Annotated in this window: 87 protein-coding genes and 2 pseudogenes; 40 read left to right on the top strand and 49 right to left on the bottom strand. The window is 69.8% G+C overall.

What is annotated here, in order from left to right; genetic code table 11:
* Positions 1-130: 130 nt before the first annotated feature.
* Positions 131-1,252 carry an amidohydrolase family protein gene (locus ABZ855_RS37425; protein WP_360814643.1) on the bottom strand — a complete coding sequence of 374 codons (1,122 nt, stop codon included), beginning with the start codon at positions 1,250-1,252 and terminating at the stop codon, positions 131-133.
* 1,251 nt (positions 1,253-2,503) lie between these two features.
* On the opposite strand from ABZ855_RS37425, the gene ABZ855_RS37420 reads away from it, so the two are divergent.
* Positions 2,504-4,669 (top strand): MMPL family transporter, encoded by a 2,166-nt coding sequence (locus ABZ855_RS37420; RefSeq protein ID WP_360814640.1) that lies wholly within the window; start codon positions 2,504-2,506, stop codon positions 4,667-4,669.
* 273 nt (positions 4,670-4,942) lie between these two features.
* On the opposite strand, the gene ABZ855_RS37415 is transcribed toward ABZ855_RS37420, so the two are convergent.
* Entirely contained in the window at positions 4,943-6,391 is a 1,449-nt protein-coding gene (locus tag ABZ855_RS37415; RefSeq protein ID WP_360814638.1) for a HAMP domain-containing sensor histidine kinase, read from the bottom strand.
* On the bottom strand, positions 6,388-7,080 hold the full coding sequence (locus tag ABZ855_RS37410) for a response regulator transcription factor (protein WP_360814636.1): 693 nt from the start codon (positions 7,078-7,080) through the stop codon (positions 6,388-6,390). The genes ABZ855_RS37415 and ABZ855_RS37410 overlap by 4 nt, the downstream gene beginning before the upstream one ends.
* 345 nt (positions 7,081-7,425) lie before the next feature.
* Here ABZ855_RS37410 and ABZ855_RS37405 point away from each other — a divergent pair, with 345 nt between their 5' ends.
* Positions 7,426-8,031 carry a dihydrofolate reductase family protein gene (locus ABZ855_RS37405; RefSeq protein ID WP_360814634.1) on the top strand — a complete coding sequence of 202 codons (606 nt, stop codon included), beginning with the start codon at positions 7,426-7,428 and terminating at the stop codon, positions 8,029-8,031.
* A 1,265-nt stretch (positions 8,032-9,296) separates the two neighbouring features.
* Here ABZ855_RS37405 and dctA read toward each other — a convergent pair.
* Together dctA and ABZ855_RS37395 are read right to left on the bottom strand one after the other, a co-directional pair.
* Positions 9,297-10,676 carry a C4-dicarboxylate transporter DctA gene (gene dctA, locus ABZ855_RS37400; RefSeq protein ID WP_360814632.1) on the bottom strand — a complete coding sequence of 460 codons (1,380 nt, stop codon included), beginning with the start codon at positions 10,674-10,676 and terminating at the stop codon, positions 9,297-9,299.
* Entirely contained in the window at positions 10,673-11,791 is a 1,119-nt protein-coding gene (locus ABZ855_RS37395) for a PrpF domain-containing protein (protein ID WP_360814630.1), read from the bottom strand. The genes dctA and ABZ855_RS37395 overlap by 4 nt, the downstream gene beginning before the upstream one ends.
* Before the next feature lie 132 nt (positions 11,792-11,923).
* Between ABZ855_RS37395 and ABZ855_RS37390 the strand changes: the two genes are divergently transcribed.
* The 3 genes from ABZ855_RS37390 (at position 11,924) to ABZ855_RS37380 (ending at position 17,859) form a co-directional block, all read left to right on the top strand.
* Positions 11,924-12,829, top strand: a complete 906-nt coding sequence (locus tag ABZ855_RS37390) for a LysR family transcriptional regulator (protein WP_360814628.1) — start codon at positions 11,924-11,926, stop codon at positions 12,827-12,829.
* A gap of 421 nt (positions 12,830-13,250) precedes the next feature.
* Positions 13,251-14,666: a non-reducing end alpha-L-arabinofuranosidase family hydrolase gene (locus ABZ855_RS37385; protein ID WP_360814626.1), complete on the top strand. Its 1,416-nt coding sequence runs from the start codon at positions 13,251-13,253 to the stop codon at positions 14,664-14,666.
* A gap of 688 nt (positions 14,667-15,354) precedes the next feature.
* Complete coding sequence (locus ABZ855_RS37380) at positions 15,355-17,859, top strand: SpoIIE family protein phosphatase (protein WP_360814624.1); 2,505 nt, start codon at positions 15,355-15,357, stop codon at positions 17,857-17,859.
* A 25-nt stretch (positions 17,860-17,884) separates the two neighbouring features.
* Here ABZ855_RS37380 and ABZ855_RS37375 read toward each other — a convergent pair.
* The 3 genes and pseudogenes from ABZ855_RS37375 to ABZ855_RS37365 form a co-directional block, all read right to left on the bottom strand.
* Positions 17,885-17,995, bottom strand: a pseudogene (locus ABZ855_RS37375) (DoxX family protein); the annotation flags it as partial.
* Between the two features lie 449 nt (positions 17,996-18,444).
* Entirely contained in the window at positions 18,445-19,596 is a 1,152-nt protein-coding gene (locus ABZ855_RS37370; RefSeq protein WP_360814622.1) for an ABC transporter substrate-binding protein, read from the bottom strand.
* 119 nt (positions 19,597-19,715) lie between these two features.
* Complete coding sequence (locus ABZ855_RS37365; protein WP_360814620.1) at positions 19,716-20,096, bottom strand: nuclear transport factor 2 family protein; 381 nt, start codon at positions 20,094-20,096, stop codon at positions 19,716-19,718.
* Positions 20,097-20,303: 207 nt separating this feature from the next.
* Here ABZ855_RS37365 and ABZ855_RS37360 point away from each other — a divergent pair, with 207 nt between their 5' ends.
* On the top strand, positions 20,304-20,741 hold the full coding sequence (locus ABZ855_RS37360; protein ID WP_360814618.1) for a MarR family transcriptional regulator: 438 nt from the start codon (positions 20,304-20,306) through the stop codon (positions 20,739-20,741).
* Positions 20,742-20,808: 67 nt separating this feature from the next.
* Here ABZ855_RS37360 and ABZ855_RS37355 read toward each other — a convergent pair whose 3' ends face one another.
* The 5 genes from ABZ855_RS37355 to ABZ855_RS37335 form a co-directional block, all read right to left on the bottom strand.
* Positions 20,809-21,360 carry a transposase gene (locus ABZ855_RS37355; protein WP_360814616.1) on the bottom strand — a complete coding sequence of 184 codons (552 nt, stop codon included), beginning with the start codon at positions 21,358-21,360 and terminating at the stop codon, positions 20,809-20,811.
* A 103-nt stretch (positions 21,361-21,463) separates the two neighbouring features.
* Entirely contained in the window at positions 21,464-22,132 is a 669-nt protein-coding gene (locus ABZ855_RS37350) for an NAD(P)H-binding protein (RefSeq protein WP_360814614.1), read from the bottom strand.
* On the bottom strand, positions 22,129-22,962 hold the full coding sequence (locus ABZ855_RS37345; RefSeq protein WP_360814612.1) for an NAD(P)H-binding protein: 834 nt from the start codon (positions 22,960-22,962) through the stop codon (positions 22,129-22,131). Before ABZ855_RS37345 ends, ABZ855_RS37350 begins: the two co-directional genes overlap by 4 nt.
* A 173-nt stretch (positions 22,963-23,135) precedes the next feature.
* Complete coding sequence (locus ABZ855_RS37340; protein ID WP_360814610.1) at positions 23,136-24,332, bottom strand: FAD-dependent oxidoreductase; 1,197 nt, start codon at positions 24,330-24,332, stop codon at positions 23,136-23,138.
* A gap of 76 nt (positions 24,333-24,408) precedes the next feature.
* On the bottom strand, positions 24,409-24,855 hold the full coding sequence (locus tag ABZ855_RS37335) for a nuclear transport factor 2 family protein (protein ID WP_360814608.1): 447 nt from the start codon (positions 24,853-24,855) through the stop codon (positions 24,409-24,411).
* Between the two features lie 162 nt (positions 24,856-25,017).
* Here ABZ855_RS37335 and ABZ855_RS37330 point away from each other — a divergent pair, with 162 nt between their 5' ends.
* The gene (locus ABZ855_RS37330; protein ID WP_360814606.1) at positions 25,018-25,908 is read left to right on the top strand and encodes a LysR family transcriptional regulator; all 891 of its coding nucleotides are present in this window, start codon (positions 25,018-25,020) and stop codon (positions 25,906-25,908) included.
* Between the two features lie 534 nt (positions 25,909-26,442).
* Here the strand turns inward: ABZ855_RS37330 and ABZ855_RS37325 are convergent.
* Together ABZ855_RS37325 and ABZ855_RS37320 are read right to left on the bottom strand one after the other, a co-directional pair.
* A complete protein-coding gene (locus ABZ855_RS37325; RefSeq protein WP_360814604.1) occupies positions 26,443-27,087 on the bottom strand; it encodes a hypothetical protein in 645 nt (214 codons plus the stop codon).
* 123 nt (positions 27,088-27,210) lie between these two features.
* On the bottom strand, positions 27,211-27,507 hold the full coding sequence (locus tag ABZ855_RS37320; protein ID WP_360814655.1) for an AMP-binding protein: 297 nt from the start codon (positions 27,505-27,507) through the stop codon (positions 27,211-27,213).
* A gap of 482 nt (positions 27,508-27,989) precedes the next feature.
* On the opposite strand from ABZ855_RS37320, the gene ABZ855_RS37315 reads away from it, so the two are divergent.
* The gene (locus ABZ855_RS37315; RefSeq protein ID WP_360814602.1) at positions 27,990-28,856 is read left to right on the top strand and encodes an alpha/beta hydrolase; all 867 of its coding nucleotides are present in this window, start codon (positions 27,990-27,992) and stop codon (positions 28,854-28,856) included.
* Positions 28,857-28,889: 33 nt separating this feature from the next.
* Positions 28,890-29,699 (top strand): strictosidine synthase, encoded by an 810-nt coding sequence (locus tag ABZ855_RS37310; protein WP_360814600.1) that lies wholly within the window; start codon positions 28,890-28,892, stop codon positions 29,697-29,699.
* A gap of 753 nt (positions 29,700-30,452) precedes the next feature.
* Here the strand turns inward: ABZ855_RS37310 and ABZ855_RS37305 are convergent.
* The 4 genes from ABZ855_RS37305 to ABZ855_RS37290 are packed head-to-tail and all read right to left on the bottom strand — an operon-like array spanning position 30,453 to position 35,377.
* The gene (locus tag ABZ855_RS37305; RefSeq protein WP_360814595.1) at positions 30,453-31,607 is read right to left on the bottom strand and encodes an XdhC/CoxI family protein; all 1,155 of its coding nucleotides are present in this window, start codon (positions 31,605-31,607) and stop codon (positions 30,453-30,455) included.
* Between the two features lie 52 nt (positions 31,608-31,659).
* The gene (locus ABZ855_RS37300) at positions 31,660-33,903 is read right to left on the bottom strand and encodes a xanthine dehydrogenase family protein molybdopterin-binding subunit (protein WP_360814593.1); all 2,244 of its coding nucleotides are present in this window, start codon (positions 33,901-33,903) and stop codon (positions 31,660-31,662) included.
* A complete protein-coding gene (locus ABZ855_RS37295; protein ID WP_360814591.1) occupies positions 33,900-34,895 on the bottom strand; it encodes a xanthine dehydrogenase family protein subunit M in 996 nt (331 codons plus the stop codon). Before ABZ855_RS37295 ends, ABZ855_RS37300 begins: the two co-directional genes overlap by 4 nt.
* A complete protein-coding gene (locus ABZ855_RS37290; protein WP_360814589.1) occupies positions 34,892-35,377 on the bottom strand; it encodes a 2Fe-2S iron-sulfur cluster-binding protein in 486 nt (161 codons plus the stop codon). Before ABZ855_RS37290 ends, ABZ855_RS37295 begins: the two co-directional genes overlap by 4 nt.
* Before the next feature lie 292 nt (positions 35,378-35,669).
* Here ABZ855_RS37290 and ABZ855_RS37285 point away from each other — a divergent pair, with 292 nt between their 5' ends.
* Positions 35,670-36,254 carry a helix-turn-helix domain-containing protein gene (locus ABZ855_RS37285; RefSeq protein WP_360814587.1) on the top strand — a complete coding sequence of 195 codons (585 nt, stop codon included), beginning with the start codon at positions 35,670-35,672 and terminating at the stop codon, positions 36,252-36,254.
* Between the two features lie 158 nt (positions 36,255-36,412).
* On the opposite strand, the gene ABZ855_RS37280 is transcribed toward ABZ855_RS37285, so the two are convergent.
* Positions 36,413-37,240, bottom strand: a complete 828-nt coding sequence (locus ABZ855_RS37280) for an NAD(P)-dependent oxidoreductase (protein ID WP_360814585.1) — start codon at positions 37,238-37,240, stop codon at positions 36,413-36,415.
* A 63-nt stretch (positions 37,241-37,303) separates the two neighbouring features.
* On the opposite strand from ABZ855_RS37280, the gene ABZ855_RS37275 reads away from it, so the two are divergent.
* Complete coding sequence (locus ABZ855_RS37275; protein WP_360814583.1) at positions 37,304-38,530, top strand: acyl-CoA dehydrogenase family protein; 1,227 nt, start codon at positions 37,304-37,306, stop codon at positions 38,528-38,530.
* Positions 38,531-38,735: 205 nt separating this feature from the next.
* Positions 38,736-39,230 carry a MarR family transcriptional regulator gene (locus ABZ855_RS37270; RefSeq protein WP_360814581.1) on the top strand — a complete coding sequence of 165 codons (495 nt, stop codon included), beginning with the start codon at positions 38,736-38,738 and terminating at the stop codon, positions 39,228-39,230.
* Positions 39,231-39,299: 69 nt separating this feature from the next.
* Here the strand turns inward: ABZ855_RS37270 and ABZ855_RS37265 are convergent, their stop codons facing one another.
* Positions 39,300-39,800 carry a peptidylprolyl isomerase gene (locus tag ABZ855_RS37265; protein WP_360814579.1) on the bottom strand — a complete coding sequence of 167 codons (501 nt, stop codon included), beginning with the start codon at positions 39,798-39,800 and terminating at the stop codon, positions 39,300-39,302.
* A 507-nt stretch (positions 39,801-40,307) separates the two neighbouring features.
* On the opposite strand from ABZ855_RS37265, the gene ABZ855_RS37260 reads away from it, so the two are divergent.
* From ABZ855_RS37260 to ABZ855_RS37235, 6 genes are all read left to right on the top strand, one after another.
* The gene (locus ABZ855_RS37260) at positions 40,308-41,840 is read left to right on the top strand and encodes an FG-GAP-like repeat-containing protein (protein WP_360814577.1); all 1,533 of its coding nucleotides are present in this window, start codon (positions 40,308-40,310) and stop codon (positions 41,838-41,840) included.
* A gap of 250 nt (positions 41,841-42,090) precedes the next feature.
* A complete protein-coding gene (locus ABZ855_RS37255) occupies positions 42,091-42,915 on the top strand; it encodes an alpha/beta fold hydrolase (RefSeq protein ID WP_360814575.1) in 825 nt (274 codons plus the stop codon).
* Positions 42,916-43,056: 141 nt separating this feature from the next.
* Positions 43,057-43,983, top strand: coding sequence for an alpha/beta hydrolase (locus ABZ855_RS37250; RefSeq protein WP_360814573.1), 927 nt, complete (start codon positions 43,057-43,059; stop codon positions 43,981-43,983).
* A 43-nt stretch (positions 43,984-44,026) separates the two neighbouring features.
* Entirely contained in the window at positions 44,027-45,118 is a 1,092-nt protein-coding gene (locus ABZ855_RS37245) for an MBL fold metallo-hydrolase (protein ID WP_360814571.1), read from the top strand.
* 108 nt (positions 45,119-45,226) lie between these two features.
* Positions 45,227-46,228, top strand: coding sequence for an alpha/beta hydrolase (locus ABZ855_RS37240; RefSeq protein ID WP_360814569.1), 1,002 nt, complete (start codon positions 45,227-45,229; stop codon positions 46,226-46,228).
* Positions 46,229-46,423: 195 nt separating this feature from the next.
* Complete coding sequence (locus tag ABZ855_RS37235) at positions 46,424-49,282, top strand: BTAD domain-containing putative transcriptional regulator (protein ID WP_360814567.1); 2,859 nt, start codon at positions 46,424-46,426, stop codon at positions 49,280-49,282.
* 17 nt (positions 49,283-49,299) lie between these two features.
* On the opposite strand, the gene ABZ855_RS37230 is transcribed toward ABZ855_RS37235, so the two are convergent.
* Complete coding sequence (locus ABZ855_RS37230; RefSeq protein WP_360814653.1) at positions 49,300-52,119, bottom strand: BTAD domain-containing putative transcriptional regulator; 2,820 nt, start codon at positions 52,117-52,119, stop codon at positions 49,300-49,302.
* Between the two features lie 267 nt (positions 52,120-52,386).
* Between ABZ855_RS37230 and ABZ855_RS37225 the strand changes: the two genes are divergently transcribed.
* On the top strand, positions 52,387-52,965 hold the full coding sequence (locus ABZ855_RS37225) for a LuxR C-terminal-related transcriptional regulator (protein WP_360814565.1): 579 nt from the start codon (positions 52,387-52,389) through the stop codon (positions 52,963-52,965).
* A 78-nt stretch (positions 52,966-53,043) separates the two neighbouring features.
* Here ABZ855_RS37225 and ABZ855_RS37220 read toward each other — a convergent pair whose 3' ends face one another.
* Positions 53,044-54,360 (bottom strand): ferric reductase-like transmembrane domain-containing protein, encoded by a 1,317-nt coding sequence (locus tag ABZ855_RS37220; RefSeq protein ID WP_360814563.1) that lies wholly within the window; start codon positions 54,358-54,360, stop codon positions 53,044-53,046.
* Positions 54,361-54,702: 342 nt separating this feature from the next.
* On the opposite strand from ABZ855_RS37220, the gene ABZ855_RS37215 reads away from it, so the two are divergent.
* The 3 genes from ABZ855_RS37215 (at position 54,703) to ABZ855_RS37205 (ending at position 57,811) form a co-directional block, all read left to right on the top strand.
* On the top strand, positions 54,703-55,365 hold the full coding sequence (locus tag ABZ855_RS37215; RefSeq protein WP_360814561.1) for a ThuA domain-containing protein: 663 nt from the start codon (positions 54,703-54,705) through the stop codon (positions 55,363-55,365).
* Entirely contained in the window at positions 55,350-56,468 is a 1,119-nt protein-coding gene (locus ABZ855_RS37210; protein WP_360814559.1) for a Gfo/Idh/MocA family oxidoreductase, read from the top strand. The genes ABZ855_RS37215 and ABZ855_RS37210 overlap by 16 nt, the downstream gene beginning before the upstream one ends.
* A gap of 197 nt (positions 56,469-56,665) precedes the next feature.
* Complete coding sequence (locus ABZ855_RS37205) at positions 56,666-57,811, top strand: SGNH/GDSL hydrolase family protein (protein WP_360814557.1); 1,146 nt, start codon at positions 56,666-56,668, stop codon at positions 57,809-57,811.
* A 71-nt stretch (positions 57,812-57,882) separates the two neighbouring features.
* Here the strand turns inward: ABZ855_RS37205 and ABZ855_RS37200 are convergent, their stop codons facing one another.
* The 3 genes from ABZ855_RS37200 to ABZ855_RS37190 all read right to left on the bottom strand — a co-directional run bounded on the left by ABZ855_RS37200 (position 57,883) and on the right by ABZ855_RS37190 (position 60,844).
* Complete coding sequence (locus ABZ855_RS37200) at positions 57,883-58,509, bottom strand: class I SAM-dependent methyltransferase (protein ID WP_360814555.1); 627 nt, start codon at positions 58,507-58,509, stop codon at positions 57,883-57,885.
* A gap of 173 nt (positions 58,510-58,682) precedes the next feature.
* A complete protein-coding gene (locus ABZ855_RS37195; protein ID WP_360814553.1) occupies positions 58,683-59,408 on the bottom strand; it encodes an alpha/beta hydrolase in 726 nt (241 codons plus the stop codon).
* Between the two features lie 242 nt (positions 59,409-59,650).
* On the bottom strand, positions 59,651-60,844 hold the full coding sequence (locus tag ABZ855_RS37190; protein WP_360814551.1) for a hypothetical protein: 1,194 nt from the start codon (positions 60,842-60,844) through the stop codon (positions 59,651-59,653).
* A gap of 388 nt (positions 60,845-61,232) precedes the next feature.
* Between ABZ855_RS37190 and ABZ855_RS37185 the strand changes: the two genes are divergently transcribed.
* A complete protein-coding gene (locus ABZ855_RS37185) occupies positions 61,233-62,072 on the top strand; it encodes an alpha/beta hydrolase (RefSeq protein ID WP_360814651.1) in 840 nt (279 codons plus the stop codon).
* 164 nt (positions 62,073-62,236) lie between these two features.
* Here the strand turns inward: ABZ855_RS37185 and ABZ855_RS37180 are convergent, their stop codons facing one another.
* A complete protein-coding gene (locus ABZ855_RS37180; RefSeq protein WP_360814649.1) occupies positions 62,237-62,932 on the bottom strand; it encodes a 2-phosphosulfolactate phosphatase in 696 nt (231 codons plus the stop codon).
* 76 nt (positions 62,933-63,008) lie between these two features.
* On the opposite strand from ABZ855_RS37180, the gene ABZ855_RS37175 reads away from it, so the two are divergent.
* Together ABZ855_RS37175 and ABZ855_RS37170 are read left to right on the top strand one after the other, a co-directional pair.
* Positions 63,009-63,452, top strand: a complete 444-nt coding sequence (locus ABZ855_RS37175; protein ID WP_360814549.1) for a hypothetical protein — start codon at positions 63,009-63,011, stop codon at positions 63,450-63,452.
* 55 nt (positions 63,453-63,507) lie between these two features.
* Complete coding sequence (locus tag ABZ855_RS37170; protein ID WP_360814547.1) at positions 63,508-66,792, top strand: hypothetical protein; 3,285 nt, start codon at positions 63,508-63,510, stop codon at positions 66,790-66,792.
* Positions 66,793-66,852: 60 nt separating this feature from the next.
* On the opposite strand, the gene ABZ855_RS37165 is transcribed toward ABZ855_RS37170, so the two are convergent.
* On the bottom strand, positions 66,853-67,491 hold the full coding sequence (locus ABZ855_RS37165; protein WP_360814545.1) for a hypothetical protein: 639 nt from the start codon (positions 67,489-67,491) through the stop codon (positions 66,853-66,855).
* A 100-nt stretch (positions 67,492-67,591) separates the two neighbouring features.
* On the opposite strand from ABZ855_RS37165, the gene denD reads away from it, so the two are divergent.
* Positions 67,592-68,653, top strand: a complete 1,062-nt coding sequence (gene denD / locus ABZ855_RS37160) for a D-erythronate dehydrogenase (protein ID WP_360814543.1) — start codon at positions 67,592-67,594, stop codon at positions 68,651-68,653.
* 21 nt (positions 68,654-68,674) lie between these two features.
* On the opposite strand, the gene ABZ855_RS37155 is transcribed toward denD, so the two are convergent.
* The 5 genes from ABZ855_RS37155 to ABZ855_RS37135 form a co-directional block, all read right to left on the bottom strand.
* Positions 68,675-71,002: a glycoside hydrolase family 3 N-terminal domain-containing protein gene (locus ABZ855_RS37155; RefSeq protein ID WP_360814541.1), complete on the bottom strand. Its 2,328-nt coding sequence runs from the start codon at positions 71,000-71,002 to the stop codon at positions 68,675-68,677.
* Positions 71,003-71,227: 225 nt separating this feature from the next.
* Positions 71,228-72,046 carry a carbohydrate ABC transporter permease gene (locus ABZ855_RS37150; RefSeq protein ID WP_360814539.1) on the bottom strand — a complete coding sequence of 273 codons (819 nt, stop codon included), beginning with the start codon at positions 72,044-72,046 and terminating at the stop codon, positions 71,228-71,230.
* Positions 72,043-72,945, bottom strand: coding sequence for a sugar ABC transporter permease (locus ABZ855_RS37145; protein ID WP_360814537.1), 903 nt, complete (start codon positions 72,943-72,945; stop codon positions 72,043-72,045). Before ABZ855_RS37145 ends, ABZ855_RS37150 begins: the two co-directional genes overlap by 4 nt.
* 13 nt (positions 72,946-72,958) lie before the next feature.
* On the bottom strand, positions 72,959-74,245 hold the full coding sequence (locus tag ABZ855_RS37140) for an extracellular solute-binding protein (protein ID WP_360814535.1): 1,287 nt from the start codon (positions 74,243-74,245) through the stop codon (positions 72,959-72,961).
* 256 nt (positions 74,246-74,501) lie between these two features.
* Entirely contained in the window at positions 74,502-75,557 is a 1,056-nt protein-coding gene (locus ABZ855_RS37135) for a substrate-binding domain-containing protein (protein WP_360814533.1), read from the bottom strand.
* Between the two features lie 226 nt (positions 75,558-75,783).
* Here ABZ855_RS37135 and ABZ855_RS37130 point away from each other — a divergent pair, with 226 nt between their 5' ends.
* Positions 75,784-78,066 (top strand): glycoside hydrolase N-terminal domain-containing protein, encoded by a 2,283-nt coding sequence (locus ABZ855_RS37130; RefSeq protein ID WP_360814531.1) that lies wholly within the window; start codon positions 75,784-75,786, stop codon positions 78,064-78,066.
* A gap of 15 nt (positions 78,067-78,081) precedes the next feature.
* On the opposite strand, the gene ABZ855_RS37125 is transcribed toward ABZ855_RS37130, so the two are convergent.
* Positions 78,082-79,125, bottom strand: a complete 1,044-nt coding sequence (locus ABZ855_RS37125; RefSeq protein ID WP_360814529.1) for a LacI family DNA-binding transcriptional regulator — start codon at positions 79,123-79,125, stop codon at positions 78,082-78,084.
* Positions 79,126-79,262: 137 nt separating this feature from the next.
* The gene (locus ABZ855_RS37120) at positions 79,263-81,428 is read right to left on the bottom strand and encodes an RICIN domain-containing protein (RefSeq protein ID WP_360814647.1); all 2,166 of its coding nucleotides are present in this window, start codon (positions 81,426-81,428) and stop codon (positions 79,263-79,265) included.
* A 350-nt stretch (positions 81,429-81,778) separates the two neighbouring features.
* Here ABZ855_RS37120 and ABZ855_RS37115 point away from each other — a divergent pair, with 350 nt between their 5' ends.
* The 5 genes from ABZ855_RS37115 (at position 81,779) to ABZ855_RS37095 (ending at position 84,840) form a co-directional block, all read left to right on the top strand.
* Positions 81,779-82,534 carry an AzlC family ABC transporter permease gene (locus ABZ855_RS37115; RefSeq protein ID WP_360814527.1) on the top strand — a complete coding sequence of 252 codons (756 nt, stop codon included), beginning with the start codon at positions 81,779-81,781 and terminating at the stop codon, positions 82,532-82,534.
* Positions 82,535-82,544: 10 nt separating this feature from the next.
* Positions 82,545-82,853 carry an AzlD domain-containing protein gene (locus ABZ855_RS37110; protein WP_360814645.1) on the top strand — a complete coding sequence of 103 codons (309 nt, stop codon included), beginning with the start codon at positions 82,545-82,547 and terminating at the stop codon, positions 82,851-82,853.
* A 199-nt stretch (positions 82,854-83,052) separates the two neighbouring features.
* On the top strand, positions 83,053-83,427 hold the full coding sequence (locus ABZ855_RS37105; protein WP_319213150.1) for a hypothetical protein: 375 nt from the start codon (positions 83,053-83,055) through the stop codon (positions 83,425-83,427).
* 199 nt (positions 83,428-83,626) lie between these two features.
* Positions 83,627-83,992 carry a metalloregulator ArsR/SmtB family transcription factor gene (locus tag ABZ855_RS37100; RefSeq protein WP_360814525.1) on the top strand — a complete coding sequence of 122 codons (366 nt, stop codon included), beginning with the start codon at positions 83,627-83,629 and terminating at the stop codon, positions 83,990-83,992.
* 164 nt (positions 83,993-84,156) lie between these two features.
* Complete coding sequence (locus tag ABZ855_RS37095) at positions 84,157-84,840, top strand: hypothetical protein (protein ID WP_360814523.1); 684 nt, start codon at positions 84,157-84,159, stop codon at positions 84,838-84,840.
* Between the two features lie 126 nt (positions 84,841-84,966).
* Here ABZ855_RS37095 and ABZ855_RS37090 read toward each other — a convergent pair whose 3' ends face one another.
* Positions 84,967-86,625: a trypsin-like serine protease gene (locus ABZ855_RS37090; RefSeq protein WP_360814520.1), complete on the bottom strand. Its 1,659-nt coding sequence runs from the start codon at positions 86,623-86,625 to the stop codon at positions 84,967-84,969.
* 597 nt (positions 86,626-87,222) lie between these two features.
* On the opposite strand from ABZ855_RS37090, the gene ABZ855_RS37085 reads away from it, so the two are divergent.
* Entirely contained in the window at positions 87,223-88,398 is a 1,176-nt protein-coding gene (locus ABZ855_RS37085) for a serine hydrolase domain-containing protein (RefSeq protein WP_360814518.1), read from the top strand.
* A 1,053-nt stretch (positions 88,399-89,451) separates the two neighbouring features.
* Here the strand turns inward: ABZ855_RS37085 and ABZ855_RS37080 are convergent.
* Entirely contained in the window at positions 89,452-89,694 is a 243-nt protein-coding gene (locus ABZ855_RS37080) for a DUF6411 family protein (protein WP_360814516.1), read from the bottom strand.
* A gap of 200 nt (positions 89,695-89,894) precedes the next feature.
* Here ABZ855_RS37080 and ABZ855_RS37075 point away from each other — a divergent pair, with 200 nt between their 5' ends.
* Positions 89,895-90,452 carry a hypothetical protein gene (locus ABZ855_RS37075; RefSeq protein ID WP_360814514.1) on the top strand — a complete coding sequence of 186 codons (558 nt, stop codon included), beginning with the start codon at positions 89,895-89,897 and terminating at the stop codon, positions 90,450-90,452.
* A 66-nt stretch (positions 90,453-90,518) separates the two neighbouring features.
* Positions 90,519-91,079, top strand: a complete 561-nt coding sequence (locus tag ABZ855_RS37070) for a hypothetical protein (protein ID WP_360814512.1) — start codon at positions 90,519-90,521, stop codon at positions 91,077-91,079.
* Positions 91,080-91,115: 36 nt separating this feature from the next.
* On the opposite strand, the gene ABZ855_RS37065 is transcribed toward ABZ855_RS37070, so the two are convergent.
* The 3 genes from ABZ855_RS37065 to pgm form a co-directional block, all read right to left on the bottom strand.
* Positions 91,116-92,039, bottom strand: coding sequence for an RNA polymerase sigma-70 factor (locus tag ABZ855_RS37065; protein WP_360814510.1), 924 nt, complete (start codon positions 92,037-92,039; stop codon positions 91,116-91,118).
* Between the two features lie 38 nt (positions 92,040-92,077).
* Complete coding sequence (locus ABZ855_RS37060; RefSeq protein ID WP_360814508.1) at positions 92,078-92,551, bottom strand: carboxymuconolactone decarboxylase family protein; 474 nt, start codon at positions 92,549-92,551, stop codon at positions 92,078-92,080.
* A 157-nt stretch (positions 92,552-92,708) separates the two neighbouring features.
* Positions 92,709-94,349 (bottom strand): phosphoglucomutase (alpha-D-glucose-1,6-bisphosphate-dependent), encoded by a 1,641-nt coding sequence (gene pgm / locus ABZ855_RS37055; protein WP_360814506.1) that lies wholly within the window; start codon positions 94,347-94,349, stop codon positions 92,709-92,711.
* Positions 94,350-94,487: 138 nt separating this feature from the next.
* On the opposite strand from pgm, the gene ABZ855_RS37050 reads away from it, so the two are divergent.
* Positions 94,488-95,135 carry a class I SAM-dependent methyltransferase gene (locus ABZ855_RS37050; protein ID WP_360814504.1) on the top strand — a complete coding sequence of 216 codons (648 nt, stop codon included), beginning with the start codon at positions 94,488-94,490 and terminating at the stop codon, positions 95,133-95,135.
* A 3-nt stretch (positions 95,136-95,138) separates the two neighbouring features.
* Here ABZ855_RS37050 and ABZ855_RS37045 read toward each other — a convergent pair whose 3' ends face one another.
* The 8 genes from ABZ855_RS37045 to ABZ855_RS37010 form a co-directional block, all read right to left on the bottom strand.
* Entirely contained in the window at positions 95,139-95,960 is an 822-nt protein-coding gene (locus tag ABZ855_RS37045; RefSeq protein ID WP_360814502.1) for an SDR family oxidoreductase, read from the bottom strand.
* 65 nt (positions 95,961-96,025) lie between these two features.
* A complete protein-coding gene (locus ABZ855_RS37040; RefSeq protein ID WP_360814500.1) occupies positions 96,026-96,601 on the bottom strand; it encodes a hypothetical protein in 576 nt (191 codons plus the stop codon).
* Positions 96,598-97,989, bottom strand: coding sequence for a hypothetical protein (locus ABZ855_RS37035; RefSeq protein WP_360814498.1), 1,392 nt, complete (start codon positions 97,987-97,989; stop codon positions 96,598-96,600). The genes ABZ855_RS37040 and ABZ855_RS37035 overlap by 4 nt, the downstream gene beginning before the upstream one ends.
* Entirely contained in the window at positions 97,986-98,819 is an 834-nt protein-coding gene (locus ABZ855_RS37030; RefSeq protein WP_360814496.1) for an ABC transporter ATP-binding protein, read from the bottom strand. Before ABZ855_RS37030 ends, ABZ855_RS37035 begins: the two co-directional genes overlap by 4 nt.
* Positions 98,816-99,646, bottom strand: coding sequence for a zf-HC2 domain-containing protein (locus ABZ855_RS37025; protein WP_360814494.1), 831 nt, complete (start codon positions 99,644-99,646; stop codon positions 98,816-98,818). Before ABZ855_RS37025 ends, ABZ855_RS37030 begins: the two co-directional genes overlap by 4 nt.
* Entirely contained in the window at positions 99,643-100,203 is a 561-nt protein-coding gene (locus ABZ855_RS37020; protein ID WP_360814492.1) for an RNA polymerase sigma factor, read from the bottom strand. Before ABZ855_RS37020 ends, ABZ855_RS37025 begins: the two co-directional genes overlap by 4 nt.
* Positions 100,204-100,303: 100 nt before the next feature.
* On the bottom strand, positions 100,304-101,191 hold the full coding sequence (locus tag ABZ855_RS37015; protein ID WP_360814490.1) for an endonuclease/exonuclease/phosphatase family protein: 888 nt from the start codon (positions 101,189-101,191) through the stop codon (positions 100,304-100,306).
* 60 nt (positions 101,192-101,251) lie between these two features.
* Positions 101,252-102,034 carry a maleylpyruvate isomerase N-terminal domain-containing protein gene (locus tag ABZ855_RS37010; RefSeq protein ID WP_360814488.1) on the bottom strand — a complete coding sequence of 261 codons (783 nt, stop codon included), beginning with the start codon at positions 102,032-102,034 and terminating at the stop codon, positions 101,252-101,254.
* 144 nt (positions 102,035-102,178) lie between these two features.
* Between ABZ855_RS37010 and ABZ855_RS37005 the strand changes: the two genes are divergently transcribed.
* From ABZ855_RS37005 to ABZ855_RS36995, 3 genes are all read left to right on the top strand, one after another.
* Positions 102,179-103,858, top strand: coding sequence for a hypothetical protein (locus tag ABZ855_RS37005; RefSeq protein ID WP_360814487.1), 1,680 nt, complete (start codon positions 102,179-102,181; stop codon positions 103,856-103,858).
* Positions 103,859-104,055: 197 nt separating this feature from the next.
* Positions 104,056-105,327 carry a hypothetical protein gene (locus ABZ855_RS37000; RefSeq protein WP_360814485.1) on the top strand — a complete coding sequence of 424 codons (1,272 nt, stop codon included), beginning with the start codon at positions 104,056-104,058 and terminating at the stop codon, positions 105,325-105,327.
* A 69-nt stretch (positions 105,328-105,396) separates the two neighbouring features.
* Positions 105,397-106,335, top strand: a complete 939-nt coding sequence (locus ABZ855_RS36995; RefSeq protein WP_360814483.1) for a hypothetical protein — start codon at positions 105,397-105,399, stop codon at positions 106,333-106,335.
* Positions 106,336-106,361: 26 nt separating this feature from the next.
* On the opposite strand, the gene ABZ855_RS36990 is transcribed toward ABZ855_RS36995, so the two are convergent.
* Entirely contained in the window at positions 106,362-107,516 is a 1,155-nt protein-coding gene (locus ABZ855_RS36990) for a M20 family metallopeptidase (protein ID WP_360814481.1), read from the bottom strand.
* 186 nt (positions 107,517-107,702) lie between these two features.
* Here ABZ855_RS36990 and ABZ855_RS36985 point away from each other — a divergent pair.
* Positions 107,703-108,109 (top strand): annotated as a pseudogene (locus ABZ855_RS36985) (DNA-directed RNA polymerase subunit alpha); the annotation flags it as partial.

The raw sequence follows: 108,109 nt of genomic DNA, 5'->3' as shown, positions 1-108,109 counted from the left end.
GGACACCGACCCGCCCTCCGAACTCCAGGCCCTGATCGACGCGGTCACCACCGGACACGGCATTGACCTCTACCTCCGGATTTAACGAACTACCGGTAGGTGGGCATCCATTTCTGTCGACGCTGGCGCTTCACTTCACGGGCACTTTTATTCCGAACAGTTTTTCCGCATTTCGGAACGCAATTTTTTCCTTGGCTTCGCGTGGCAAGTCGACTCCCCGGAACCAGTCGGTTTGATTTTTCATATCAGCAAACGGGTAGTCGGTTGCAAACATCACTCGATCCACACTCATGTAATTCAGCAGGAGATCGAGCAGTTCCGTCTGGGGGAATGCGCTGGTTGTGAACCAGAAATTGTCATGGAAATACTGCTCGAACGGCTTGTTCAGGCTTTTCTCGGTCACTTCGCTCATCTTCTCCACGACCCGCTTGTAGAAGAACGGAAGCCCCTCTCCCATATGGCCGATGATAATCTGAAGCTTGGGATGCCTGTCGAATACTCCCGAGGTGATCATTCGGAGGCACTGAGTAACGACTTCCTGGTGCCATCCATATGCAGAGATGCTGAGAACCTGGTCCTGGAATTCCCTCTGGTATTCCGGCAGCATATTGCTGTAGTAGATTTCGAAAACCTCGTCAGGCGGCAGGCCCGGATGGATGTATATCGGCACATCAAGGGCTTCGGCGCGCGCCAGCAGGGGCTCAAAGTCGGGATGGTCGAGGAATTTTTTCCCGATAATTCCATTGGTCAAACATCCCAGGAAGCCATCTTCCCGAACTGTGCGTTCCAGTTCGTCTGCCGAGGCCTCCGGATTCTGCAGGGGCAAGGTTGCAAATGCCTTAAACCGCCCCGGATAGGTGGCCATCGGCCCATCGACGAGCATCTTGTTGAGGCGATACGCAAAATCAATTCCCCTCTGACCTTTGACATTCTGCACACCTGGCGTATGGGCGGAGAGGATTTGAACGTTGATCCCAGCCTCATCCATTGCGCCGATGCGGCGCGGGCCGAGCTCGGCAAGACCAGTATCTTCGAGGAACAGCCTGTCGTTCAGCACCATCAACTCATGGGTGGAAAAGGTCTCTTCCGTGCCGATGAAGGGCAGGTCCTGGTCCCGCAGTGAAATGTCCGAAGTCCGGTCCGAAGTCTCGTTCTCGTTAGCTGCCGAGACGATGGCATGCGTGGACAAGCCGGCGCCAACTCCAAGTGCCGTGGCGGCGGTTAGAAAGCTGCGGCGTCCCATGGGCTTCATGTCAGTCCCTCTTCAGGTGGTGTTTGTGTGGTGCGGTATCCGTGCGGCATCCGTCTGCGAGATGCTTCAGATCGACCCTTCGTCGTTACCAGGCGCGTGCGTACACGTCGGCGTAGTGCACGATGGCAACGTTCTCCGGTGCGAATTGGGTCCCGGTCAGGAACGCCGTCCTGGTCAAGGCTTCGGCCATCCTCAGGTCGAGAAACCGCTCGCCGGCGCGCAGCGGCTGTGGTGGAGCTGACGACCCGCCAGCGTGCGCGCTGTGCGGGCCGGCCGCGGCGCGCCCGCACTGTCATCGGCGTGCGACCCGCGGGCGGCCAGAGGGAACCCCGTCGCAAGCGCCCTGGTGGCCGCCCCGAACCTCAACCGCCCGGGCGGCGCTTTCCCTGACGGCGCTGCGTCGGCTGCCATCACTCGCCTCCTACATACGGGTTGCATCGCCTATTACGGGTTGCACCGCCTGTCTGGATGCCTACTTCCTACCGAGCGAACCTGAGACGAACGTTAGGACCCGTCCTTAAACCATCGCGATGCAGAGGCCGGAGGGAAGCTCGACGGCCGCCGCTGTCGCATATGGCTCTCGTCGCCCCGTCGATCCATGTTGTGTACCGGTGCGCGAGAATCCCTGAATGCGCTTGACCGATGACACGATGCCGGTCGCTCTCTGAAGCGGAACTCCTTGCCGTGCTTCGGCGGTTGCCCGCCCTGGGGACAGGCCAGGGCGTACTCCTTGATCGAGGGCTTCGGCAGCCGCATCGCCCGGTCGCTGCGGATCCGCCCCACCAGCCCGACAAGAGCCCTGATGCGACCCGGCCCGCAGACAAAGGGCGCTGTCAGAGATGTTCTCCGACCTGCGGACTTCGACGACGCCCACCGCATTGCGCCGCCGACCCGCTCCACGGCATGGGTGCCCGATACGACCTGGGCGACGCCCACCAGTTCGTCGCCACCCTGTTTCCCGTCGACCGTGCGGAGCCGCCGCGACGCCGCGGCCGCGTGGAGGGGACGGGTCAACACCGTCACCGCCCGCACGGGCCGGGTGGACGTCGATGCGTTGCTCATCCGGCCGGCGGCCTCGTCGCCTGGGCCTCGCCCACCGGGCAGGACCTCGACGCCACCACGCCGGTGCGTGCGCTGGGCACACCGTTCGGCCAACCAAGCCTGAGCACCGTATTAACAGTGGTCTCAGGTTCGCTCGTTAGGAAGTAGGTCGTCGCAGAAGCGATGTAACGCGTAGGTAGGAGGCTAGTGATGGTAGTCAACGCAGGGCCGTCCGGAAGAGCGTCGGCCGGTCGGTTGGCAGGCCGGTGGGTGCCGTGGTTAGTGATTGGTTTGTGGTTGGCGCTGGCAGTGTTCATGGTGCCGCTGAGCGGAAAGCTGAGTTCGGTCACCACCGACAGTGCCGCGGACACCTTGCCGGCCAGCGCCGAGTCCACCAAGGTCGCGGTATTGGAGGACAGTCTCCCCGACGGTGATGACAACACGTTCGTCTTCGTGTACCACCGCGCCGGCGGCTTGACCAATACCGATCGCGCGACGGTCGAGCGCCACTACGACACCCTTTCCAAGCGGTACCCGCCGAAGGAGGCGGCCCGGGTCGGCGGCGGCGGCGAGGAGGAGCAGGAGGAGGGCCCGCCGACGAGTGCCTCCAGCGACGGCAAGGCGATGATGTTCACCCTCGATGTGAGCACGACCTACGGCGCACCGGAGGACATCGTCGGCCCGTTGCGTGACGCCGCGAAGGACCGCCCCGGCGGCCTGGAACTCGACGTGACCGGCCCGGCCGCGATCGACGGCGACATGGACGCCGTCTTCGACGGCATCGACGTGCAGGTCTTGCTCACCACCATCATTGTCGTCACGCTCCTGCTCATCCTCACCTACCGCAGCCCGGTGTTGTGGCTCATCCCGCTGGTGGCCGTGGGCGCGGCCGCACTGACCGCGATGGCGACCGTCTACCTGCTCGTCAAGGGCTTCGGCCTCGTGGTCAACGACCAGAACTCGGCGCTGCTGACGATCCTGGTGTTCGGTGTCGGCACGGACTACGCGCTGTTGCTCATCGCTCGATATCGGGAGGCACTGCACCACCACGAGAACGTCCGGGTCGCGATGGTCCACGCGCTGCGCAGCGCGGCGCCGGCCATCGTCGCGTCCGCGGCCACCGTGATCGCCGGCCTGCTCTGCCTGCTCGTCGCCGACCTGAACAGCACCAGCGGGTTGGGCCCGATCGGCGCGGCCGGCATCCTGTGCGCGCTGGTGGCCATGCTGACGCTGTTCCCGGCGATGCTCGTGGTGCTCGGCAGGCGGATCTTCTGGCCGGCCATCCCGCGGATCAACACGGTCGTAGAGGAGAAGCCGGGACTGTGGGGACGGCTCGGCGCCGCCATCAGCCGCCGCCGGTGGGTGGCGACGCTCGGCTCGCTCGGAGTCCTCGGCGTGCTCGCCCTCGGGCTGGCGGGCAACACCGGCAACCTGCGGGAGCAGGACCAGTTCCTGTCCGCCCCGGAGTCGGTCACCGGCTTCACCGTTCTCCGCCAGCACTTTCCGGAACTCGGCGGCCAGCCGATGACGATCTTCACGCGGCCGGCGTACCAGGAGCGGGTGCTCGACATCGTCAAGGACACTCGCGGTGTGGCCCTGGCCGTCCCGGGCCAGACCAGCGGTGGCTGGGCCGACATCTCCGTGTTCCCGAAGGACGCGCCGGACACCGTCGCTGAATACGACACGATCAAGCGGGTGCGCGCCGCCGTGCACCCGGTGAGCGGGGCGGAGGCGATCGTCGGCGGGCCGAGCGCGGAGAACCTCGACACCGAGGTGACCACCAGCCGCGACGAGAAGCTGGTGATCCCGCTGGTGCTCGTCGTCGTCCTCATCGTCCTCGGGCTGCTGCTCCGGGCGGTCGTGGCCCCGCTGGTCCTGATGGCCACCGTGATCGTCTCGTTCGCCGCGGCCTTCGGCGGCAGCGTGTTCGTCTTCGACACGATCCTCGGGTTCAAGGGCATCGACAATTCGGTGCCGCTGCTGGCATTCCTGTTCCTGGTGGCGCTCGGCGTCGACTACAACATCTTCCTGGCCAGCCGGGCCCGCGAGGAGACCGTACGCCTCGGCACCACAAAGGGCATGCTCAAAGCTCTCTCCGCCACCGGTGGCGTCATCACCTCGGCAGGCCTGGTCCTGGCGGCCACGTTCGCGGTCCTCGCCACACTTCCGCTGGTGATGCTGATCGAGGTCGGATTCCTGGTCGCCTTCGGCGTGCTGCTCGACGCCCTGCTGGTGCGGTCGGTCCTGGTGCCCGCCCTCACCCTGCTGATCGGCCGGCGGATCTGGTGGCCGAGCCGGCTGTCCCGGCCGACGGCGGAACTGCCGGACGGTCAACAGCCGCTCGTCGGCGACGAGGAGCCCGCGCTGCAACGGTGAGCGCGGCGGCACGGACGAGATCCGGGACGGGCCCCCAGGCCCGTCCCGGATCTTTTCATGGGCTCGACGGTCGCCGCCCTATGGTCCTGCGCCACGCGCCGGGGCTGGGGTCGGCGTGTCGTGGTGTCCTGCCTGGTGGTGGGCCGCTTGTCCTGCGCCGTGCGGCCGGGGCCGGGGTCGGTGCATCGCGGTGTCCTGCCCCGGCGGTCAGCCGCGCGGGGCCATTGCCCAAGCGCCGTCGTCCGCTGTCCTGCGCCGCGTCGCCGGGGCGGGTCAGCGCGCCGCGCTGTCCTCCCCGGCGGTGAGCGGCGCGATCGGGGCGGGCGGGGCCGCAGCCGGAAGGTCGATGCGAAGCAGCGCGCCACCGCGTGCGGAGCGGGCGACGGTGGCCCGGCCGCCGTGGGCGTCGACGACCCGCTGCACGATCGACAGCCCCAGACCGGATCCCGGCAACGCCCGGGCGCTGTCGGCACGGTAGAACCGGTCGAACACCCGCGGTACGTCGGCGGCGTCGATGCCCGGCCCGGCGTCGTCGACCTCGAGCACCGCCGACGCCTCCTCGGCACGGAGCCGGACTTGGACCGGCTGGTCCGCGGGGGACCACTTGCCGGCGTTGTCGATGAGGTTGAGCACCGCCCGCTGGAGCGCGGCGGGACGCCCGCTCACCCATACGGAGGTCACGTCGAGCGCGACCTCGACATCGGGCGTGCGGGAACGTGCCCGGGTCGCGGCGGCCACCACCACGTCGGCGAGGTCGAGCAGCTCGGTGTTCTCGTCGCTGACGTCACCGCGCGCCAGGTCGGTCAGCTCGGCGACAAGGGTGCTCAACTCGGCCACCTGGGCGCCGAGATCGTTGAGCAGCCGGGTCCGGCTCTCCGCCGGCAGTGCGCTGTCCAGGGTGCCGCGCCGATCGAGCCGGATCAGCAGCTCGACGTTGAGGCGCAGGCTGGTGAGTGGGGTCTTGAGCTCGTGGGTGGCGTCCTCGGCGAGCAGCCGCTGGGCCCGCCGGGAGTCCCGGAGCGCGGCGAGCATGTCGTTGATCGACCGGATTAGCCGCCGGATCTCCCCACCGCCCTCGTCCGGGATGTCGGCGTCGAGATCCCGGGTCTGCGCGACACGTACCGCGGCGGCGGTCAGCCGGTCGATCGGTGCCAGCCCGGTCCGCGCCACGGTCCGCCCGACAAGGGCGCCGCCGGCCGCGCAGAACAGCCCGATCAGCAGCATGCCGAACCCGAACTGGTTGATCGGGCTGTCGTCGGCGACCTGGGCCACCTGGACCGCGCCGTCACCCGCCCGCAGCGTGTAGATGAGGTAACCCTCCTCGCTGTCGTTCGACTCCATCAGGTCGGCCGACGTGCCCTGCGCCACGCGCTCGGCCTGCTCGCTGACGGGGGGCAGCGCGGGTTGGCCGGCCGGCGTCCGGGTCGAGCCGTCGGGCAGGATGACCCGCACCAGCCGACCGGATCCGGGATACGGCGGTAGCTGGACCTGCGCCGGACCGGCGCGCTGCGCGTCCGTCGCCAGGACGCGGGAGTCGGCGCGCAGCTGATTTTCGGCGGTGTCCCGCAGCTCCCAGTCCATCAGCTCGCTGGCCACCTGGAAGGCCACGAACACGCTGACCGCGATGGCCGTCGCCGCGATCACCGTCAGCCTGCTCCGCAGGGACCGCCGACGCCACCACCGGGTCAGCCGACGCGGTTCCCGGCCGGCCGGCCGGCTCACGGAGGAGTCTCCCGCAACGTGTATCCCAGGCCGCGCAGCGTGTAGATCAATCGCGGCTCACCCTCGGCCTCCAGCTTGCGGCGCAGGTAACTCACGTACACCTGGAGGTTGTTGGCGGTGGCGCTCATGTCGAAGCCCCAGATCGCCTCGAACAGCGCGTCGCGGGTCACGACCCGGGTCGCGTTGCTCATGAGGACCTGCAGGAGTAAGAACTCGGTCCGGGTCAGGCGCAGCGGCCGCTCGCCCCGCCATGCCTCGAACCTGTCGGGATCGAGCCGTACGTCGGCGAACGACAGGATCTGCGACTCCTCGTCGGTCGGCGTGCGCCGGCGCAGCAGGGCCCGTACTCGGGCCAGCAACTCCTCGGTGGCGAACGGCTTGGGCAGGTAGTCGTCGGCGCCCGCGTCCAGCCCCGTGACCCGGTCGGAGACCTGGTCACGGGCGGTCAGCATCAGCACCGGCAGATCCCGACCCGCGGCCCGTAACCGCCGGCAGGTCTCCAACCCGCCCAGGCGGGGCATCATCACGTCGAGGATCAGCAGATCCAGCGTGTCACCGCCGGCCCCAACGACCCCGTCGAGCACGGCGAAACCGTTGGCGACGGTGCTGGTGTCGTAACCCTCGACCTGGAGCACCCGCTCCAGCGACTCACGGATGGCCGCTTCATCATCCGCGATCATGATCCGCACGCCGGCCCGCCCCCTTCCAGTCGATACTTTTGCCGCTCATTGTTGCCGATCAACCTGAGGCCAGGATTAGAGCGTCGCTGGGGACCGTGCTCTTGCGGATCCTTACGTGAGCGTTTGATTCCTGCGGGTGGGCTTCGTAGTCGCAGGTCAGGCGGCGGCGGTACATGAGCCGACCGAGGGGTGCTGGACGACTTCGAGGTCGATGCCGATGTCGGCGGCGTGCTCCGCACCGCCGACCTGATCGGCAGCAGCGTCACGATTTTTCTCGTTACTGCACAGCGCGGCCGATGAGTTTCTGGCTCTCGGCCAGTCCAAGCTCGTGACAGCCCAGGAAAGGACACTGCCATGTCGGAGCTTCTCGTCGACTTCATCACCTCCCTCGACGGCTACGCATCGGGAGAGGGATGGCCCGGGTTCTGGGGCCTCGAGGGCCCGGAGTACCTCTCATGGCTGGGCGAGCAGCCCGAGGCCACCTATCTGATGGGAGCGAACACCTACCGCCTGATGTCGGGCTTCGCCGCAGGCGAGGTCCCGAAGGGCCAGGACGAGTTCCGGCCCGAAGAAGAGGCGTCCGTCGACTCGCTCACGCAAGCGTCCAAGGTGGTGTTCTCCTCCTCCCTCGAGGAGCCCTTGACATGGGCCAACTCCACACTCGTCCGCGACGACGCCGTCGAGGCGGTCCGCGCCATGAAGGCGAGCGGCTCGGGGCTTCTCAGCACGATCGGCAGCCTCAGCCTGTGCCGGTCCCTGCTACGGGGTGGACTCGTCGACCGCTTCCGGGTCGTGATGTTCCCGGTGATCACCGGGGCCACGGGCGCAGAACGCATCTACGACGGCTATCCCGACATCGCCCTCGAGATGACCGAGCACCGCACCTTCGACGGCCGCATCCAGCTGGTCGAATACAAGCCCCGCGTGCTCGAGCACCCGCCGCTCGCCGGCCCTGCGTGACATCGCCCACGGCTCGGTGGCCTGCCGACGGGGATGCCCCATGACGCGGTCTGCGGGGTCCGCCCGTGCGAGGAGCTTCGGACCGCACCACCCGGACACCTTCGGCTCCCGCTGCAGCCTGGCGCTGCAACGGGGCCAGGCGGGATCCCCCGGAGAAGCGGTGCAAAACCTGGAACAACTCCTGCGTGACCAGCAGCAGCGTCTGCCTGTCGGGCATCCGAACGATCCCAGGTTCGTCACCAGGTCGCGGTCATGCGTCACCGGGCCGGAGACACCGCAGCAGCCACGTCCGCTCTTGGCGAAGTCCTCGTCGAACAGATACGCGTGCTCGGTCCCGGCCACCCCCGCACACGCGCAGCTTTCCATATGCTCGATGACCGCTCCCACCCAACGCGGGAGCAGCCGTTCGCTCGTGAGCCACCATGCCAGATCACGCTCCCGGTGATCGTGCAGATAGCAGGCCAGGATGGTGAGCCGCGGGCGGAACTGCTCCCCGCTCCACCCCATGCGCGTCGGCCGGGTGCGGCCCGCCGGTGCGGCCGACGCGTACGCGGCCGCGACCACCTGACGCGTGAGGTGTTCCTCTACCGCGTGCCGACAGTCGAACTGCTCCCCGTCCAGCAGCGCTCCAGGGTCCCGGCCGCCCCCGTGGTGCACCAGCCGAGCAGATGTGATCATCAGCGGTGTGGCCAGCCATGGCGAGCGGTCCGTTCGGCTCGGAGCGCAGTCGGGCGAAGACCGGGTCCCATTGGATGTCCTCCGGCCAGTCCACGGCCCGCAGATACCCGATGATGTCCTCGGTCGGGACGGGCAAAACCTCGACCACCGGAGCTCGCCGGTGCCCCGCCCCGGATCAAGTCCTCGTACTCGGTCGCCCGGCATGTCACGACTACGGGACGCTCCCCGCCGATCGCGTGGTTGATGCCGCGGATTGCGTTGCGGCGGGCCGATTCCGGGATCTCGTCGAGGCCATCGAGGACCAACAGCAGGCCATGGGAAAGCAGGGTGCGCGGAATCTCCGCGCGGCCGTTGCAGTACGGCTGCGCGAGGGTCCGTACGATCCAGTCGTCAAGGCGCTCGCGAACCGGGCCCAGGAGGAGACCGGAAGCAGAACGGGAACGGGACCGCCCGGCTCCCGGGCGGCGAGCAGGCTCCGCGTCGGCCGCCCCCAAGCGGGCGGCGACCTCGCCGACTCGGGCAGCGGTGCGAGCGCCGGTCCGGAGTCGGAGCTCCGGGCCGGCCGTCCCAGGGTTGCGCAGTGCGCGTCAGCCGATGGCGGGCATCGGGGCGGGGGCCGGTTCCGGCGCCGTCCTCGGGGCGTCGGCCTCGTCGGCGGGGGTGTAGGGGATCTCCCCGCGCAGGACGGCCCTGGCGCGGTCCTGGTCGAGCTGGCCCTCCCAGCGCGCCACGGCGATGGTGGCGACGCCGTACCCGACGGTGCTGGTCAGGGCGCGGGCCTCGGACATGAAGCGGTCGATGCCGAAGATCAGCGCCAGCGCGGCGACCGGCACGTGCGGGATCGCGCTGAGGCTCGCGGCCAGGGCGACGAATCCGGAGCCGGTGACGCCGGCGGCGCCCTTGGAGGTGAGAAGCATGACGGCGAGCATGGTCAGCTGCTGGCCGAGGCTGAGGTCGATGTCCAGCGCCTGGGCCAGGAAGACCGCACCCGTGGTGAGGTAGATCGCCGTGCCTTCGAGGTTGAAGGAGTAGCCGGCGGGGACCGTCAGGCCGACGACCGGCTTCGAGGCGCCGAGGTGGCCCAGCTTGCCGATCAGTCGCGGCAGGACCGGCTCGCTGGACGAGGTGCCGAGGACGATGAGCAGTTCGTCCTTGATGTAACGGATGTAGGGCAGCAGGCGCAGCCCGTTGAGGCGCATGACCGAGCCGAGGACGACCAGGACGAAGAAGAGGGCCGTGAGCCAGAACGAGGCGACCAGCAGGAAGAGGTGACGCAGGGTGTCCAGGCCGTAGTTGCCGATGGTGAACGCCATCGAGCCGAAGGCGCCGACGGGCGCGAGCCGCATGACCCAGCGGATGACGATGAACATCACCTTGGAGAGACTCTCCACCCCGCGCTTGATCCCCGTCCCGGCCTCACCGGCGGCCTGGATGCCGAAGCCGAAGATGATCGAGACCAGCAGTACCGGCAGGATCTCCTCGCCGGTCATCGCGCTGATGAGGGTCTGCGGGATGATCGAGAGCATGAAGTCGGCGAAGCTCTCGTGCTGAGCCGTGGCCGCCTCGGGCAGCCCCGACGTGCTCAGCGTGCTCGGGTCGACGTGCAGACCTTCGCCCGGCTTGACGACGTTGACGACGACCAGGCCGATGACCAGGGCGATCGTGGTCAGGATCTCGAAGTAGACCAGCGCCTTGAGCCCGACCCGGCCGACGGCCTTCATGCTCTCCAGGGAGGAGATGCCGTGGACCACCGTGCAGAAGATGAGCGGTGCGATGGTCATCTTCACCAGGGCGATGAAGCCGTCGCCCAGGGGTTTCAGCTCGGCGCCGAAGGACGGCCACAGCCAGCCCACGGCGGCGCCCGCGAGGACGCCGATCAGGCACTGGATGTAGAGGTGGGACAGCATCCGCCGGATGCGGCCCGGTGGTGTGGCGACAGTGGCCTGGGCAGCGTCTTTGCGGCTCATGCGGGGCGTCCTTCCAGGACGGGAACGAGGAGTTCGGCTCGGGCGATACGCCGGGCGGCGCGGTGCAGCAGCACCGTGGGGGACGCACTGTCCGGTGCGGGGACGGATTGGGTGGTGATCACGCCGGCGGGGGTGCCCAGGCGCAGCGTTCCGTCGGCGGTCTGCCGGGCGACGCGGTGGGCCAGTGTGGCGGGGATGGCGGCGGCGGTGGCCAGGGCGACGGCCGAGGTGAGGCCGATCGCCGGGTGCGGGGCGTGCATGGAAACCATGCGCACGGCCAGGTCGTACTCGTCCTGAGCGACCAGAACGCCACGGGCGGTCCGGTAGGAAACAGGTCGGGCCACCACGCCGACCTTCGGCACCGCGTGGCTGATCGGGTCGTTCTCGCCGACCAGGCCCATGGCAAGGGCCGCCTGCCGGCGCAACACGGTGAGGGCGGGCACCACGCCGACGAAGTCGTCGAGGGTCGCGGCGCCGTCGAGGCCGAACGTCTTGGCCTCGAAGAGCGCGGCGGGCGCCCCGGCGTCGACGCAGGACACCTCCACGGGTCCGCTGGGCCCGGGCAAGGTGTCCACGACTTGCCCCGTGGGCAGCGCCCGGCCGGTGGTGGAGCCCGCCGGGTCCTGGAACCCGAGCAGCACCGGCACTCCTGTTGCGTCGGTGCCCGGCACCCTGGCCGTGCCCTCGTCGGGAGCGGCGCTACCGGGGGTGGGGATGGTGCCGGTGAGGCGGGCTCCGGTGTTGACGTTGAGCATGCGGACGGTGGTGGACTCGGACGTGATCGGTACCAGACCGTGATGGACGGCGTACAGGGCGACGGCGGTGGCGCAGTTGCCGCAGTTGCTGGCCCACTCGACCCGCGCGTCGCCGATGCCGACCTGCGCGAAGGCGTACTCGATGTCGACTCCCCGCTGACTCGACGCCTCTACGACGGCTGCCTTGGAGGTGGTGGAGGAGGCACCGCCCACGCCGTCGATCTGGCGGGGGTCGGCAGCGTTGAAGGCCGCGAGCAGGAGGGTGTCGATGTCCACGCCGGTCGCCACCACGTCCTGGCGGTCGAAGATCCAGCACTTGCTGGTCCCGCCGCGGATCATCTCGCCCTGCAGACGCAACACAACAGACTCCTTGTGGATGCCCGGACGGCACTTCCGTGCGGGGTGCGATCCACAGTGGGCGACGGCATCGTGAAGTACAATCTCGGAAATCTCAACGGGTATTAAGTTGAAGTTAACGACAGGGGTGGCGCGATGCTCGACGTACGGCGCATCCTGCTCTTCACGGAGGTGGCCCGTCGCGGCTCCGTGTCCGCGACCGCACGCGCCCTGAACTACACCCCGTCAGCGGTATCGCAACAGGTCAGCCGCCTGGAGGGAGAGGCCGGACAACCACTGCTGGAGCGCCATGCGCGAGGCGTCACCCTCACCGAGGCGGGGCGCGCGCTGGCCGAGCGCGGGGAGCGGATCGAGCGCGAGCTGAAAGCCGCGGACAACGAACTCGCCGACTTCGCGGGACTGCGCACGGGCACGCTGCGTGTCGGCACGTTCCCCACCGCCGGAGCTTCCCTGCTGCCCCGAGCGGTGATCGCCTTCCGTGAGGCACACCCCGGCGTACGGCTGACCGTGCGCAGTGCCCGTATCGCCGGCCTCTGGTCGATGCTGGAGAACCGGGAAATCGAAATGTCCCTGATGTGGGACTACGATTGGTGCCGCATCGAGCGGGCGGACTCGGTCGTCACCCCGCTCACCGACGACCCTCCGGCGCTCCTCGTCGGCGGCAGTCACCCCCTCGCGGGCCGCGCCTCGGCCACCCTCGCCGACCTCTCGGACGACCCGTGGATCACCCGCGCCGACAACCACCCGGTGGCCGAGGCACTCGAACGCGGTTGCCGTGCTGTCGGCTTCGAGCCGCAGATCGCCTACGAGGCCCACGACTACCAGGAGGCCCAGGCCATGGTCGCGGCCGGCATCGGAGTCGCACTGGCCCCCGCCCTGGCCCTGGAGGGCCTCCGCTCCGGCGTCAGCGTCCTGCCCCTGCAGCCGCCCGCCCCGGTCCGCCGCATCCTGCTGGTCCGCATGGCCGACCACGCTCTCACCCCCGCCGCCCAGACCTTCGCGGGCCTGCTGCGCGAGAGTGCCGCGGTGCGGACCTCCTGAGCGTCCCGCGCACGCGCCCGGGTCCGGTTCCTTGTGGTCACAGGCACCGCAAAGGCTGCCGCGAGTCGACCTGTCCCTGCGCACTCACACTCCCTACACCCTTTCTACAGAACAACCCATGTTTGGCATGGTTATCCGAGAAACGACACCGCCTTCCGACGGTCGGAACGGGAATATTTGCCAGAGGGCTAGACACCGACCGACTCGTACCCGCTAATCCATCCCATGTATGAGTGAAGTGGATCGACGAGTGGGGCCCCAACTGCCCCATGCCTGAAGTAGAGCTGCCCGTACTTCGCCTTTCACCTGCACGACGTTTCGACCATTGTTCGACACCCCGAACACGCCCGGTTGTATCGCGCCACCGGCCCGACAGTGCGGTAGGCGCCGACCAGAACCGCGCACTCCGGAAAGAGGACCCATGCTCAGACGTACATCAGGCCGCAGGCATCTGTCCGTGGTGCTCGCGGCCCTCACCGCTGTAGCAGCATTGCTGGTGGCCGTTCCGGCACAGGCAGCCACCACCAGCGCTGTGCGCGGCGTCGGCTCCGGCCGGTGCCTCGACGTGCCGGGCGCGGCTCAGACCGACGGCACGAGCCTGCAGATCTACGACTGCTGGGGCGGGACCAACCAGCAGTGGACCCTCACGGACAACAACCAGCTGACGGTGTACGGCAACAAATGCCTCGACGTTCCGGGCCACGCCACCACGGCCGGCACCCGGCCGGTGATCTGGTCCTGCAACGGCGGAACCAACCAGCAGTGGCGGGTCAACTCCGACGGCACGATGGTCGCCGTGGAGTCCGGCCTGTGCCTGGACGTGTCGGGCAGCGCCACGGCCAATGGCACGGCCGTACAACTCTGGGACTGCAACGGCGCGGCCAACCAGAAGTGGAGCGGCCTGTCGGCGTCGGCGGGCGCCGCGTGCGCCCTTCCGTCGACCTACCGGTGGACCTCGACCGGTCCGCTGGCGCAGCCGGCGAACGGGTGGGCCGCCCTGAAGGATTTCACCACCGTGACCTACAACGGCAGGCACCTCGTCTACGCGACCGTCTCTGATGGGTCGTCGTGGAAGTCGATGGCGTTCACCCCCTTCGCGAACTGGTCGGACATGGCCTCGGCGGGCCAGACCCAGATGAACCAGGGCGCGGTGGCTCCCACCCTGTTCTACTTCGCGCCCAAGAACATCTGGGTGCTGACATCCAACGGGTGGGGCACCCCATGGCCGTTCGTCTACCGCACCTCGAGTGATCCCACCAACCCCAACGGCTGGTCCGCGGCGCAGCCCCTGTTCACCGGCAGTGTCCCCGACGGCAGCGCGATCGACCCGACCCTGATCGCCGACGGCCAGAACATGTACATGTTCTTCGCCGGTGACAACGGCAAGATCTACAGGTCGGCCATGCCGATCGGAAACTTCCCGGCCAGCTTCGGCTCGTCGTACACGACGATCATGACCGACACGGTGAAGAACCTGTTCGAGGCGCCACAGGTCTACAAGGTCCAGGACCAGAACCAATACCTCATGATCGTCGAGGCCCGCGGCGCGAGTGAGCAGCGGTTCTTCCGCTCGTTCACCGCCTCCAGCCTGAACGGCCCGTGGACCCCGCAAGCCGCCACCGAGAGCAACCCCTTCGCCGGCAAGGCCAACAGCGGTGCTACCTGGACCAACGACATCAGCCACGGTGACCTGGTCCGCAACAACCCCGACCAGACCATGACCATCGACCCCTGCAACCTGCAACTGCTCTACCAGGGCCTGTCCCCCAACACACCGTCAGGCACCCCCTATATTCAACTGCCGTACCGGCCGGGCCTGCTCACCCTGCAGCGCTGACCCCCATCACGGCAAACGGGCGCGAGGGGCGGTCGGTCCCACGCGCGGACGGTCGGTCCGCGCGTGGGACGAGCGGGACGAGCCCCCCATCCAACCTGCACCCCCGCCCCCAGGAAGCCCAGCCGCACGCCGGCCGTGCCCGGCAAGCACTCGTGGACGAGGACGCTGAATGAGCAAGCCCCGGGTGTTATTCATCTCCCTGGTCGCCGCGCTCGGGGCGACGGTGTCAGGTGTTACCCCCGCCTCCGCCGGCCCCGCGCCTTTGCGAGTCATGCCGTTGGGCACTCGTCCTGCGCGGACAGGAGAGCGGCCTCGACCGGCGGGGCTTCCTCCGCTCGCCGGCTCCGCGCCAACCGATGCAGCCCCGCCCGGTGCTCGGGCGGGCCTTCGGAGACTGGGATGTCACCGGCGGGCGCTCCGATGGTTTCCTCCGCTTTTCTCGGCCGGTCCGTGCCCGACCTGGCAGGCCAACGCTTCGGCCGCACGGCCCCGGCATCCCTGAGGACAGGGGCGGGCCGGACGGCGCTGACACGATTGAGGTGCAAGGCACCGGCCTGCGCCGTCGCTCCTGCCGCCTGCGCACCCGAACGCTCTGGTCGGAGCGCCCTGGATCGGAGGTGGTTCTACCCTGGAGACAGCCGCTGGAGACCCGCCCTGGGGGGACCGCTGTCCAGACGGAGCGTGCTATATGGAAATGGCCGACGACCGTGATGCTCCCACCGCAGCCGTGGTGGTGGACGCGGACGGCAGAGTGAGCGGCTGGAGCGAGGGCGGGCGTCTGCTGCTGGGCTGGACGTCCGAGGAGGTCCTGGGTCGGCCGGTCACCGACCTGCTTGCGGATCCTCCGGCACCCGGCTCGGAGCCACGACCGACCGGCTCGGCGCCGTCACCCGCCGGCTCCCCCGGAAGCAACGGTATCGGGGCCGACGGGACAAGGCTCGTGGCACTGCGGCACCGGGACGGTTTCACGTTGGACGCGGTAGTGACCACGCATCCCCTGGTCGGCCTCGACGGAGGCGTGCGGAGCCGGGTGGTGACCGTGCAGCGCTGGGACCGGCGCCCGGTGATCGCCGACCGGGCCTTCGAGCAGTGCCCCTTCGCCCTGGGCGCCTACGACCCCGAGCTGCGCTTCCTGTGGATGAACGCCTCCGCAGGCCGGGTGATCGCGCACTCCGAGGAGCAGGTGCTCGGCAGGAAGTACCGCGACGTGCTGCCCGAGTTCGACCGCTCTCTGTTTCCCGAGAGGGACGACAAGCCCTACACCGACCAGCTCGCCGAAGTGGCCAGGACGGGCGAACCCGCGCGCCTGATCACCGTCTTCCGTCCGCTGGGCAGCAACTACGCCAACGCCTGGGCCACCAGTATCTGGCCCGTCCGGGACGCCGAGGGCACGGTACGTGCGGTCGCCAACTGGGGCTTCGACATGAGCGCCGAGTACTGGGCCCGACAGCGCCTGCTCCTCCTCAACGAGGCCAGCAGCGGCATCGGCCGCACCCTCGACGTCATCGGCACCGCCCAGGAGCTGGCGAAAACCCCCGTCCCCGGCTTCACGGACCTCGTCACCGTCGATCTCTTCGACGAAGTGCTGCGCGGCGACGAACCGCCCTCCCCGTCGGGGATCGAACGCGGCGCGTCCCTCACGCTCAGCCGTGCCGCCCGGCACAGCACCACGGAGGGCACCGAACGGTCGACCGGGCCCACGATGCCGGTCGCGCATGCCGCCACTTCCGTGGCCGCCACTTGCATGGCCACCGGAAGGTCCACCGTCGAACTCGCCGCCGACCCCGGCGTGGGCAGCGAATGGGCCTTCGGCCCGGGACTCGCCGCCGACCCGGCCCACTGGCCGCCGGGAAACCCGGTGATCGACAAGTCGATCACCGCGGAAGGACTGACCGGCCGCATCACCGTCCCGCTGCGGGCCCGCGGCGCGCTGCTGGGCGTCGTCACCTTTTCCCGTACCGAGCGGCCCGAGGCCTTCACCGCCGACGACCTGATCCTCGCCGAGGAACTCACCGCCAAAGCGGCCGTCGCCATCGACAACGCCCGCCGGTATTCACGCGAACGCGCCACCGCGCTGACCCTGCAACGCGCCCTGCTGCCCCAGCGGTTGCCCCAGCAGGACGCCGTCGAGGTGGCCTCGCGCTACCTGCCCGCCGACACCGACGCGGAGGTGGGGGGCGACTGGTTCGACGTCATCCCGCTGTCCGGCGCCCGGGTCGCGCTGATCGTCGGCGACGTCGTCGGTCACGGTCTGCACGCGTCGGCCAGCATGGGCAGGCTTCGCACGGCGGTGCGCACGCTCGCCGATGTCGACCTGCCGCCGGACGAGTTGCTGACCCACCTGGACGACTTGGTCCTCCACCTCGCCAGTGACCTCCAGCCCAGCAGCCACTTCCAGACGACCGGCGAGACCGGGGCGACCTGCCTATACACCGTCTACGACCCGGTCTCGCGCCGCCTGACCCTGGCCAGCGCCGGCCATCCGCTGCCGTTGGTGATCGCCCCGGACGGCACCAGTACCCCGGTGGCCGCGCAGCCCGGACCACCGCTCGGGACCGGTGGTCTGCCGTTCGAGTCGAGCGAGCTCGAACTGCCCGAAGGCAGTCTGCTCGCGCTCTACACCGACGGGCTGGTGGAAAGCCGCGAGCGCGACGTCGACCGAGGCATCGCCGAACTGCTGGGAGTACTGGACCACACGGCGTCCTCGCTGGACGCCCTGTGCGACACAGTGATGGAGGCCATGCTCCCCGGAAACCGCACCGACGACGCTGCCGTGCTGCTCGCGCGCACCCGCGCCCTGGATCCCCAACACGTCGCCGACTGGGACGTCGAGCCGGACTTCACTCAGGTGTCGCGCGCCCGGCAGTTCGCTCTCGACCAACTGGTGGCCTGGGGCCTGGAGGAGACGGCCTTCGTCACCGAACTCGTGGTCAGCGAGCTGGTCACCAACGCCATCAGATACGGTGAGCCCCCGATCAGGCTCCGGCTCATTCGCGACACCGCCCTGATCTGCGAGGTTTCGGACGCCAGCAACACCGCACCGCACCTGCGCCGGGCGCGCGCCTTCGACGAGGGCGGACGGGGCCTGCTGCTCGTCGCCCAGCTCACCCAGGGGTGGGGCACCCGGCACACCTCGCAGGGCAAGACCATCTGGTGCGCGCAGTCCCTGGCGAATGATGTCACTGGGACATGAACGCCGCTCGTGAGCGCGGCCACGACAGGTGCGCGCTGATGGCGCTCAGGAGGTCCAGCACGAGAGCCCAGGCCGCGAGCGTTCCCAGCACGGGCACGGCGAGCTCGGCCGGCAGGCCCGCGGTACCCGCAGCGAGACGCACGCGCCTCCTCCGCTCTGCGACCCAGCCGTCACGATGCAGCAGGGGCAACCGTACGCACGCTGAGAGGCGTGCAGCGGCAGGCCCTGCGTGCGATCTGCCCCGGTACCGATACGGGTCATCGGGCTGAGCACGGACCTCGGCCGGCCATTGCCGGCCGGTTCCGGCATCAACCGCTGGTACGAGGTGGAGGGCGCCGACTGTCTTCCTGGACAACACGGCCTACTGCGCTCAGCGTTCCCCGCGCCTCCGGGAGGAGTGCCTGGCGATCGTCGGGTCGGCGAAGCGGTTGCGGTGGCTGGTGCGGTGGTGCCGCCGGTCGGCCTACCGACGACGATCCGCGGCGAACTCACCAGACAGATCATGGAACCGCACCGGAGCCGGGCAGTGCCGGGCCGCCGGCCCGTCGTGCGGGGAGTGCGGGGCCGGGCGGCACCGGTCGGCGGTCAGGCTCCCGGGTGCAGGCCGAGCCAGCCCGGTGAGGGGTCGCCCTTCACCTCACCGAAGTACAGGGCGAAGGTCTGCTTCCAGCGCTCGATCGCCGCGCGGTCGGCCATGAAGCGCGGGAAGCCGTCGAGGTTGCCGTTGGGGTACTCCCAGACGGGCTTCAGCCCGGTCGGCGGGGTGACATCGGTGCGGACCGACCAGCCGTTGGTGGCGGCCTTCTGCTGTTCGACGGAGAGCCGCCAGTTCAGGTACAGCTTGGCGGCGGTGGGGTTCTTGGCCTGGTTGAGGATCGCGGCCCGCTGTCCCCAGGACATGAACGGCGCCTTCTCGGGCAGCACCCACTTGACCGGCCCGGTGGACAGCGGCGCGCCGGAGCCGCCGATGCCGATGGCCTTCTGGCCGCTGGTGACAGCCGCGCTCGGGGTGTAGCTGCCGCGGGCGAACTGAAGGTCCTGGGTGGCCAGTCGAGCGAGCCAGTCCCAGCCGTACTTCTCCACGTAGAGGGTGTAGAGGTAGAGGACCGCGTCGTCGTCGTGCGGGTAGGAGGAGGCGATCTTCCCCTTCCAGCGGGCGTCGGCCAGGTCGAGCGGACCACTGGGGATGTCGGAGCCGACCGCGGCGGGACCGTACATGTAGCTGAAGGCACTGACCTGGACGGCGACCCACGCGCCGTGCGGGTCCTTGAAGGGAGCGTAGAGCTTGGAGAAACCGGCCGGCTTGTAGGCCAGCAGGCGGCCCTGCTCCTTCCAGCGCACGAAGTCCTGCACGGTCTGGAGCTGTACGACGTCGGGTATCAGGGTGTCGGTCGCGAACTGGTTGTCGACGCGGACGTCGTGGAATTTGCTGTAGTCGACGACCACCCTCAGGTCGATGTCCGGGAAGCGGCTCTTGAAGCCGTTGCGGATCCCGTCCGCCTGGCTGGAGACATCGCCGCCGGCGTAGATCACGAGCTTGCCGCCCTCCGCGAGGGCTGCCTGATAGAGCTCGTCAAGAGTCCGGTTCTCCTCGGCGCCGCCCTTTGCCACGCGGCCCGCAGAGGCTTGGCCGGTGGCGGCCTGAGTGGGGGTGACGGAGGCAGCGGCGACACCGAGACCGAGAGCGGCGCCCGCTCCGGTGGCAAGCAGGCGGCGTCGGCTGGGAAGGCTGGTCATGGTGGGGGTGAGCCTCTCTGTCTGTTCTGTTCTGTTGTCTGTGTGGTGCGCTGGACCACGGCAGCGGAGCAGCACGGCACCCGGATACGGCACGGGTGCCGTGATGTGCTGCTGTGGGGTCAGAACATGGTGTTGTCGTTGGCGCTCTTCTCGGGCACCTGCTGGATCACGTCCCAGTGCTCGACGATCTTTCCGTCGGCGACGCGCCAGAAGTCCGCAACGGCCATGCCCCGGTCGCCGGGCTTAAGGTGCAGGTTGCTGTGGGTGACCACGAAGTCCCCTTCGGCGATCACGCGCTTGATGTCCAGGCGCAGGTCGGGGAACTGCCCGCGCAGCCAGTGCACATAGCCGACGAAGGCACCCGGGCCGTCCTGCGCCTCGGGGTTGTGCTGGGTGTAGCTCTCGCCGAGGTGTGCGGTGGCGGCCGCCTCGGGCTGGTAGTCGTTGAAGGCCTGCTCGTAGAAGGCGGTCACGAGTGCCTTGTTGTCCGCAGCGGACATGTCTGTCTCCTGCCTCGCGGTGGGTGGGGTACGACTCAGTCGTTCATGGCCTCGCGGACGAGTGCCGTGTCGACGAACGTCCCATGGGGGGACTCCACATCCGTGGGGGACACGGCGAAGTATCTGCCGACGCAGACAATATATCTGCTGCAGCAGATATTGCAACGGCAGATTCTTCCGTTCATGTCCTTCTGTCATCCTTGAGGAGTGAACGAGCAACTGCTGAACGACGACGACGTGACGCTCTTCGGTCTCTTCGTGGAGGCCTACAGCCGTATCAAGCCCCGGGTGAACCGCGATCTCGACATACCCCAGACCTGGTTCGAAGTGCTGCTGCGACTGGGCCGCACCCCCGGCCACCAGCTCCGCATGACGGACCTGGCAGAGGCCGTGTCCTTCAGCTCGGGCGGCTTCACCCGGCTCGCAGACCGCATGGAAAAGGAAGGACTCATCCGCCGAGCCCCCGATCCTGCCGACCGACGAGCCGCACTCGCCGTACTGACCGACAAGGGCGGTCAGGCGCTCGACCAAGCACTGACCTCCCACGTTTCCCACCTGCGCAACCATGTCGCCGGACCACTCTCAGCCGAGGATCGCCGCCACCTCGAGCGCATCCTGCGCACGCTCCGCGACGCGAACGCGTAAGTGCCCGTCCTCGATCCGGATCACCATCGCGGACTTCGGACGCCGCCAGAGCCTGCCTCGACGGCCATCACGTAGCCGATTCCGACCCGCTCCGGGCGCGCGTAACTGCGGGTCCTGGCCGTGGGCTTCGTCGCCGGTCACCCACGATGCGGTCACTCCGGCGTCCAACGCGGCGACGGTCATCTCCTCGACCAGGCGGGGCTTGGTCACGAAGGGTAGGTTCGAGCACCCCGGCAGCGTGGCGGCTCTCGGGATCGGAGAACCAGGATCGCTCGGGCGGGTAGAGCCGTCGGTCGATCGGTGTGCGTCCCCGCTCAGTGGCGTAGACGAGGAACACGCCGACCTGGGCGTTCTCGATCCGGTCGGCTGCGCCTGTGCACTGGCGTTGCGCCCCCGCCGACGTGCTGTCTCTCTTCACGAAGCCGGTCTCGTCCACGCTGAGAACGCCGTCGTCGCCGAGGTGGCCGACAACGCAGGCGCGGACATCGTCACGGAGGGCGTCAGCATCCCAGCGGGCATAGCGCAGCAGGCGCTGCATCGGCCCTGGCCGGGCGTGACCGGCCTGTTCAGCCAGGTGCCGGCAGTACTTCCGCTCGGTAGCCGACAGCAGTCCCAGCACATAGGCGCGGGCGGTTCACCCGAGGCTCAACTCGGGCGAACCGCCCGGCGATACGAGCCATGACCTGGTCGCGCCCTTCCGTGCCGGGCGTGGCCGGTATTTGTCAGTTCGCGATGCCGACGACCTGCCCGATGGTGTCCGGCTGGTTCACCATGGCGAGCATGTGGTGGGCGACGTCGGCGCGTGAGACGGAGAATCCGCCCCGGACGTTGCGGTTCAACGCGGTCCGGTACCTGGTGGTCAGGGGCTTGTCGGTGAGCTTGGGCGGGCGCGAGACCGTCCAGGCCAGTTCGCTGTCGCGCAGGGCCTGCTCGGTCACGGCGAGGTCGGCGTAGTGCCGGCCGAACATCGCCCGGGTCAACGGGCCGCCCAGGTAACGCATGAAGAAGCCGTCGCCGGGATCGTGCCTGGGTGGTGTCGGTCGGCCAGGCACCGGCACCGGTCCCACGGGTGCGGCGCTGACGATGACGATCCGCCGGACCTGCTCCGCCTGCATCGCCGCGACGATCGCCCGGGTGCCGTGCGAGGTGATGCCCGCGTCCGCGCGCGGGTTGCGCGGGCCGAGCGCGGACAGTACGGCGTCGGAGCCGCGAACCGCCGCGGCGAGCGTCCGCAGGTCGGGCCGGGTCAGGTCGACGGCGACCGCTCGGACAGTGTCCGGCAGCTCACGCGGGCGGCGGGCCACGGCGGTGACCTCATGTCCGCCGGCGACCGCCTGCTCGACCAGGTGCCGTCCGATACCGCCGGTGGCGGCCACGATCGTGAGTTTCATCGAAGTCCTCCTGTGGTGAAGGCGCCGCGGTGGTCCTGCGCCCAGGTGGCGTACGTGCGTGCCGGGCGGCCCAGCAGCCGCCGCACGGTGTCGGTGGTGGGCCCGGCGTCGCGGGCGTAGTCGGCCAGCGAGCCGAGCAGCCGGTCGGGTACCTCCTCGGGCAGGCCGGCGGCGAGCATGCCGCGGCGGATCTCCTCCGGTGCGGTCTCGGCGAACGACAGTGGCCGGCCGAGCGCCGCGCCGAGCGCGGCGACCTTCTCCGGCTGGCTCAGTGACTGCTCCCCGGTGAGCAGATACGTCTGACCGCTGTGCTGCGGGTGGGTCAGGGCGAGGGCGGCCACCGCGGCGATGTCACGCTCGTCGACGGTCGAGGTCCTCGCCTGCGGGTAGGCACCCCGTACGGTCCCGGTCGCCTGGATCTGCCCGGCCCACGCCAGAGTGTTGGCGGCGAAATCGGCGCAGCGCAGGATCGTCCAGTCCAGGCCGCTGCCCTTGGCGATGTCCTCGACCGCGTGGAACTGCTGGCGGAAGCGGGCGTGCCCAGCCGGGTACTGCACCGTCACGGCGGACAGCACGACCACCCTTGCCGCGCCCTTCTCACGGACGCCGGCCAACAGGCCGAAAGCAGCGGATCCGACGGCACGCGGGCTGAGCAGGACGGCCTCCACGCCGTCGACGGCAGGAACATCCGCGGGGTGGACCAGGTGGGTGCCTGCGGGGAATGCGGCGTGGCTGTCGCGGGTGACAGCGGCGACTTTCGCTCCCCCCTCGACCAGGAGGCGGACGGTTTCCCGGCCGACAACGCCGGTGGCTCCGGTGACAAGGATCATGACTGAACCCCTCGTGGGTGTGTCGATAGCCGATCGTGCAAGGGCGGGTGATCGCGGTTCGGATGGCGCAGGGACGTCACGGACGAGCCGTGTGCCAGGGCCATCGGGCATGCGGCCTCACGCTGGGTTGCCGTGCGTGGTTCAGGCGGCCTGTTCGGCGGCGGGCGCGTGGTTCACACCGACTGCTCTGCGGCGGCCGCCGTCTCGCGGTGCTGGGCCCGCAGCAGTCGGCGGCCCTGCTCCCCCTTGGCCCACGTGTGGGAGCCGGGCTTGCGTGCCTCGTCCACCAGCTGCTTGACGGTGAGCCTGCACACGAGTTCCTTCACCTTCGCCCCTGTCCAGCCGCCAATGTGGAGCCGCTTGGCGGTGTCGTCCTTGTGGGCGAACTGGAAAATGCCCGCGCGGCGCCCCAGGCTGATGCACTGGCCGGCGAAGCCAAGGTCGAAAGGTGCGGGCCGCTCGCCCGCGATACGGCTGAGTACCGTGTCGGCGGCGTGTGCGCCCAGCGGGCCCGCGGCCTGGCAGCTCATCCTGAACGGCATGTCCGACGGTGCCGCCGAGTCCCCGGCGGCGACGATCCGCTCGTCGTCGACACTCGTCAGGCTCTCGTCGGCCAGCAGGCGGCCCAGGGCGTCGGTGGAGAGCCCGCTGCGGGCGGCCAGGTCCGGCACACCGAACCCCGCGGTCCAGATGGTGACCGAACTCGCCAGCTCACGCCCGTCGGCCAGGCGCACGGCGTCGCCGCTCACTTCCGTGACCTTCGTACCGGGGCCCTCCAGCACGCTCACCCCGAGGCGGGCCAGCCGCCCGGCCAGCGAGCCGCGGCCCTTGGGGTGCAGGTAGGGCCCCAGCAGCCCGCCGCAGACCAGGGTCACCGTGCGGCCCGCCTCCGCCAGTTCGGCGGCGGTCTCGATGCCGGTCGGACCGGCTCCGACCACCGTCACAGGGGCCGTGGCAGGAGCGGCGTCGAGGACCGACCGCAGTCGCTGCGCCTCCTCGAACGTGGCGACCGGGTAGGCGAATTCGGCAGCTCCGGGCACGCCCGGGTCGGCACTGCCGCTGCCCACCGCGTAGATCAGGTAGTCGTAGCCGAGCGTGTCGCCGCTCGCCAGCTCCACCCCGCGCCCCGCCGCGTCGATCCGGGTCACGGTGTCGACCACCAGCCGGACGCGTTCGCCCAGGACCTTGCGGTAGTCGCTGACGGCCGAGTGCGTCCCGCCCGCCAGCTGGTGCAGGCGGATCCGCTCGACGAAGTCCGGGCGGCTGTTGATCAGTGTCACGGTCACGTCGTCGCGCTGCAGCAGCCGGTTGGCCGCCATGACCCCGGCGTACCCGCCGCCGATCACGACGACTTCGGTGTATTCAGCCATGGTTTCTCTCCTCCGCTTTTCAGGAATTCGCATGCGAGATGTCGAGTCGGCACGCCACGACGGCGTGCGGGACGGATCAGCCGAGGCGCTCGGGCGCCGAGCCGAGGAGCGGCGTCGAGTCCAGGTACCGGACCTCGTAGACGCGCTCGCTGAACTTCCAGCCGTCGGCGGTTCGCTCGTAACGGTCGTGGTACAAGGCGTAGTTCAGGTGCGAGCTGCCGTCGCGCATCCGTCCGAACTCCTGGATGTACGCCCGGCCGGCCGCGGTGTCGCCGTCCAGCCGGACGAAGCCCGGGTGGACGTTCTGCACGAAGAACTCCCAGAGCGACTGGCCCCACTCGATCCCCGCGCCAATCTCCTCGCGGCCGACGAATTCTCTGTCGATGTGCGGCCAGCGCATGGCGCCCTCGGGAGTGAACAGCGAGGCGGCGCGGTCGAATTCACGCATCATCACCGCGTCCGTGAGCTCGGCTCGCAGCGCCTCTATCTCGATGCGATCGGCGATGGCCCGCATGTCGTCCATCGGTTTCCCTCCCCGTCCATGTGTGGGTCAGGCGTGTTCCGCCTGTCCGGTGGTGATGGATCCAGCATTGGGGCGGGCCGTCGGCGGAACAATGTAAGGTTCCTTGGGCTATTCATAATGTGGCGGTTATGCATGGACGTGACGGGGGCGAGCTGAGCAGGCATGGAACTGCGTGACATCGAGATCTTCCTGACCCTGGCCGAGGAGCTGCACTTCGGCCGCACCGCGGAGCGGCTCCACGTGTCCCAGGCCCGCGTCAGCCAGGCCATCGCCAAACAGGAACGGCGCCTCGGCGTCGTCCTGTTCGACCGCACGAGTCGGCGTGTCACCCTGACCCCGGTCGGCCGGCGCCTGCGCGAAGACCTCCAGCAGGCCGTCGACCTCATCCGGGAAGGACTCGCCCGCGCCGAAGCCGCCGGCGCGAAGACCGGGCAGACCCTGCGCCTGGGTGTGTTCGGCCACGCCGGCCACGAACTGCGCCCCCTCATCGACGCCTTCCGCTCCCGCCACCCCGGCAGCGACGTCCAGTTCGGCGAGATCTACGGCAGCAACCCGTTCACCGCGCTGCGCACCGGGGAACACGACGCGCACGTCCTGTGGCTCCCGGTCGCCGAACCCGACCTCACCGTCGGCCCGACCGTGCTGAGCGGAGGCCGCGTGCTCGCCGTGGCGTCAGACCATCCGCTGGCCGAGCGCGGCAGCGCGTCACTGGAAGACCTCGGCGACAACCACGTCGTCGACCTCGGCCCCGACGCCCCCGACTACTGGGTCGCCGCCATGACCCCCACACGCACACCGCTCGGCCGCCGCATCCCCCGCGGACCCGCCGCGCGGACCTTCCACGAGGTTCTCTCCCTGGTCGCCTCCGGACAGTGCGTCCACCCACTCGGCGAGATCGCCGCCCGCTACAACCGTCCCCCCGGCATCGTCTTCCTCCCCCTCCACGACGCCCCCACCATCCACTGGGCCCTCACATGGAGCTCCACCACCGACAACCCCACCCTCCGCGCACTGGCCCAGACCGCCGCCGAATTCGGCCCCATCTCCCTGTAACAACGACGACCAGCAGCCCATCGCCCAACGCAAGCCCACCCGGGAACCGGCCAAAACCAGGCCGAATGGGCGGCAACGCCGTCCACCAACCAACCTGGGAACTCCACTTCTCCCCGTACTTTCCGGCGGCCGCCCTGCGGGATCTCACCTTCGAACCTTCGAACTCGCCGAGGGGCTGCCGACGGCCTGATTGGTGAGCGCCGTGAGAATCGGGCGAACCGGGTTGTTGTCGGCCGCGGTGCCGGCCAGCGCGATGGTGGAGGGGGTGAAGTCGTCAGAATCGACGAGCGCGCCGAGCAGCTTGCCCGCCCGAGCGCAGGTGGCCGACCGGATCGACGTTGGCGCCCCGACAGAGGGCCGCGAACAACAGGGCCAGTCGCCCGCGATGGCGCCGTTGGTTATCCACCACCGGCCTCAGGCCCGCAGTACTTGGAAGGGGTGAAACCGATCCATGATGAACTCCAGTCAGGGGAATCCCCCGGCCCGGGGTCGGCTCCCGTCCCTGATCAGCTGCCTGGAAACAGGAGTAGGCGCTCACACCACCCGCACGAAGTCGAGGAAACGCGTGGCGTAGTCGGCATCGCCGGAGATCCGCAGGTCCCGCCGGCGCCAGTCGGCCCGGTGAGTGGCCCATTCCGGGAAGTCGACGGCCCGTCCGGTGATCGTGGCCGCCGGCTTGTCCGACGGTCCGGTCCTCACCACGCCACCTGGGCCCACGGACCAGATACCACCGCCCGGACCTTCCAGTTCGACCGTCACGGGACGGTCGAACCACTCCGGCCGTGCCGAACGCGACTGATTTCGCAGGACGGCCATCATCCACTCCAGCACCACGGCCATCCGGTTCGCGTCGGTGCCCGGAGCCGGCCGCCCCAGCGCGGGGGCTATGCCGTGGCGCAGATGGGTGTGTTGGTCGCACGTCATCGCGCCGCCGATCATCACCCCACCCCGGAACCAGCCCAGCTCAGCCATCGGCAGACGTGTCCAGTCAAGAGGCACCCGGGCCGCCACGCCCATCACCCGGCTCCACCGTTCGTACTCGGCGAGCGTCTCGGCCACCGGCCGGTCTCGACGCTTGTCGACGAACAGGTCGTTGGTCCGCTCCGGATCCCTCACGCGCATCATGGTGATCACGGAGGGGGTGAAGAAGGAGCGGCAAGTAGCACCGATGTGCGCCACCACATCCTGCACTCCATCCGGTCGCCCGGCTCGGTGCGCTCCACCCCTGGTCGTCCAGTTCTGCGCAGAAGCGCAGCATCTCCGCGCGCTCCGCGCGGAAGGCTTCCGCTCTGTCCGTCGTTTTCATTGGCGATCCTTTCGTCGGCCCTTGAGGGACGCCGCCACGAGAGGCGGGTGCCCCGCGCGTCCCGCGGTGTCGTCCGGAGCCGCCTCGGTGCCGCCGGCACCGGCGATGCGGACCTCCTGCCCGGGGAAGGGAAGTCCCACGGTCCCGGCGCGCCGGGGCCCGGCCAGAGGGTTGACGGTGCAGGCGCAGGAGGTCTCGGACAGCCCGTACCCCTCGATGAGCGGGCACCCGTAGCGTGCCTCGAAGCGGGTCAGCAACTCGGCGGGCGCCAGCGCCGAGCCGCAGATGCAGATGCAGATGCAGCTGGCGAAGCCGCTACAGCTGCCGAAGCATGGACCCCTGCCGGGTCTTGAGTGGTGCAGGACTTTGCTGCCCGGGACTGCGGGCGATCGTCAGGCGTTCGCCATCGCCGACGTGGCGCGCCCGCCGGCGCACACGCTGCGCCCGCCCCATTGCCCGCCGTGACATTCACGGCCGACGGCGTGCGCCACCCCTCGCCCGCTGGGCCGCCACCCAAGCCGATTCGCCTCGCAACGCTTGCGGTCTCCCGATCACACCCATAGCATTACGTTCGTAAGTCAACGGGTCCCGCTCCCGATGACGACGCTCGTGACCAGCGAGTACCCGGCTCGGCAGGGGTGGTCGCGCAGTCCCTCTCCCATCGTGGCGTCTGCGGCAAAGCAGGGCAAGGCATCACCGGCAACCACTGACCCCGCCGCGACCGCGACGGGCGGCCCAGACCCCACCGACACAAAACAAGCAAGGAGCAACCACCATGAGCACCAACGCCAGCCCGAACGAACCCGTCATCACCTCCTACGCGAAGGCCCCGGCCCGCACCATCACCGCCGGCGGGGTCACCTACGCCTACCGCGAGCTGGGACCCAAGGGCGGCATCCCCGTCGTCTTCTTCGTCCACCTCGCCGCGACCCTGGACAACTGGGACCCGCGCATCATCGACCCCATCGCCAGAGGCCGTCATGTCATCGCCTTCGACAACCGCGGTGTCGGGGCATCCACCGGCCAGGTGCCGGACAGTGTCGAGGCGATGGCCGACGACGCCTACACCTTCGTCAAAGCCCTCGGGTACGACAAGATCGACATCTTCTCCTTCTCCCTCGGTGGCATGGTCGCCCAGGCCCTGGTGGTCAAGCACCCCGAGCTCGTCCGCAAGCTCGTCCTCACCGGCACCGGCCCCAAGGGCGGCAAGGACATGGACAAGGTGGTCGCCATCACGTACTGGGACATCCTGCGCGCCACCCTGACCCGGTCCGACCCCAAGGAGTTCCTGTTCTTCAACCGCAACGCCACCGGCAAGCCCGCGGCCCGCGCGTTCGTCAACCGGCTCAAGGAACGCACCGTCGACCGCGACGCGGACATCAAGACCAAGGCGTTCCAGACACAGTTGAAGGCGATCAAGAAGTGGGGGCGCTCCACCCCCGACGACCTGTCGAAGATCACCCAGCCCACGCTGATCGCCAACGGCGACAACGACCGCATGGTGCCCTCGGTCCTGTCGCAGGACCTGCACCAGCGCATCAAGGACAGCGAGCTGATCATCTACCCCGACTCCGGGCACGGCGGCATCTTCCAGTACCACGAGAAGTTCGCCCCGGTCGCAGTCGAGTTCCTCGCGCGCTGACCACCGCCTGACCAGGAAGGAAAGGGCAACACCATGAGCACGTCACCGGCCGTCACACCCCTGGAAGTGAAGAAGCAGCACCTCACCTCCTCGATCCTGCTGTGGGTGCGGACCGATCAGCCCCGCCAGACCGGCATGGACCACTGGAAGGGCCCGCACTCAGGGATCATCTCCGCCACCCCGGGCCTGGAGGAGTACCGGCAGATCCACCTCGCCGAGCACAACCCGGGCCGGTGGCCGACCATCGACGGGGTCCAGACCGCGATCCCCGCCGACCGAAAGATCGACGGCGTCGCGGAAGTCACCTTCCAATCGGCGCTCGCACCCCTGAAAGGGCGCGAACAGACGAAGCTGGCCTACGCCGACGAGATCAACGTGTTCCGCCGCACCCTGCTCTACACCGGCCCGCCGAACTCCTCCCGCTGGTACGACGTCGCAGGCCCGGAAGACAAGGTCGGTGCCCGCGCTCTGATCTACCTGCGCCGCAGAGACGGCATCGGCGCCGGCGCCCTCCGGAAGTTCGTCAACGAGCAGCTCGCTCCCGCGCTCGCCGGCACCGGAGTGCTGAAGGAGCTGCGCACACAGACGTTTCTGCCCTGGCTCGAAAAGCTCTGGGACACCCCGAACGTCGCCCACGACAACCCCCACGACCAGCGCTTCCACGCCTCCCTCATCCTCGGATTCACCGACACCGCAGCACGGGACGCCTTCTTCACCGGCAACGTGATCCAGGACCTGTCCGACCAGCTGGCACCGCTGGTCTCCGCGATCCACGCCTACGACGTCACCGCTGCCCTCACCTACGTCAAGAACGGCGACATCCTCCCGCACTACCAGGAGTGAGCGACAACGCCGGGAGCAGGACCGCCGCACCTTCTCGGTAACCCATCCGCCCCAGTCGTCCCGTCCCACGGCGTCCCGTCGCCGTCCGCCCTCCCTCAAAACAGCTCCGAAACGACTTCCCGGCCTTTGGAGAGTCCTCGACTCCCTGGACCACGCGCTCGAGAAAGTGCAGGCACCCTGGTACTCGCGGCGTTCTGCGGCACCGCCTGGCCAGCTACAGCACCAAACCGCCGAGGCCACGTCGCGGATCGGTCCTACGACGCTGCTGCCGCCGCCGGACCGCCAGTCTCCCGGGATGGTTACTTCGTCCAGCCGGCCCTGCCCGGTCAGCCGCCGTCGCCCGCACAGACGGCGCTGCCTCGGGTGACCAAGGCTGGCCCGGGCCTCGCGCCGACGCCCTCGTGCCCGCCTCCGCTGTCGTTTCACCCCGCCGCCGGCCGAGCCAGCGGGGTGCCCCAGTTCACACGTTGCACGGCGCCAACGACGGAACATCCAGGGGCTGGTGACCGTTCATCTGTATGTGGCTGCGGAGGGGACAGTGTCCCCGGGCCTCACCTCTAGCCCATGGGGAAGATCGTACGGCTGAAGCCCCATGGAGCCTTTCGCCGCGAGGCGACCGCCCTCCGCACGCCACCACCTACGGCCCCGGCTGGCCTCCCCCGTCCAGCCGGGGCTTTTGCGTCCGATGCTCGACGCGGACCGGGCTCAGAGTGCCCTGGCTGTCCTGACGGCCGGCTCGCGATCGCGGTCGTATCACGCGGCCACTCGCGCCGATCGTCCCAGTCGGCGCGTTTCTGTGTCGCGGTGGATCGGTGTGTGCGAGGAACTCAGGGGCAGGCCTGTTCCGCCCTGGCGGATGGCGATGATCTCGGCGGCGATGGACAGGGCGGTCTCTTCGGGGGTGCGGGCGCCGAGGTCGAGGCCGATGGGTGAGTGCAGGCGGGCCAGTTCGGCGTCGGTGAGGCCGGTTTCGCGAAGTCTGCGGTCGCGGTCGGCGTGGGTGCGGCGGGAACCCATCGCGCCGATGTAGGCGGCCGGCAGGCGCAGGGCTGTTTCCAGGAGGGGTACGTCGAACTTGGCGTCGTGGGTGAGGACGCAGATCACCGTGCGGTCGTCGGTTCCGGTGCTCTGCAGGTAGCGGTGGGGCCAGTCGATCACGATGTCGTCGGCCTCGGGGAAGCGCGTGCGGGTGGCGAAGACGGGGCGGGCGTCGCACACCGTGACGTGGTAGCCGAGGAACTTGCCCACGCGCACCAGGGCCGCCGCGAAGTCGATGGCGCCGAACACGAGCATGCGCGGCGGTGGGAGGCTCGACTCGGCGAACACGGTCAGGTCCGGCTCGCAGTGAGAGCCGTCCCGCGCGAGGTCGAAGGTGCCGGTGCGGCCGGCGTCCAGCAGGGAGTGGGCTTCGTCGGCAATGGCGCGGTCCAGGTCGGGGTGTTCGCCCAGTTGACCTTCGTACGAGCCGTCCTGGCGGACTGCCAGTGCCCGACCGAGCAGCTGGGCCGGGCCGCGGATCACGCGGGCGAGGGCCACCGCCTCACCCCGGACCGCGGCCGACAGTGCCGTCTGGAGTGTCTTCCTGCCCGGTCCGTCGGCGGGTACCGGGGTGATCAGGATGTCGAGGACGCCACCGCAAGTCAGCCCGACAGCGAAGGCGTCCTCGTCGCTGTAGCCGAACCGCTCACGCACCGCCACCCCGTCGGCGAGCGCCTGGGTGCACAGGTCGTACACCGTGCCCTCGACGCAGCCGCCGGACACCGAACCGATGGCCGTGCCGTCGGTGTCGACGGCGAGCGCCGCGCCCGGGCCGCGCGGTGCGCTGCCGCTGACGGCCACGACGGTGGCGACGGCGAACTCCCGCCCCTCCTCGAGCCATTGGTTCAGCTCGTCAGCGATGTCCAGCATGGTGTTTCTTTCCTGTGGTGGTCGGAGGGCGCGGGAGTCGCCATGAGGCGGCTCAGAGCAGCTTGTCCAGGGTGATCGGCAGGTCCCGGATTCGCTTGCCGGTCGCGTGGTACACGGCGTTCGCGATCGCTGCTGCCACGCCGGTCGTGCCGACCTCGCCCAGGCCGATGATTCCCAGGGGCATCGTCTTGTCCGGTTCGTCGAGCCAGGCGACGTCGATCGGGGGGATGTCGGCGTGCACCGGCACGTAGTAGGAGTCGAGCCCGGCGCTCATGGTGCGGCCGTTCCGGGGATCGATCAGGCTCTGCTCCGACAGCGCCATGCCGATACCCATGACCACGGCCCCGCGGAGCTGGCTGGCCGTGGTCTTGGGGTTGATGATGCGGCCGACGTCGAACATGCCGAGCCAGCGCGAGATCCGCAGTTCGCCGGTGTCGGCGTTCACCCGCACCTCACAGAACTGAGCGCCGCGGGCGGCCTTGGACCAGCGCTGGTCCTTCAGGAAGTTGGTGAGGAACCGGCCCTGCGCGCCCAGCAACCCCCGCCGGGTGTCCGACCCGACCGAGGCCTCGAGGAACGGTCGCCCCGCTGCGCGCAGGGCGGCCGCCGGTTCCTGGCCGGTCGTGCCCGTGCGCCGGGCCAGAGCGGTCACCTTGCGGGTCAGCTCGGCGCATGCGGCGAGGAGGCTGGTGGCCACCGTCGCCGTCTGGTTGGAGTTGCCGGCCATCGGGCCGGACGGCAGGGCCGAATCGCCGTACTCGACGCGGACCTTCTCGTACGCGATGCCGAGCGCGTCGGCGGCGATCTGTGCCTGTACGGTCGCGGCGCCCATGCCCATCTCGTGGAAACCGCACTGCACGAGCGCGCTGCCGTCGTCGCTCAGCCGTACCTTGACGTCGGCGACCAGGCGCAGGGTCGGGTGGAAAGCGGTGGCCATGCCCATCCCGACGAGCCACTCGCCGTCCCGCATAGAGCGGGGTTCGGGGTCGCGGTCCGCCCAGCCGAAGCGTTCGGCGCCTGCCTCGAAGGCTTCACGCTGCATGCGCTGGGAGAACTTCTTGCCGTGCGTCGGGTCCTTTGCGGGCTCGTTGCGCAGCCGCAGGGCGATCGGGTCCATGGACAGCTCGTAGGCGAGTTCGTCCATCGCCGATTCCAGCACGAAGCTGCCGATCGCCTCGCCGGGAGCGCGCAGCCAGGTGTTGGGCATCAGGTCCATGGCGACGAGGTTCTGCCGGGTCAGCATGTTCTCGGCGCCGTAGAGGTGCCGGGCGGGCGAGCTGGTCGCCTCGAGCAGCCCCCCGGCCGAGCCGGTGCGGGTGACGCTGTCCTGGATCAGCGAGGTGAGACGGCCGTCGCGGGTCGCACCGAGCGCGATCCGGTTGGTCGAGGCGGTACGCCCGCCAGTGGCGCGGTTGACGGCCGTGCGGCTCAGCGCCAGGCGCACGGGCCGCCCGACTGCCTTGGCCGCCATCGCCGCGATGACCGTGCCGGGCCAGACGGCGAACTTGCCTCCGAAGCCGCCCCCCAGGAACTCGGCACGGACACGGACGTGGGACGCCGGCACGCCGAACCGCCCGGCCAGGTGGCGGCGGCTCTGGTCCGTCGCCTGCGTGGTGTCGTGCACGGTGAGATGGTCACCGTCCCAGACGGCGACCGTCGCGTGCGGCTCGATCGCGTTGTGCTGCAGGCCGGGCGTGTTGTAGCGCAGATCGACCGACACCTCCGCAGTGGCCAGCGCCGCCTCGGCGTCGCCCTTCTTTGTGTGGCCGGCAAAGGTGAGGTCGCCCTTCGCCGGGGTGGCGTTGTGCTGCTCGGCGGCGAAGTCCACCCGCGCGGGCAGTGGGTCGTAGGTCACTTCGACGAGCGGGGCGGCCTCGTTCGCCGCGGCAGAGGTCTCGGCAACCACGACGGCGATCGGCTGGCCGTCCCAGAAGACCTGATCGGTGTTGAGGTAGTCGAGGCTGGTGCCCGACACGTCCGGTCCGAGGTTCAGCACGATGTTGGCTTTGCGTTCCGGGCGGATCCTCGGTGCGTTGAGGTGGGTGATGACCGCGACGACGCCGGGCACCGCGGCCGCGGCGGCCGTGTCGATGCCGGTGATCGTGCCCCGGGCGATGGTGGCATGTACCAGCTTCGCGTACGTGAGGTTCGGGTAGTGGTGCTCGGCGGAGAACCGCACGGCCCCGGTCACCTTCGCGTGGCCGTCCCGGCGGTCCACCGGTCGCCCGACCGCGCCCCCGACGGGTACGGAAGCGTCCGCGACGGGCTCGGAGCCTGTCCAGGTGTGTGTGGTCACGATGTGCTCCGCTCAGCGTTGAGTGTCCGCAGCACGGCCACGACCGTCCGCCGGGCCAGGTCGATCTTGAAGGCGTTGTCGGACTGGGGCAGGGCGGGGGCGAGTTCGGCGGCCGCGGCCCTGGCGAAGTTCTCGTCGGTGGCTTCGGCGCCGAGCAGCAGCTCTTCCGCGACCCGCGCCCGCCACGGCTTGGTCGCTACGCCGCCGAGTGCGAGCCGTACGTCGGTGACCACGCCGTCCTCGACGGCCAGCGCGGCGGCGACCGAGACGAGGGCGAACGCGTAGGACGCGCGGTCGCGGACCTTGCGGTAGCGCGAGTGCGCCGCGACCGGCACCGGCGGCAGCTCGATCGCCGTGATCAGCTCGTCGGGGGCCAGCACCGACTCGATGTGCGGGGTGTCGCCGGGCAGCGTGTGGAAGTCGGCGACCGGGATGCGCCGGATGCCGCGTACGCTCTCCGCCTCGACGACGGCGTCGAGCAGCACCAGCGCCACCGCCATGTCCGAGGGGTGCGTGGCGATGCAGTGCTCGCTCGTGCCCAGGACCGCGCTGCCGCGGGAGAACCCGCCGATCGCGTCACAACCGGTGCCGGGTGCGCGCTTGTTGCAGGCGGAGGCCTCGTCGTAGAAGTACATGCAGCGGGTGCGCTGGAGGAGGTTGCCGCCCACCGTCGCCATGTTCCGCAGCTGGGCCGAGGCCCCGAGGAGGATCGCCTTGGCCAGCACCGGGTAGCGGGTGCGGATGACAGGGTCCGCCGCGAGCCGGCTGTTGCTCACCAGCGCCCCGACGCGGATTCCTCCGTCCGGGAGTTCCTCGATGCCGGTCAGCGGCAGGCGGGTGATGTCCACGACCGTCGACGGCTCTTCGATGCCCTCGCGCATGAGGTCGACGAGGTTCGTGCCGCCCGCGAGGAACTTCACGCCGTCGCCGTCGGCGGCCGTGCGCAGCGCCGTGTCCACATCCGTCGCACTGGCGTAGGAGAACGACTTCACTTCGCGACCTCCCTGATCGCCGAGACGATGCCGTTGTAGGCGCCGCAGCGGCACAGGTTGCCGCTCATCCGCTCCCGGATCTCCGCCTCGTCCAACTCCCCGCCACTGTCGGCGAGATGCTCGGTCGCCGCGCTGGGCGCGCCCTCCTTGTGCTCGGCGAGCATCCCGATCGCCGAGCAGATCTGGCCCGGCGTGCAGTAGCCGCACTGGAAGCCGTCGGTGCGGAGGAAGGCCTCCTGGAGCGGGTGGTCGACCCCTTCGATGGTCGTGATCTCCCGGCCCTCGTACTGCACCGCGAGCGCGAGGCAGGCATTGATCCGCCGCCCGTCGGCCAGGACCGTGCAGGCGCCGCACGCGCCCTGGTCGCAGCCCTTCTTCGTGCCGGTCAGGCCCAGGTACTCGCGCAGCGCGTCGAGCAGGCTCACCTGCGGCGCGACGTCCAGTCTTCGGGCGGATCCGTTGATCCGCAGCTCTATCTCCACCGTGTCATTCCTCCGGTTCACCCGAGGGCTCGTTCACATGGGGCCGTCAGGCACATGGGCCAGGACAGAGGGACTCCGCCCCGCGGACTGAGGAACCGCCGAGGGGGAACCGGATCACGCAAATATGTTCATGATCTAAAACAGGAACGTAGCAGTTCATTGACTTAAACGCATCACTCTTGTCGCGATTTTACATTCCCACGCCACAGCACTGATGCAAATCGGTACAAATACGCAGGCCAGGCGTATGGTCTTCGATGCATCACGAATCAACAACGGGAGTGGATAGGTCATGGGTCGACCCCTGCGGGCCGATGCCGCGCGGAGTGTCCGCGCGATTCTGGAAGCGGCCGAGCAGGTACTCGCCGAAGACCCCGGGGCCTCCATGGAGCAGATCGCCGAGCGGGCGGGCGTAGCCAGAACGACCGTCCATCGGCGGTTCGCCAACCGCCAAGCCCTCATCGAAGCACTCGCCGCCTCGGCGAAGCGGCAGCTCATGGAGTCCGTCGAGGACGCCCACATGGACACCGCCCCGCCGCTCGTGGCACTGCACCGCGTCACGGCGAACGTTCTGCGGATCAAGAGCGTCTGGCGGTTCACCCTCGGCCACCCCCTCGCCGACACCCCCCTCACCGAGGTGATCTGGTCCGAGGTCAACGTCGGGGCCTTGGATTTCTTCGCCCGGGCCCAGCACGAAGGAATCCTCGCCCCGGACACGGACCTCATGTGGGCGCGGCGGGTCTATTACGCCCTCATCGACGAGGCCCAGCACGGGGGTGGCGCGGATCTCGCCCCGGACCAGGTGCGGCAGAACGCGGACGCACTGGCCACGCTCGTCGTCGACACGCTCCTGCGCGGCGTGGGGCCCCACGGCTGAACCGTCTGGTCGGCCTCGCAGTGCCCGGGACCCTGGGATACACGTACACCAACGCCTGACGCGCTAATGCGCTAATGCGCTGATGCGCTGATGCGCCGGGCGGGCCCAACCGACCCGCCCGGCGCGCCAAGAAGGCACTCCCTCGGAACCGAGCGGGGTCAGGCCGGATCGACGAAAATGTCGAGCGCGAGCTCGCCTTCCAGGCCGGCCGGGCTGTAGACCGACAGGTCCGTGACGCCTTCGTCCGACAGGACCTCGTCGTCGATGAACAGATTGCCGGTGCACTTGCGCGCGTCACGCGTGAGGACCGCGTACGCGGCGTCAGCCATGATCTGGGGACTGCGGGCCTGTCCGGCGCCGCCGACCACGTTGCGTACGGCGGCTGTGTCGATCAGGGTCCGAGGCCACAGCGAGTTGGCGGCGACGCCGTCGGCGGCGAGTTCCTCGGCGAACCCGATGGTGCACAGGCTCATCCCGTACTTCGACAGCGTGTAACCGAGATGTTTGCCCACCCAGTGCGGCGCCAGGTTCAGCGGCGGCGAGAGGGTGAGGATGTGCGGGTTCCCCGCTTCCCGCAGGTGCGGGATCGCGGCCTTGCTCAGCAGGAACGTGCCACGCGTGTTGATGTCCTGCATCAGGTCGTACCGCTTCATCTCCAGCTGCTCCGACGACGACAGGTCGATCGCGCTGGCGTTGTTCACCACGATGTCGATGCCGCCGAAGGCGGAGACCGCCGCGTTGACGGCGGTGCGTACGTCGTCCTCGTTGCGGACGTCGCCGACGACGGCCAGCCCCTTGCCGCCCGCGCGTTCGACCTCCTCGACCGCGGTGTGGACCGTGCCTTCGAGCTTCGGGTGCGGTACGGCGGTCTTGGCGAGCATCACGACGTTCGCACCGTCGCGGGCCGCGCGCAGGGCGATGGCGAGTCCGATGCCGCGGCTGCCTCCCGACATCAGGACGGTCTTGCCGGCCAGCGTTCGTGTCATGTTCGAACCTCCAAAATCGGTTGGAGAACTAATGATACGTGGCACGAATGATATGGTCCGCGCATGACTTCCACTCCCGCACGCCAGAGCGACCGGCTCTACCACGAGCTCCTCGCCCCCGAAGAGACCCAGTCCGTACGCGCCGCCGTGCGCCGGATCGCGGAGAAAGAGGTGGCTCCGCACGCCGCGGTGATCGCGAACGGCGACGAGCGCACGGACGGCTTCCCCCGGCAGGTGTTCGACGCGCTCGCCTCGGCAGGGGTCTTCCGGATCCCCTTCCCCGGTGAGGTCGGCGGCGACGGTCTGACCCACCCGGCGACCGCCACCGCCGCGGCGATCGAGGAGCTGGCCTACTACTCCAGCAGCGTCGCGGCCGTCTTCGACGTGCACTGCATCCTGGCGGGCAACGCCCTGCGGCAGGGCACCGAGGAGCAGCAGCAGCGCTGGCTGCCCAAGGTCGCGCAGGGCTCGGTGGTCGGCGCGTTCGCCACCACTGAGCCGGACGCCTCCAGCGACCTGTCCCCGCAGGCCGTTCGGACCGAGGCCGTACGCAGCGAGACCGGCTGGGTGTTGAACGGCCACAAGCGGTGGATCTCCAACTCGCCCGTGGCCGGTTTCGTGGTGGTTCTCGCCCGCACCGGCGAGCGGCTGAGCATGTTCATCGTCGACACAACGCTTCCGGGCGTCCAAGTCGGCCTCGCCGACCGCAAGATGGGCAACCGAGGCCAGCTCACCGCGGACATCCGCTTCACGGACGTACACCTGTCCGACGACGACCTCCTCGGCGGCGCCGAGGGGCACGGACTGCGCCACGCCCTGTCGACCCTGACCTACGGCCGGATCGGCATCGCGGCCGCCGGGGTCGGTATGGCACAGGCCGCGTTCGACCACACCGTGGCCCACCTGTCGACGCGGCACGCCTTCGGCAAGCCGGTGGCCGCCAACCAGCACTGGCAGTTCCTGCTCGCCGAGCGGGCCACCGAGATCGACAACGCCCGCACCCTCGTCACCAAGGCCGCCCTGCGCCTCGACGCGGGCAACCCGTCCCCGGAACCCGAGGCCGCGATGGCGAAGCACTACGCCACCAAGCTGTCGGTGGACATGGCGCGCGACGCCGTCCAGGCTTTCGGAGGCCTCGGCTTCGCCCGCGAACTGGGTGCCGACGGCAGCGCCGGTCCGGTCGAGGCGATCTACCGGGACAGCAAGATCGGCGAGATCTACGAGGGCACCAACGAGATCCAGAAGTGGGTCATCGCCCGGCAGATCTTCGGCCGGGCCATCGTCGGCTGACGGCTTACTCCGCGCGGTGTCCCGCACTGCGAGCCGCCCAGGTAACCGCTATTGGTTAGCCGATCTGCGTTGACCGATCTGCGTCAACCGATCTGCTTGACCGATCTTCTGCGCACCGCGGTCGCTGTCCCGGTTCGGCCACCCCAGGCCTTCTCGTACGATGGACCCAGACGATACGTAGGGCTAACCATGGGCGGGATAAACGATGTCCGAGGCTCCGCTGGTACCGGGGACAGTGGCCGAACACACCATCTGCCTGCTGGTCAAGCTCGGGCAGGTGGCGTTCAGGCTTGCCGAGGTCGGCCTCGGCGGTACCGGTCTGCGCGTGCGCCACTACAGCGTTCTGCAGGCCCTGGCGGACAACGGGGCCATGCCGCAACTGGCGCTCGGCTCGTTCCTGCGCATCGACCCGGCGACGATGGTGACGAGCCTCGACGACCTCGAGCGGGCCGGATACGCCGAGCGGACACGCGATCCGCAGGACCGGCGTCGCTACGCCGTCGACATCACCGACGCCGGACGCAAGGTCCTGGCCGACCTCAACCGCACGCTCGTCGGCCTCGACAGCGAAACCCTCGCCGACCTGGGCACCACTGAACAGCACTCGCTGCACGCCCTGCTGTGCAGCCTCGCCGAGAGCCCCGCTCTCACGGCCATGTTCGACGCCGTCCGCGAGCAGAGCGGCGCGAAGAGGGCTTAGGAGAGGGCTTGACAGCGGGAAGGTATTCCCGGTCCGGGGCGCCGGACAGGCGCCCCGGACGAACGAGGATCAGACGGCGGGGACGATGCCGCTCTCTTCGATGACGATCGTCTTGGCGGTCGCGCCGGAGCGGTTGCCGAGCGCCTCGATCGTCTTGACGACGTCCGCGCCTTCGACGACCTCTCCGAAGACGACGTGCTTGCCGTCGAGCCACGGGGTCACCACGGTGGTGATGAAGAACTGCGAGCCGTTGGAGTTCGGACCCGCGTTGGCCATGCTCAGCAGGAACGGCCGGTCGTGCTTGAGCTGGAAGTTCTCGTCGGCGAACTTCGCACCGTAGATGCTCTTGCCACCCGTGCCGTTGCCGTTGGTGAAGTCACCACCCTGCAGCATGAACTCGGGGATGACGCGGTGGAAGGGGGCACCCTTGTAGCCGAAGCCGTTCTGGCCGGTGGCCAGCTCGCGGAAGTTACGGGCGGTCTTCGGTACGACATCGTCGAAGAGACGGAAGACGATGCGCCCGAGGTCCTCACCGTTGGCGGAAACCTGGAAGTAGACGTTCTCACTCATGGCACTGATTCTCCATGATGCCCGCGGGCCCGTGGAACGCGGCGTCACCTCTCCCGCCCCCGGCGCGCCGCCGGCCCCATGGACAGCACAGGGACACCGGCGCTTTCACGTGAGGGTGCGCTCACATCTCCCTCACAACTTCCCGTACAACCTTTGCCAAGTGTGGCGGAGATCACCAAAGATGCGGAGAGGTTGCCGGAGTATGCACGGTTTTCCGCACTCGACCTCGCAATGACTTCATGTTGGTATGGCAAAGCGGTGACGATCACCGGGACCGGGGGCCTCTCTCTTCGAGAGGTAAGAAAGCTCTCCTCCAAGGGAGTTGGGGCACAGCTGGTAGAGCGATACCGGCATCGCATTCCTGTGCACCCGCGTTCGAGCCCGGTGATGACATCCCGCGTTCAGCAACCAACTGGGGGATCAATGAAGGAAACAGCAGAACGCAGTCGTCTCCGGTGGCGCGTCGCAGCCGGGGCGGGCTCCATTTCAAGACGCCCGCGTCTGTCCGTGTTGGCCGCTACCCTGCTCGCGGCCCCCGTCGTGCTGAGCACCGCTCCGGCCACGGCCGTGCCCGGCTCCGCGCCCACCATCATCGGGGCCGACGCGCCGGCGCAGCTGAACTACGTCGCGAAGATCAACGTCGGGGAAGAGGCCGCCTGTACCGGCACCCTCGTCGATCCGCAGTGGGTCCTGACCGCGGCCACCTGCTTCGCCTCGGACGGCAGACCCCCCGCAGGCAAACCCGCCATCAACACCACCGTCACCGTCGGACGTACCGACCTGACCCAGACCAGCGGCAGTGTCCTGTCGGCCATCCGGCTCGTCCCGCACGCCGACCGCGACCTCGTTCTGGTCAAACTCGCCGCCAGGATCACCGATCCGAGCATCGCACCCGTGCGGTTGGCCACCACGCCCGCCGCAGCGGGAGAGCAGCTGGTGAAGGCCGGGTTCGGGCGTACCAGGACCGAATGGGTGCCCGACAAGCTCCACAGCGGCACGTTCGCCGTCGCCTCCACCACGGACACGGCAGTCAACCTCAACGGTTCCGACACCGCGACCGTCTGCAAGGGCGACGCCGGCGGTCCCGCCCTTCGCACCGTCAACGGAATCACCGAACTCGTCTCCGTCAACTCCCGCTCCTGGCAAGGGGGATGTCTCGGCAACGATCCCGCGGAGACCCGTACCGGGGCTGTCGACACCCGTGTCGACGACGTCCGCGACTGGGTCGACCACACCGTGTCCCGCAACCCCGACGACCTCACCGGTGACGGCAAGGCCGACGTCGCGGCCGCCAGGGACGACGGCATTCTGTGGATCTACCCCGGCACCGGAAACGCGAGCGGCAGCACTCTCGGCACTCGCTTCCAGGCGGGCACCAGCTGGCAGAGCCAGGACGCCGTCACCATCGGGGACGTCAGCAACGACGGTATCGGTGACCTGCTGTCCCGTCAGGCATCGGACGGCACCCTGTGGGTCTACCCCGGCACAGGGAAGCCCGGCATGGAAGCTTTCGCCACCCGGTACCAGGTCGGCAGGAGCTGGCTGACCCAGGACGTCACCCGTACCGGGGACTTCAACAGTGACGGGCGCACCGACGTACTGACCCGTCAGGCGTCCGACGGCACCCTGTGGGTCTACCCCGGCACCGGAAAGTCCGGCATGGAGACGCTCGGTACCCGCTACCAGGTCGGCACCGGCTGGAAGAGCCAGGACATCATCACCAACGGCGACCTCAACAACGACGGCCGCACCGATGTGCTGTCCCGCCAGGCGTCCGACGGCACGCTGTGGGTCTATCCCAGCACCGGGAAGCCCGGCATGGAGACCTTCGGTACCCGCTACCAGGTCGGCCGGAGCTGGCAGACCCAGAACGCTGTCCGCACGGGGGACTTCAACAGTGACGGGCGCACCGACGTACTGTCCCGCCAGGCGTCCGACGGCACCCTGTGGGTCTACCCCGGCACCGGAAAGCCGGGCATCGACACCCTCGGCACCCGCTACCAGGCCGGCACCGGCTGGGGCCCCTACCGCATCTTCTGAGCGGCGGAAACGCGGCGGGAGCGCGGCGGGAACTGTCTCGGATCTTTCCCGCACCCCGAGAGGGGTGCGGGAAAGATCCCTGAACCATCATCGGTGCCGGCTCGGATCAGTACCGGCGCCCCAGAGCCACCCCTCGGACCTGGCGACGACTACGCGTTCGCGTGGGGCGGCGACCAGTCCGCCCCACCTACCGTGAGCTGCGGCGGGGCGCCGATTCATCTGGCCTCCGCGAAGGGACACGGAGGTTTTCATGAACCACGACGACGTCGTACCCCCGGCCACTGCCTCGACTCCGGTGCTGTTCATCCACGGCCTGTGGCTCCATGCCACGTCCTGGACACCATGGGTCGAACTCTTCAGCGAGCGCGGATACGACGCGACGGCGCCGGGCTGGCCCGGTGATCCGGACACCGTCGAAGAGGCCCGGGCGCATCCCGAGCGCCTCGCCGACCATGGCATCGATGACGTCGTCGAGCATTACGCGGCGATCGTCCGCGGTCTCGGCGCCAAGCCGATCCTGATCGGGCATTCGTTCGGCGGCATGATCGCGCAGAAGCTGCTGGGCCAGGATCTGGCCGTCGCCGCGGTGGCGATCGACGCCGCGCAGATCAAGGGCGTACTGCCGTTGCCGCTGTCGGCGCTGCGGGCCACCCTGCCGGTGTTCAAGAACCCCGCCAACCGGCACCGGGCGGTCTCACTGACCAGCGAGCAGTTCCGCTACGCGTTCGGCAACGCCGTGTCCGAAGAGGAGTCCCTGCGACTCTACGAGCGGTGGACCGTCCCGGCGCCCGGCAAGCCCCTCTTCGAGGCCGCCGCCGCCAACTTCAACCCCCATTCACCGGCGAAGGTGGCCACCGACAACGCCTCACGAGGGCCGCTGCTGCTGATCTCGGGCGGTCAGGACCACACCGTGCCGGAAGCCGTCACCCTGGCGACGCTCAAGCAGTACCGCCATTCCGACGCGATCACCGAGATCCTCCAATTCCCGGACCGGGCGCACTCGCTGACCATCGACAGCGGCTGGCGCGACGTCGCCGACAGCGTTCTGGCCTGGCTCGGCAAGCAGTCCCTCTGACCCGGCAGAGGGCAGAGGGCAGAGGGCAGACCGGGACGGGAGACGGTGAACGGCGTCACGCGCCGTACTTCACCATCGGCACCGAGACCGCCCTGCTGCCCCTCCTTTTCACACCCCCATTCACCTACGAGGAGTTCCTCCATGCCCGAAGTTCCGGCCTCCGCCATGTCCGAGCCCTCCCTGGTCACATCCGCTGCCCCGAGCCGGCGGCGTAGGCGCAGAGTTCCCGTAGGCCTGGCGGCTCTTGCCCTGCTGATCGTGACCGGTTCGCAGGCCGCGTCCGCCGCGTCGACACCGTCCGCGACAATTTCACCCACGTCCACGTCCACGTCGGGCGAGGAGCGTCACGGGGCGAAGCCGACCGTGGTTCTGGTGCACGGCGCGTTCGCCGACTCGTCGAGCTGGAACAAGGTCGTCGCCAAACTCCAGCGAGCGGGTTACCCGGTGATCGCCGCGGCGAACCCGCTGCGCGACCTGAGCGGCGACTCCGCCTACGTCTCCAGCATCGTGTCCACGATCCCGGGACCCGTCGTCCTGGTCGGGCACTCCTACGGCGGCGAGGTCATCTCGAACGCCGCGATCGGTCACTCCAACGTCAAGGCCATGGTCTTCGTCGCCGGATTCGCCCCCGAGCAGGGCGAGTCGGGCCTCGATCTGACCGGCAGATACCCGGGCAGTCTGCTGCCCGAGAGTCTGCTCACCCGGGCCTTTCCACTGGCCGGCGGCGGCACCGGCACGGACGCCTACATCGATGCCCGTAAGTTCCGTACAGCCTTCGCCGCCGATCTGCCCGCCCGGGACACCGCGCTGATGGCCGCCACGCAGCGTCCCGCGAGCCTGGCCGCCCTCGGTGAACCCAGTGGCCCGCCCGCCTGGAAGACGCTGCCCTCCTGGTACCTGGTCGCCGGTGCCGACAAGGCCATCCCGGCCGCCGCCCAGCGTTTCATGGCCACCCGCGCGAAGTCCCACACCGTCGAGGTCAAGGGCGCCTCGCACGTGGTCATGCTCTCGCACCCGGACGTCACCACCGGCCTGATCGTCGCCGCGGCCCGCTCCACCAGCCGTTGAGCACCCCACGTACTCCGACTCCTCGCCCGGAAAGGCGACTTCCATGACAGTCGAATCCTCGGACGCGGTCACCCCTGAGCGACGCCTGTTTCTCCAACGGATGGCGCTCGCGGCGGCGTTGCCCACTACCGCCGCCGTCCTCGGTACGGCGTTACCCGGCCTCGCGGCGGCGGCCGAGCCCGGCGGCCTACCCGACTACGCGGCGATCCCCGCGACGTCGGTCGGTCCCAAGACGAACGCGGACGGCTACTTCGTGGGCCGGATCAAGGGCAACCTTTACTGGGTCACCGACTCCTTCTACCAGGCCATGTTCCTGACCACGCGCGACGGCGTCGTCCTGGTCGACGCGCCGCCCACGATCGGGCACAACCTGCTGCGGGCCATCGAGGAGGTCACCAGGGCGAACGGACTGCCGGCGAAGGTGACCCACCTGGTCTACTCGCACTCCCACGCCGACCACATCGGGGCCTCGTCCATCTTCGGCAAGGACGTGGTGCGCATCGGACACACAGAGACGCGGCGCCTGCTGCGCATCGCCGCCGACCCGAACCGGCCCGCGCCCTCGGAGACCTTCGACGACCGCTATGTCCTGCGGGTGGGCGGCGAAGTGCTCGAACTCGCCCACCACGGCCCGAACCATTCCCCCGACAACATCTTCGTCTACGCACCCCGGCAGGCCACTCTCATGGTCGTGGACGTGCTCTACCCCGGCTGGGTCCCGTTCAAGGGACTCGCGGTGTCCCAGGACATTCCCGCGTGGATCAAGGCGCACGACGTGGCCATGGACTACCCGTGGCGGACTCTCGTCGGCGGACATCTCGGCCGCCTCGGGGTCCGTGCCGACGGCGATCTCCAGAAGCGGTACGTCGCCGATCTGGAAACCGGCACCCGTGCCGCGATGGCCTCGGTGGATCCGACGCCCTTCTTCGAGAAGTACAAACCCTCGGGAAACTCCTGGGCCGTTTTCAAGACGTATCTCGACGCGGTGGCCGAGCGGGCAGCGGCTCCTGTCGTGGCCAAGTACGCCGGTGTGCTCGCCGCCGTGGACGTGTTCACCCCCGACAACGCCTTCGCGATGCTCGAGTCGCTGCGCATCGACGCCGGGGAGCTCGGCCCCTTCAGCACCCGCCCGTAGCTCATAACCCATAGCCCATAGCCCGCAGCCCAAAGCCCGTAGCCGTCAGGTCCGGATTCCACTGTCCGCTGTCCGGCTGACAGCTGTCCCCGCAGATGAGGAGATCCCTTGAGAAGAGCCCTGCTGTCCATGTCGGCCTCCGCGACCGCCGTCGCCGCTGCCACCGCTCTCACCGTGTTCGTCGGCACCCCGGGCCCTGCCGAACCGGTCGTCAACTCGGCGACGGACCACACCGCACCCACCGGCGAAGGCCTCCCTGCCGGTTTCACCGAACGCAGGCTCAAGGTCGGTGACGTCAACATCAACTTCGTCGAGGGCGGCCGGGGCAAAACCCTCGTCCTGCTGCACGGCTACCCCCAGACCTGGCACGAGTGGCGCGCCCAACTGCCCGAACTGGCCAAGCACTACCGCGTCATCGCACCGGACCTGCGCGGCGCCGGCCGGAGCGACGCGCCCGCCACCGGCTACGACAAGAAAACCCTCGCGGCCGACATCCACGGTCTGCTGACCCGACTGGGCCGGGACAAGGACGTACGGATCGTCGGCCACGACATCGGCACGATGGTCGCGTACGCCTACGCCGCCGCGCACCCGCGCGACGTCAAGAAGCTCGTGCTGAGCGAGGCCCCCATCCCCGACAAGAGCCTCTACAGCTTCCCGTCACTGACCTCCAAGGGGCCGGGCTTCTGGAACTTCGGCTTCTTCTCCGTGGAGAACGGCCTGCCGGAGCAGGCCGTCGACGGCCGCGAGACCCAGTGGGTCGAGGGCTTCACGGACCTGCTGGAGTACAACAAGGCCGGCATCAGCCACGAGGACGCCGCCCTCTACGGCCACTACCTCAAGGACGACGCCCATCTGCGCGCCAGCTTCGAGTGGTTCAGGACCCTCGACCAGGACGTGGCCGACAACAAGATCAACGGGCGGACGAAACTCACCATGCCGGTCCTCGCCATCGGAGCCAGGCACAGCCTCGGCCAGGCCGTCCCCGACCAGGTGCGCAAGTACGCCACCCACGTCACGGAAAAGGTGATCGAGAACTCCGGCCACTGGATCTACGAGGAGCGGCCCGCCGAACTCACCAACGTCCTCCTCACCTTCCTCGCCACCTAGCTCCCCCGGGGGGGCCGGAAGGAGACAACTGCCCTGCCCAGTACGTGTCTCACTCGATACGGTGAGGTGCGGCGCGCGTCTGCGTCCGGCAGTCCGCGTGATGGGGGAGACATGGTTCGAGTAGGCGACAGGCCGGCGCCTGTGCGGGAGGGCGGCGGCTCGCAGACGCCCGTTGCCCTCTTATCGGCTCAGCAGGTGACGTCCGAGGTGCGGTTCACCGTACTCGGGACGGTTCGGGCCTGGCGGGCCGGCACCGAACTGCACACCGGTCCACCGCAGCAACAGGCCCTGCTCGCCGTGCTGTTGGCGAGCGCGGGCCTGCCCGTGTCGCTGCCGGAGATGGTGAGCCTGTTGTGGGGCGGCAGCGCTCCCCCGACCGCCGCGAACGTCGTCCGGCGCCACATCGGCTCGGTGCGCCGGATGATCGAGCCGGCCCTGCCCCGTATGGCGAGCGGACAGTGGCTCGTGGGAGGCGGCGGCGGATACCGCGTCAACGTCGACGCCCGTTCCCTGGACCTGCTTCGGTTCCGTGAGCTGTACGCGCAGGCGCGTGCAGCGCGCGACGGCGGTCGTACGGAGCGGGCTGTCGAAAACTACGCCGAGGCCCTCCGGCTGTGGCGGGGGCCCGCGGGAGCCGGGGTCGGCGCCGAGGTGCGCGGGCACCCCCTGTTCACGCAGCTCGACAACGAACGTCTGACGGTCGCCAAGGAGGCGGCGGACCTCGCCCTCCGGCTCGGGGACGTCGAGCCGATCCTGGGAGTCCTGCAGGCGCTGACCGACCAGCATCGGCTGGACGAGCCACTGCACAGCCGGCTGATCCTCGCCCTGTCGAAGGCCGGGCGGCAGGCCGAGGCCCTGGAGGTCTTCCACGGTCTGCGCGACCGGCTCCACGACGAACTGGGAGTCAGGCCTTCGGCCGCTCTGAGCCAGGCGCACCAACAGGTGCTGGCCGGAGCCCCGTTGGCGTCCCCGCCACCCGGCACAGCAGAAGCACCCGGCTTGGGAAGCACACCGTCCCCGTTCCCGCGTCCGGCCCAACTTCCCGCCGCGCCCTCCCACTTCGTGGGCCGGGACGCCGAAGTCGGCCATCTGCTGTCCCAGTTCGCCTCTGACGACCGCGCGGCCCCCGCAGCCCGGGCCCTGATCATCAACGCGATCGGCGGGATGGCCGGAGTGGGCAAGACGACTCTCGCCCTCCACCTCGCCCATCAGGTCGCCGACCGGTACCCGGACGGGCAGCTGTACGTCAACCTCCGCGGCTTCGATCTCAACGGATCGGCAATGGCCCCGGCGGAAGCGATCCGCGGTTTCCTGGAGAACCTCGGCATCCCCCCGCGGCGGATACCCGACGAACTGGACGCTCAAGCCGCCCTCTATCGAAGCCTGTTGGCCACCCGACGTGTACTGGTCCTGCTCGACAACGCCCGGGACGCGGAACAGGTCCGGCCCCTCCTTCCCGGCTCCGCAGGCTCCCTGGTGCTCATCACGAGCCGAAACCAGCTGAGCAGCCTCGTGGCGGCCCACGGCGCGCACCCGTTGATGCTCGACGTCATGTCCGCCGAGAACGCCCGGGAGACTCTCGTACGGCGGCTCGGGGCCGACCGTGTCGACAGCGAGCCCGAGGCAACGGAAACGATCATCTCCCGGTGCGGCCGGCTCCCGCTGGCCCTGTCGGTCATCGCGGCCCGGGTCCTGATGAACCCTCACCTGCCGTTGAGCGCGATGGCCGCGCAGCTCCAGGACGCCGACGGGAGCCTGGACGCCTTTCACAGCACCGATCACTTCAGCGACGTGCGGGCGGTGTTCGACTGGTCCTACCGCACACTCTCCGACGCGACAGCACGTTTGTTCCGGCTGCTGTCGCTGCATCCCGGAGCCACTTTCGACACTCGTTCCGCCGCCGCGCTCGCCGACCTCCCCCTCCGCACGACCCGTACGCTGCTGGACCAACTCGTGCGGGCGCACCTCGTCACCATGGAGGAGCACGACCGGCACCGCCTGCACGATCTGCTGCGTGCCTACGGACGTGAGGCGACGGACACCCATGACACCCGCTCGGACAGGAGCGCGGCCAAGGACAGGCTGTTCCAGCACTACCTGGGGACGGCGCACGCCGCCCTGCGGCAACTGGACCCGGCCCGCGTCTTCCCTTATCCCTTGCTCGGCGAACCGGTCGCGGCCGACACCGCACCCGACTCCCCGGAGGCGGCGGTGCGATGGTTCCGGACGGAACGGCTCACACTGACCGAGCTGGTACGTCAGGCCGTGCGGGACGATCTGCCGGGCGACGCCTGGCGGCTGGCACGCCTGCTCGATCCGATGTACGAACGGGTGGGTCATTGGCACGACTGGGCGGACCTGCAGCTCACCGCACTGGAGGCGGCCCGGCGGTCGGGGGACGCGACCGGCCTGGCACACGCGCACGCGGGCCTGGGACGGGCTCACTCGCTGCTGCGCCGGTACGGGTCCGGTGAGGTGCACCTGCAGCAGGCCCTCGTCCTGTTCGAGACTCTCGGTGACGACATGGGGCAGGCGTACTGTCTGCGAATGCTCGGCTGGGTGATGACCCGTACGGAACGCGACCTCGAGGCGATCGACTGCACCCGTAGGGCCCTCGACCTGTACCGGTTCGCCGGGCATGTCGGCGCACAGGCCGACTGCCTCAACGCCATTGCCTGGTTCCACGCCTCACTCGGTGCCCACGACGAGGCTGTCGCCAGTGCGGTGCGGTCGTTGCTGCTGCATCGCCGTACGTCCGACACCGGCGGGTCGGACCAGGCGAATGCCTGGGACACCCTGGCCTTCGCCCACCATCACCTCGGCAATCTGGCGCGGGCCCGTCTCTGCTACGAGCGGGCGATCCGCCTGCTGCGGGCGGGCGGGGATCGCTACAACGAAGCGGGCAGTATGAACCGGCTCGGGGACACGCTCGCTCTCGCCGGCGACCTCGACACGGCTCGTGCCCGGTGGAGTGAGGCGGTCGGCATCATCGCCCCGATGGATCCGGACTGGGCGGCCGAGATCCGGGAGAAGGTCACCGCGCGGTCGCGGTGACCCCGTACTCCTGCTTGTCACGGGGACAGACGTCGGCGAACCGTTTCCGCGTCGGGATGGGCGAGCTCGTCCAGGATCAGCAGGGCCTGGCTCCAGGACGTGCGGGCCTCGATGCCGGCACCCGCCGACTCCTGGCTGTCGCCGATGTGGACGAGGGTGTCGGCCTCCAGATATCTGTCGTGGAGCAGTCGATAGAGCGTCAACGCGTGCCGGTAGCAGTCGACGGCTTTCTCGTACGCGCCGAGATGGTGGTGGGCGTAGCCGAGGCTGTCCCAGGCAGCGGCTTCGCCGTTGGTGTCGTCCAGGTGGTGGTGGAGGTCGAGTGCCTGCCGGCACTCCACGAGCGCCTGGGTGTGGTCGCCGCGCAGGATGTGGGTCCACCCCACCTCGTTGTGCACCTGGGCCCGGCCGCTGTGCTGCCCCGTGTCCGTGTACAGGGCGTGGGCGACGGAGTAGTGGGCCAGCGCGGCGTCGTGCCGGCCCTCCTTGTTCTCGAAGAAGGCCAGGTAGCGATGGGTTCGGGCTTCGCCGCCCCGGTCGGAGGCCGCCGCGAACAGCTCCAGGGCCGTGGTCAGATGCTCCTTCGCCCGTGCGGTGTCACCGAGACGGCCGTGGCCGAACCCCAGGGCGCGGTGTGCGTGGGCACGGCCGCGAAGGTCGTCCGACCGTTGCGCGGCATCGAGGGCCGCGGTCTGCAGGGTGAGCTGTTCCTGCCAGCGGCCGTGCCGGTCGAGATGGAGTTCCACCGTGCTGGCCAGCTGCCAGCAGCGGGTCGGGGCGTGGAGTCGTGTGGGGCCGTGCGAAACAGCGGCCAGGATGAGGGGTGTGTGCGTCTCCATCCAGCGCGCCGCGTCTTGACGGTCGGTGAACTCGGCAGGCGCCGACCCGTCGACCGGCGCGGGGAGGGTCAGCCGTTCCCGGTGCGGAGCGAGCTTGGCGCTCGCACGGTGCGCGCCGTGCAGCAGGTGATCGAGCAACCGGTGTACGGCCTCGGCCTGATCCGCCGGGGAGTCGTGGACGCGGAGCAGCTCACTCGCGTACGACCGCAGGAGGTCATGGCACACGAACCGGCCGGGGAAGCGTTCGGTGAGCAGGTGGGCGCCGATCAGCTCGGCCAGCGCCCGCGCTACCCGCGCCTGGGGCAGGCCGAGGAGGCTCGAGGCGGTCGCGAGGGTTGTCTCCGCGCCCGGGTGGAGCGACAGGGTGCGGAAGACGCGGGCGGCGAGGGGTGTGAGTACCTGGTAGGACCAGGACAGGATGGTCTCGATGTCGGTGGTCGGGTCCCCCGCCGACAGGGTCGCCAGCCGGTTGTCCTCCTCTCGCAGTTCCGCGGCGAGAGCCGCGAGATCGACCTGCGGGTTCATCGCTGTGCGGGCGCTGACGATGGCCAGTGCGAGCGGCAGACCGGCGCAGGAGTCGATGATGTCCTGGACCGCCTGGGGTTGCGCGGCCAACCGCTCGTGACCCAGGCGGCGCGACAGGAACGTATGCGCGTCGGTGTCGTCGAGCACGTCGAGGGCGACCGGGTGCGCGCCCTCGTCCACCAGTGGGGAGAGGAACGTACGGCTGGTGACGATGGCGAGGCAGCCGGCCGCGTCCGGCAGCAGCGGGCGCACCTGGTCGGTGTCCCTGGCGTTGTCCAGGACGACCAGGATCCGCTTGCCGGTCAGGAGGCCGCGGTAGAGGGAAGCCTGGGCGTCGACGTCCACCGGCACGTGTTCCGGGGGAACTCCCAGGGCGTCCAGGAACGATCTCAGGATCTGTTCGGGGCCGACCGTCGCCCCGCCCGGGTCGAAGCCGCGCAGGTCGGCGTAGAGCTGTCCGTCGGGGTAGCGGTGGGCGACCTTGTGGGCCCAGTGGATGGACAGGGCGGTCTTGCCGACACCGGCCATACCGCCGATGGCGCTGATGACGACCGACTGGGCGGACCTGCCGTCGGCGGGCAGCAGGCCGTACGCCAAGGCCATCTCCGCCTGCCGACCGGTGAAGACGCCCAGATCCGGGGGGAGTTGGGCGGGCGGCGCGGTATGGGACAGGGCGGACGGTTTCTCGAGGATCTCGTCCCCTGTGCTGCGGCTTTCCGACCGGGGGCGGTGGATTTCCTCGGCCGCTTCCGCCAACTCGGGGCCGGGGTCGAGCCCGAGTTCATCGCTCAGCCGTCTCCTGATGTCGTCGTAGCGCTGACGTGCCTGCCGTGTGTCGCCGGTGCGGTGCAGGACGGTGACGAGTCGGGCGTGCAGCGCTTCGTCCAGGGGATGGGCGGCTGCCGCCCTGTGGAGCGGCAGCAGGACGCGCTCCGGGTGGACGCCGCCGGCGTCGAGGGCGGCGTCGACTCCGTCCTTCATGGCGTCCGGGTACTCGCGGTCGACGCGCGTGAACATGGGGTGGGTGCGCACGGACTTCGGCAATCCGCTGACGAGCGGTCCGCGCCACAGTTCGAGTGCGTCCATCAGAGCGCTCACGCACCTGGCGTTGTCGCCGGCGCGTCGGTGTTCCTCGGCATCGATACGCAGGGCTCGGAACCGAAGGAGGTCGAGCTGGTCGGTGCCGAGCTGCAACCGGTAACCGCCCGACGCCCGTACGAGGAGCGGGAGTTGAGGGCGGCCCGGCTGCGTACCAAGTACCTTGCGCAGCGCCCCGACGTGACGGTGCACGAGGTTCGGCGCGCTCTGCGGAGCCGTGTCGCCCCAGAGCACGTCGACGATCTCGGACATCAGTACGGGCCGGTCGGGCTGGGTCAGCAGGACGGCCAGCAGCGCGCGCCGCATGGGCGGACCGAGGTCGAGCTCTGTCCCGCCCCGCCAGGCCTTGAGCGGACCGAGCACCGTCGCACGCACGAGATCCAAGGTTGAGAGGTCCTGACGAAGGGCGCCGAACACGACGAAGGACGAGAGGGGCAGGGGGCAGAGGGTAGGGAGAGGGCAGAGGGCAGAGGGCCCTCGGACAGTACCGTCCGCCGTCCCGCGGAGCAGCACCTTTTCGTCACACGCGGAGCGACAGGCAGCGCCGGTCATCACCTTTCGGTCACCTGTCCGTCACCACGCCCTGCGTAGCGTGGGCGAGGCACGGCCGCCCTTACGCCCCCGGAAGGTGATGGAGACACGATGTTATCGACGGTCATCCACGACCCTCGTCTGCTGCACGAACGGTTCCTGAAAGCATGCCGGAGCACCGCCGACCCCGTCGCTGTGGTCAGTGACGTCACCCTGTTGACGAACAGCCCGGCGGCCGCGCTGATACGCGCCGACGACCGTCCGTTGTTGTGGGAGTGGGCGCGCCAGGAGGTCGCGTCCAGTGCGCAGGGAGCGCCTGCGCCCCGGGCGGTCGCACTGGCGTCCGGAGCCCGGCCGCAACTCTCGGAGGGCATCTCGATGGGGACGGCTTTGGTCGGAGCGGTCGTGCGCTTCACGGACCCTGCTTCCGCCCGGCTTCCGCGTTCCGCTCCCCGGGCCGAGGGCCGACGCGCGAACTGGGCCGAGCTGACGGAGTCACAGCGGCTGGTGGCCGAGCATGTCGCCCACGGTCTGACCAACCGTGAGGCGGCCGCACTGCTGTCAGTCTCGCGCCACACGGTGGATTACCACTTGCGGCACGTCTTCCGGAAGTTGGAGATCCGTTCGCGGGTCGAACTCGCCCGTCTCGTGGCAGAGGTGACTGCCGACAAGGGGCGGCTGAGGGGGTGAGTGCCCCCTGGCCCGGCGGTCGGCCGACGACGACCGCCGAGGCTCCGACGGGCGTGTCCGTCGGAGCCTCGGATGCCGTCAGGCCAGGCCGAAACGCTCGGCGTGCACCTGGACCTGGGGAACCTTCAGCCCGCGCAGGGCGCCGAGTACGGCCGAGGTCATCGTGGGCGGGCCGCAGACGTACACGTCGCGCTCGGCTATGTCGGGAACCAGCGCGCGGAGACTCTCCGGCGCGAACGGCGAGTTGCCCTCTCCCCTGCGGCCGGTGAGCAGGTGCAGCTGCCCGCCGAGGGCCGTGACCAGGGTTCGTACCTCGTCGACCAGTACGGCGTCCTCCTCGCTGCGCACCCGGTAGAGGACGACGACGTCACCGGCCGGTTCCTCCTCGAGCAGGGCGCGAACCGGTGTGATGCCCACTCCCCCGGCGATCAGCAGTGCGCCGGGCCGCGTGCGGTGCAGTGAGGTGAACGCCCCGTACGGTCCTTCGACGAATGCGCGGGTCCCTACGGGGATATGGCGCAGTCCGGCGCTGGCGCTGCCCGCCGCCTTCGCCGTCAGACGCAGTGTGCGGCCGTCCGGTGCCGCCGACAACGAGAAGGGATTGGCCAGCCACCAGTGGTTGTGCCCGGGGAACCGCCAGATGCAGAACTGGCCCGCCCTGGCGGGCAGTCGGTCGAGGTGACGGCCGGTGACGTGGACCGACACGACGTCGTCGGACTCCGCCACCACCTCGACGACCTCGAACCGGTGATAGGCGTTGCGCCACAGCGGCACCACGATCCGCCCCGCGAGCAGGGCACCGAAGGCGAACAGCCACAGCGCCCACCAGTAGATCTTCGCGAGCGCGGAGGAGGTGAAGGTCGTGGTCTCCTGCAACTGGTGGACGAACGCCAGCCCCAGCGCCACGTACAGCAGCAGGTGTACGCCGTGCCACGTCTCGTACCGCAGCCGCCGCCTCACCCCTCTGGTGGAGACCGAGGCGACCACGACGACGAGCGCCGCGGCCAGCATGCCGAGCAGGGAGGCCGGTACTCCGGCGAGCGAGAAGAACGTCTTCGTCATCGACGTGTCGGAGAGGTGGGCGTAGCCGAGCACCACCAGCACGGCGTGGGTGAGGAGGGTCCACAGCAGGGTGAAGCCGACCCAGCGGTGCCACACCGTCAGCCGGTCCATGCCGATACGACGGTCGAGCCACGGCAGCCGGGCCACCAGCAGCAGTTGGAACAGCATCAGCACGGCGGCGTGCAGGCCGAAGAACTTGGCGACCGTGAGCACCCCGTTCTTGCCGGTCCCGGCGGTGAGGAACAGGACCTCGACGATCACCAGGTTGGCGATGACAAACGTCCACAACGCCCATCGCGCCGCGACGACCGGAGGTATGGCACCCTCTCGCACCCGTGTAGTTGTCGCCTCCACCATTTCCCCTCTTGTTCTGACGTACCTGTGCCCAGGGGTGGTTGCGGCCCCTGGGCGGGCAAGAGTACGGAACATGGCGAGAAGTGGGGCCTATTTGGCCTCGACTGTTCTTGTTCCGGGACCTGGCCACCGCGCTCCCACACCGTAGGTGAAGCGCATCGACAAGGCCGCTTCGCCGGCTCGGCTTGTTCGAAACCGCCAATAAGCTGCTGAATCCCCGAGCTTCACCGCACTCACCCCCTTGTTTCATCGGACAGCTATCGTTAATTTCCTTGTTCTAGTGAAGCGCTTCGACAGCCCGAGATCCCAGAAGGAGATCCGATGACGTCAGCCAAGCACGCACTGGTCGTGCGCGGTGGCTGGGACGGTCACGTCCCCGTGGCCGCCACCGACCGCTACGTCACCGCACTCAAGGCGGACGGTTACGCGGTGACCGTCTCCGACACTCTCGACAGCTACCTCGACGAGGATCTGCTCGCCGCCACCGACCTGGTGGTGCAGTGCTGGACCATGGGAGAGATCACCGGCCCGCAGGCGGAGGGCCTGTGCCGGGCCGTCCACGCGGGCACCGGTCTGGCCGGCTGGCACGGCGGCATCATCGACGCGTTCCGCACCGAGACCCGCTACCAGTTGATGACGGGCGGTCAATTCGTCTACCACCCGAGGGAGTTCACCACCTATCAGGTGCGCCCGGTGCCGGAGAAGGCCGACCACCCGGTGATGTCCGGAATCGAACCGTTCACCGTCACCACCGAGCAGTACTACCTCCACGTCGACCCGGCGATCGACGTCCTCGCCGTCACCGAATACGGCCCCGACGCCGAGCATCCCGAGCTCGCCGGCACGTCGGTGCCGGTCACCTGGACCCGGCTCTGGGGCGCGGGCCGGGTGTTCGTCACCACGATCGGACACAGCCTCGCCGACCTGGAGGTTCCCCAGGTCGACGCGATGATCAGGAAGGGCATGGCATGGGCGACGCGCTGAAGGACCGGTCACCGTTGCGCATCGGGGTCGTCGGCGCCGGACAGATCAGCGGGGCGTATCTACGGACCTTCGCCACGCTGCCGAACGTGTCCGTCACCGCGGTCGCCGACCTGGACGGGGCCCGCGCCGCCGCCGTCGCGGCCACGGTCCCCGGCGCCCGCGCCACCGTCCCGGAGAAGCTGTACACGGCCGAGGACGTCGACCTCGTCCTCAACCTGACCGTCCCCGCCGCACACGCCGAGGTCGCCCAGGCCGCGATCGCCGCGGGCAGGCATGTGTACGGCGAGAAGCCGCTGGCCGCGACCACCGAGGAGGCCCGGGGCGTCCTGGCGGCGGCCGACGCCGCGGGCGTACGGGTGGGCTGCGCGCCGGACACGGTCCTCGGCACCGGCGTGCAGTCGGCCCGCGCGGTCCTGGACGCCGACGAGATCGGTACGCCCGTCGCCGCCACCGCGTTCATGGTCGCGCCCGGCCATGAACTCTGGCACCCGGCCCCGGAGTTCTACTACCGGCCGGGCGGCGGCCCGCTGTTCGACATGGGCCCGTACTACCTCACCGCCCTGGTGACGCTCGTCGGTCCCGTGCGCAGAGTGGTCGGTATGGCGTCCACCTCGCGCGACGTACGTACCATCGGCAGCGGTCCTCGAGCCGGCACCGAGTTCCCGGTGGAGGTGGCCACCCATGTCACCGGTGTTCTGGAGCATGAGAGCGGAGTGCTGTCCACCCTGGTGATGTCGTTCGACGTCTGGGCGGGCACCCTGCCGCGTATCGAGGTGTACGGCACCGAGGGCTCGCTGTCCGTTCCTGATCCCAACGGCTTCGACGGGGCGGTGCGTGTCTTCCGGGCCCAGGCCGGGCACTGGGAGGACGTTCCCGTGCGGGGTGGCTACGCCGGGGCCGAGCGCGGCTACGGAATCGCGGATCTCGCCCGTGGCCTCGCCACGAACACCCCGCATCGCGCCAACGGCCAACTCGCCTACCACGTACTGGAGATCATGGAGTCGCTGCTCCTCGCGTCCGAGCGGGGCCAGGCCGTCACGGTCGCCAGTCACTGCGAGCGGCCCGCCGCTGTGCCCGTACACGCCAGGCCCGAAACCGAGTGACCTGACGACGGCAAGTGGTTGTACGCGGGCGCTCGGCCGGTGAGCGCACGCGCGGGGCCATGGCCAAACACCGGCCGGTGCTGGACCATCTCGTAAAGGCCGACCACCGAGCGAAGGGGACACGCATGCGGGCCAATGACATGAATATGACATTCGGGGTGTGTGGTCGGCGAAGGCGCGCGGGGGTGCTCGTCGCGATGACCGCCCTGCTGGCGCCGCTCCTGAGCGGGTTGGGAGCCGCCGGTACGGCGCGGGCGGCCACGGCGGATACCGGCGCGTCGTACATGCCGGCCAGCCGGGGCAGCGGCAAGTTACCGGAGCAGGGGCGACCGGTCCCGGCGCGGGGCGTGCTGGCACAGGTGCACACCGCGGGGCGGGTCGAGGACGCCGGAAAGACCGTGCAGTACAGCTGGCCCGGCGTGTATTTCGAGGGTCGTGTCAGCGGCACCGGGGTGGGCATCGTCCTCAACGACTCGGCCGCCGACTACGACGTCCAGATCGACGGAACCACCGTCGCCACGCTCGTCACTCCCGGCAACACGACGCACTGGATCAACGGTCTGTCGAAGCGCACGCACACTGTCCGGCTCGTCAAGCGCAACGACACCCCGTGGGACACCAGCGCCTTCGGAGGGTTCGTCGCCGCGCCCGGCGGTGCCGTACTGAGCAAGCCTGCCGCCCGCAAGCGCCAGATCGAGTTCGTCGGCGACTCCCTCACGGTGGGCTACGGCAACCTGTCGACCTCACGCACCTGCACCGGGGACCAGCTCAGGCGGAGCACCAACTCCGATGTGAGCTACGGCGCCCTCACCGCCCGGCGACTGAACGCCGACTACCAGATCAACGGCTACTCGGGCCTCGGCATGGTCCGCAACTACAACGGCGGCTCCCCGGACGTCACTTACCGGACCTTCTACGACCGTGCCCTGCTGAACACACCGGGCGACGTCTGGCAGAACCCGGGCACCTGGCGCCCCCAGGTCGTGGTGGTCAACCTCGGCACCAACGACTTCTCCACTGCCGTCAACCCCGGTGAGCCCTGGACGCCGGAGACCCTCGCGGCCGCCTACCGCAGCGCCTACGGCGACTTCGTCCAGAAGCTGCGCACACGCTACGGGGCACGTACGACCATCGTGGCGGTGGGCGCCGGCCAGTACGCCGGCCATGTCCAGCAGGTGGTCGAGGCGCGCAACGACGCCGGCGACAGCAGGGTCCGCTACTGGTTCCTCGACGACTCGGGGCTGGACTACCTCGGCTGCGACTGGCACTACTCGGCCCACGACGACCAACTCATCGCCGACCGGCTCACCTCCTACCTCGCCGGTCTGCCGACACGCTGGTGACGGGGCGGGCCTCGCAGGCCCTGAGCGCACCCTTACTCCCTCCCGTTACACAAGTGGCGGTCCGAGCAGGCTCAGGTGGCCGGGCGAGCGTGCACGCTGACCGCGTAGCCGCCGCCCTGCTGGTAAGGATCGCCGGACCAGGTCGCGTAGCGGTGTCGCAGGGTCAGTCCTGCCTGGGTGCACCAGTGGTCGAAGTCCGGCAGGGTCACCGTCGGTTCAGGCAGGGGCAGGTGTGCGGCGTCCAGACCCATGCCTGTGACCAGCAGTCCGCCGGGGCGCAGCATGGCAGCCAGTTGCCGGACGACCGTCGGCTCGGTGCCGGGGGCGAGCAGGGGGATGACGTTTCCGGCGGCGAGCACCAGGTCGAAGCCAGGTTCCAGGCCGAGCGTGTCCAGGTGGGTCAGGTCGCCGTGGAGCCATTCCTGCGCGGGGGCGTCGCGGCGGGCGACGGCGAGCATGGAGGGGTCGATGTCGACGCCGGTGCAGTGGTGGCCCAGTTCGGCAAGGCGGATCGCGATCCGGCCGGTGCCGCAGCCGGCGTCGAGCACCCGGGCGGGGGCTGTCAGCAGGGCGGCGCAGAAGTTGGCCTCGCCGTGGATGTCCTGGCCCGACGCGGCGAGCCGCGCGAAACGCTCGGCGTATCCCTCCCCGGCGTCTCCGCCTGTCAGTTCCGTCCAACGGTCGCGTGGCCTGGTCATGTTCTGTGTGTCCTCCGGTCGGTTTCGTCGGCGGTGACGAGCGCGGCGCCATCGCGCTTCGACTGATCGTAGACATCCATCTCATCGTGGCGAGGGCTCTCATCGGTGCGGCGCCGCGTGAGCGAGGCACCCGGCGGCACGGCCGATGGCCGGTACCGCCGGGTGCCTCGGAATTACTTCAGATGGCGGTCCAGGAACCGGCATCCGTCCTCCAGCTCGAACCACGGGGTGCCGGTGTGCCCGCCCAGATTGGCGTGCAGCGTCTTCTCTTTGCTGCCGAAGGCGTCGAACAGGTCCAGGGCCCGCTGCCGGGGGTTCCCCTCGTCGTCCCACTGCAGCAGGAACAGCAGCGGAATGGTGACCTGCCGGGCCTCCTCGCGCTGGGCGCGGGGCACGTACCCCCCGGCGAAGAAACCGGCGGCGGCGATGCGCGGCTCCACCACCGCCAGCCGGATGCCGAGAGCGGTCCATCCTCCGGAGTACCCGACCGGACCGCGTGTCTCGGGCAGTTCGAGGAGTGCGTCCAGGGCGGTCTGCCAGTCCGGGACGGCCTTTTCGAGCAGGGGGCCGATGAAGGACTCGAAGATCTCGTCGACCTGCTCCCCCGCCTGCACGGCCCGCCGGAGCTCGGCACGGGCCTGCTCCTCGGCGGCGGAACGGGGCCGGTCGCCGCACCCGGCCGCGTCGATGCTGGCCACCGCGTAGCCGCGCCCCGCCGTGTACCGGGCCCGGGCCACCAGCCGGGGGTCCGCCTTGGGCAGGCCGTTGTTGTGGGCCATCAGGACTAGCGGGGCCGGTTCGGAAGATTCAGGTGTCCACAACGTCCCGGGGATGTCCCCGAGAGTGAATTCGCGTTCGAGTACGCCGTCGTCGAGGCGCTGTTCGGAAGTGAAGTGCATGGTCGTGCCTTTCGGGAGTGCGCGTGAACGGCGCTCCCGGACGACCTATCGCCCGACCGTGACCCCGGAGGGGAGCACCCATGTCGTTACTGCGTTCACGGGTACCACCTCCTCGTTCTCTCGCACGGCCTCCGGGAAGGTAGCAGTGGCGGCCGTGGTCCGCCAACGGGTTTTCTGACCAGTCTCCGAGGCCGTGCCGCCTCACCACGGACAGCACAAGCTCACGCGGCGGCTCCGCTCCTCTACGCCGCCGCGTGCGGCACCCAGACGGCGGCATGGAAAGGGCCGTTGGCTGTGGCCGGGCCGGTGGGCGGAAGTGCCGCGCTTCCCGCGACCACGCCGTGGCAGTTGACCTGCGACGCCGAGGAGTTGAGGCCGCCGAGGGAGGGGAGGTAAGTGAAGTCGCCGTTGTCGGCGCGGGCGACGAAGGCGAAGGAGTTGGGCGCGAAGTTGTTGCCGACCATGACGTTCCCGGCAATCTGGTCGACCTCGGTGACACCACGCCCGGAACCGATCGTGGCACTCGCGTGGGTCCTGAGGTCGAACGTGCTGGAGAGCAGGCCGTCGCCGCCGACCACGGTGTTCCCGCTGATCAGTTGCGCGGTCAGGAAGCGGGACCCCAGGTCCGTACGGCTGCCGGTGCGGAGGTCGTAGGCGTATCCGGTGAGGCCGCCCGCCGCCGTCCGGGACTGGCCGACCACGAGGGGGCCGCTGATGTCGTTGGCCGTGCTGGAGCTTCCGCCGAGGGTGCCGAGATCGGTCATCGTCCGGGTACGCAGGTTGTACGCGAACCCGTGCGTCCTGGTGGCAGTCGTGTCCGGCAGGGACGAACTGCCGACGACGTTCGCCCCGCTGACGGCCGCCGCCGTGCTGTTGCCCGAGGGGCCGGCGAGGCTGCCGAGATCGGTCATGGTGCGGGTGCGCAGGCTGTAGGCGAACGCGTGGGTGACGAGGTCGCCGGGCAGCGACGACGTCCCCACCACGGTGTCACCGCTGAGGCCGGTGATGTCGGTGCCGCTGCCGCCGAGAGTGCCGATGTCGACGAGCCGGCCGGTCCGGAGGCTGTAGGTGAATCCATGGGTCGGGCCGTCGGTGGAGAGGGTCGACTCCCCGACGATGTGGCTGCCCTCCACGCCGATCGCCCGGCTGGAGCCCCCCAGCGTGCCCAGGTCGGTCATGGTGTGCCTGCGCAGGTCGTACGCGAAGGCGTGTTCGGCGGCGTCACCGCTCGTGAGCGAGCTGCCGACCACTGTGTTCCCGTCGATGGCGGTCGCCTTGCTGCGAGTACCGCCCAGAGTGCCGAGATCCTGCGCGCTGTACTGCACGGTCCCCGCCGCCCACTCGGCCGACGGCGTGTCAGCCCCGTACGCCGGACCGGCGGTCGCGGCGAGCAGGCCCACGCCCGCCAGAATCCAGGCACGTAAACGTATCCGCATGATTCCCCCCTGAGAACGATCGGTCGCGATGAGCAGCCTCGGCGGCCCGCTGCGCCCTCCCCAGGCACGGGTCGACCGGATGCCGCACAGCCCTCACTTGTACACCAGTTCCCATCGGCCAGACAGGGGTCGATCGGCCACAGACCACGTTCCGCAGCCGGGCCCGGGCCGGCCGCCCCGCACCGGGCCGTAGGTGCGACGACACGCGCTGTGACCTGCCCTCGCGGCCCGCGCCCGAAGCTGTCCGCCGTTTCCTCTTGCGTGCTGCGCGATCCGGCTACATCATCAGGATTCCTGTTTATTTAACGTTGCAGTGATAGGTGGCTGAGCCGTGCTGTTCAATCCCGGGATCAAGGCCAGAGGCGTACAGCTGCTGCTCGGCCGTGTGATGAGCCGTGTGCACAAGGACCTGCGCTTCACCGACATCCCGAAGCGCACCGAAACCCTCCGGGTGGAGACCAGCGTCGGGCCGGTGACCTGCACCGTCTATCGCCCGCCGGTCACCGACACCGCTGCCACTCCCCCCGTGTACGTCAACTTCCACGGCGGCGGGTTCGTGATCGCCCGCCCCGAGCAGGACGATCACCTCTGCCGCTACATAGCCGCCACGGCCGGCTGCGTGGTCGTCAACGTGGACTACGCCGTCGCCCCGCAGCGCCCCCACCCCGTCCCTGTCACCCAGGCCTACGAGGTCACCGCGTGGACGGCCGAGAACGGCAGCATCCACGGCTGGGACGGTTCCCGGCTCGCCGTCGGCGGACACAGTGCGGGAGCCAACCTGACGGCCGCGGTGTGCCGGACGGCCCGCGATCGCGGCACGTTCACACCTCGGCTCCAGATCCTCGACTCGGGCCCGTTCGACCAGGTCGCCGACCCGGCCACCAAACAGTCCCCGATAGCCAAGCCGCTGCTCACGCCCCAGATCATGCGGATCTTCACCGCCGCCTACGTCCCGAATTCCGGGGACCTCGCCGACCCTCTCGTCTCGCCCGGTCTCGCCGACGACCTCGCGGGACTGCCGCCGGCCCTGGTCATCACCGCGGAGCACGACCGCCTGCACGACGAAGGTGCCGCGTACGCCAAGGCGCTGGAATCGGCGGGCGTACCGGTCACTCACCGCGACTTCGAAGGTGTGGACCACTACTTCACCCACACCGGCCCTGCACCTGCCGGCAAGGAGGCCATCGACCTGATGGCCACCACCCTCCGCACCGCGCTCGACGCCTGACGGCGCTCGACGGGCTCCGTGCGACACCGGCGGGCCCGGGCGGCGCCTGTGTGAGCGCGCCACGATCGCGGCGAACCCAGTCCCGGACCGGGACTGGGCCATCACCCGGGGCCCGCGCGGCGGTCATCGGCGCGTCGGCGCGGGCGTGGTGGACGGCCGAGCGCTCAGCGATCAGTCGGCGAAGGCGTCGCGAGTGGGCGCAGGACCATCAGTGAACCTTCCAGTGTCGCCACCATGGCGAAGGGGAAGCGGTCGAGTTCGAGGCAGAGCGCGACATCGTCCGGGTGCACTCCTTGTCGTATCCCTTCGGCCAGTTCGGTTGCGGCGCGCGAATCGGCGGCGCGGCGGAGGAATTCCGCAGCGTCGGTCCCCTCTTCCCCCGTCCACCTCCGGGCGATGTACTGGGCACACGCCAGGTCTTCGTCGGCCCGGCCGTCCTCGCCGGTGACGACGAAGGTGACACTGTCCCTCGCGCGCGTCCGCAGCACCTCTGCCGTCGCCTCCGCGACCACGAAGCCGGCGCACAGCACCAGCGAGGCGTGTTTCACCGCGAGGGCGCCGACCGTCCCCGCCGTGGTCTTCTGTATGACGGTTCGTCCGGCAAGGTCCACGGACCGCAGCATGCCTGGCGAGTTGACCATGTCGAAGCCCGGCGCGGGCGGACCGTCCTTGAGCGCCGCCCAGTCCGGATGGCGGGACTTGAGGGCCAGGGCTTCGTCCAGCGACTCGGCGAGAACGATTTTCTCCGCGCCCTGGGCGAAGGCCCACGCGGCGACGGTGTAGGCGCGCATGACGTCGATCACGACCGCGACGGACGGGACTTCGGCCAGATCGGGGATACCGAGGAAACGGGAGTTCATTCCGCTCATGATCGCTCATCGTCGCGCATGCTCGAGGTGAAGACCCGATGGAGTCGCGAACGGTAGTGTTCGCGCCATGATCACGACATTGATCGGTGTCTGTGGCGCGCTCGCCGGCGGGATCGTCGGCTCGCTGATCACTCAGTTGCTGCAACGACGCAACGCGGCCCTGGACCGGTTGCACGAGGTGCGCATCGACGCATACCGGAACTACGCCATCGCGATCATGGAGTTCCGCAAGGCCCTGATGGACCGGTGGTTCATCGAGAACGAGGGGCGTCCCCACCGCACGGGCCACGCCGTGTACGAGACGCGCAACGCCGCCTGGTCGGCGTACTTCCAGGTGGCACTGGTCGCCGGGGACCGTGCCATAGTGGCGCGCGCCGAGGAGGCGCGGGATCTGGCCTCCGCGCTGAAGAACGCCGCCGACCGGGCGGAGCTCAACTCACAGGCCGAGGCGTGCCGTTCGGCGGTGGGGCGCTTCGCCGAGCTGGCCCGGCACGAGGTGGCACCGCACTGAACGCATACTCGGAGGAAGCCCGGCATGGCCGCACGTGTCGTGCCATCGTAGGCAAGTGACACAGCACTCACAGAGGCCGCACGGCGCGACGCCGGCGACCGTCATCCAGAACCTGACGGACCACGGCGTGCCTCTGCCCATTGACCTTCCGTCCCGTCTCGACCGTCTGATCGCTCCCTCGAAGGTGACCGACCTCGAAGGGCGCCCGTCCGCGGGCCGGTTGGTGGCCGCCTACTGCGCCATCAAGCAGAACCAGAACAGGACCAACGAGCCGGACGCGGTCTGGATCGTCCTGTACTCGCTCTTCAGTGAGCTGTTCGCCCGTCATACGCCCGGCCTGCCGGAGGCGTTGAAGGCCGAGAGGCTGGGACTGCTGCGGACCAGGATCGAGATCGGTCTGCGGATCGGCGGACGCTGCTTTCATCTGGGCCGTGAACTCCTGCGCGTGGACGGCGAGTCGGAGCCGGGCCAGTTTCTGCTCAGCGAGTCGGTACGGCAGCTGACCTGGGTGCGCGACACCGAGAACCGGCTCAACGACCACACCCGCCGCAAGTACTTCGGCCAGCTCTCCGCGGCCCAGGTGATCCTGTCCCGGCGCGTCACCGTCGCGGCCGACGTCGAAGGGCTTCTGCGCGGCGCCGCCCGCCTCTCGCTGGAAGCCCAGGAGCTCGGCGACACCACCGAGGAGCACTACGCCTACCAGGCCGAGATCGGACTGCGCCTGTACGACGTCACCAGGGACGTCGCCCACCTGGAACAGGCGCGCGCCTCCGCCACCACCCCTGCGGAGACCGACAGGACGAAGAGACTGCGCGCCGCTGCCGCCGACGCGCTGGCCCACCACGGGTACTTCCTGGTCAGGGCGGGCGAACTCACCGCCGGTCTGGTCCTGTTGCGGCAGGCCGAGGACGAGTACACCGCCGCCCTGGACCTGGTCGAACCCGCCGGCACCCAGGACGGCTACCTGGCGGCGAAACGCGCCCAACTGCGGTACCACCGCTACCGGGTCGACGTGGACCGCAACGGCCGACGTACGACCGAACTGCTCGACCTGGCTCTGGACGACTGGCTGCGCCCCGACGCCGAAGCCCACTCCACGGCGAACACCATCATCCACGCGCTCCTCGACAGAGCCCGTGTCCGGGCCCGGCGAAACGACCGCGACGGCGCCGCCGCCGACCACGCCCGGGCGCGCGCCCTGCTCGAGTCCGGGGCCCCTTCCATGGTCGAGACGAAACTGCGCGTCACGGAACTCGAGCAGGCGGTGGACGCGGCGCTGAAGGCGGACGATCTGCCGCGTCTGGCCGCCCTGGTCGCCGACATCGCCGACACGCCCGTCGACGCGCCCATCCCCGCAGCCGCCCTCGTCCAGGCCACCAAGGTCCTCGCAGGGCACATGACCGAGGGCGACGAGCGCGGCGACGAGTGGCACGCCCTGCTGTCCCAGGCCCTGGACCGGCTCGAAATCGATCTGGAGCACCCCACCCACACGCCCGCGTCCCGGCACAGGACCGCCGGGCACGCCGCCCTCATGGCCTGGTTCCTGGCCCGCCGCGCCGGGACCACGGAAGAACTCGCCCGTACCATCCAGCTCTACCGGCTGAGCTTCGACGCCGTGGACACCACTCCGAGTGTCGACGCCCAGGCCAACGCGGGTGCGTGCGCACTCAAGTTGGCCAAGAAGCTCCTGGCGGGCGACGCGGCTGACGCCGAGGAAGCCCTGGGACTGCTCACCGACGGGATGGCCTGGCTGGGCTCGGCCCTGCGACGGGCACAGGAGAACCCCACCCTGGCCAGGGGCGACTTCGACACGACGATCGCGCACAGCAAACTCGGCGAGAGCGCGCTGCGCGCGTACCCGCTCACCTCGGACCCGTCCCTGCTCGAGCTGGCGCTCGTCCATCTCCAGACCGCACGTGACCACGGGCAGGACGCGGTCGAACTCACCGGTCTGCTGGGCGACGCCTACTACCGGCGCGGGACGCGCAACCGCGACGTCGACGACCTCGAACAGGTCCTCGCGTTCAAGGACGAGGCGTTCTCCGGCGCCCCCGAACACGCGCAGCGGGAGAACCGCAGCGTCACCGCGGCCACCGTCATGCGCCTCGCCGCGCTCACCGACGAGCCCGGGCTGCTCACCGACGCGGCGCTGCGGGCCCTCCAGGCCACGGAGTGCGACCCCAACTGGCCCTGGGCGGTAATGCAGCTGGCCGCTCTCGCGACGTCCCACCAGCACCTGGCCACGGCCACCCTGCTGGCCTCCCGGCCCGAGGACCTGGCTGCCGCGGTGGCCACCGGACAACGCGCCAAGCTGCTGCGGCGCGCGGCACAACTGGCCGTCGACAACAAGGAGTTCGGCGACTCCGTCCTCGGCGGGCAGGCGCGTTCCGGCCTTCGGGGTGTGCGGGTCATCAACGACCCGCACCGGCTGATCGAACAGTCGATCGTCCTCAAACGGCTGGGCGGCGAGGAGGCCCGCGAGGAACGCGACGCCACCGTCCGGTTCGGCGAGTGGCTGCGGCAGAGCTCCGCCCCGGACAACTGGACCCTGCCCGAACCCATGGCCGTCATCGATGTCGAGGACGGCGACGCGGTCTACGTCATGCGGCGCTCCCAGGGCCGGGTCCTCGGCGCTTCCGCGCTCGACCGGCTCCGCGCACGCGACGCCGGCGATCCCGTCCCCCGGTTCCGCGAGGCCCTGCGCTACCTCGCCGCCTTCCAGGCCTGGCGGGCCTCCCCCGGCGCGGGCGGCCAAGCCCTCTCCGTCACATGCGGCGAACCCGAGCGGACGGCGTTCGCGGCTCAACTGACCAAGGCAGGCCGCAAGTTCACACTCGACGAGCGTCAGCGGGAGCTGCTCCACACCGTGTGCGCGCTTTTCGTGGCCGACGGTTCTCCCGCAGTGGCCAAGAAGGACCCGCATCCCGGCAACTGGCTGTGGACCCCTCGCGGTGACCTGGTGATGATCGACATCGAGGCCACGGTCGCGCTGCCGCTGCTCCAGGAGGCGGTCACCGTCATCGACGACCTTCCGCTGCTCGAAATGACGCCCGAGGGCTGGGAGCGCCGTCATGCCCTCGCGGCCGAATACGTCGAAGCACTCCGCGACTTCGGCTTCCCCGTCGACGCCGGTCCCTCGCTCGTCGAGCGGTACGAGGCCATGGCGGCGCTGCATGCCGTCAAGGGTCTGGGACGGCTCAAGCACGCGGACCTCGGAGTGTCGTCCTTCGCGCTGGCGTCGCGTCGCCTCCAGGAGGCGCACTACCGTGCCCTTCTCCGCCATCTCAGCGAGTCGGCGACCACCTCGGACGTACGAGACCTTGCCGCCACCTTCGCATGACCGCGCTGAACACCGGCAAGGGGAGACCGACGCCGGCCTCGGAGCGCGCGGCCGGCGCCGCTACCTCGTCAGCCGGTCCAGCCACGGATGGCCGGGGTGCGTATGCTCCAGCCATCCGGTGAGGGTCTCCCTGCGCGTCCGGTCCAGCAGGGGCAGCACGCCGTCGAAGTCCGCCTGGTCCTTGGGCCGTGGCTCCTTCGCTTTGAACAGCAGCACCAACTCCGGTACCAGATAGGGGATCCCGTCCGCCGTCCGCTCGACGATCGCGTCGTACGGCAGCCGAAGTCCCTCGTCGCGTCGGCAGATCCAGGTGTCGCCCTCGTGCGGCTCGCGGAAGACGTCGAACAGGAACTGACCGCTTGCCGGGTCCCGTGACCAGGTCTGGTGGGTGGCCGCCAACGCCTCCGCTCCCGCCTCCGCCCAGATGCGACCCGAGCCCACCGCGTCGAACGCGCAGTCGGGGAAACGGTCCCGGATCGCCGGGAATGCCGCCGCGGGCACCGCGATCTCCACATCGCCGTGCGGTCGCGACTGCCTGCCGCGGAACAGGTCCAGCGCCCACCCGGCCGCGACGCACCAGGGGACATCGACCCCGTCCAAGCGCTCCGCCAGTTGTTCGGGCCGCCACGCGTTCGCCCACCGGGCTTCGAGTTCCTTGGCGTCGAGCGCGACGCCGCCGGGCGGCAGGGGTTCGGTCATCGGCCCAACCTACTGCGGCCGGAGGGGGCCGAAGCAGGGTCTAAGGGGGAAGGTGGGTACGAGAGGTTCGCCGGTTCGAGGTCTGTCGAGGGGAACGCGGATGAGGGTCGTCATCACCGGTGGCTTCGGCTTCCTGGGTCAGCAGGTCGCCGGGGCGCTGCTCGAGCGGCGGGTGTTGTGCGGTGCGCCCGTCGACCGGCTGGTGCTCGCCGACCGGGTCGTCCCCGCCGGGTCGCCGTTGGCGGACGACCCGCTGGTGGAGGTCGTACACGGCGATCTGAGCGAGCGCCTCGACGAGGTGTTCGCGCGGCCGGTGGATGTTCTGATCCATCTGGCCTCGGCGGTCTCGGCCGAGTGCGAGGCCGACTTCGACCTCGGAATGAGCGCCAATCTGGACACCACCCGCGCCTTGCTCGACGCCGCCCGCGCGCAGTCGGCCGGGGGCGGGCCGGCGCCCCGGACGGTGTTCTCTAGCAGCGTCGCCGTCTACGGCTTCGACTCCGCGCTGCCGCTGCCGCCCGTGGTCAGTGAGTCGACGCTGCCCATGCCCCAATCCAGTTACGGAGCGCAGAAGCGCATCTGCGAGCAGTTGGTCGCCGAGTACACCCGTCGGGGGTTCATCGACGGGCGTGTGGCGCGCCTGATGACCGTTTCGGTGCGTGCGGGCAGGCCGAACGCGGCCGCCTCGGGCTTTCTCTCCGGCATCATCCGCGAGCCGCTCGCGGGTCTCCCGGCTGTCTGCCCGGTCAGCCCCGATCTGCGGGTCGCCCTTGCCTCGCCGCGTCGCACCGTCGACGGGATCCTCCGCGTCACCGAGGCCGAGCGCGGCCCCGGGGCGCTCGAGGGCGGGCTGCCGGTCAATCTGCCCGCCCTCACGGTCACGGTCGCCGAGATGCTGGACACCCTGCGCCGGGTGGCCGGCGACGCCGTCGCCGATCTGGTCACGGTCGTGCCCGATCCGGCCGTCGAGGCGATCGTCGGCTCGTGGCCCGCCGTCTTCGACAACACGCGTGCCACGGCGCTCGGCCTCCGCCCCGACGACAGTTTCGAGACCGTCGTACGGGCCTATGCCGAAGACCACCCCGAAGCCGTCGCGGAGTCGGTCAAGGAGGGTCTCCGCAGGCGGGTCACCGGCGGTTCCCGGGACGGGCGCCATCCGTGACGGGCGCCGGTGGCCTGTGCGTCACCGGCGTACTGTCACGGCGGTGGTCATGGTCCTGGTGTGGTCGACCGTGCGCGGCTCTCCTTCCAGCCGCACCCGCGCGGAGGTTCCCGGGTCGCCCGCCGACTGGGCGACGGTCAGCGTGATGTCGCCGGGCTCGACGCGTCGCCGCAGGTCTCTTCCGGTGAAGCTGGTCATGTCCGTGTGGACCTCGAACTCCACGACGCGGCTCTCGCCGGGGGCCAGGTCGACGCGGGTGAAGCCGATCAGCTGGCGGACGGGGCGGGTCACCGAGGCCACCGGGTCGGTGAGGTAGAGCTGGGGCACCGCGGTGCCCGCTCTGTCGCCGGTGTTGGAGACCCTGGCCCGTACGGTGATCACCGCGTCGACCCCGACGGCCGCCTCCTCGACGTACGCGTCCGACGTCCCGAAGGTCGTGTACGACAGACCGTGCCCGAACGGGAAGGCGGGGGTGGGGTCGATGTTGCTCACCCCGTCGCTCTTCAGGGCGAGCGGAGGTGCCAGGTAGGTGCCCGGCTGGCCGGCCGTGTCACCCGGGATCTGGACCGGCAGACGTCCGGAGGGGTTGATCCGCCCGGAGAGGACGCCCGCGATCGCCGCCGCGCCCTCCTCCCCGGGGAAGAACGCCTGGACGGTCGCGTCAGCGGCCCCGGCGTGCCGGCCGATCGCGTACGGGCGGCCCGACACGACGACGAGGACGGTACGGTTCGCCGCGTCGAGGACGGCCTCGACGAGTTCGTCCTGCACTCCGGGGAGCGTCAGGTCGCCGACGTCGCAGCCTTCCCCGGAGGTTCCGTGGCCGAACAGGCCGGAGCGGTCGCCGACGACGAGAACCGTCAGGTCGGCCTCCGTGGCCGCGGCCACCGCCGCCGCGACGCCGCTACGGTCGTCGCCGCTGACCTGGCAGCCGCGCTCGTGCCGCACCGTGGCCCCGGGGAACTCCTCGCGGAAGGCGTCCAGCACGGTCGCTGCCTCGATACCCATGGGGAGGTCGGGGTGGCTCGGCAGGACGTGGTTGGGGAACGAGTAGCAGCCGAACAGACAGTGGGCGTCGTCGGCCGCGGGGCCGATCACGGCGACGGAGCGCACGCCGGTGAGCGGCAGCAGACCGGAGGCGTTGTCGAGCAGGACGACGGACTCCTCGGCCAGCGCGCGGGCGATGGACCGGTTGCCGGGGGCGTCGAAGTCAACGGGGGCCGTGTACCGACGGGGAGTCCAGTCCCGGTCCAGCAGGCCGAGTTCGGCCTTCTGCGTCAGGACACGCAGCACCGCGCGGTCGAGCAGACCGGCGGGCAGGCTGCCGTCCTTCAGCTGGGCCCGCAGGGCCTCTCCGTAGGCCGTGGTGTGCGGCAGCTCCACGTCGATACCGGCGCGCAGGGCTGCGCGGGCAGCTTCCGGGATGTCCGCCGCCACATGGTGCAGGGAGGCGAGGAAGGCGATCGCCCAGTAGTCGGAGACCACCGTGCCCTCGAACCCCCAGGTGTCGCGCAGGAGTTGGGTGAGCAGGACCTCGTCCGCGCCGCAGGGCACACCGTCGATGTCGTTGTAGGCGTTCATGACGGAACCGACGCGGCCCTTGACGACTGCCTTCTCGAAGGGGACGAGGACGACGTCGGCGAGTTCGCGCGGACCCAGGGCGGCCGGGGCGTGGTTGCGGGCGGCGCGGGAGGCGGAGTAGCCGGCGAAGTGCTTCAGGGTGGCGACGACACCGCCCGCCTGGAGGCCCTGGACATAGGCCAGTCCGAGCTCCGAGACGACGTACGGGTCCTCACCGAGCGTCTCCTCCACTCTGCCCCAGCGGTAGTCGCGTACGACGTCCACCACGGGTGACAGGCCCTGGTGCACGCCCACGGCGGCCATGTCGGAGCCGATGGCCGCCGCCATGCGGTGCACGAGTCCGGGGTCGAAGGTGGCCGCCCAGGCGAGCGGGGTGGGGTAGACGGTGGCCTGCCAGGTGGTGAAGCCGGTCAGGCACTCCTCGTGGGCGATGGCCGGGATGCCGAAACGGTTCGCCGCGACCACCCGTTCCTGCAGGGCGGCCAGCCGCTCCCGGCCCGCTTCGGTGTCGAGTGGTGCCGTGCCGAACACCCTTGTGAGATGCCCGAGCCCGTCCAGGATGGCCTCATCGAAGCTCTCGGCGCCCTCGAAGGTGTCCTGCATGGGGGCGACGTCGCCGCCTCCCTCGTGGCCCGGCCAGGTGCTGCCGAGCTGTGCGATCTTCTCGCCCTCGGTCATGGCGTCGAGCAGGGCCCGGGCGCGGTCGGCCGCCGGCAGGGCGGGATCGTTCCAGGGCCCGGTCGTCGTCGGGCGCTCGTCGCTGATCGTCAAGGTGTGTCCGTTTCTGTGACGGGTGCCGCGAACGGCGTACTCGGAAAATGTCGGAAGTGGGGTCGGTCCGGGGCGGATTCGGGCCCGGGCAGCGCTCGCGCGGTCCTGGGGAGGCGGACGCGCGGGACAGCGACGAGCGGAGGTTCTCGTCGGCTTGCGTGGCGCGCCCGGGCCCGGTTCGAAGGGCCGTCCCGCCGTGTCAGGCCGGGCGGGACGGCGGCGCGGTCACTTGCCGCCGGCGCCCATCAGGCCCGCGACGAGGGCCCGTCGGGCGAAGAGGTAGACGACCAGGATGGGTACGGCGGACAGCAGCACCGCAGCCATCAGGGCCGGCACGTTGGCGCTGTACTCGGAGACGAAGTTGTACAGGCCCAGCGTCACCAGTTTGGTGTCCTCGGACTGGGTCATGATCAGCGGGAACAGGAAGCCGTTCCACGCCTGCAGGGCCGCGAAGACGGACGCCGTCGCGATGGCGGAGCGCGACATCGGGACGACCAGGGTCACCAGGGTCCGGGCCGGTCCGGCGCCGTCCAGGGCCATGGCCTCGTACAGCTCGTTGGAGATGTCCCGCATCCCGCCGCTGAGGACCAGCACGCTCACCGGCAGCGCGAAGGCCGCCGTCGGCAGGATGATCCCCCACAGGGTGTCGTAGAAGCCCAGGTCGTTGACGATGAGGAAGAGCGGAATGATGACCGCCTGGGAGGGAATGGCAAGTCCCAGCAGGAACAGGCGGAACACGCCCTTGGAGAGCCATCCCCGGCCCCGGACCACCGCGTAGCCGATCGGTACGGCGAGCGCGAGCACGATGGCCACGGTGGCCACCGCGACGACCATGGTGTTCCAGATGTAGTGCGGGAACCCGCTGTCCAGCACGGTGGTGAAGTTGTCCCAGGTCACCGTGGAGGGGATCGAGACGGGCCCTTTGTCGGTGTACTTCGTCTGCGGTTGCACCGCCGTGTTCACCAGCGCGTAGAGCGGGACGCCGATGATCACCAGCCAGACGAGGGCGGCGGCGCCGGCGAGGTGGTTCGGGCGCGTCCTCACAGACCCTCCATGGTGCTTGTCATCCTGTCGTACCCACTGAGCTTCGTGAGGAGGACCGAGGCCGCGGTGGCGAGCAGCAGCAGAAAGCTCGCGATGGCGCTCGCGTATCCGTAGTCGTAGGTGCGGAAGGCCGTCTGGTACATCGAGAACGGCAGGATCGAGGTGTCGGTGCCCGGGCCGCCGTTGGTCAGCAGCAGCACGATGTCGAAGGCGGTGAGACCGCCGATGACCATGAACGTGGTAGAGGTGATGACCGTGTTGCGCAGCTGCGGCAGGGTGATGTGGACGAACTGCCGTACCCGTCCCGCGCCGTCGATCGCGGCCGCCTGGTAGAGCGTGTGCGGGACGGCCCGGGCGGCGCCCTGGTAGAGCAGGCTGTGGAAGGGGACGAACTGCCAGCTGGTGACCAGGACCAGACAGGCGATCGCGCCCGACTTGGAGCCGAAGGGGTTGCTGCCGCCGAACAGCCACTCGACCTTCGACGGCAGGCCGAAGTTCGGGTCGAGCAGTTGCCGCCACATGATGGCCGTGGCCGCGGTCGACAGCAGCAGGGGCAGGAAGAAGACCGCCGACAGGACGGCGCGGTTGCGCTGGTGACCGGCCGCCCAGACGCCCAGCAGGATGCTGATCGGCGCCTGTACGGCGATGTTCCCGACCAGCAGGATGCCCGTGACGAGGGTTGACTGGCGGACCTGGCTGTCGCCGAAGAACCGCGACCAGTTGTCCAGACCCGAGAACTGCGGGCTGTTCAGTCCGTCCCAGTGGGTGAAGGAGAGGTAGAGCACTCCCGCCATCGGCACAATCGCGAAGACGAGGAAGAACAGCAGCCCGGGGACGGCCCAGGCCACGCCGGGCCGCTCCAGAGTGGGCGGAGCGGCCGAAGTCGTTGGGGAGACCACGTGGACGCCCTTCCTACTTCTTGATCGCCTGGACCGCGCCGACGAACTGCTCCGGCGAGCTCTGTCCGTTGAACAGCTTCTGGATCTCGGTCAGCAGCGGGGTGCCCAGGGTGAGGCCGAGCGCCTGGTCCCAGGACTGGGTGAAGGAGGGGGCCTTCGCCACCAGGTCGTACTGGAACTTCGCGTACGCCGGGTCGGGCGCCTTGGCGAGCAGTTGCTCGGCGTTGGTGGTGACCGGCACCTCGCCCTTCTCGATGAGCCCTTGCACATAGCTGTCGCTGTAGGTGGTCTTGAGGAACTCCGCCGCGGTGTCCGCGGGGGCCGCGGTGGTCACCGAGATGTAGTTGGTGGGGTTGCCGACGACATTCTTCGGGTCGCCCTTGCCGCCCTCGACGCTCGGGAAGGGCACGTACCCCAGGTCGTTCTTGACGAAGTCGGGGGCCTCGCCCTGCTGGACGGCGTACTCCCACGAGCCCATCAGGACCATCGCCGCCTTGCCCTTGTTGAGCAGGGTGGAGGTGCCGCCGGCGCCGTAGTTGACCGAGCCGAAGTTCTTGCCGAAGGCGCCGGCGTCCACCAGCTCCTTGATCATCTCCGCGGCCTTCAGGACGGCCGGGTCGCCCCACTGCGACCAGTCACCGTTCTGGATCTTGTCGAAGAGGACCGGACCCGCGAGGCGGTCGACGAGGTACTCGACCCACATCAGCTCCGTCCACGAGGAGCTGGCGTTGCCCGCGAGCGCGAACGGGGTGATCCCCTTGCCCTTGAAGAGCTTCACCAGATCCAGCAGTTCGGCGTAGGTGGCGGGCGGCTCGACGCCGGCATCGGCGAAGACCTTCTTGTTGAAGAAGAGGAACACGGGCTGGGTGCCTCGGCACGGGATGCCGACCAGCTTGTCGTCCACCTTGCCCGCGGCCAGCGCCGAGGGCAGGAACCGGCCCGCCAGCAGTCCGTCGAGCTCGACGAGCTTGCCCGCCTTGACGTAGTCGTCGAGGCTGCCGCCGCCCCAGTTGAAGAACAGCCCGGGCATCTTCGAGGAGCCCATCGCGGTGCGCAGCTTGTCCTTGTACCCGTCCGTGGCGATGACGGTCATGCTGACCTTGCCCTTGCCGGTGGAGTTGAAGGCGTCCACGGCGGCCTTCTGCACCGGGTTGGTCGGGTCCTGGAGCGTCCAGAAATCGGCGTTGCCGGTCGGCGAGGACGCGGCGGAGCCGCCGGACGAACCGCAGCCCGCCACGGTGACGCCCAGCGTGGTCGCCGCCGTCGCGGTGAGGAACCACCGTCGGGACACTCTGTTCATCGTTGAACACCTTTCGAGTCGGCAATTCCCTCGGTACGGGTGTGCTCACCCGGCAGGCCGTCCCGGCCTGTTCGTACGGAGGGATGTGGGTCGATGGCCATGCCCGTCAGGTGCTTTCGCGCAAGGGTTGCGTCCCGTTGCTCCTGCGGTTGAGCCGGCGTCGGTCACGCTAAGCGGCGCAATTCGCCCGCGGCAACATCGGAAGGGATTCAGTTCCGAAAGACTTTCGCGATCTGGGGGCTTGCGGAAATCGAGGTCACGCGCTTGTGTCCGGCTCGCTCCAGGGCGGCGCGGTGGACATGCGCAGGATCAATTCGGTGGCGAGTTCCCTGCGCGTGACGGCGGGCGGCCTGCCGTCGGCCAGGTGCAGCAGGACACGCGTGGCCTCCTGACCGAGTTCACGGAACGGCTGCCGTACGGCACTCAGCGGCGGTGCGGCCATGGCGGCCACCAGGGTGTCGTCGAACGACACGACCGACAGCCGGGTCGGCACGGCGATGCCGAGCTGCCGGGCGGCCTCCATGGCGCCGAGGGCCTGGACGTCACTGGCGGCGAAGAGCGCCGTCGGCCTCTGTGCCCTGTCCAGGACAGCGCGGGCCGCTCGCAGGGCCTCGCCGTGGTCGAAGTCCGTCGACCTGACGAGGGCCGGGTCGTACGGGATGCCGGCCTCCGCGAGGGCCGCCCGGTAGCCGTGCAGACGCGCGCCCCCGGCCTGCGAACTCGACCGGCCAGCCAGCATGCCGATCCGGCGGTGTCCGAGGTCGATCAGGTGCTGGACGGCGGTCGTCGCACCGTGCCAGTTCGTCACCCCGACGCTCGGGATGCCGGCGCTCGGCGCGTTCAGGGGATCGACGAGCACCACCGGCAGCCGCTGGTCCAGGATCCGGCGCTGGTCCAGGTCGGCGAGAGCCGAGATGACGAAGACGACTCCCAAGGCTCCCAGCGCGACGGACTCCTCCAGCCACGTCGAGATCGAACGCCGACCGGTCGTACCGACGGTCGTGTGAATGCCCGCCTCGGCCGCCGATTCCACGATGCCCCGGACGACTTCCAGGGTGTACGGGCCGGCCAGGTCGCGCAGGACGACCAGGATCTGCCGCGCCCGGCGCGCGTCGTCCTCCCAGGCCCGGACGAAACCGTGTTCGCGCAACAGCGCCTCGACGCGTGCCCTTGTCGCCGGGGACACGTCGCGTCTGCGATGGACGACCTTCGAGACGGTGGCCGCCGAGACGCCGGCTTCTTCCGCTATCGAGGCGAGAAGCCCGTACTGATCGCTGCGACCGTTCCGGCGCGGCCTGGCTGGACCCGTCACTTCGCCTGGGCCTCCCCGTCGGTGTCCGATGACCGTGCGCGGAGGGAAAGTACACACCCGAATCACGACCCGGCTGTGAGCGAGTCGCGGGAAAGGCCGCGAAACCCGGGGAAATACAAGGGAGTTACGGCTTACGAAAGTCTTTCGTGAAGAGGGCGGGCACCTCTTGTAGGCTCCCCGCAACCTGTTCGAGCCGCTCGGGCACATCATTTCGGGAAGGCCGGTAATGCCGGTGCACAGCATCCACGACACACAGCCCGCCGACCGCTGGGAGGACGCCTTTCTCTCCGGAAACGGTGAATACGGGATCATGGTGTCCGGCCACCCGCACCAGGAGCGGATCGTCCACAACCACCACCGCTACGTCCTGCCCAACGAATCCCTCGGGATGCGCCCGCCTGCCGTCGCGAGCCGTCTCGAGCATGTGCGCGACCTCCTCCTCGCCGGCGAACCGGAGCAAGCGCAGCGGGAGTTCTCCGACGGCAGGAAGTTGGCCTGGACGCAGTCGTTCCACCCCGGTCATGTGCTCCAGCTGGACTCCGTGGCCGGGGAGGGCCCGGTGGAGGGCTATCGGCGGGTGACCGACTTCGCCACCGGCGAGGTTCGGGTCACGTGGTTGGACGCGGAACGGGAACGGTCGCGGCGGGCCTTCGTCTCGCGCACCGACGCCGTCGCGGTCGTCGAGATCACCGGGCCACGGCTCGATCTGGCGGTACGGCTCTCCGGCGAGCTTCCCGGCCGCCCGGCCGACGTCCGCTTCACGACGTCCGCGCGCGCCGACGGCGCCGGTGAGGCGTCCCTCGCCGTGGTGGGGACGTATCCGCCCGGTCCCGGTGCGGCCGGCTTCGTCGGCGTGACCAGGGTTGTCGTCACGGGCGGTGGGATGGCGGTGGAGGGGGACACGGTCCGGGTCGTGGGGGCCACGAGGGTGACGCTGCTGACCCGTATGGACCGGGGTGCGTCCGTTCCCGACGTCGACGGACTGCGTTCGGGCCTCGCCGAGGTGCCGGCCGACTACGACGTCCTGCTGGTCCGGCACGCGGCGGTCCACGGCGAGCTGTACCGGCGCGCGACGCTCGACCTCGGTGCCCCGGAGAGCGCCCGGGGACTGCCCGTACGCGAACTGATCGCCAGGGCCGACACCGGTCAACTCGACGCCGCGCTGATCGAGGCGCTGTTCCACTGCGGCCGTTATCTGCTGCTCAGCTCCAGCGGGGTGCTGCCGCCCCGGCTGACCGGACTGTGGCTGGGGGCGTGGGGCGCGGCCTGGTCCGGCGACTACACGACCGACGCCAACATCAACCTCCAGATGGCCGGGGCGGTCCTCACCGGAATGCCCGAGCTGATCGCGCCGTACGCCGCGCTGATCGGCGGGCAGTTCGACGACTGGCGTGTCAACGCCCGCACGATCTACGGCACGCGGGGCGTGCTCGCGCCGAGCCGGACCGACGGGGAGCACGGGCTGCTGTTCCACCTCGACGACGAATGGCCCTGGACGATGTGGGTCGGGGGCGCGGACTGGCTGCTGTTCCCGCTCCTCGAGTACTGGCAGGCGACCGGCGACGACGACTTCCTCGCCCGTACGCTCGCTCCCTGGCTCGTCGAGGCGGCGGTGTTCTTCGAGGACTTCCTCACCCGCGAGGACCAGGACGGGCATGTGGTCCTGGTCCCCTCCTACTCCCCCGAGGTCGGTCCGCGCGGTGCGCGGGGCGTCGCCGGGGTGAACGCGACCATGGACCTGGCAGCGGCCCGGCACGCGCTGCTCACCGCCGCCGACGTCTGCGCGTATCTCGGTGTCGAACAGGACGCGGCCGTCCGCTGGCGGGCGCTGGCCGATCGGCTGCCCCCGTATCGCGTGGACGACCGCGGGGCGTTGGCCGAGTGGGCGTGGCCGGGTCTGGAGACCGCCGACGACCACCGGCACATCAGCCACCTCTACCCGGTGTGGCCCCTGCACGACATCACCCCGGACGACACCCCCGAACTGGCTGCCGCCGCCCGGGAGGCGCTGCTGCGCCGGGGCGACGAGAACCTGTCCGCACATGGCAGCCTGCACCGGGCGCTGGTCGCCGCGCGGCTGAAGGACGGTGACGCGGCGAAGGCGAACGTCCTGAAGATCCTGGGCCGGGACATGCTCTTCCGGTCGCTGATGACCTCGCACAATCCGGGTCGGGAGATCTACAACGCGGACGCGGCGCACTGTCTGCCCGCCGTCGTGGTGGAGCTGCTGGTGGACTCCCGGCCGGGCATCGTGGAGCTGCTTCCGGCGCTCCCCGCGGAGTGGCGCCACGGCAGCCTGCGCGGTGTCGCCACCCGCGCCGGAGTGCGCGTGGCCGAACTCACCTGGGACCTGGAAAAGGGTGTCGTCAGGGCGGTGTTCAGCTCCGAGCGCGAGCGTGAGGTCGACGTCGTGTGCCGACTGGGTGCGGACCGGCAGCGCACTGTGCGTGTGTCGCCGGGCGCTCCTGTCTCGGTGGCCGTCCCGCTCGCCCGGCCTCCGCGCGGGTGAGCGCCACGAGGACGCTCACGGTGTCCTGACGCCACGGGGCACGGAGGTGGACGTACGGAGTACGAGTTCCGTGGCCAGCTCGATCCGTGGGGACGCGGGCGGCCGTCCCTCGGCCATGTCCAGCAGCACCCGGGTGGCCTCGCGGCCCAGCTCCTCGAAGGGCTGGCGCACCGCGCTCAGCGGCGGGCAGGCCATGGCCGCCACGAGCGTGTCGTCGAAGGACATGACCGCCAGGTCCTCCGGAACGGCGAGCCCGAGCTGCCGGGCCGCCTCCAGGACACCGAGCGCCTGTGCGTCGCTGGCCGCGAAGACCGCGGTGGGCGGATCGTCGGCAAGCAGGATGCGCAGGCTGGCGCGCAGCCCCTCGTCGAAGTCGAAGTCCGTCGAACGCACGAGCGCCGGGTCGTACTCGATCTCCGCCTCTTCGAGTGCGGCCCGGTAGCCGTGCAGCCGGGCGGCTCCGGCCGGCGAGTGCGCACGGCCCACGACCATCCCGATCCGGGTGTGCCCGAGTCCGAGCAGATGGTGCACCGCGTCCTTGGCGCCGCTCCAGTTCGTCACCCCGATGCTCGGGATGTCCTGGCCGGGCGCGCTGAGCGGATCGATGAGGACGACGGGCAGCCGCCGCTCGACGATCCGCCGCTGGTCGTCCTCGGCCAGCATGGAAATCACGATGATCAGTCCGGCCGCGCCCAGCGCCTCGCACTCCTCCAGCCACCGGGCGATCGACCGGTGTCCGGTGGTACCCGTCACCACGTCGATGTCGAGTTCGTCGGCGGCGGCCACGATTCCCCGGACGACCTCCAGCGTGTACGGACCGGACAGGTCCCGGAACACCGCGACGATCTGGCGCGGCGCCACGGGATTCGGCTCTCCGGGCCGGACGTATCCGTGCCGCGTCAGGAGTTCCTCCACGCGGGCCCGGGTGGCAGCCCCGACGTCACGGCGCCGGTGCACCACCTTGGAGACGGTGCTCAGCGAGACACCGGCCTCACCGGCGATGCTGCTCAGCAGACCGTACTGTGCGTCCCGGTCCGTCTTCCTGCCCCGACCTGTCACTCGTGTGCCTCGCTCTGACCTGTCACCCGATGCCCGCCGGGCTCGCCGGTACGGCGTTGATCTGCGCCTATTCCCTCATAGGGGAACTCCGCCGCAAGCTAACGGGAGGCGGCGCCGGCAGGCAAGGGCGGTCCTGGCTAGTTGCGGCTCCACTTCTGCGAGGTGTTGCCGAGGGTGTTCCACAGCTGCACCTTCGAGCCGTTGGCGGTAGCCCCGCCGGTGACGTCGACGACCAGGCCGTTGGAGCGGTTGACGACGGAGCCGTCCAGGCGCAGCGACCACTTCTGGCTGGTCCTGCCGTTGCACGTCCACAGGATCAGCTTCGTGCCCGCGGTCGTGCCGTCGGCGTTCGCACCGAGGCACTTGCCGGCGATGCGGAGTTCACCGGCCGCGGTCTGTGTGACGGTCTGGTTCGCGTTCCCGGAGCAGTCCCAGATCTGCGCCTGCACGCCCGTCTGGCCGTTGGGTATGTCGAGGCAGCGGCCCGAGTTGGCGCCCTTCAGGGTGAAGGTGCCGTCCGTCGGCAGGGGGTCCTGGACGAGCTGCCAGTCCTGCGAGCCGTCATCGGTCGAGGCCGCCACGGTGACGGCGCCGCCCGCGCTCGCGCCCGTCATGAACAGGCTGGTGTTGCGCACCGAGCGGAGCTTGTAGTAGCCGTCGGTGGAGGGCACGAGGGTCCACTGCTTGTCGTTGGCGCCGTCGTCGACCCACTGGGCCAGTTTCTGGCCGGCTGTCGCGCTGCCGGTCCAGATCGCGGCGGCGCGGCCTCCGGCCTTGTTCAGCAGGGTCACGTCGCTGCCCTTGGCCGTCGTGTGCCAGCGCTGTGTGTCGTCGGCCGAGTCGCGGTTCGCGAGGACGAGGTCGGGGACGTCACCGGTGAGGTTGGCGTCCTGGGTCTTCCCGCCTGCGGGGCTGAGTGCCTGGCCGGTCGAGCGGTTGACGAGGGTGTAGTAGGCGCCCTGGGAGCGGCCCAGGTCGACCTCGGCGTAGCGCACGGGACCGATGCCCCCGCCGCCGAAGCCGGCTTGGAGGACGAGAACGCGTCCCGTGCCCTCGACGTACTGGAGGTTACGGCTGTACCCGGAGGCGATCGGTGTCTGGTACTCCTTCCAGGCGCCGGTGCTCAGGCCGGACTCGTTGACCCAGACACTCGCGCTGCCTGCGGCGTTGTAGACGATGCGGCCGTCCGGCATGGGCATCAGCACCGGGCTGCCGCCGGTCGCCGGCCCGTGCCCGCCCGTGGGTACGGGCAGTGAGGTGATGGCGCCGTCGGTCCCGGAGAAGAACTTCAGCGGGTCGTCCGCGGTGCGGTACCGGACGTTCGCTCCGCCGCCCCAGTACTCGTAGGTGAGGAGCCACTTTCCGTCGGTGGTCGGGGCGATCGTCGTCATGCCGGGGCGTCCGCCGCCGATCTCCGTCTTGCCGTTGTTGTTCACGGTCGTGCCCGGAACGTCGACGACGGGACCGCTCCAGGCGGAGGTGCTGGTGCCGTTCCAGGTCCGGTGGGCAAGGATCTGGCCGCCCGAGTCGGTCGCCGTGTCGTTGGCCGGGTCGAGGGTCGGCACCCCGGTGGCGGAGTCGTAGCCGGTGTAGTCGTTCTCGTCGGAGTAGTAGGCGACGAGCTGCCCGCCGCGCGCCTCGAGGTAGGGCTCCCAGACCGGGTCCTTCTGCGCGCTGGTGTTGGCGGTCGAGAGCACCGAGCCGGCCCATCCCCCGGCGGCGATGATGTTCTGGAAATTCCAGGTCGCCCCGTTGTCCACACTGGAATACAGGGCGATCGCCACGTCCTTGCGGTCCCCGTCACCGGTCGGTGTCCAGTTCGGGTCGGCCGCTTTCTTCTCTTCGTAGTAGTAGTCGTCCCCGGAGACGACACTCGCGAGGAGCAGAGTTCCGGCGCTCAGGCTTCCGACGTCCTGCGGGAGAACGTAGAAATACGGGTTCGTCCAGTTGCTCGTGTACTTGGCGTACTGGGAATCGCTGGACAGAAACGCGGGCGCCTGGACGTCCGACAGTTTCTGCCATGTCGTACCGTCGTCGTCACTCTTGTAGACAGGCATCTTCTGCCCCACCGGAGCGCCCTGACTGTTCTCGAAGGCGGCCACGATACGACCGCCCGGCAGTTGCGCCGACTTGGGATAGAGAACACAGGGCTTCTTGTTGCAGGTGGACGGGCTGTCCGCGACGTACAGATTCGACGAACTCGGCTGATATGCCGAAGCGCCCGCTGCGGAGGCGACGGCGAATGCGACGCCCAAACCTGTGGCTGTCGCCGCGGCGAGAGCTCTCTGTGCCAGTTTTCGCATCATTACCTTTTTTCCTCTGTGCGCCGGCCACGGGCCATTTCCCAGAATTGAGGTGCGGCTCCAGTGAGGGCTGGTCCGGCTGGAGACAGTATTGGGATGCGATACCGCTATGTCACCGGTGTGTTTCCGAAAGTGTTTCGCATGTTCGCCACCGCCAGGTATTGACGTCCCGGCGATCGGGATGAGTGCGGTCCGCCCGGGATCCCGTACGCCTGGAGTCGGCCGCCCCCACCGGCGAGTGAGAATCATTGCTGCGTCGGGCGGGTCGACGGGCAATAGATTGCGCAGGATGCCCTCCTCCACGCAATATTCGCAACCACATGTCACGGGATTCACGCGACCATGGGCGCATGCGACAAGACGTGTCCCCCCGGACAACCGCCGCCCCGGCCCGGCCCTCGGCTCCGGAGCCCCGAGAGCAGATAGCCGCCGGGATCCGCGACTCCTTCTCGGCCGGCCTCGGGATCTTTCCCCTCGGCATCGCGCTCGGACTGCTCGTCCTTCAGGCCGGACTGCCCTGGTGGCTGACACCGGCCCTGTCCCTGGCCGCATTCGCCGGTTCCCTGGAGCTGCTGCTGGTCGGCATGACGGCCGCCGTCACCCCGCTCGCCGCGGTGGCCTTGACCGTGTTCGTGGTCAACTTCCGGCACATCTTCTACGCGTTCTCCTTTCCGCTGCACCTGGTCAAGCATCCGGTCGCGAAGGCGTACGCGGTCTACGCGATGATCGACGAGGCGTACGCCGTCAACGCCTCGCTGCCGGAGTCGGAGCGCTCCGCACCTCGCCTGCTGGCCATGCAGCTCGCCTGCGAGAGCTACTGGGTCGGCGGCGGACTGGCCGGGGTCGCCCTCGGCGCCGCCCTGCCCGCGCCCATCAAGGGCCTGGAGTTCGCGCTGTGCTCCCTGTTCACCGTGCTCACGCTGGACGCCTTCCGCTCCCGCCAGGAGATCCCTTCCGTGCTGCTGGCGGGAGCCAGTGCGGCCGTGGCCCTCGTCGTGACCCCGGGTCTGGCGATGTTCACGGCGCTGCTGCTGTTCGTCGGCCTGCTCCTGGTCCGGCACGCCCTGACCGCCCGTCGTTCCACAGGAGAGACCGCCGATGCCTAGCACCTCGTAACTGATCGCCGTACTGGCGATCGTCTTCACCATCACCCTCGCCCTGCGCGCCGTGCCGTTCGCGGTGCTGGGCGGGCTGCGCGGTTCGGCCGTCGTACGGCAGTTGTCGGTGTGGATGCCGGTGGGCATCCTCGCCATCCTGGCCATCACCGCGCTGCACGGCACCCTCACCAAGGACGCGCACGGCGCCCGGTACGCCCTGCTCGCCACCGCGGTCACCATCGGCGTCCACCTGTCCCTCGGGCGGCGCACCATCCTCAGCGTCGGCATCGGCACCGGTGTCTACGTCCTGCTGCTCAACACCCTGTGAACCGCGGCGAGTCATCCATCAGCAGCGCCATTTGCGGAGCCCGAGCGGTCATGGATATCGCATCATCTGACTTTTCAGGGCTTCCTCGGTCACTACAGAAACAACCCGACTTGTCGGCACCCGGCACTCCGTAAGGTCCGGGGCATCCGCGGGGAGGGCCAAGCCCGAGCCTCGCAGCGACATGGAGGAGATGCCCGGTATGAGCAATGTGGAGATCTGCCTGAAGGAGATCATGACGTCAGTGGAGGGCTCATTGGGTACCGCCCTGGTCGACTACACCAGCGGAATGGCGCTGGGAACTCTGGGCGGCGGCAAGGACCTCGACCTGACCGTCGCGGCGGCGGGCAACACGGACGTGATCCGAGCGAAGACACGCACCATGGAACACCTCGGGCTCAAGGGCGAGATCGAGGACGTACTGATCACACTCGGCAGCCAATACCACATCCTTCGGCCACTCAAAAGCCGTAGCGGCAACGGCCTGTTCCTCTACCTGGTTCTCGACCGGAGGAAGTCGAACCTCGCGATGGCCCGCCACCAGCTCAAGAGTATTGAGACCCAACTGGACGTGTAGAACACCGCGTGCTTCCTGGCTCCGCATGCCCACGACTTGAAGATTTCTTCAACTGGGCACATCCGGATCAGCTCAATCCCATGGGCGTGCGGGGCCGGATGCACAAGGATCGGTGGACAAGACCGCCCACGGTGGCACAGACAGGGCCACCGGGCCCGGATGCAGCCCGTCCAATGCGGCAGGGAGCGAGCGATTCACCATGCAGGTCCCCCTTTACCAGGCCAAGGCCGAGTTCTTCCGCATGCTCGGACACCCGGTACGCATCCGGGTCCTGGAACTGCTGCAGAACGGCCCTGTGCCCGTACGCGAGTTGCTCAGCGAGATCGAGATCGAGCCGTCCAACCTCTCCCAGCAACTCGCCGTACTGCGCCGCTCGGGGATCGTGGTGTCAATCCGGGAGGGCTCCACCGTCAGCTACGCCCTAGCCGGCGGCGATGTGGCCGAGCTGCTGCGGGCGGCCCGGCGCATCCTGACCGAACTGATCACCGGCCAGAGCGAGTTGCTCGCCGAACTGAAGCAGGCGGATCCCCAGCCCGCCCTGCACTCGGGGCCCGGCATGACATAGGGCATGGCTGTGCGCACCCGTACTATCTCTACGCGGGGAACAGCCTGCGACAGTTGTGACTCGCCCATGACTCCATCACGGTCGGGCAGTTCACTGCCCAGCCCCGACGCCCGTACCGCGTCACGTCATGGTCCGTGGCCCCGCCCCGAAGAAAGGCCGGCATCATGTCCGACGCCCAGAGCCCCGCCACCGAACTGGCCTCGCACTACGCGGCCCAGGTGGCAGGCGACCTCGAGCGCAACGCCAAGGAACAGGACCGCGTCACCGCGGAGATCGACGCACTGCACGAACAACTGCGCGCCCTGCGGCACGACCACACCGTGCTGACCAGCATGCAGAAGGCGCTCGGCGCCACGGGCACCACCCCCGAGCCCGCCCCCGTGCCGACCCCCGACGCGACCGCGTCGCCCTCGGTGCCGCAGCAGAAGACCGCCCCGGAGTCCCGTGCCGCCAAGCCGGTGCGCACCGCGAAGAAGGCCGCCGCCGCACAGGGTGGTGACGCGGTCGAGAAGCCCGCTGCCAATAACCCCGGGGCCACGACCAAGGCGAAGGCGGCGAAGACAAAGGCGAAGGCGAACCAGCCCACCCTCGTCGAGTTGATCCGCCGCCATCTCGTCGAGCAGAAGGAACCCCGCTCCGCGGCCGAGATCGCCGCCGCGCTCGGCCAGGCGCACCCGGAACGCGGCATCAAGGCCACCGTCGTACGCACCACGGTCGAAGGGCTCGTCGCCAAGAGCCATGCCCAGCGCACCAAGCAGGGCAGCTCCGTCTACTACACCACCACCGACACCCCGGCGCCGACCGCACCCGCGGCACCCCCGGCCGACGACGTGCCCGCCACGAACTGAGCACCGGGGAAGGGCTGTTGCGGACCGCGACCGCACCCCGGCCGGGAGCGGGCGCGCCCGCCGGGACGGAGTCCGTGGCGGGCGCGCTCGGCCATGCGTGGCCGGTGAGGCCGGTGTGGCCGGGGATCAGCCGAAGAGGTTGAAGGAGTTGAGGCCGGTGGCGCCCTTCGCCGGTGCCGCGAAGGTGCCGTTGCCGTTGCCCTTGTAGAGCCACAGCGTGCCGGAACCGGTCCGGGTGACGAGGTCGGCCCGGCCGTCCCCGTTGACGTCACCGACGGCCGCGAGAGCCGTGGCGGCCTTGAACACGGTGGTGCTCACCAGTTTGCGGCCGCCGAAGGTGTACGTACCCGTCGTGCTGCTCGGGTGGATGTACAGGGCTCCTGCCGAGGTACGGCCCACGAGGTCGGGCCGCCCGTCGCCGGTGAGGTCGCCGTGCGCGACGACCTGGGCGTAGGCGTTCCACCCCGTGCCGAGCCCGGCCCGGCTGCCGAAGCCGCCCTTGCCGTTGCCGGGGTAGCGCCACAGGGTGCCGCCCGAGTCCACCGCCATGAGGTCGGGCAGGCCGTCGCCGTTGACGTCACCTGGCGCGAGGATCTGTCGGACGCCCTGCCAGCCGGTGGCGACACGGGTGTTGACCCACTGGCCCGAGACCTTGTGCCGCCAGAACAGCGTCCCCGCTGTGGTCCGCGCGACGTAGTCGAGGACGCCGTCGCGGTTCAGATCGCTCTGCAGCACCTTGTTGTAGCCGGCCCAGCCGGTCCCGGCCGAGCTGTGGGTCGTCAGCGTCGAGCCGTTGTACGTCGACGCGGCACCGCCGCTCGACTTCCTGGCGAACAGGTCGGCCCGGCCGTCGCCGGAGGCGTCCGTGTCGAAGGTCTGCGCCTGGGTCATCCCGGCGTAGGCGCTGGTCTGGGTGAACACCGGATAGGTGCCCTTCACGCCGCACCACTTGTCGCTGTTGGTCACTCCCCAGGCGAAGACGCCCACGACGCGGCCGCTCACGACGAGCGGGGCGCCGGCGTCACTCACGCAGGGTGTCGTGGTGCTTGTGTCGTCGTCGGTGGCGGGCTCGCCCGCGCAGGTCATCGCCGGCTCCACGAAGGCGTCCTGGCCGCCGAGCGCGGTCTTCAGCGCGCTGTCGCAGGTGGAGTCCGCCTGCATGGGCAGGGTCGCGGTCTTCAGTACGTCCGACTCACCGGACCCACCGCGGGCGGTGCCGGTCACGCCCCAGCCCTGGATCGTGGCCTTGGTCCCGGCGGCGTAGAGCGCGCTGTCGCTCGCGGCGGCGAGCCTGATGGTGGTGAACGGCAGCGTGCCGTTGAGGGTGAGTAGGGCGAGGTCATGGACGACGCCCGAGGGTCTGTAGGAGGGGTGCACCCACTGCCGCTTGACGCCGATCTCGGTGCTGCCGTCGAGGTCGCCGCGGTAGGTCGAACCGGCCAGGATCACGGCCCTGTCCCGGTTGGTGAAGTTACGGCCGTAGACGCACTGGGCGGCCGTCAGCACCTTGTTGGGCGCGATCAGCGCGCCGTTGCAGAACCACAGCTGGTCCGAGCCGTCCAGGTAGAAGAGCTGGACCATGTACGGAGCCTTGCTGATGGTGGTCTCCGAGCCACCCACGATCCGTGGGGTGCCGACGCGGCTCGAGGACTTTCCGGTGCCGTTCTCGGCGGTGAGGCGGCGGATGCTGTTGTCCACCGCCCTGTCACTTGCGGCTGACGGCGAGGCTGACGCGGAGTGCGTGGTCAGACCGGTGCCCACCAGTCCGAGCACGACCGCGGTCACGGTGAGGAGCCTGCGTATCCGGTGCGTCCATGGATCCCTGCCGTGCTGAGCGTGAACCACTCGACCTCCAGGCGAAGAAGACGTGCGTCTCGGAACATGACTTTCCATCAGATCACCGAAGATTTCCGATCATCGGCAGCACATGGTAACCGCACGGATTTCGCCGCTTGGGCCTCAACCAGTGCGCGGGGGCGGTGTGTTGGGCGCGGTGGCGTGGGGTGCGCGAAGCAGGACAGCGACGATGCGCTGTCCGGGCGGCCGGGCCGCCGGCCCGTCCGCCCGCTGCCAGGGGCCGAGCAGCCGATGCCGGAGCCGGAGGGCGTGGGCGGGTTGAAGGGCCCCCTCGGTGTGTGGCGACGGGGGTCGCGGAATCCGGCCCGGACGCGCTCCTCCGCCTCGTCCATCATCATGGGTTCTGTAGGCGCCTCGAAGCGGTAGTCGACCGTCCACGGCCCGGCCAGGCCGACAGGTGGGACCATCCCCGACCCGAGGCGAACGGCCCGCCCCGTCGGCCGCGGCAGCTGCGACACAGGCGGCCGGGCCCCGCGCCACCGGCGCCGGACGGGCCCCGGCCCCGGTCCGCCCCAGGAGATCCCCATGCCGATATCCCGTCTCCCCCGGCTGCGGTTCAGCGCCGTACTGGCCTGCGCCTGTCTCACAGCGCTGGTGTCCTCACCCGCACCCGCCGACGCCGACCCGCCGGGCTCCGCCCCGGGCCCGACACTGCAGAGTCAACTGGAACAGCTGGTCCGCGCGCCGGGCGGCCCGCCCGGCGTCATCGCCGTACTCCAGCGGGGGTCGACACGCGAGATCCTCAGGGCCGGAGTCGCCGACCTCGACACCGGCAGGCCGGTCCAACAGACCGACCACATGCGTGTCGCCAGTACGGCGAAGGCGTTCAGCGGCGCGGTGGCGCTGCGGCTGGTGGACCGGGGCACACTCGGGCTGGACGACACCATCGGGCGACGGCTGCCCACGCTGCCACGGGCCTGGCACGCGGTGACCCTGCGCGAGCTCCTGACCCACACCAGCGGGCTGCCGGACTTCAGCCGCAGCCCGGAGTTCGTCAAGATCCTCAGGGCCGATCTGCATCATCGGTTCGACTCCCGGCGGCTGCTCGACTTCGTGGCCGGTGAGGCTCTGCTGTTCCGTCCCGGTTCGCGGTACCAGTACTCCAACTCGGACAACATCGCCGTGGCGCTGATGGCCGAGGCCGCGACCGGGCAGCGCTACGAGGAGTTGCTGCGGCGGTTGGTCTATCGTCCGCTCGGCCTGCGCGAGACGAGCCTCCCGCAGGGCTTCGAGCTGCCCGAGCCATATATGCGCGGCTACGACGTCCCGGTCCAGCAGTCGGCCGAGCCGGGTGACGTCAGTGAGTTGGTCGGCGCCTCGGGCGTGTGGGCGTCCGGCGGAATCGTCTCCACACCGCTGGACATGACCCGGTTCATCCGCGGTTACGCGAGCGGTGCGCTGGTGTCCCGGGCGACAGTGGGCGAGCAGCGCCGCTGGGTCGAGGGGGCCTCGGAGCCGGCCGGCCCGGGCAGCAACAAGGCGGGGGCGGCGATCTTCCGGTACGGCACGAGATGCGGAGTGGTGCTGGGGCATACCGGTAACACGCCCGGCTACACCCAGCTGATCGCCGCGACACCGGGTGGTGAGCGGTCACTGACGTTGTCGCTCACCACCCAGGTGAACGAGGCCACGAAGCCGCAGCTGCTGAAGAAGCTGCGCGAGGTCGAGGAGAACCTCGTGTGCGCGCTGCTCAGATGGTGACCAGCGCGCTGTCCGGGCGCCCCCGGCCCGGCACGACGGGCGCGTCCGACGTGACGGCAGATCCGAACGCCGTCCGGCGGCGAGGACGGACGCCCGGCGGCGCGGCAGCCATGTCTGCCATCCGGCGGCACGCCAGGCGCCAGGGACGCCTGGCGGCGCATCGGGCGCCCGGCGTTGCGCACGCACCTCGGGCCTCGGGCTCCTCGAGCGTCGGGCGCCACAGATCCCGGCCGCCGCCAAGCGCCACGGACACCCGGCAACACGACAGCCACGTCTGCCATCCGGCGGCACGCCAGGCGCCACGGACGCCTAGCGGGCACGACAGGCGCGCCGGGGCGGCCCGGCGTTGCGCACGCGCGTCGGGCCTCGGACTCCTCGGGCGTCGGGCGTCGGGCGTCGGGCGTCGGGCGCCACAGATACCCGGCCGCCCGCCAAGCGCCACGGACACCCGGCGACACGACAGCCACGTCTGCCATCAGGCGGCACGCCAGGCGCCTCGGACGCCGGGGGGCGTCGGGCGTCCAGCCGCGCGGCAAGCACCTATGCCATCCGGCGGCGTGCAGCCACGACGGACACCCGGAAGCACGACAAGCGCGTCGGGGCGCCCGGCGTTGCGCACGCGCCTCGGGCCTCGGGCGCCAGAGATACCGGCGGCGCGCCAAGCGCGACGGACACCCGGCGACACGACATCCGGCGGCACGACAGGAGCCTCGGACGCCCGGCGGGACGTCGGGCGTCCAGCGGCCCGTCGAGAACCTCTGCCATCCGGCGGCATGGCAGCCACGACAGACACCCGACAGTACGACAAGCGCAACGGACGCCCGGCGGGACGTCGGGCGTCCAGCGGCCCGTCGGTCGCCCCTGGCATCCGGCGGCGTGGCAGCCACGACGGACATCCGGCGGCACGGCGAGCACATCGGGCGCCCGACGGCACGGCAAGCGCCTCAGGCACCCGGCGGCACGACAAGCGCCTCGGACGCCCGGCGGCACGGCAAGCACCTCGGGCGCCCGGCGGCAGCAAGCGTTCGGGTGCCCGGCAAGGCGGGGCGTCTGTCAGAACGGCATTCGGCCTCGGGTGCGGCGGCCCGCCGAGCCGCTGCGGCCCACCGCGCGGGAGCTTGAGCGGAACGGCTTGCTGAGCAGCCTGCCCAGGACTCCGGGCGCCTTGCTGCCCGCCCGTGAGCCGGCGCCGAGCGAACGCTGGGCGCCGCGTTCGGGGTGGCGGGACAGACGCGGGACGAAGAAGGCCAGCACGGCCAGGACCACACACAGTCCGACAACCGCGGCAATGATCATGAGTCGCCTCCCTTGGCTCCTGACTGGTCGGGAGGACCGAATGCCCCGCCTCGTCCTCCCTATGTGTCCGCATCCCGGGCGGCTTCCGCGATCGAGGGCGCCGGGCACACTTCGTACCGGGATCCCCGTTTCAGTCGGCGGGCACAGGGCAACTCGAACAAATGGGTGCATATGACGCACCCCGTCAGGAGGTCTGCCCGATGTCAACAGGGACTCTTCTGGCGATCATCATCCCCATCGCGGTGGTGATCGCCGTGGCGGCCGTGGCGGCCTGGCTGCTCATGCGCCGCCAGAAACTGCGCGACCGCTTCGGCCCGGAGTACGGGCGAACGGTGGAGGACGCCGACAGCCGTATGGCCGCGGAACGCGAGCTCAGGGCACGTGAGAAGCGGCACGACTCACTCGACATCAAGCCGCTGGACAGCAGGACCAGGGATCGGTATGCCCACGACTGGACCGGCGTCCAGGACGAGTTCGTGGACCGCCCGGAGGACGCCGTGCACGACGCGGACCGCCTGGTGACCTCCTTGATGCACGAGCGCGGCTACCCGACCCAGGACTTCGAACAACAGCTCAAGGACCTGTCGGTCGAGCACGGCCGCACGCTCGAGCACTACCAGGCCGCCCACGACGTGAATGTGATGAGCACCCGTCACGAGGCGACCACCGAGCAACTGCGGGGTGCCATGGTGCACTACCGGACCCTGTTCGACGAGCTGCTGTCCGACGACGGCGAATCCCGCCGCACCCCGGCCTGAACAACTCGGCGGCCAACCCGTCTCCCCCGACATCGGGAGGCCCGGGCATCCGGGAACGGAGAAGACATGCAACGCGAAGACACACCGGACCGCGCCGCCGCGAGCGGCCTGTCCACCGACGACCTCGCCCACCCTCGCAGCACCCACACACCGCAGGACCCGCCGGGCACCTCGGCCGACGTACCCACCTTCCCCGGCGAGAGCACGGACACGCCGGACTCGGCCGGGACCTTCGAGGACGAGTCCACGGAGGCCGGTCCGGGCACCCGGGACGAGACGATGGAGGCCGAGGCCGAGGCCGACCCGAGCGCCACCGGGCACCAGGCGACGGAGCCGGGCGCCCGGACCGACGACGAGATCCCCCAGCTCCTCACCCCACAGGACGAGGAGGGATTCCGCGCACGCTGGCAGGAGGTGCAGAACGAGTTCGTGGACGACCCCAGGGACGCCGTGCACACCGCCGACGCCCTCGTCGCCGACGTGATGCAGAAGCTCGCCGCCACCTTCGCCGACCACAAGGAAGAGCTGGAGGGCCAGTGGAACCGGGGCGAACAGGCGGACACGGAGGACCTGCGGCTGGCGCTGCGCCACTACCGCTCGTTCTTCAACCGCCTGCTGGTCAGCTGACCCGGGCTGCGGCCCACCCGTCGGCCGGTCGCGGAGTCATCTCCGCTGCCGTCCGGCCTCCTTCACCTCGCGGTCGATGGCCCAGGCGTCGGCGACCGGCCCGAGGTGGCCCAGTTTCTCGGGGTTGATCACCGAGCGGATGGTCTGGATCCGCCCGTCGAGCACGTCGAGAGCCAGGATGTGGAGCACCCTGCCGTCCCGGTCGCGGAAGATCGCTCCGGGCTGGGAGTTGATCTCGTGCGGCTCGAAGGTGATGTCGACACTGGCCATCCGGGGAAGGACGGAGGCGAGCAGCCGGGCCACGTTCTCGGCACCGATGACGGCCCGGGCCAGCTGCGGAGCCTTCCCGCCGCCGTCACCGACCATCGACACGTCGGCGGCGAGCAGCTCTTGCAGGCCGAGTACGTCGCCGTCGCGGAGGGCGTCGAAGAAGCGCGTCGCCAGTTCCTGCCGCTCCTGACGGTTTGCCGCGAACCGTGGGCGTCCGGCCCGCATGTGCCGCCGCGCCCGTACCAGCAGTTGGCGGCACGCCGACTCCGAGCGCCCCACCGCCTCGGCGACCTCGTCGAAGCCGAAGCCGAACACCTCCCGCAGCACGAACACCGACCGCTCGAGCGGGCTGAGCCGTTCCAGGAGCAGCAGCGCCGCCATCGACACCGAGTCGGCCAGTTCCGCGGCGCGTGCCGGATCCTGGTAGGGATCGGCGAGCAGCGGCTCGGGGAACCACGGCCCCGTGTACTCCTCCCGCCGCACGCGTGCGGAGCGCAGTACGTCGATCGCGATCCGGGTGACCGTGGCGGACAGGAAGGCCTTGGTCGACGTCGGCCGGGTGGCCGAGCCGTCGAAGCGCAGCCAGGTCTCCTGGACCGCGTCCTCCGCCTCACCCACGCTGCCCAGGATCCGGTAGGCGATCGAGAACAGCAGCGGCCGTAACTCCTCGAACTCGTCGACCTTGCTCAAACCGGCTTTCCCCCTTCTGGTGATCGTCCGGCGGGCGGTCAGTGGTACTGCCCGGCCACGTAGTCGCCGGCCGGCTGCTGGGTGATGATGTTCAGCCGGTTCGCCGTGTTCATGAAGGACACCAGGAACACCAGTGCGGTGAGCTGTTCCTCGTCGTAGTGCTCGACGGCACGCGCCCACACCTCGTCACTGACTCCAACCGCCGCGTCCGCGATCCGGGTCCCCTGCTCCGCCAGTTCCAGCGCGACGCGTTCGGCCTCGGTGAAGACCGTGGCCTCCCGCCACGCCGCCACCAGGTGCAGCCGTACCGACTCCTCCCCGGCAGCGACGGCGTCCTTGGTGTGCATGTCGACGCAGGCGGCGCAGCCGTTGATCTGGCTCACGCGCAGCGCCACCAACTCCTGCGTCGTGGCCGGCAGCGGGGACTCCTTCAGCGCCCTGCCCGCCGCCATGAAGTGCTTGAGGGCCTTGCTGGGGTTCGGGCCGGCGAAGTAGTTCAGTCGCGCGTCCATCGTGTGCTCCTTGGTGGTCGTCAGGTCTTGTCGGTGGCTACACCCCTGAGACGAGGTAGCCCGACGCCCTGTGACACGCACACGTGTGACTCAGGTCTCCCTGCTGCCGTGCGGCGTGGTGCGGGGCCGCGACGTCGGCCCCGCACGCACCCGCGCGTCAGTTGGCCAGTGCCGAGAGCACGACCGACTTGGCTTCCTCCTGGATCCGGCGCAGATGGTCCGGGCCGAGGAAGGACTCGGCGTAGATCTTGTACACGTCCTCGGTGCCCGAAGGACGGGCCGCGAACCAGGCGTTGTCGGTGGCGACCTTGATACCGCCGAGGGCGGCACCGTTACCGGGCGCCTCGGTGAGAACCGTGGTGACCGGCTCGCCGGCGAGGGTGTCGGCGGTGACCTGCTGGGGGGAGAGCTTGGCGAGCAGTGCCTTCTCCTCGCGGGAGGCGGGGGCGTCGACGCGCGCGTAGGCGGGGGCGCCGAAGCGGTCGGTGAGCCCGGCGTAGTGCTGCGAGGGGGTCTTGCCCGTGACCGCGGTGATCTCGGAGGCGAGCAGGGCCAGGATGATGCCGTCCTTGTCGGTGGTCCACACCGAGCCGTCGCGGCGCAGGAAGGAGGCGCCGGCCGACTCCTCGCCGCCGAAGCCGAGCGTTCCGTCGGACAGGCCGTCGACGAACCACTTGAATCCAACGGGGACTTCGACGAGTTGCCGGTCGACGTCCGCCGCGACGCGGTCGATCATCGAGGACGACACCAGGGTCTTGCCGATCCCGGCGCCCGCCGGCCACTGCTCCCGGTGGGAGAAGAGGTAGGAGATCGCCACGGCCAGATAGTGGTTGGGGTTCATCAGGCCGCCGTCCGGGGTGACGATGCCGTGCCGGTCGGCGTCGGCGTCGTTGCCGGTGGAGATGTCGAACCGGTCGCGCTGCTCGATGAGCGAGGCCATGGCGTACGGCGAGGAGCAGTCCATGCGGATCTTGCCGTCCCAGTCCAGCGTCATGAAGCGCCAGGTGGGGTCGGTGAGCGGGTTCACCACGGTGAGGTCGAGCCGGTGCTGTTCGGCGATCCGGCCCCAGTAGGCGACGGAGGCGCCGCCGAGCGGGTCGGCGCCGATGCGTACGCCAGCTGCTCGGATCGCGTCCAGGTCAAGGACGTTCGGGAGGTCGGCCACGTAGGCGCCGAGGAAGTCGTGGCGGCCGGTGCCGGGGGCGGCCAGGGCGCGGGTGTAGGGGATGCGCCGTACGTCCTTCAGGCCGCCGGTGATGATCTCGTTGGCGCGGTCCTGGATCCAGGAGGTCGCGTCGGACCCGGCGGGGCCCCCGTTCGGCGGGTTGTACTTGAAGCCGCCGTCGGCGGGCGGGTTGTGCGAGGGGGTGACCACCACGCCGTCCGCGAGACCGGACGTACGGCCCCGGTTGTGGGTGAGGATGGCGAGCGAGACCGCCGGGGTGGGGGTGTAGCCGTCGGTCTGGTCGATGAGGACGGTCACGTCGTTGGCGGCGAACACCTCCAGTGCCGTGATCCGGGCGGGCTCGGACAGGGCGTGGGTGTCGGCGCCGAGGAAGAGGGGGCCGTCGGTGCCCTGGGCGGTGCGGTACTCGCAGATGGCCTGGCTGGTGGCCGCGATGTGGTCCTCGTTGAACGCCGTGGCGAGGGACGAACCCCGGTGTCCCGAGGTGCCGAAAGCCACCCGTTGCCCGGGCTCCGCCGGGTCGGGGTGCAGGGCGTAGTACGCCGTGACCAGGCGGGCCACATCGATGAGGTCCTCGGGTCCGGCGACCTGCCCCGCTCGCGCGTCCTGCATTTCCCGCTCCTCCGCAAAACCGTTGGGTACGGCCCTCATTCTCCCCCGCCCGGCGCACCGGGACGCGCACCGGGCGGCCGTTGTGGCGGGCGTGCGGCGGATGCGACGATGCGGGTCGGCCGACGAGGGGACACAGACATGAGGCACGAGGACCAACGGCCGCCCGCCGCCGTGCTGTTCGACGCGCTGGGCGCCGACTACGAGAAGGCGTTCGCCGGCGCCCCCGCGCACCGGCAGGCTCTGGACTGGCTCATCGAGCGGCTGCCGTCCGGGGCGCGCACGCTGGACGTGGGCAGCGGCACCGGGCGGCCCACCGCCGCCGCGCTCGTCGAGGCGGGGCACTCGGTGCTGGGCGTCGACATCTCACCCGTCATGGTCGAACTCGCCGTACGGCAGGTCCCGGAGGCCGAGTTCCGCCAGGCCGACGTCCGGGAACTCCCGCTCGAGCCGGCCTCGTTGGACGGCGTGTGCGTGTTCTTCTCGCTGCTGCAGATGTCCCGCGCCGAACAGTCGGCCGTGCTGCGGCGCCTGACCCTGGCCCTGAAGCCCGGCGGCCATGCGGTGCTGGCCACGGTGCCGGCAGACGTGGAGGACGTCGAGGTGGCCTTCATGGGCCAACCGGTCCGCGCGACGAGCTTCGGCGAGGAGGACTTCACCGGCATGGTGGAGGCGGCGGGGCTGACGGTACTGGCCCGGCACAGCGTCGTTTTCACCCCGGACCACCCCGCAGCCGAGCCCGAACCCCACCTGTTCCTGCACTGCCGCCGCGACGAACCCGGCCGCTGACGACTACTTCGCCGCCTTGGCGACCGATCTCGCCCTGCGGTCGAACTCCCGGTTGAGCAGCGGCATCAGCACACTGCCGAACCGGGCCAGCGCCCGTGTGCCCGGGTCCGGGCAGATCACGAATCGTCGGCGTTCGATACCCGCGACGATCGCCGCCGCGACCTTCTCGGCGGTCAACGGTCTGATCGTTTTGCCGACCGCCCTGGTCTCCTCCGGCTTCCACCGGTTCTCCTCGGCGAGTTGCGGTGTGTCCACGTCCGGCGGAAAGACGACGCCGACATGCACCCCGCGCGGTGTCAGTTCGGCCCGCAACGACTCCATCAGTCCGCGTACGGCGAACTTGGCGGGCCCGTAGGCGCTGTACCCGAAGAGGCCGATCAGCCCCGCGGCGGAGGACACGGCGACCACGCTGCCCCGCCCTCGCGCCACCATCCCCGGGGCGACGGCCCTGATCGCGTGGAGCGTGCCGAAGTAGTCGACCTCGATCATCTCCCGGAAGACGTCGTCCGGCAGCTCGAGGAAGTGCCCCGGCCGGGCGAGCCCCGCCGACGTGATCAGGATGTCGCAGGGCCGGCCCTGTTCCCGCTCGAGCTCGGCGATCGCGCGGGCGAGGGCCGGCTGATCGGCGACATCGGCCGCCCGGGAGGCGGCCGACAGTTCCTTCGCCGCCGCTGCCAGACGCTCCGGGCCACGAGCGATCAGCGACACCTGCGCGCCCCGCTCGGCGAGCAGCCGGGCGGTGGCCAGGCCGATGCCGCTCGACCCGCCGGTGACGATCGCGTGGGCCGAACCGACGTCCAGGGAGCGCGACTTCCTCATCGTCATGCGCTGAACAGTAACGGCGGCGGGCGCGGGTGGAGGTGCCCGCGCGCGTCGTTACCCTCTCGCGGTCACCGTCTCGGTCCCGCGACGGCGTAGGCCAGGGTGCCGGTGACCGCGAGGACGGTGGCTGTCCAGGTGCCCGCCGGTGTGCCGGGGGGCAGCAGCATCCAGGTGGCCACCCGCATCGGCGTACTCGTCGGGGGCGGGGCGAAGCCCGCGAACGACAGCCAGGCGAACGGCAGGGTCCAGGCGTACGGGGCGCCCCAGAGCGCCGCACCCAGGGCCGTCAGCCCCATCAGGCCCGCGCTGTCCCGGACGGCCGACGCGGTGCCGGCCGTGTCCCCGCCCGCGGTCTGCGCGATCAGCAGCACGGAGGCGACGACCGCCCCGGCGAGCAGTACGTGTGCCCCTCTGCGGGGCACCCAGCGGATCGCGGCGGACCGGTCCAGCGCGAGATCCTGCCCGCTGAGCCCGACCGACGCCGCCATAACCCCCGCGGTGGTGACGAGCACGGGCAGCCACGGATTGCCGGCTTTCCCGCCCGCATGGGGGGCGAGGGCCCACACCGCCACCGCGCTGATCACCATCGCGGCGAGCGACGCGGGTACCTGACGTGAGCGCGCGTACAGCGTCAGCCATCTCACCGGGCCGCACCGCCGGACAGCGCGTCGAGGGGGTCGCCCTTGCAGGAGAGAGCGGCGGTGCGCATCGCGTTGATCCGCGAGAGCTGTTCGGCCCGTGGCAGCGCCCTCAGTTTCTTCCACGCCGGGCGGGCGAGGGCGCGCACCTCACTCGAAGCGGCGGAGGGACTGTCGACCGGTTCATCCTTCCCGAGGACCCAGGCCACCGCGATGCTCTGCGCGGCGGCCTCCTTGAGATCGAACGACTCCCAGCCCACGGGGGTGCACCCCGGCACCATGCCCTTGACGATCAGTGCCCGGGTCAGCTCCTCGCCCTTCGCCGAGGCCACCGTGTGGTCGTCGAAGTCGAAGAGCACCGCCTCGCGGGACCAGCGCGGTGTGGAGCCCTCCAACAGTACGGCGTTGTCCTCACGGACCGAGACCGGCGCCCGGCCGCCCAGGGCGCCCCGCATCAGGCCGAGCGCCTTCCTGCCGGGATCCGCGAGGTCGGCGAGTCGCGCCTGCTGCGTTCTGGTCACGCACACCGGGCCCTCGCACACCAGTTCGGCGGCGGTCTCGTCCATGACGTAGATCCGGCGCGGGTCGGAGGGGAGGATAAGGAGTGCGATGATCCCGCCCGCCAGGACGGGAGCCAGGGCGATCACCTTGATGCGCGGTGCGGTGGCCATCAGCAGGGCGAAGCCGGTCGCGGCCATGCCGAGCAGCCAGATCGTCTGCCCCGCGTGCACGGCGCCGGAGAGGGTGAGGAGCGCGTCGCGCACCTCTTGGACCGCCGGTGACAGCAGCGAGATCCGGGTCGGCTCATTGATCGGGAACCCCGGCGTGTTCGTCTCCGTCCTGCTGTGCGAGATGGACATGAGTACCGTGAACACGAAGGCGCCCATGGCCATGGCGGGCGGGGTGAGCGCGGACGGAAGTGCCCGCGCGACCCCCATGCCCAGCACGGCCCCCGCGACGAGTGAGAGCGCCCCCACCAGCGAGATCGGCAGCCAACCGAGGTGCGTGTACTCGGTGTTGGCGAGCACCTGGACCCCGCCCACCAGGACGAGGAGCGCGAAGGCCGAGGCCAGCGTGACCGCCGTCGTGCCCGCCGACGTGGCCGCGCGGTGCCAGGCCGGACGCGGCGTACTGGTCAGCAGCTCGACCGTCTTCGAGCGGTGGTCGCGCAGACCCTGCAGCGCCCCGAGCCCCACGGCGATCGGCCACAGGTAGAACAGGAGGGTGCGGGTCCACAGCGCCAGGGTCGTCCACTGGGCCGTCCACGCCGTTGTGCCCCGCCACCACCCGGCGTTGACCAGGTACAGGAAGCCCAGCGCGCCCGTCAGGACCACGGCGCCGGCCCACGGCGCGACGGAGCGCTTCAGCTCGATGCGCAGGATGCGGAGGTTCACCAAGTCCCCCTTGCCTGCTCGGGGTTGAGCAGCAGCGCGGAGTAGCCGCGCTCCAGCGGGCTGTCGCCCACGTGCTCCGGGCCGCCCATCGAGGCCAGTTCGTCCGGAGGGCCCTGGAAGACCAGCCGCCCGTCGGCGAAGAGCACCACATCGGTGCAGGCGGCGGCGACATCCTCGACCAGGTGGGTCGACACGAGCACGCAGGTGTCCGTGCCCAACTCCTGCAGCAGCTCGCGCAGGCGCAGCCGCTGCGCCGGGTCCAGGCCGACCGTCGGCTCGTCGAGGAGGAGGATCGTCGGGTCGTTGACGATGGCCTGGGCGATACCGGCCCTGCGCACCATGCCGCCCGACAGCGCCTTCATTTTCTCGTCGGCGCGGTCAGCCAGGCCCACCCGCTCGACGGCGCGCTGCACGGCCGCGGGGATGTCCGCCTTGGGCACCTCCTTCAGCCACGCCATGTACTCGACGAACTCGCGGACCGTGAAACGCTTGTAGTAGCCGAAGTCCTGCGGCAGGTAGCCGATCCGGCGCCGCACCGCACGGTGCTCGCCCATGCCGCCCACGGACTCGCCGAGCAGCTCCAGGGTGCCTTCGGTGGGGCGCAGCACGGTGGCCAGCGCCCGGATGAGGGTGGTCTTGCCCGCGCCGTTGGGTCCGAGGAGACCGTGCACGCCGATGCCCAGCCTCAGATCGAGCCCGTCGACGGCCATCCGTTTCCTGCCGACCCTCACTTTCAGCCCGGTTGCCTGGATCTCCCAGGCGTAGGCCGTCGGTGCGATGTCGGCCGGGCTCACCGCGGACTTCATGTCATGTCCCTCTCTGATGGTCATTGATGGGCTCCGAGTACGGAGTACGCGCCTCTGCGGGCGATCACGACACCGACGCCGAGTGCGAGGAGCAGTCCCCACGCGGGCAGACCGTCCGTCCGCAGAACGAAGGTCGTACGGCTGGTGGCCAGGGTCGGCGCCACGACCGCCGCGGCCCACACGGCGGCCAGTACGACGGCCGCGCGCGTCACACCGACGACGCCGCCCAGTGCCAGCGTCGCCGCCGTGAAGGCCAGACAGGGCAGCAGCCACTGGGCGACCATCACGCCCGTCACCCAGCCGCCCACCAGCAGCGTGGGAACGACCACGACGAGTACGGAAGCCGTACGCCGCAGCACCAGTTGGAGCCCTGCCCTGGGCACGGAGGCCGTCAGTTCGTAAGCGGGGTCGAGACCGCGCGCCCAGGACGCCGCGACGCCGAGCACGGGCAGGACCGGCGCGAGCAGCAGCACCCACGACACCCCGCCGGAGCCGGAGCCGGAACCCTTGTAGGCGAGGTCGAGCAGCAGTGCCAGCAGGGTCACGCCCACGGCCATGGCCAGCCACGGCAGCATCGTGGGCGTCATCCACCTCGACATCCGGGCCGACCAACGCCTCCGGCGCGGCATCGGGGACACCCCCGCCAACTGGGGTTCGAGGGCCGACCAGACGGTGTCGACCAGCGACGCCACGGCGGGCACCTCGGCACCGACAGCGGCGGCCAGCCGGTCACGGCACACCCGGCACACCTCCAGATGTGCCTCCACGGCCCAGACCTCGTCGGCGGCGAGGTCGGTGCCGCCGCGCGCGTACCCCTCGATCATCCGCGTCGACGCGTGTTCCACCCTCATGCCAGTGCCCTCCGCATCGCGATCCGGGCCCGCCGGGCACGGGTCTTGACCGTGCCCTCGGGCAGCCCGAGCAGGACCGCGGTCTCCCGGACGGACAGTCCGTCGAGCACCATGGCCTGCAGTACCTGTCTCAACTCCGGCGCGAGGCAGCGCAACGCGTCCCCGACATCACCGCCGACGGTGGTCGCGAGCGCCTCCTCCTCGGCGGCGGGCACCGCGTCGGGCACGGCGGCGGCCGGCGGCGGCTCGGCGTGATGGGCTCTGCGCCGGAAGGCGTCGACCAGGCGGCGCGCCGCGATGGTCCACAGCCAACCGGTGGCCGACCCGCCGACCGCGGCACCGGCGAACGCGCCCGCCGCGCGCCACACCGCCAAATAGGTCTCCTGCATGACCTCGGCGACGATCTGCTCGTCCGCACACCGGCGGCGCAGCCGCACCGCCATCCACGGCGACGTACGCCGGTACAACTCCTCGAACGCGGCACGGTCGCCTTTCGCCACGAGCCGGACGAGACCTTCCTCGTCCAGCTCGTGGGGCGGTGCCTTGACTGATCTCACACCCGATAGACGCCCGGCCCGGGACGCGGGTTTTCCTCCGGACGTGATCCCCGCCACACCCGCCCCCGCCGTCCATGGGGGCGGCGTTCGTCGACCCGGGCTACTGCCCGGCGATGTTCAGGTCGGTGTACAGCGCATGGTGGTCCGAGTTCGGACTGGGCCGCACCCGATGGCTGATCGGGGTGATGCCCCGCAGGAACACGTAGTCGAACTTGCTGTTCCAGTCGGTGGTCGGTTCACAGTTGCCGCTGAGCGAGGGGCGGCACTGGGAGTCAGTGTCGGTGGCCAGCGCCCACATCGGGGCGAGTTCGGGGGAGTCGGGCACCGCGTTGAAGTCGCCGATGACGATGGCGCGGTCGTACCGGGCGACTTCGGCGGCGAGGACCTTCACCTGGCCGGACCGGACGTCTTCCTGGCGTCGCTGGGCGAGATGCGTGTTGAAGACCCGGACGGTCCGGCCGTCCACCGTGGTCGTGACGGCCAGGTACCCGCGGTCCTCCGACCCCCCGTCGGGGTATTCGACCCTGACGCGGTCCGTCATCGGCGCGGCCGACAGGATCGCCTGGCCGAACCCTCCGGGGTTCCACGGCACTCCCCCGCACCGGTTCCAGTTCTGGAGAACCGACCCGTACTCGACGTGGTAGACGAGCCCGTGGAGGGTTTCCAGATACTCCCGGATCCTCTCGACGTCCCGCACGCACGCTTCCTGCATGCCGATGACCTGGGGCGCGGCCTCGGCGATGTCCGCCGCCCGGTCGACGTCGCTCACATCGCAGGGGTTGCAGATGTTCCACGTCATGACCCGGTTCGGTACGACGTCCCGGACTGCGCTCACGGGCAGGGACCGGCCGAAGAGGGCATCGCCCGGCGCGCTGGGCCCCACCAGCACCAGGCAGGCCACGGTCATGGCGCCCGCGAGCAACCGCGTGACCTTTCCGAGCACTGTCGCCTCCTCACCATGGATCCGCAGGACGTCCGGCGTCTCCATGTACGAGGTTATGGGACGGGCGTGCCGGCAACGCACGCAAGGGGGGCACCGTCAGGTCCCCTACGCCGGCTCCCAGGCGAAGAGCAGGTCGAACAGCCCGCGATCGCCCTCCACCTGCAAGGAGTCCACAGGGATACGCCCGTACAGGAACAGGACCAGGTCACCGGCCGTGCCGCGGGCGGAGACGTCGGCCGCGTCCTGATCGGCGGCGGCAGCGGTGGCCGGCGCGGGAAGCGGCGTGGTCCGGGCGCCCTCCGCGGAGAGCGTGACACGCCAGGAGCGGCCCTCGGTGGCGTGGTAGTCGACGACCGCCGCCTTGTGCGGCCAGGGGGACGTCGTCGCGCAGCAGGTGGACAGGAACTCGTCGACACCGTCGAGCGCCACCTCCTCCGGCAGCGGCTCCTGGGCACCTACGGTGATCTGCGCGTCGTACGTGTGCACCGCCAACTGCTGGAGCTGGTGCCGGGCCACGGCACCGGAGGTCTCCGGCGACTGCGACGCCTCCCACCACGTCCAGCAACCGCGATCCGGGCCGGCCTTCCGCAACGCGTCCAGCAGTTGCTCCGTGGACTCCGCCAACCAGGCCAGCAGGGCCTCGCGCTCCCGAGGCGCAGCCGGGGCGCCCTCCGCCGCGGACTTGGCCGGAGCGGGGCCTGCGGCGACGGTGACGGCCCAGTCGCGGCGCCCCTCGCCGATGTGCTGCGCCAGATCGAACAGCGTCCACTCGGGGCACGTCGGCACCTGTGCGTCGAGGCTGGGCGCGGAGGCGACCGCGGTTCGGAAGGCGTTCGAGCGGTCGTCGATCAGCCGCAGCAGATCGGGGAACTTGAGAGTCTTTTCCACTCCGGGTGTCTATCACCGCGCTCCTACACCCGCACAGCGATTTTCCGCGCGAACGTTTTGCCGTCTCCAGGACAAGAGCCTGATTCCTCTTGGTGTTTCCTGTGAAATTTTTGCACCGACGCGAAGATCCTCTGAAGGACCATCATGAGACGCAGCACCCTCCTGGCGGCGGCCACGGCGACCGCGCTGTCCGCCGCCCTGTTCGCGGGCCTCTTCCCGGCCCGGGCGGACAGCGCCGGCGTCGGTCCCGAGCTTGTCGGGGCGGACGGCTGGACAAGCCAGCCGGGGATGCTGTTCGTCACCGCGCACTCGGACAGTCCCCTCACGCGCATCACGGCACACTTCTACCCGCTCGACGCACCGGCCGGGGACCCGGAAGCCGGGTCGACCGAGGACTTCACCCAGTACTCCGGACAGGACGCACGCTCCGGCACCTGGCGGGCGCCCGTCCACCTGGCGGATCTCGGCGACTACCGGGTGACGGTCGACCTGCAGGACGCCTCCGGGGCCACGGTCCCCGGGGCCCTGTCCCCGTACACCCTGGAGTACCGGACAGTCGTCACGATCCCCGACCTGACCGCGACCCCCGGCGTGCCGGACTACCTCCACCAGAAGGTCTCCGTCAGCGGCACCGTTCTCGCCGAGGATCCCCGTCGCCCCGACACCCCCGTCCTCGCCGCGGGCCTGCCCGTCGACATCGAGACCGGTCGAGTCCGGCTGACGGCCACCACCGCCGCCGACGGCCGCTTCTCCACCGCCTTCGTCCCCACCGAGACGTCCGTCGAGCTGTCCGCGTCCCCCCTGGCCGCGCCCGCCTACCCCGGCGCGATCGACGTGATGACGCCCCAGCAGAACCTGCACACCGTCCAGGCGCCGGTCCGTTTCTCCGCCAGCACGCACGCCCTGGACCTCAAGCAGGGCACGACCGGCACCGTCACCGGCCGCGCGGAGATCCAGACCGCCGCCGGCTGGCAGCCGCTGCCGCACACCACGATCGCGCTCTTCGGTCTCGGCCCGGACGGTCTCGCCGCATTCCTGGCCGGCAGAACCACCACCGACAGCACCGGCTCCTACAGCCTTCGCGTCCCCTCGGAGAACGCCGCACCGACCGCCCAACTCATGGCCGGCACCGGCGGCATGCCCTTCCAGCAGCTCGCCACCCAGCCCTTCAGCCTCCACGTCGCCCACACCACCTGGATCACGATGAACGCGATCCTCAACGACGACGCGTCCCTCAAGGTCTCCGGCTCCGTGCACTACGAGGACGCACGCGCGCACTGGCCGACCAGACCGACCGTCACCCTGCAGTACTCCAGGGACGGCAGAAGCGGCTGGAAGGACGCCGTCACCCTCCCCGTCAGCATCCGCTACAACAAGCCCGGCTTCCCGGAGACGTTCGCCCGCACCTTCACCACACCGACCGACGACGCCTACTGGCGCGCCCGCTTCAACGGCAACCCCGACCTGGCGTCCAGCACCACCGCACCCACCCACCTCCGCCGCTACGCGACCCGCATCACCGGCTTCCACGCCTCCCCCGACCCGGTCCGCAAGTCGCGCCCGATCACGTTCTCGGGGCTGCTCCAGTACAAGGACGGCGCCACCTGGAAGCCGCTCGGCAACGGCTCCCCGGCCCTCTACTTCCGTCCCCGCGGCTCCACCACGTACCGCTTTGTCAGCGACATCGGCACCGACGGACACGGTCACCTCGTCGGCAGGGCGACCGCCCGGCAGGACGGCACCTGGGCCGTCGCCTTCGACCGCCAGACCGGCGACCGGTACCTGCGGAGCGCCCGGGTCACCGACTACGTCGACGTCAGGTGATCGGCGCCGCCGACGACACCTGTGCGCGGGCACGTCGATCGCCGGGAACCGGACGAAGCCGCCCTGCGACCACATTGAGACAGGGCGGCGCTTGGAACGCGCCAGTATGGGCGCCTCGGCTCCGCGCTGTACCGTAGATTCACTTCGATACAGAACACCCCTGAGCCACGACCCAGGAGCCGAGGAAGGTGGTGGTAGTGGACTCCCCAGTTGCTGCCTCCTACGACGAGTTGCAGTCGTTGCCGGCCCTCTTCAAGGCGGCGACCGAAGAACCCACGCCCGCACGGGGCAGTACATGGCAGGCCCTGCAGGCGCTGTTTCAGGCCATGGAAGTCGGCCTGAACAACCTCGCGGCACTCGCGGCCGAAACGGTCGACAGGCTGCGGCGCGAGCGGGAGGCGGAAGCCGTCCGCTCGCTGGAATGGATGGTCGGATTCGGTACCCTCTGGAACGAACTGGCCTGGCTGGTGCGCGAGTTGGCCCCCCTGGACGAGGATGCCGAAGGACACGCCCTCGCTGTCACCGACTCGCCCGCGTGGCGGCACCTGGCAGCCGAGGAGCGCATCCTCGCCCAGGAGTTGAAACCGCTGGCCGACCACTCCGAAGCGTCCGAGTGGAAGCAGCTCGTGCTGCGCTACGTGATGCTGCAGCGGGTAGCACTGGAGCATTCATGCGTCGGCGGAGCACCGTACGGGTATCAGGAGTTCGTGCGTCCAGAAGTCGTTCGAGCGGCTGTACGGGAGAGGCAGCTGCCGGGGGAGACGGTGTTCATGCAGTTCCGTGCCGCTCATCAGATGCCTGAGCTGCTGACACGGGCTGTCAACGACCACATCGAACGCGCTGTCGCTGAGCTGGAAGCGGGCCGGACGCAGACCGTGCCCCCTCTTCTGCTGCGCGCGGAGCGGCTTCTGGGTGTGGTGGCGCGGATGACGGATCTGCTCGTGGACACCATGGAGACCGCGGAGTACCACCGCATCCGGGACGCCCTGGGCCTCACGAGCGGCAGCCATTCGGTGGGCCTGCACTTCGAACTCATGCGGGATCTGTACCCGGCGCTGGCCCGCGCCTCCGAAGGCAAGCCCGACGACATCAGACGGCTCACCCGCACGATCGGTCTGCACATCGACCGGTGGCGGCTCGGCCACATCAATCTGCCGCGGACGAATCTCGGTGGCGCCGGCACCGGAACACGCAGCCTCACCGGGTCGCCGGACGCGTTGCGGACCGTGGCGAAGATGCGGGAGGCGGGCCGGGCGCGCGATCCGTACGCGAACGACGGCCGGGCGTTCCGGGCGACCGCATGGGACTCGGACACCCCGCCCCTGGCAGAGGTCGAGAGACGGCTGTTGCGGGAGATCTCGCACGAGACCCAGGAACGTTTCCAGGACGTCCAGGAACGCACCGGGCGATACTCCGATCCGTCAGTTTTCACAGCACCAGCAAAGAGGTGTCCGACTCGGCCGATGTAAAGGGGGAAGGCCGTGTCAGAGTCCGACTTTCGGCGGTTTCTGAGGCGTCATTTCACAGCTGTCGATCTCTTGAAGATCATTCTTTCGCTGGCGTCCGGCTACGGCATCGCGATTCTGGTGCAGGACACCAGGATCGGTGTCGGGCTGCTGGCGCTGTGCCTGCTGGCGTCCGCGGGGGCCTTCGCCATCGACCGGCTGCGGCTGGCGACGGAGGACGAGATCACCGGCGCGCTGCAGGCGACCAAGGATCAGGTGCACGCCGATCTGGGCGTCCTCAACGACCAGGTCTCGACCCATCTCACCCGGCTGCGCGACGAGTTGGACCGGCATATCGACCGGGTCCACGCGGGCGTACGGTTCGTCCCCGACAACCAGGGCGACGACGCCTCGGGAACCGGGTACAACGTGGCCACGTCGGCGGTGCGCAAGGCACAGCGCCGTATCTACGTCGTCGGTGACTACAGCCCTCCCGAGGGCGAGGGAGCCACCCTCCTCGATCCGCCGGACAACCGCTCGGAATATCTCGACGCCATAGAGGAATGCCTCACCACCCGGCTTTCCCAGAACGGACGCGGTGGCACAAAACTCTCCTACCACCGGTTGATCCAAAGGCCGCCGGAGGTCTATGCCGAAATCTTCCGGCGCTCTTTCAACGGGGTCGAACTACGGCGGGACGACATGGAAGGCGATTTACAGGCGTACGAGCATCTCGCACGCGTGATGGAGATCTCCCGGCGTGCGGGAGCGAGCAGTCGGATCGACATCCAGGTACGCCTGATTCCCTTTCTCCCCAACTGCCCGTCGATTCTGCTGGTGGACAGCGAGGAGATCCAGTTCACGATTCCCACCCGGATCGATCAGCCTGGTGACCAGTTCGCCCTGCTGGGGCTGCACGGCGTGATGGTCATGGAGGACCGGGCGTCCGGCAGCCAGCTGTGCGACCACTTCGAAACCCTGTTCACGCGTCTGAAGTCGAAGTCGCTCCCCATAGTGAAGGTTCTGCCCTGAAGTGAAGGTTCCGCCCTGAGCCGGGGTCAGAGGCCGGAGGCGGCCAGGTAGGCCAGGGCCTGTGCCCTGGCGACCTGGCCGACGGCGTCCTCCGGGGGGAGGAAGAGCGGGCTGTGCAGCGGTACGGGGTCGAAGCCCGGCGCGCCGTCCAGCCCCACGAAGGCCATAAGGGAGGGCCACCTGGTCCCGTAGCGCGCGAAGTCGTCGCCGCCGCAGGAACTCCAGGGCGGGGCGAGTGGCACGCCCGCCTGTTCGGCGATCACGCGCACGGCCCGGGTCAGGCGGGGGTCGTTGACCAGCGCCGGCTCGTCGCGCGTGGTGCGCACGGTCCCGACGCAGCCGTGGGCCGCGGCTGTCCGCTCCACCGTGGTCGCGACGATCTCCCTCAGCCGTGCGTGGTCGTCCGTGTGCATGGTGCGCAGGGTGCCCAGAGCCCGCGCCGTGGAGGGGATCACGTTCTCTCCCGTGCCCGCCGACAGCGCGCAGACGCTGAGCACCGCGGGGTGCACGGGGTCGACCCTGCGCCCGGTGACGGTGTGCAGTGCGACCACGACCTGCGCCAGGGCCAGTATCGGATCGTCGGTGGTGTGCGGGTAGGCGCCATGACCGGCTTTCCCCTCGACCAGGATCTCGAAGCCGTAGGTGGCGGCGTTGACCGTGCCTTCGTCCGCGCCGAGGGCGCCCCACGGGATTCCGGGATGGACGTGGACCCCGACGGCGGCGCGCACGGCGTGGGCCAGCCCGGCGTCGGACAGTACCGTCCCGGCACCCGAGGGGGCCCGTTCCTCGCTGGCCTGGAACACCGCGATCAGCGGGCCGGGCAGTTCGCCGGAGAGGCGGTGTGCCGCGCGGGTCAGCGCCACCAGCGCCGCACAGTGCACGTCGTGGCCGCAGGCGTGCATTGTGCCGTTCGCCGAGGCGTAGGGGACCTCGGTGTTCTCCGTCACCTCGATGCCGTCCAGCTCCGCCCGTACCAGGACGCCCGGTCCGTCACCGCCCACGGTGGCGACCAGATTGGTCGTACCGGCGAGGGAGCGGGCACGGACCGGCAGGGCGGCGGCGATGACGCGGGCGGTGTCGGTCTCCAGCCCGCCCAGCTCGGGTTTCGTGTGCAGGCGCCGCCTCAGGGACACCCCGAACTCGAGTTCGTCCTCCACGGCCGACAGCAGCTTTCGCAGCACGACGCCTCCGCTCCCCCACCGTGTTTCTCCGATCGTGGCAAACTGCCGTCGGTCCGAACAGGTGGCGGCAAGGGGCCTCGGGGTCGGTTCACACCCTTCGGCGGCCGTATCGTTCGTATCGCGCGTACCCTTCGTAGGGTCTACGGCGTCACATAGCGGGCGCCAAACCACTGGAGGCAACACCCCGTGCTGATCGCTCAGCGTCCGTCCCTGACCGAAGAAGTCGTCGACGAGTTCCGCTCCCGGTTCGTCATCGAGCCGCTGGAGCCGGGCTTCGGCTACACCCTTGGCAACTCACTTCGTCGGACTCTTCTGTCCTCGATCCCGGGTGCGGCGGTCACGTCCATCCGTGTCGATGGCGTTCTGCACGAGTTCACCACCGTGCCGGGCGTCAAGGAAGACGTCACCGACCTCATCCTCAACATCAAGCAGCTGGTCGTTTCCAGCGAGCACGACGAGCCGGTCGTGATGTACCTGCGCAAGCAGGGCCCCGGGCTCGTCACCGCCGCCGACATCGCGCCGCCGGCCGGTGTCGAGGTGCACAACCCCGACCTCGTCCTCGCCACGCTCAACGGCAAGGGCAAGCTGGAGAT

Origin of the sequence: Streptomyces sp. NPDC047042, assembly GCF_040644035.1 — a bacterium.
Classification (GTDB): Bacteria; Actinomycetota; Actinomycetes; order Streptomycetales; family Streptomycetaceae; genus Streptomyces.
Note: the sequence above shows the minus strand (reverse complement) of the source record. Positions and strands in the feature narration are given on the sequence as shown.

What these genes read in the sequence shown, in the direction of transcription:
- ABZ855_RS37080 (WP_360814516.1), bottom strand. Translation starts at nt 89,694, where the DNA reads ATGATCATTGCCGCGGTTGTCGGACTGTGTGTGGTCCTGGCCGTGCTG.
- ABZ855_RS37005 (WP_360814487.1), top strand. Translation starts at nt 102,179, where the DNA reads ATGAGACGCAGCACCCTCCTGGCGGCGGCCACGGCGACCGCGCTGTCC.
- ABZ855_RS37120 (WP_360814647.1), bottom strand. Translation starts at nt 81,428, where the DNA reads ATGCGAAAACTGGCACAGAGAGCTCTCGCCGCGGCGACAGCCACAGGT.
- ABZ855_RS37340 (WP_360814610.1), bottom strand. Translation starts at nt 24,332, where the DNA reads ATGGCTGAATACACCGAAGTCGTCGTGATCGGCGGCGGGTACGCCGGG.
- ABZ855_RS37050 (WP_360814504.1), top strand. Translation starts at nt 94,488, where the DNA reads ATGAGGCACGAGGACCAACGGCCGCCCGCCGCCGTGCTGTTCGACGCG.
- ABZ855_RS37405 (WP_360814634.1), top strand. Translation starts at nt 7,426, where the DNA reads ATGTCGGAGCTTCTCGTCGACTTCATCACCTCCCTCGACGGCTACGCA.
- ABZ855_RS37315 (WP_360814602.1), top strand. Translation starts at nt 27,990, where the DNA reads ATGAGCACCAACGCCAGCCCGAACGAACCCGTCATCACCTCCTACGCG.
- ABZ855_RS37025 (WP_360814494.1), bottom strand. Translation starts at nt 99,646, where the DNA reads ATGAGGGTGGAACACGCGTCGACGCGGATGATCGAGGGGTACGCGCGC.
- ABZ855_RS37030 (WP_360814496.1), bottom strand. Translation starts at nt 98,819, where the DNA reads ATGACCATCAGAGAGGGACATGACATGAAGTCCGCGGTGAGCCCGGCC.
- ABZ855_RS37045 (WP_360814502.1), bottom strand. Translation starts at nt 95,960, where the DNA reads ATGACGATGAGGAAGTCGCGCTCCCTGGACGTCGGTTCGGCCCACGCG.
- ABZ855_RS37350 (WP_360814614.1), bottom strand. Translation starts at nt 22,132, where the DNA reads ATGAAACTCACGATCGTGGCCGCCACCGGCGGTATCGGACGGCACCTG.
- ABZ855_RS37200 (WP_360814555.1), bottom strand. Translation starts at nt 58,509, where the DNA reads ATGACCAGGCCACGCGACCGTTGGACGGAACTGACAGGCGGAGACGCC.
- ABZ855_RS37385 (WP_360814626.1), top strand. Translation starts at nt 13,251, where the DNA reads ATGCTCAGACGTACATCAGGCCGCAGGCATCTGTCCGTGGTGCTCGCG.
- ABZ855_RS37190 (WP_360814551.1), bottom strand. Translation starts at nt 60,844, where the DNA reads ATGCGGATACGTTTACGTGCCTGGATTCTGGCGGGCGTGGGCCTGCTC.
- ABZ855_RS37195 (WP_360814553.1), bottom strand. Translation starts at nt 59,408, where the DNA reads ATGCACTTCACTTCCGAACAGCGCCTCGACGACGGCGTACTCGAACGC.
- ABZ855_RS37370 (WP_360814622.1), bottom strand. Translation starts at nt 19,596, where the DNA reads ATGACCAGCCTTCCCAGCCGACGCCGCCTGCTTGCCACCGGAGCGGGC.
- ABZ855_RS37095 (WP_360814523.1), top strand. Translation starts at nt 84,157, where the DNA reads ATGTCCGACGCCCAGAGCCCCGCCACCGAACTGGCCTCGCACTACGCG.
- ABZ855_RS37075 (WP_360814514.1), top strand. Translation starts at nt 89,895, where the DNA reads ATGTCAACAGGGACTCTTCTGGCGATCATCATCCCCATCGCGGTGGTG.
- ABZ855_RS37365 (WP_360814620.1), bottom strand. Translation starts at nt 20,096, where the DNA reads ATGTCCGCTGCGGACAACAAGGCACTCGTGACCGCCTTCTACGAGCAG.
- ABZ855_RS37210 (WP_360814559.1), top strand. Translation starts at nt 55,350, where the DNA reads ATGGGCGACGCGCTGAAGGACCGGTCACCGTTGCGCATCGGGGTCGTC.
- ABZ855_RS37085 (WP_360814518.1), top strand. Translation starts at nt 87,223, where the DNA reads ATGCCGATATCCCGTCTCCCCCGGCTGCGGTTCAGCGCCGTACTGGCC.
- ABZ855_RS37060 (WP_360814508.1), bottom strand. Translation starts at nt 92,551, where the DNA reads ATGGACGCGCGACTGAACTACTTCGCCGGCCCGAACCCCAGCAAGGCC.
- ABZ855_RS37140 (WP_360814535.1), bottom strand. Translation starts at nt 74,245, where the DNA reads ATGAACAGAGTGTCCCGACGGTGGTTCCTCACCGCGACGGCGGCGACC.
- ABZ855_RS37130 (WP_360814531.1), top strand. Translation starts at nt 75,784, where the DNA reads ATGCCGGTGCACAGCATCCACGACACACAGCCCGCCGACCGCTGGGAG.
- ABZ855_RS37380 (WP_360814624.1), top strand. Translation starts at nt 15,355, where the DNA reads ATGGAAATGGCCGACGACCGTGATGCTCCCACCGCAGCCGTGGTGGTG.
- ABZ855_RS37180 (WP_360814649.1), bottom strand. Translation starts at nt 62,932, where the DNA reads ATGAACTCCCGTTTCCTCGGTATCCCCGATCTGGCCGAAGTCCCGTCC.
- ABZ855_RS37175 (WP_360814549.1), top strand. Translation starts at nt 63,009, where the DNA reads ATGATCACGACATTGATCGGTGTCTGTGGCGCGCTCGCCGGCGGGATC.
- ABZ855_RS37390 (WP_360814628.1), top strand. Translation starts at nt 11,924, where the DNA reads ATGCTCGACGTACGGCGCATCCTGCTCTTCACGGAGGTGGCCCGTCGC.
- ABZ855_RS37105 (WP_319213150.1), top strand. Translation starts at nt 83,053, where the DNA reads ATGAGCAATGTGGAGATCTGCCTGAAGGAGATCATGACGTCAGTGGAG.
- ABZ855_RS37330 (WP_360814606.1), top strand. Translation starts at nt 25,018, where the DNA reads ATGGAACTGCGTGACATCGAGATCTTCCTGACCCTGGCCGAGGAGCTG.
- ABZ855_RS37100 (WP_360814525.1), top strand. Translation starts at nt 83,627, where the DNA reads ATGCAGGTCCCCCTTTACCAGGCCAAGGCCGAGTTCTTCCGCATGCTC.
- ABZ855_RS37215 (WP_360814561.1), top strand. Translation starts at nt 54,703, where the DNA reads ATGACGTCAGCCAAGCACGCACTGGTCGTGCGCGGTGGCTGGGACGGT.
- ABZ855_RS37310 (WP_360814600.1), top strand. Translation starts at nt 28,890, where the DNA reads ATGAGCACGTCACCGGCCGTCACACCCCTGGAAGTGAAGAAGCAGCAC.
- ABZ855_RS37185 (WP_360814651.1), top strand. Translation starts at nt 61,233, where the DNA reads ATGAGCCGTGTGCACAAGGACCTGCGCTTCACCGACATCCCGAAGCGC.
- ABZ855_RS37255 (WP_360814575.1), top strand. Translation starts at nt 42,091, where the DNA reads ATGAACCACGACGACGTCGTACCCCCGGCCACTGCCTCGACTCCGGTG.
- ABZ855_RS37225 (WP_360814565.1), top strand. Translation starts at nt 52,387, where the DNA reads ATGTTATCGACGGTCATCCACGACCCTCGTCTGCTGCACGAACGGTTC.
- ABZ855_RS37305 (WP_360814595.1), bottom strand. Translation starts at nt 31,607, where the DNA reads ATGCTGGACATCGCTGACGAGCTGAACCAATGGCTCGAGGAGGGGCGG.
- denD (WP_360814543.1), top strand. Translation starts at nt 67,592, where the DNA reads ATGAGGGTCGTCATCACCGGTGGCTTCGGCTTCCTGGGTCAGCAGGTC.
- ABZ855_RS37270 (WP_360814581.1), top strand. Translation starts at nt 38,736, where the DNA reads ATGTCCGAGGCTCCGCTGGTACCGGGGACAGTGGCCGAACACACCATC.
- ABZ855_RS37265 (WP_360814579.1), bottom strand. Translation starts at nt 39,800, where the DNA reads ATGAGTGAGAACGTCTACTTCCAGGTTTCCGCCAACGGTGAGGACCTC.
- ABZ855_RS37250 (WP_360814573.1), top strand. Translation starts at nt 43,057, where the DNA reads ATGCCCGAAGTTCCGGCCTCCGCCATGTCCGAGCCCTCCCTGGTCACA.
- ABZ855_RS37345 (WP_360814612.1), bottom strand. Translation starts at nt 22,962, where the DNA reads ATGATCCTTGTCACCGGAGCCACCGGCGTTGTCGGCCGGGAAACCGTC.
- pgm (WP_360814506.1), bottom strand. Translation starts at nt 94,349, where the DNA reads ATGCAGGACGCGCGAGCGGGGCAGGTCGCCGGACCCGAGGACCTCATC.
- ABZ855_RS37245 (WP_360814571.1), top strand. Translation starts at nt 44,027, where the DNA reads ATGACAGTCGAATCCTCGGACGCGGTCACCCCTGAGCGACGCCTGTTT.
- ABZ855_RS37420 (WP_360814640.1), top strand. Translation starts at nt 2,504, where the DNA reads ATGGTAGTCAACGCAGGGCCGTCCGGAAGAGCGTCGGCCGGTCGGTTG.
- ABZ855_RS37115 (WP_360814527.1), top strand. Translation starts at nt 81,779, where the DNA reads ATGCGACAAGACGTGTCCCCCCGGACAACCGCCGCCCCGGCCCGGCCC.
- ABZ855_RS37165 (WP_360814545.1), bottom strand. Translation starts at nt 67,491, where the DNA reads ATGACCGAACCCCTGCCGCCCGGCGGCGTCGCGCTCGACGCCAAGGAA.
- ABZ855_RS37015 (WP_360814490.1), bottom strand. Translation starts at nt 101,191, where the DNA reads ATGGAGACGCCGGACGTCCTGCGGATCCATGGTGAGGAGGCGACAGTG.
- ABZ855_RS37280 (WP_360814585.1), bottom strand. Translation starts at nt 37,240, where the DNA reads ATGACACGAACGCTGGCCGGCAAGACCGTCCTGATGTCGGGAGGCAGC.
- dctA (WP_360814632.1), bottom strand. Translation starts at nt 10,676, where the DNA reads ATGAGCCGCAAAGACGCTGCCCAGGCCACTGTCGCCACACCACCGGGC.
- ABZ855_RS37285 (WP_360814587.1), top strand. Translation starts at nt 35,670, where the DNA reads ATGGGTCGACCCCTGCGGGCCGATGCCGCGCGGAGTGTCCGCGCGATT.
- ABZ855_RS37205 (WP_360814557.1), top strand. Translation starts at nt 56,666, where the DNA reads ATGACCGCCCTGCTGGCGCCGCTCCTGAGCGGGTTGGGAGCCGCCGGT.
- ABZ855_RS37070 (WP_360814512.1), top strand. Translation starts at nt 90,519, where the DNA reads ATGCAACGCGAAGACACACCGGACCGCGCCGCCGCGAGCGGCCTGTCC.
- ABZ855_RS37335 (WP_360814608.1), bottom strand. Translation starts at nt 24,855, where the DNA reads ATGGACGACATGCGGGCCATCGCCGATCGCATCGAGATAGAGGCGCTG.
- ABZ855_RS37425 (WP_360814643.1), bottom strand. Translation starts at nt 1,252, where the DNA reads ATGAAGCCCATGGGACGCCGCAGCTTTCTAACCGCCGCCACGGCACTT.
- ABZ855_RS37275 (WP_360814583.1), top strand. Translation starts at nt 37,304, where the DNA reads ATGACTTCCACTCCCGCACGCCAGAGCGACCGGCTCTACCACGAGCTC.